The sequence below is a fragment of the Agrobacterium burrii genome, from assembly GCF_017313405.1.
Taxonomy (GTDB): domain Bacteria; phylum Pseudomonadota; class Alphaproteobacteria; order Rhizobiales; family Rhizobiaceae; genus Agrobacterium; species Agrobacterium burrii.
Genome location: NZ_JAFLNA010000008.1, coordinates 56,993 through 172,335 on the forward strand (window position 1 = coordinate 56,993; position 115,343 = coordinate 172,335).

The following is a 115,343-nucleotide window of genomic DNA, read 5'->3' on the forward strand; positions in this document are numbered from 1 at the left end:
TAACGCGCGGCGTGCGCAAGCTCAGGCTCACCGGCGGCGAGCCGCTGGTGCGCAAGAACATCATGTCGCTGGTTCGGAATCTCGGCCGCCATGTGCGCAACGGCACATTGGACGAACTGACGCTGACCACCAATGGCTCGCAGCTTGCCAAATATGCCGATGAGCTGGCCGATTGCGGCGTCAAGCGCATCAACGTCTCGCTCGACACGCTTGACCGCGAGAAATTCCGCCAGATCACCCGCTGGGGCGATATCGACCGTGTCATGGAAGGGCTGGATGCCGCACAGGCCGCCGGCATCAAGGTCAAGCTCAACGCCGTGGCGCTGAAGGATTTCAACGACACCGAAATGCCTGAAATCATGCGTTTTGCCCATGGTCGCGGCATGGACCTGACTGTCATCGAAACCATGCCGATGGGCGAGATCGAAGAAGACCGCACCGACCGCTATCTGCCGCTGTCGCAGTTGCGCGCCGATCTGGAAAAAAGCTTCACACTCATCGACAGCGATTACCAGACCGGCGGCCCCGCCCGTTACGTAAAGGTGGAGGAAACCGGCGGCCGGCTCGGCTTCATTACGCCGATGACCCATAATTTCTGCGAAAGCTGCAACCGTGTCCGCCTGACCTGCACCGGCACGCTTTATATGTGTCTGGGCCAGGACGATGCGGCCGATCTGCGCACGGCGCTGCGCGCTTCCGACAGCGACGTCTATCTGTCGAGCGCCATCGATGAAGCCCTTCTGCGAAAGCCGAAGGGGCATGATTTCATCATCGACCGCACCCACAAACGCCCCGCCGTCGCCCGCCATATGAGCGTGACGGGCGGCTGAGCCGCTTTCTTTGTCACCCATCTATATAAGCGGTTGAATTGCCGGCTTGGCCGTGTCACGTCTCTTTACATGGAGGAATGCGTCGTCGCGCCCGCGAGGCCGCCCGAAACCGTCTGAAAGGTCGGTCCGGGTAAAACTGCGCATGGTCTGGGATCGTATGGAATGGCATTGACGGACAATACGCGCGGCGCGCTTTTCATGGCGCTCGCCATGGCAAGCTTCACGGCCAACGACGCCCTGACGAAATCCGTCACACCCTACATCAACACCGGCCAGATCATGTTCGTGCGCGGCATCATGACCGTGGTGCTGATTTATATCGCCGCCCGGCATTTCGGCGCGCTGAGACCACTGAAAACCCTGCTGCGGCCCATCATCATCCTGCGCTGTCTCTGCGAAGTGACTGCCGCGGTGCTTTACCTGACGGCGCTGGGCCTCATCGAATTTTCCAATGCCTCGGCCATATTGCAGTCCCTGCCGCTGGTGGTGACGCTGGGTGCGGCGCTGTTCCTGCGTGAGCCGGTCGGCTGGCGGCGCTGGGTGGCCATCATCGTCGGTTTCATCGGCGTGCTCGTCATCATCAGGCCCGGCCCGGAAGGTTTCACGCCCGGTGCATTGCTGGTCGTCGCATCACTCGCCGTTACCGCCGCGCGCGATCTCCTGACCCGGAAAATGTATGCCGATGTGCCCTCGCTTGCGATTACCGTCATCACCGCCACCGTCAACATGGCGGTGGGCGGCCTGCTGATCGTGCCTTTCGGCGGCTGGCAGCCGATGAATGTCACGATCGTGTCGCATCTCGCCGCTTCCGCTATTCTGGTGTTGGTCGGTTATCAGGCGATCATTCTCGCCATGAGATCAGGCGAAATCTCCTTCGTCGCGCCGTTCCGTTATACCGGCCTGCTTTGGGGTTTCATGATTGGCGTGTTCTTCTTCAACGAAAAAATCGACAGTTTCACGATCGTCGGCGCGATGATCGTCATCGGTTCGGGTCTCTACACTTTCTATCGTGAAAGCCTGCGTAAACGTTCGCAGATGGCCAAGCGCGCGGCCGCCACACCGACCGCCGCAACCACGGTGCGACCGGCTTCCGTAACGAAAACTGCCGTTACGGAAGAGGCGGGAGAATGACATGAAAAGCGGCCGTTTCCTCGATCGGACCACCCCACCCCACATCATCACGCTGGTCGTCATCGCCGGCGTCGCGGCGCTATGCATGAATGTGTTCCTGCCCTCGCTTGCGGCCATGGCGCTCTATTTCGAGACCGACTACGCGGTGATGCAATTTGCGGTTTCGGGCTACCTCGCCGCCACCGCCTGTCTGCAACTCCTCATCGGCCCGCTTTCCGATCTCTTCGGCCGCCGGCCGGTCATGCTTGCCAGCATCGCGATCATGATCGCCGCCACGCTGGTCTGCATGCTGGCGCCCAACATCACCGTCTTCATGATCGGGCGCGTGGCACAGGCCGCCGTCGTTTCCGGCTTCGTGCTGGCCCGCGCCATCGTGCGCGACATGGTGCCGATGGAACAGGCCGCCTCAATGATCGGCTACGTGACCATGGGCATGTCGGTGGTGCCGATGGTTGGCCCAACTGTCGGCGGGTTGCTCAACGACATTTCCGGCTGGCAGTCGAGCTTCGCACTCCTTGCCCTGCTTGGCGTCGGCATTCTGGCGCTCGCATGGTTCGATCTCGGCGAAACCAACCACAATAAATCGGCGAGTTTTTCACAGCAGTTCCACGCCTGGCCGGAACTTCTGCGCTCGCCGCTGTTCTGGGGTTATGCGCTGACCTCGACCTTCTCGTCGGGCATGTTCTTTTCGTTCCTCGGCGGCGCGCCCTTTGTCGGCAGCGTGCTTTATGGGCTTGCGCCGGCCATGCTCGGCCTGCAATTCTTCTTCATGGCCAGCGGTTACATGCTCGGCAATTTCGTCTCCGGCCGTTATGCCAGCCAGATCGGCATCACCCGCATGATGCTGTCGGGCAATGTCATCGCCATTGCCGGCATCGTCACGACTATCATACTGATTACCGGCGGAGCGGAAAGCGCCTATGCGTTCTTCGTGCCGCTTGCCCTGATCGGCGTCGGCAACGGCGTGACACTTCCCAGCGCCAATGCCGGTATGGTCAGCGTCCAGCCGCATCTGGCCGGGTCGGCCTCCGGTCTTGGCGGCGCGATGACCATCGGCGGCGGTGCCGCCCTTTCCGTGCTTGCCTCATCGGTCCTCTCAAAAGAAGATGGAACCTGGCCACTCCTCATGGTGATGCTGGCGACCGGCCTTGTCGCCCTTCTCACCACCTATGTCGTAAGGCTGCAGGAACAGCGGCAATGAGCACCCTTCCCCATCAGATACCCGGTCTCGTGCTCGCCGGCGGCCTGTCGCGGCGCATGGGTAGCAACAAGGCAATGGTGATGTTGGGCGATGCACCGCTGCTTTCTCACGTTGTGCGCCGCATCGCGCCACAGGTCTCGGATGTCACCATCAATGCCGCCACCAAAGACAAGGGCGGCTGGGCGGACACTTTCGGCCTGCCGCTGCTGCCCGATACGCTGAACGGCCATGCCGGGCCACTTGCGGGTGTTCTGGCCGGCATGCGGCATTTCCGCAATCGCGAGGCCACCGGCAGCCATTTCCTGACGGCACCTGCCGACAGCCCGTTCTTTCCAGACGATCTCGTCGCCCGGCTTTGCGAACACATATCGGACAATACGATCGTCATCGCTGCCTCGAGCGGCCAGATTCACCCCGTCTTCGCGCTGTGGCCGGTGGCGCTTGCCGACGATCTCGAGGAGTGGCTGAAGAACGATGCCAACCGCCGTATCCGGGCTTATCTTGCCCGGCATGTCACCATCGGCGTGGCCTTCCCGCCGGTGGAAACAGCAAAGGGCAGCCTCGACCCATTCTTCAATATCAACACCCCGGATGAACTGGCGCTGGCGCGTAGCCATCTGGAGCATTTCCAGTAGGATAATGCGTTGAACAAAGAGATGGAGCTGCAACCATGACGGCACAAAAGGTCTTTGGCATTGCCGGCTGGAAAAATTCGGGCAAGACCGGCCTTGCGGTGCGCATCGTCACCGAGCTGACAGCGCGCGGCTACCGCGTCTCCACCATCAAGCACGCCCATCATGATTTCGATATCGACAAGGTGGGTGCCGATAGCTGGCGTCACCGGCAGGCCGGCGCGCATGAGGTCACCATCGTTTCCGGCACCCGTTTCGCCATCATGCATGAATTGCGCGGCGAACCCGAGCCGTCCTTCGAGGCCATCCTCTCCCGCCTCGCCCCCTGCGATCTCGTGCTGATCGAAGGTTATAAATACGAGCCCGTGCCGAAGATCGAGGCGCGCCGGCTGGAAGCGATGAAAACCGAACCGCTTGCGCCGCTCGATCCGCATATCATCGCAATTGCCGCCGATCATGAGGTAGCGGACACGGCCCTCCCCGTTTTCGATCTCGACGATACCGCGAGGATTGCCGACTTCATCGAGAAGACGGTTGGGTTGGTGCGGCCTTAGTTTGCGTTCCGGCGAAGCGCCTATCGCTGCACCCAACGAAAATATCAGAGTAGTTAAGTATAAGCCTCACAGGGCAAGAACTGTCATTCGATAAAAATATTCAAACAAAATATACAATTGCTTGAAGGCTCCGACTTATCATCTTGATCAACATGGAGACCAAGATGCGTATCCTATTTATAATTGCCGCAACGGCAGCTGTAGCAATTGGCGTAATTGCCACGATCAAAGTACCTAATGTCGAAGATTCCAAACGGGTATTGGCGAATTATCGTGCTGATCCGCAAACCACCCTAAAACGACTAGAGGTCGCGATCTTCGAATGCGTCCCAGACAGCGCCAAGAGTGCTACCGGTATACGATTTACCACAACTATCATCGCGCCATTTTACGTAAAAGCTGTTGAGCTCCGGTCGGATGGAACGACTGAAGATAGCTTTCGCGCACAAATTCAAAAATGGATTATAACCAACCATCCGCAACTTTTGACCAGTCTCCCGGATAAAGACTTTCTTGAATTAATCAGCTACCTCACGAAAATCGGAGAAGACGAGACCGAGAACTGCATTCTTTCGTCAGCGACATCGAGCGTCCGAAGTGTCGAAAGCGTCGCGAATAACTTGTAACTTCGTCTCTAGCTAACATGCTGCGGTCCCGTGCCACTCATGCGCAGCAGAAAAGCTCGTAAGTAGCTCGTATTTGCGACGAAACTCCGGAATGAGGCCGTGGCTGCGGGCACCACGTTACTCAAGCTCAGGGCCGGCATCCCGGAAAAAAGTGTAGAAACCGAACCCGCGGCAGTGATCGCAATGCATAGCGTCCACACCAGTCCAAAAATGAAAAAGCCGGGCTCTTCACCCGGCTTCATCATTCCTTGAGACGCAATACCTATTCAAGGAAACCTGATGGGTTCACCGGTGTCGCATCCTTGCGAACTTCGAAGTGAACCTGCGGACGCTTGGCGCTGCCGGTCATGCCTGAGGTGGCGATGGTCTGGCCACGCTGGACCTTCTGGCCACGCTGGACATCGAGATTGGCGGCGTTGCCGTAAACGGTGACCTTGCCGTCGTCATGGCGCACCAGCACCGTGTTGCCGAGTTGCTTCAGGCCGTTGCCGGCATAGATGACCAAACCGTTTTCAGCGGCCTTGATCGGCGTACCCTCGGGAACCGAGATGTTGATGCCGTCATTGCGGCTGCCTTCGACATTGTCACCGAAATTGTTGATGACCGCGCCGCGAACCGGCCAGCGATATTTGCCGATGCCGGTTGATTCCGGAGCGAGAGAAGCCATGTCGGACTTCTTTTCGATATCGCTGACACTTGCCGTGGCAGCCGGCGCGGCAGGAATAGTCGCGGCAGCAGCGGCAGGGGCCTTGTAGGGCTCCGGCTTGGCGGAGGCGGTCTCGACTGCCTTGGCCGCTTCCTTGGCGGGAACCGAGGCCGTCTTGACGTTGTCAGTGCCGGCGCCCGGCATGGACAGTGTCTGGCCGACACGGATGCTTTCGTTGGAAAGACCGTTTGCGGCCTTCAGCGCGGCAACCGAGACGCCGTTTTCACGGGCGATCTTCGCCAGGCTGTCGCCCGGCTGAACCTTGTAACCACCGGTCGGCGGCAGTGGCTTGCCACCGGGAGGCGTCAGCTTGCCAGCCTCGGAGGAAATCTTGTCACGGGCGGCAGCCTGCGACGGCAGCACGGCAACATTGCCCTCAGGGCTGCGCAGCGGCGTCGGCTGGTCGCCATTGCGGTTCAGCGCGATATTGCCGGCCGCGTCCTTGGCGGCGTTGCGCACCTGGCCAAATTTCGGAATGAGGATCGACTGTCCGGCCTGCGCCGAAGACGCGGACTTCAGGCCATTGACCCGCAGCAGTTCCTTTTCCGGGACGCCGTAGCGGTTGGAAATGGTGGTGATGCTTTCGCCGGGACGCAGGGTCACGGAGGAAGCGCCATCCGTATGCCAGCCATTCTTGTCGGAACGAACGGTTGCGGTTGTCAGATTGTCGGCGACGGGCGCGGCTGCCTGGCGGGCAGGTGCTGCCAGAGAAGGTGCGGCTTGTCGCTGTGCAGACGGGAAAGGCTGAGCCATGGCTTCGTTGCGCGTCGCCGGATCGCGGCTTGCCACTGCCGACGGTGCCGACAGTTCAGAGCGCTGCACCGGAGAGGCCGAAGCCGAGCGGGCCGTGGACGGCTGGACGCCGCCGCCGTAACCGCCGGACTGCGGATAGGAATTGCCCGCCATGTTCTGGTTGGCGTAACCGCCCTGCGGCGCGGCGGAAGCATAACCGCCGTTCATGTCGCCCTGCGGAACCGGGGCCTGCGCATAAGCACCACCACCCTGACGGGCTGGAATTGACGCCGTGGTCATCTTGTCCGGTCCACTGGAAAAGAGGCCGCCGAACCGCGTTGCATCCGAGCTACAGCCCGTTGCGACGCTTGCCAGCAATGCCGCTGCGAACATTTTTGCGACTGATTTTCCGATTTTAGACGAATGTCTCATACGCATGACTCGATCTACACTGACGCCAACCCGCCGCATCGAAACCGATCCGGCACAAATTTCACTTCTTGCAAGGCCCATTTCCCGAGGTGGGGAAAACCATGCGTCGATGTTTATGATTAAAGCGCGTTAGTGTTACCACGCCGTTAAAACGTTAAGCCTCTCAGTGCTTTTTTGACACTTCGATAACCATGACGAAAACCGGATGCGTCATGCTGAGGCAATAATGATATTGAAAATCAGATAGTTGCGATAATTCAGAACATTAGAAGACAAAAATGAATTGCCTTCAAAATTTTCATTTCGTCACAAATGCCGGGCAATATGGGTGCTGAGCGGCAGATAAGGCGCCTCGAACAGCTCTTCCTTTTCGAAGCGGCTGCCGGTCTTGGAGAAGCGGGTCATCACGCAGCGATCACCCTCAACGATGATCGGCGCGATCATCATGCCGCCCGATACGATCTGTTCGGCGAAAAAACGGGGCATGGTGGTGAAGGCGGCTGTGGAGACGATACGGTCGAACGTGCCTTCGCCGACAAGGCCGTTGCTGCCATCCGCCTGGCGGATGACGACATTGCGGATGGAAAGATCGTCCAGACAGTTCTGCGCCGCCTGCACCAGCGTCTTGTATCGCTCCAGCGAAAACACACGCTCCACCCGACGGGCCATGATCGCGGTCATGAAACCGCTGCCGGTACCGATTTCCAGCACTCGCTGGCCGGGCTTGACCTGCAGGCGGGCAAGGATTTTCACCGCCATGTCGGCGCCTTCCATGAAGGCGCCGCAGTCGATCGGGATCGTGCGGCTGGAATAGGCGTCGGCAGCAAATTGCGGCGGTACGAATTTGGAACGTGGCGTCTGCTCGACCGCCGTCAACAGGTCGAGGTCGGAAATCCCCTCGCCCCGCAGACGGAGAACGAGAGCGGCAAAACCTTCCTTTTCGACCATGGCGGATTTCAATCGGCGACTCCGAATCCAAGTGCTTGCGCAACCCGATCCTTTACCGAGTAATCCGTCAGGTCAAGCTTAAGCGGCGTAACCGAAATCTTGCCGTGCTTCAGGGCATGGATATCGGTGCCTTCGCGGAAGGTACCAAGACGCTCGCCGAAGCGCAGCCAGTAATAGGGGAAACCGCGGCCGTCCTGTCGTTCTTCCACGGTCAGGCCGAAATCGAGCTTGCCCTGCCCGGTCACGGAAACGCCCTGCACATCCTTGGGCGCGCAATTGGGGAAATTGAGATTGAGGAAGGTGCCATCAGGCAGATCGACATTCATCAGCTTGCGCAGAAGATCCGGCGCATAGGTTTCGGCGACTTCCCACGGCACGACACGGCCGTCAGCATGGCTGAAGGCCTGGCTGAGCGCGAAGGAACGCACGCCCTGCAGGGTGCCCTCGATGGCGCCGGCAATGGTGCCGGAATAGGTCACGTCATCGGCCATGTTGGCACCGGCATTGACGCCTGACAGCACGAGGTCGGGCTTCTCCGGCAGAACTTCGCGAATGCCCATGATGACGCAATCGGTCGGTGTGCCGCGCAGCGCATAATGTTTGTCGGACACTTTTCGCAGGCGCAGCGGTTCGGAAAGCGTCAGCGAATGAGCGAGGCCGCTCTGGTCGGTCTCGGGCGCGACGATCCAGACATCGTCCGACAGCGTGCGGGCGATACGCTCCAGCACGGCCAAACCCTCGGCGTGGATACCGTCGTCATTGGTCAGCAAAATCCGCATGTTTTCCTCCCACTATTCATTTTGGTTCAGGTACGGAGCACTCCCTCAACCGTCATCCCGGCTTGAGCCGGGATCCAGTCGACGCGCGTCTGCGCTTCGGGAAGAGTCCTTCCAGCCCAAGGACTTGGGCTGACTGGATTCCGGCTCAGGGCCGGAATGACGGAAACATCAGAACTCAGGCCGCCTTCTCGATGCGTGTCAGACCGCCCATATAGGGCAGCAGCACGTCTGGAATTGTGACGGAACCGTCCTCGTTCAGATAATTTTCGAGAACCGCGATGAGGCAGCGGCCGACAGCCGTACCGGAGCCGTTCAGCGTGTGCACGAACTTCGTCGCCTTGTCGTCCTTGCCGCGATAACGCGCATTCATGCGCCGGCCCTGGAAATCGCCGCAGACCGAGCAGGACGAGATTTCACGATAGGTGTCCTGACCCGGCAGCCACACTTCCAGATCGTAGGTCTTGCGCGCGCCAAAACCCATATCGCCGGTGCACAGCGTCATGGTGCGGAAATGTAAGCCCAGACGCTTCAGCACTTCTTCGGCGCAGGCCGTCATGCGCTCATGCTCGGCGACAGCACTTTCCGCATCGGTGATGGAGACAAGCTCGCATTTCCAGAACTGGTGCTGGCGCAGCATGCCGCGCGTGTCGCGACCGGCCGAACCCGCTTCCGAACGGAAGGACGGGGTCAGCGCGGTGAAGCGCAGCGGCAGCTTTTCCTGATCGAGAATTTCGCCTGACACGAGGTTGGTCAGCGTCACTTCCGCCGTCGGGATCAGCCAGCGGCCATCGGTGGTCTTGAACAGGTCCTCGGAAAACTTCGGCAATTGCCCGGTGCCGAACATCGCTTCGTCGCGCACCATCAGCGGCGAGGACACTTCGGTATAGCCATGTTCGCTGGTGTGCAGATCGATCATGAACTGGCCGAGCGCCCGCTCCAGACGCGCCAGCTGGCTGGTCAGAACGGTGAAGCGCGAGCCGGAAAGCTTGGCGGCGCGTTCGAAATCCATGTAACCGAGCGCTTCGCCGATCTCAAAATGCTCCTTTGCCTCATGGTTCCAGCCGGGCTTCTGGCCGACCACGCGGGCAACGACATTGTCGTGCTCGTCCTTGCCATCAGGCACGTCGTCGAAAGGCATGTTCGGCAGGCGCGACAAAGCATCGTTCAGCTCGGCGGTGACCTGGCGGTCCTCCTCCTCGGCGCGCGGCATGTTTTCCTTGATGTCGGCGACTTCTGCCTTCAGCTTTTCCGCAAGCTCCATGTTCTTCTGCGCCATGGCGGCACCGATTTCCTTGGAGGCGGCATTGCGGCGGGACTGCATGTCCTGCAGGGACTGGATAACGGAACGGCGCTTTTCATCAAGGGCGATCAGGCCGCTCGCGGCAGGCTCCACGCCACGGCGTGCAAGAGCCGCATCGAAGGCTTCGGGGTTTTCGCGTATCCATTTAATGTCGTGCATCGTCGTTCCAGACCGTTGTTGCATTGCCCTCAGCAAAACGCCGGGCAAAGGCCCGGCGCGAAGAGATTTGTGAGCGGGGGAAACCTTCGCAAAGGCTCAGGTCTCTTCCAGCTCCGTGCTTTTGGATTCCGCCGCACGTTTCCTCTCCACGAGTCGAGCCATGTAGATGGAAATCTCGTAGAGAATGATCGCAGGCAGCGCAAGACCGATCTGGGACATGGGATCAGGCGGCGTCAGCACCGCGGCGACCACGAAGGCGAGCACGATGGCGAACTTGCGCTTTTCCCGCAGCCAGTCGCTGGTCAGAATGCCGACGCGGGCCAGAAGCGTGGTGACGACCGGCAGCTGGAACACCAGACCGAAAGACAGCACCAGCGTCATGATGAGGCTCAGATATTCCGATACCTTCGGCATCAGCGAAATCGCCACCTCGCCATCTTCAGGTAATTGCTGCATGGCGAGGAAGAACCACATGACCATGGGCGTGAAGAAGAAATAGACGAGCGCAGCACCGATGAGGAAAAGGATCGGCGACGCGATGAGGAACGGCAGGAAGGCGGCGCGTTCGTTCTTGTAGAGACCGGGTGCGACGAATTTATAAAGCTGCGAGGCGATCACCGGAAAGGAGATGACCATTGCGCCGAACATGGCGACCTTGATCTGCGTGAAGAAAAATTCCTGCGGCGCGGTATAGATCAGCGACGATTTCGTCACATCGAGCCCGGCCCAGAGCACTGCCCATTTATAGGGAATGACAAGCAGGTTGAAGAGGTGCTTGGCCACCGCAAAACAGCCGATGAAGGCGATGAAGAATGCGCCGAGCGACCAGATCAGCCGGGTGCGCAACTCCATGAGGTGCTCGATAAGCGGCTGTGGCTTATCTTCGGTATCGCCGCTCATGCTTCATCCTTTTTCGGCTTTGCAGCCTTGGTTCTTGCCGGTTTGGCGTCAGCCACCACAACAGCCTTGTCCGCTGCCGCTTTCTTGACGGCTGCCTTTTTGGCGACAGCCTTCACGGAAGATTGCGAAACGGCTGGTTCGCCGGCTGCGGGAGAGGCAATGGCTTGCGGTGCTGCGTCCGCCTTGGTGCGGACGGCACGCTTCGGCTTGGCGGCAACCGCCTCTGCCTCAACCGTCGCAATCGATTTCGCACGTGCGCGCTTCGGCTTCGTCTCCGCAGCAGCAACAGGAGTAACCGGCGCGGACGCCGCAGGCGTGGAAACCACTGAAGGCGGCGTGTCCGGAAGTTTCATTTCCGGTTCCGGCACGCTGACCAGCGGCGCAACCGGCTCGCTCGTCGCGGGTGCCGGGGTGGACGACAGGCCATCGGGCGCCGCCGTCGCCTTCTGGAGATCGGACTTGATCTCGTTGCCCAGCTGGCGAAGCGGGTTCATCGCATCGCGCAGCGAGTTGGTGGGGTTGAGATTGCGGACATCGGAGATCGTCTGGCGCACATCGTCCATGTCGGCCTCTTTCAAGGCCTCGTCGAACTGCGTGCGGAAATCCCCCGCCATCTTGCGAAGGCCGGCCATCGTTTTACCGAAGGCGCGGATCATGGGCGGCAAGTCTTTCGGCCCGACAACCACGATCAACACGACCGCAATCACCAGAAGCTCACTCCAGCCGATATCTAACATCAATATGCTCCCGAGACCCTAGCGCCGTCTCAAAACAAGCAGCTTCAAAGCCGCTTACTTGATCTCGTCAGCCTTGTGGTCGACGGTCTTCGCATTGGCAGGAGAGTTTGCATCGGCCGGAGGCGGCGTCTGGTCTTCGTCAGCAATGCCCTTCTTGAAGCTCTTGATGCCCTTCGCGACATCACCCATCAATTCCGGGATCTTGCCACGTCCGAAGAGGACGAGAACGATCACCAGCACGATGAGCCAATGCCACACACTAAAAGAACCCATAACTGCAACTCCTGAATTTCGCTTTCAGACGATGTAAGACGTTTGAAAGGCTTTTTCAAACAACAAATTGTCGCGTCAACAAGGTGTGAGCATAAAGTTTTTGCGTCCTGTCATCCGCTGACGGCGATATCAATCATCACCATCGCCGCCGCCCGGCGCAAGCAGGCCCAGCTCCTCCAGATCGAGCTGCGTGATCGGGTCTTCGTCTTCACGCAATTCGTCGCTCATCATCGGCAGGGGAATGCCGAAATTGGACGGGATACGACCGGAAAGCAGCCCCGCGCCTTTCAACTCCTCAAGGCCCGGCAGATCCCGTAGCTCCTCAAGGCCGAAATGATCGAGAAACTCCACCGTGGTGCCGATCGTCACCGGCCTGCCCGGTGTGCGCCTGCGACCGCGGAAACGCACCCAGCCCGCCTCCATCAGCACATCGAGCGTACCGCGTGAGGTCTGCACACCGCGGATTTCCTCGATTTCGGCGCGTGTCACCGGCTGATGATACGCTATGATCGCCAGAACTTCCAGCGCCGCGCGCGACAGCTTCTTCGGTTCCTTCTCCTCCGTGCGGATGACGAAGGAGAGGTCGCCCGCCGTGCGGAAGGCCCATTGCCCGCCTACCTGCACGAGATTGACACCCCGGTCGCCATAGGCGGCCTTCAACTGGTGCAGAATGGTGACGACATCCATGCCGCGCGGCAGACGCTCGGCGATGAAGCCGATGGAAACCGGCTCGGCCGAGGCGAAAATCAGCGCCTCGGTGATACGCTCAGCCTCCTTCAGCTGACGCTCGGAAAATATCGTGGGTTCGGGCTCCACCCCATCTGTCACGATCAATACCTCGCCGGCTTCGTCATCATTCGTCATCATTGGTCCTTTCGGCATTCACCGCGCGATCGTCTCTTTCGCCCCTGCGCATATAGATCGGCTGAAACGCACCGTCCTGCCGGATTTGTAACGATCCCTCGCGCACCAGCTCCAGCGAGGCGGCAAAGGCGCTGGCGATGGCCGTTACCCGCATGGCGGGATCGGGCACATATTGCAGCAGATATTGATCGAGCACCGTCCATTCGCCGACATCGCCGAGGAGACTGTTGAGAAGCTCGCGCGCCTCAACCAGCGACCAGACCTGCCGCTTTTCGATGGTGACCTGGGTGATGGCCTGCCTCTGCCGCAGATTGGCATAGGCGCTCAGAAGATCGTAGAGATTGGCCTCGTAGGCCGAACGGTTGATATGCGGAATATGCTCCGGCGCCCCACGGGCAAAAACATCGCGGCCAAGCTGGGCGCGGTTGACGAGCCTTTCGGCCGCCTCGCGCATCGCTTCCAGGCGTTTGAGGCGGAAGGCCAATGTCGCGGCCATTTCCTCACCTGAGGGGCCGTCATCCTTCGCCTGTTGCGGAATGAGCAGCTTGGATTTGAGGAAGGCGAGCCACGCCGCCATGACCAGATAATCGGCGGCCAGCTCGATGCGCACGCGGCGTGCGCTTTCCACGAATTGCAGATATTGCTCGGCAAGCGCCAGCACCGAAATGCGCGACAGATCGACCTTCTGCGTGCGGGCAAGGTGCAGCAGCAGATCGAGCGGGCCTTCGAAACCCGCGACATCGATGACCAGCCCGGCCTCGCCCGTCAGCCGCTCCGGCGTCACATCCTGCCAGAGCTTGTCCATCGGCGGTAAATTGCGAGACTTGTCTGCGGCCATTGTTCCATCCGCCGGGCGTCCGGCCTGTGATCCCGAGTGGGCGACCGCCGCCCGATCGTCAGGAAACGGCCCACATGGCGTTGAATTCAGCTCTCAGTTCAGCTTCGTCGGCGGTGTCAGCAGCGGGGAAACCTGCCTCCACGGCCCGGACCCGCTCCAGCGAACGGCCGGAAAGAACGGGAACTTCCTTCACGACCTCAAGCATTTCACCCATCACGCCGTTGCAATGCAAGACTATATCGCAACCGCCCGCAACAATATTCGCAGCCCTTTCGCCAAGCGTGCCCTTCAGCGCATTCATGGAGCTGTCGTCGGACATCAGCAACCCGTCAAAGCCGATCCGGCCGCGAATGATCTCTTCGATCACCTTCGCCGAGGTGGTAGCCGGCCGTTCGCGGTCAACGGCGTTGAAGACCAGATGTGCGCTCATCGCCATCAATTCGCGGTTAAGCGCCCGGAACGGTACGAAATCATGGGCGTCCAGCTCGTCGAGCGGCACATCGACAACCGGTAGATCATGATGAGAATCGACCATGCCGCGCCCGTGGCCGGGCATATGTTTCATGACGGGCAACATGCCGCCCGCTTTCAGCCCGTCGGCAGCCGCCTGCCCCATCTCGGCAACCATGGTCGGCGAATAGCCATAGGCGCGGTTGCCGATGACGTTGCTGGCGCCCTCCACCGGCACGTCAAGCACCGGCAGGCAATCGACATTGATGCCGAATTTCATCAGGTCAAAGGCATGCAGACGCGACATCAGCCAGGCGGCGCGCAGGCCTTCCTCGCGGTCGCGCTCGTAGATTTCGCCGAGAATGCGGGCATTCGGATAGGCTTGCAGGATCGGCGGCTTGATGCGCTGGACGCGCCCGCCCTCCTGATCGATCAGCACCGGAGCCTCCGGCCTCCCGACGGCATCACGCATCGAGGCGACGAGATCGGTGATCTGCTGCGGTTCGCCGATGTTGCGGCCGAACAGGATGAAGCCCCAGGGCTTTTGGTCACGGTAAAGGGCAATCTCGTCGGCGGTCAGCGAAAGCCCGCTGCATCCGAGGATCATAGCTTTGCAATCGGTCATGGTGTCACGCTCGCAAGGGGAAAGAGATGGAGGATAAAAGAGGCTGCGCCGTCAGGCGTACGACAACGGTCCGCCAACCTCACCGCCGTCATCCTCGGGCTTGACCCGAGGATCCATTCAGGCGGCAGTGGATCCTCGGGTCAAGCCCGAGGATGACGTCGAGTTTGCAGGAGGTCCAGATATTTCAAAGGGCTGCCTCACTCGGCAGCCCCAATCGTCACGAAGCCAGATCGGCCGCTATCAGCGTGCCACCAGGCAGCTGCCGCCGGCCGAGCGGAACTTTTCGCAAAGCGCCACGGCTTCGTTCTTGTCACCGGCCGGGATGCGGACGCGGTAGAATGTGCCCTTGCCGGCAATTTCAGCCGCCTTGATGTCGACGCCGCGTCCACCGATGACCGAACCGAACTTGGCCGACATGTTCTGGTAGGACTTCTGGGCCTCGGCCTGGCTCGGCAGCGACGCGATCTGGATGTAGTAACCACCGGCCGAAGGCGTGCTGGTTGCGGCGGGTGTTGCGGCAGCCGTCTGCTGTTGCGTTGCCTGCGGCTGGGCCGGAGTGGTCGCTGCCGGGCGGACATTGCCCTGATTGGTAACCGTTGCCACCACATTGGCAGGCTGGGAAGACGGACGCGCCGAAGGAAGCGGCGCTGCAGACTGCGAGGCCGGCGTAGACGCTGCAGCAGGCGTGTTGACCTGCGGCTTTGCAGCCTGCTCGGGCGCCACCGGAACCCGCGAAGCGGCGATGACGGCGGGAGCGCCCTCACCCGGCTTGGCGGTCTGCGGTGCGGCAAGCTCTGCAACCCTGTCGGCCTTAGGCGGCTGGGCTGCCGGTACGTCCACTTCTTGGGCGACCAGCGTACCATCCGGCTTGACGATCATGGTGCGGACCTTGCGCGGCGAAACACCCGTTGCGCCAGCACCTTCGTTCTGCGCGGCCTTTTCTTCCGGCGAAAGCAGGCGCGGATCTTCGGTCTCGCCAACCGGTGTGCCGGCGGCTTCCATATCTGCGTCGTTTTCACCTTCAAGCGGCAATTGTTCAGGGATGAGCGTGCGCTGAACCACATCCACCGGCTGTTCGTTGCTGGAAATCAGCGCCGGCTGCTTCGGATCGGCTGCGCTGCCGCCGGCAACACGGTCATAAACCGCCTTGTCCTGATTGGGCACGATGCGGCCGCCCGGATTTTCCGGCACAACCTTCATCGGATCGTTGTCGGCGGAAATGATGACCGGCGCGCCATTCGAACCGGTGCTGGAGGAGCCGCCGGAAATCAGCGCGTAAACACCACCACCGATAAGCACCAGACCGATGGCAGCCGCCACCGGCATGATCCAGCGGCGACCGCTGCGTTCATCTTCGTCGCGATAGGCCGCCTGATGATCGACATAGGTATTCTCGGCATCGCGTGATGCATTGCCACGGGACGCCGCAGCCTCCTGCATGGAGCGGCGGAAGTCCTCTTCCAGAGCCCGCTCGAATTCATCGGCGTCTTCCGGAGCCTGCACGGCGCGCGCCTGCGGGGCAGCAGCACGGTTTTCCGCGTGTTTGTGGCGGTCAAGACCGCCGGCAACTGCAGGCGCAAACAGCGTCGCAAGCTCGGTATCGATATCGAGATCTTCCTCGTGACGGCGCGGCGCTGGCTTGGGTTCGAAAACCCCGACCGGTAATTCCGGAACATCCATCTCGATAATGGTTTCCGGGTGTTCTTCCGTCTCGCCGATCTGTGAAGGATCGAAAGGCAGGCTTTCCAGCGTCTGCGGCTCGGCCGGCTGCGGCGCGGCGACGGCCGGGCGCGGCTGAACGGGCGCAGCTGCCATCGCGATGGGCGCGGACATGGTTGCGGCGCGCGGTTGAGGCGCCGGCTGTTCCCTCACCGGCTGGGGCGCAGCGGCCACCACCGGAGCAACCGGCTGCTGGCGAACGGGTTGGGGCGCAGGCGCAGGAGCAACCTCGGCTTCAGCGATTTCCGACAGGTCGAGATCAAGGTCGAGATCGTCGAGCGCCAGCTCGAAATCATCGTCGTTGAAACCGGCGAAATCCGCAAAGTCCAGTTCCTGAACAGGTGCCGCGGATACGGCAGGGGCAACCGGCGTTGCCCGCACGGACGATGCGGCAACGGGCGTCGCCACAACTGGCGTTGCGACAGCCACCGGCGGCTCGATCCTGGCCGCCTGAACGACGGGCGCGGACTGCACGACCGGCTCTTCACCGCGACCGGGAATGGAATATTTCGCAACGTCGTAGATCAGCTCGTCCATCGCCGACAGATTGGTCGCAGCCGGCTGCTGGGCGACCGGAGGCATCACAGGTTGCGCAGCAGGCGTGAAGGTCTCCGCGACCGAGGGTGCGAAGGCAGGCGCGGTCTCTTCCGCCTGAATGGTGGCAGGCGCCAGCGCTGGCGCGGGTTCGACCTGCGGCTCGATCCGGGCAGCAGGCTGCCGTTCGGACCTCGGCTCAACCCGTCGCGGATCGGCGGACGAAACATCGCGACGTGCACCGAAATTGGCAAGCGGCAGGCGCAGGCTGGAAAATTCCAGCGAAGAACGGCCGCCATGCGAGGGCGGGCGCACGGAAACGGGTGCTTCCTCAGCGACCGCGATCTCTACCTCGTCGGCAAGATCGAAGGACTGCGGCTCCGGCACATAACCGTGCGTGGAAGACGAAACATTGCTCGATACATCGGCCGGAAGCTCCGGCATGGCGTGCCATTCGGGCTTTGCCGGCTCTGCTGCCTGCGGCTCTTCCCATGCGACATGCTGGGCGACCTGCTGGTAATCCATCGGCTCGGCGGCACGCGGCTGGTGCGAATGCACATCGAAAACTTCTGCAAACGCACCGGCATCGTCGCGGAAATCCGCGCGAATGTCCTGCGTCGAGGTTTCGACGTAATTGTGAATATAGGCGTTATCGACCTCCGGAAGCGGCTGCGCCATTTCCTCGGGGGCGTGCGTCAGCTCCGGCGCGTACTGCGTCTCGGGCGCGGCAGCGGGCTCAAGCTCAGGCTCGCGGCGGGCGAAGACAGATTCGACGCGCTGCATGAAATCGTTGGGGTGGATGCCCGCACGAACATCGTTTGCCGGATCAAGAACCACGGGATCGGCGTGCGGCGCATCATAAACCTCGAACTCCCGAAGCAACTCGTCTTCGAGATTAAATTCGGGTTCGCGGCGGGCAGAGGCTGGCGCAGCCGCAGAACCCGCATGCGAAGGACGCTCATCGAAACCGACGATACGCGCCAATTCTGCCAGAGGATCGTTGTCAGCGAACCCTTCGGACCGGGCGTCCCGGTTATACGCGACATTTTTTTCGACCATTACGTGTTCCACCATCTACGCATTGCAGCTCTTGCCAGCGTATTGTGAGCAAATAATGGTGATATGTTATCGCATTTCGTCAGGTGCGTCCGCTCCCAAAAGCGTAAGGCCAGACTTCAAAACATTCGCGACAGCATTCACCAGCCCAAGTCTGGCAATGCTCAATTCTCGGTTTTTATCGTTAATAAAACGTAATTCCGGTTGGTCTTTGCCCTTGTTCCAGTGTCCATGGAAGGAACTGGCCAGATCATAGAGGTAAAAAGCAAGCCGGTGCGGCTCATGCGAAAGGGCCGCCGACTCGATCAGACGCGGATATTCGGCAAGCTTCGCAACCAGCTGTAACTCGTTGATATCGCTAATCAAAGCCACAGAGGCCGCCATGTCTTCCGCAGAGGGAGCAAGCCCCGGAAACGCTTCCCGCGCCTGCCGGAAGATCGACTGTGAGCGGGCATGTGCATATTGCACGTAAAAGACCGGATTATCCTTCGATTGTTCGGTCACTTTCGCGAAATCGAAGTCCAGCGGCTCGGAATTCTTCCGATAGAGCATCATGAATCGCACCGGATCGCGACCCACTTCGTCGACAACATCGCGCAGCGTGACGAAGTCGCCGGAGCGCTTCGACATCTTCACCGGCTCGCCATCACGGAACAGTTTGACGAGCTGGCACAAAAGCACGGTCAGCTTCGACTTGCCCTCGGAGACAGCGCGCGCAACCGCTTCCAGCCGCTTCACATAACCGCCATGGTCAGCGCCGAGCACATAGATCATCTCGGAAAAACCACGATCGAACTTGTTTTTGAAATAGGCGACGTCGGCGGCGAAATAGGTGTAGGAACCATCCGATTTCATCAGCGCGCGGTCCATGTCGTCGCCTACTTCGGTCGAACGGAACAACGTCTGCTCGCGATCTTCCCAGTCGTCAGGCAATTCGCCCTTCGGCGGCGGCAGCGTGCCCTTGTAGACATGGCCCTTGAAGGTCAGATCGTTGATGGCCGAGAGAATGGGGCCACCATTGCCCTCATGCAGCGTGCGCTCCGAGAAGAACATGTCATGCCGGACGTTGAGAAGCGCAAGATCCTCGCGGATCATCGCCATCATCGCATCTATCGCCTTGTCCTTGACGATCGGCATCCACTTTTCCTCGGGCATGGCGCGCAGCTTGATGCCATATTCATCCGCCAGCGCCTGGCCGACGGGAACGAGGTAGTCGCCGGGGTAGAAGCCCGACGGAATGGCGCCGATATCTTCACCCAACGCTTCGCGGTAACGCAGGAAGACAGAACGCGCCAGCACGTCGATCTGCGAGCCAGCATCGTTGATGTAATATTCCTTGGTCACGCCATAGCCCGCGAATGCGAGCAGGTTCGCCAGCGTGTCACCCACCACGGCGCCACGGCAATGGCCGACATGCATCGGGCCGGTGGGGTTGGCGGAGACGTATTCGACGTTGATCTTCTGGCCCGTGCCGACCTTCGAGCGACCGAAATCGATGCCCTGGCCGATCATGTCGGCAAGCAGACGCTGCCAGTAACCGACCGAGACCTTGAGATTGATGAAGCCGGGACCCGCGACATTGACGCTGTCGACATCGCCGTCGGCCTGAAGTGCCGGCACGATGAGTTCGGCGAGCGCCCGCGGATTGGTGCCGAGCGGCTTGGCCAGCACCATCGCCGCATTGGTTGCGACATCACCATGGCTCAGATCACGCGGGGATTCGACGGTAATTCGACTGAAATCGACCTTGTCGCGGTTCTCTTTCACGATATCGAGGGTCTCGAGCGCGTTTTTGATCCTGGTATCGAAATCAGCAAAAATGTTCATCGTTCCAACCTGCGCGAAGGGCTTCTGTTTATGTCCGGTCGTCATAACCGGGTCGGCTTCGCGATCGCCCGCTGCCCTATCGCAAATCGGGGGTGTGGTCAAACAGCCGCTGGTGGCTGCGCAGTGCATAACTATCGGTCATACCGGCCAGATAATCGCCCACGTGCCGGGCTTTTGCGGCCTCGCTCATGCCGGAAATGCTGTCCACCCAGTAGTGACTCTGCATCTCCGCCGGCGTCTCCATATAACGGTGGAAAAGGTCGGTAACGATCTGCGTCGCACCAGCCCGGATGCGCATGATTTCCGGGTGCCGGTAGATATGGCCGAACAACAGCTTCTTGATCTGCCGGTCGGTCTCGGCCATCTCGGGCGAAAACGTCGCAACGGTGAAATCGGCGGCGCGGATATCGACAGCACTCTGCGGGTTCAGACGGGCAAGGTTGTTCTGCGCGACCCCGATCACATCTTCGACCATATGGGTGATCTGGCGACGCATGATCTCATTGGCGAAACGCTCCTTGTCGAGCACGGGATATTTTCCCCGTACCTCGGCCATAAGACCACTCAGGAACGGCACCTCTTCCAGCATCTCAAAGGTGAGATAACCGGCGCGCAACCCGTCATCTATATCATGGGTATTATAGGCGATGTCGTCGGCAATCGCCGCCATCTGCGCCTCAAGGCTGGCATAGCTGCCGATCTCCAGATCCTGCAACTCGCAATATTCGAGGATGGGCAGCGGAACCGGTCCCTTGACGCCCTCACCCTTGGCATTCACCAGCGGGCCATTGTGCTTGACCAGCCCTTCGAGCGTTTCCCATGTCAGGTTGATGCCGTCATATTCGGCGTAGCGACGCTCCAGCTTGGTGACGATGCGCAGCGACTGGGCATTGTGGTCGAAACCGCCATAGGGCAACAGCACCGCATCCAGCGCATCTTCCCCGGTGTGACCGAAGGGCGTGTGGCCGAAATCATGCACCAGCGCCACGCCTTCCGCCAGATCCTCGTCCAGCTTCAGCGCGCGGGCGAGCGCACGGGCAATCTGCGCTACCTCGATCGTATGGGTAAGACGGGTGCGGTAGTGGTCCCCGTCAGGGCTGATGAAAACCTGCGTCTTGTGCTTCAGGCGGCGAAAGGCTGTCGTGTGGACGATGCGGTCCCGGTCGCGCTGGAATTCCGAACGCGTCAGGCTTCCCTCTTCGGCAAAAAGACGCCCGCGCGTGCTCCATGGATCGGAAGCGAAAATCGCCCTCTCGCCACTTCCAAAACCCAATGCGCGCTGGTCTATGATCATGCATTCACCCGTACTGTTCTCTGGCCATGACGTCGGCTGTGACTTCCTTGAGCCTAGACCATTGACCTTTTCATCCACCCTTCATACCTATCGCAAAGGTCGGCGCAAAGCATCATCGCGGCAAAGACCGTTGCGAACATCGCTATAGACCGTTTATTTGACCGGTTTATAATGACGCCGACAGGACTATTGCTCTCCGGTTCTTGACCCCGGCACGAGGAACGACATGGAAAACACAGACATTACCCTTTCGGAAGCCGCAGCAAAGCGGATAGCACAGATCGTCGCAGCGGATGCGGGCAAGCAGGCCTTGCGCGTTTCGGTGGAAGGCGGCGGCTGCTCCGGCTTCTCCTACAAGTTCGATCTGGCGGAAGACCCCGCGGATGACGACATCGTGATTGCGCGCGGCGACGCCAAAGTGCTGATCGACAGCATGTCTGTCATCTACATGGCCGGCTCCGAAATCGACTTCGTCGATAATCTGCTCGGCCAGTCCTTCCAGATCAAGAACCCCAATGCGGTGGCAAGCTGCGGCTGCGGCACCAGCTTCTCGATCTGACATATCTTTCCACGACTTCCGTACCGGCCGTTTCCAAAAACGGTGGCAATCGCTTTTGCATCGGGTAAAAGTACCCTCACAAAAGGGAAACTCCGATGAAGATTGCCACCTGGAACATCAATGGCGTCAAGGCGCGTATCGAAAACCTCTGCCAGTGGCTGAAGGATTCATCGCCTGACATCGCCTGCCTTCAGGAAATCAAGTCGGTTGATGAAGGCTTTCCCCGCCTGGAGCTGGAAGCGCTCGGTTATCATATCGAGACCCACGGCCAGAAAGGTTTCAACGGCGTCGCCCTGCTCTCGAAAGTGAAGCCGGACGAGGTCAATCGCGGCCTGCCGGGTGACGATGCCGACGAACAGGCGCGTTTCATCGAAGGCGTGTTCTCCGTTAACGGTGGCGCGATCCGCGTCTGCTCGCTTTATTTGCCGAACGGCAATCCGCCTGACGATCCGGTCAAATATCCCTACAAGCTCGCCTGGATGGAACGGCTGCGCCGTTTTGCCGAAGATCGCCTCGCGCTGGAGGAACCGCTTATTCTGGCCGGCGATTACAACGTCATCCCCGAGCCCTTCGATTGCCACGACCCACGCGTGTGGGAAGGTGACGCTTTGTTCCTGCCGCAGACGCGCGCGGCCTTCCGCAAGCTGGAAAATCTGGGCTTCACCGATGCTGCCCGTGCAACCACAGATGAAGCCGGACTATATTCCTTTTGGGACTACCAGGCCGGCGCATGGCCGAAAAACAACGGCATCCGGATCGATCATCTGATGCTATCGGCGGAAGCGGCCGACAGGCTGCAATCGGTCAGCATCGAAAAACACGTGCGGGCATGGGAAAAACCGTCCGACCACGTGCCGGTCTGCGGTTATTTCGATTTTCGGCCGGTCGACTGACCGGCTCTCCTCAGACGACAAGAATTCGCCTCAGCTGACATCATCTTAATTGGAATCGTCGATCTGCATGTTCTGCGCCATCGCGATGGCCGCGCGGCGATCATTCTCGCCCGCCAGTGAAAATGCCTGTTCCTGCAGGCTCTGGATCCAGGTGCAGTCCACCGCCGTACATTTGTCGAGCGCCGCCGTCATGAAGGCCAGCCCCTGCGCGGCCTGGCCTTCCTGGAAGATCAGATTGCCGAAAATCGACATGGCGCCGGCATGGCCGTGCTTGCGCGCCTGATTGAGCCACTTCTTGGCCTGCTGCACATCGGTCCGGCCGCCCTCGCCGGCCAGAATCATCTCCGCCAGCCGAAACTGCGCTTCAGCAACGCCAAAGGTGGAAGCCACCTGAAAATAAAGCTGGCGGGCCTGTGAAAGGTCCATTTTCACCGGGCTGCCGGGAATGCCGTGCCGGTAATAGTCGGCCAGAGACAGCAGCGCGTTGACGAAAAAGCCGGTATCCTCGGAACCCGGTTCGACGCCCTGGCTGGCGATCTCGCTGTAAATCTTGAAAGCTTCGAAGTCGTTCTTGGCGACGCCATCACCGAAGGCGTACATATTGGCAAGCGCCCAGCGCGAACCGGTATGGCCCTTTTCAGCCGCGTAGCGATAGGCCTCGACGGCTTCGCCCTTATTACCGTTCTTGTAGGCCTTGAAGCCGAACTTGAACAGGTCGAAGGGGCCGGATTCCTTGGTCACACCCGCATTGATGTCAAAAGCCGCGGCAGGCATTGCGAGCGACGCAAGCAACATGCCCATAAGGAGCGGCTTTAAAACGTTGGCTTCACATTTCAGCATTTCGGCGAACTTCTCATAACTCTTCCCGGCATATAGCCAATACTTGCGGAATACTGCAAAGCCGAACCCCGCCGGGTCGCGATTTTTCGAACACACTGCGTCTTTCCGGCAGCACTTTCCAGCGCACTGCCGGTGGCCTCTTGCGGTAATTGCTCCAAATTTTCAGTGAAACAGATATAGGCATAATTTCCGGCAATATAACGGCGTTTCACCATCTGCCGATCAGCGCCAAACAAAAAATCCGGACCAAATTCCCGTATTACTTGCTTAAACCCTGAATCCAAACCCGTTTTCACTTGTCGCAATTCCAGAGATCCACATCAAACGCCTGCATGTTCTTTCATTCCCGCGTCCATAAACAGAAGCCAAGCACTCTGTTTGTGGCGGGAAATGGACAGATATGCTCACATTCCAACGCGGCTCCAAGCTTGCAGAAAAGTGTTGCCAAATCGTCACAAAACTTCTGGCCTAGAAAATTTTATCGAGAAGGAATCATAGTCGGGCATGAAAAAAGGCCCGGTTGGTAAACCGGACCTTTATTTTAGCATCAGCAGAAGTATGGCGTCAGAACTTGACCTTCACACCTGTGGAAATGGCCGCCACGAGATCGTTGCCAAAACTGTAGCCTACCTCATCGCCGCAGGTTGCCGCACTGCCAGAACTGCAACGGCTGCCGCTGATCGAAGATTCACCCGAGGTGAGCAAGCCGAGAGCACCGGCAATCTTGAACTCGAGGTTCGGGGTGGGCGAATAGACGACCTGGGTGCCAATCATCCACGTATCGGTTTGTGTGCCGATAACCGTCGATGTGCCACGATCCCAGGTCAGGCTGACGGCGCCGCTCCACTGATCGTTGAACTTGTGGCCAATACCACCGGTCACCGTCCAGCCGTCACGATAATAAAGATCGAGCGTGGTGAGCGAGGTTACACCGGCAACGCAGGAGGCAACACCGACCTGGCAGAAAGGCACGACCTGAATCTGGCTCCAGTCCGTCCACTTCACCGAACCGAAAGCAAGCCAGTTCGGTGCGATACCCGACTGCACCTTCAGCTCAATGCTATCAGGCATGGAGACCGAGCCGTAAACCGGCGTGACTTTACCGCCGTAAGCGACGAGAGCCGGGCTGCCGGCCGCTGGAAGGCTCCTGAGGTCGACCGTGCCGTTCAGGTCGTGATCGACGGCGCTGTTGTAGACGAGGCTGGTGCGGAAAGCGATTTCCGGAATCTCGTAGGCGACACCCGCACGCCATCCCCAACCGTCACCTTCCATCTCCAGTTTACCGACACCGGAATAAAGGGAGGGATAGGCGGGACCAAGCGCTGTCGGGGAAACGACCTGACGATATTTATAACCGCTGAGTTCCTGATAGAAACCGCCGCCGATGATTGAGAAATCACCCTTGCCGAGATCGAATTTCACGCGGCAGGTCGTCGCGTAATTGTGCGACTTGACCTTGGTTTCGATATTGTAGCTCGATCCCTGCCAGATGCCGGGGTTGAGGTCCGCGCCCCACGGCTGCGAATAATCGAACATGCAGTCGCCGAAATCGCCGATGGCTGCCTTGGCGCCCACCCGTGTCGACCAATAGTTTTCGGAATCGTCTGCGGTGGTCGACCAGGATGCCGGCAACGCCCCCCCGCTTTTCAGCGGATTGTCCCGTGCATTCTCAACCTTGCGCTGCGGCGCAACGAAGGTGGCCGAACTATCGAGAACATAGTCGGACGGATCAAACAGCAGGTCGATATTGTAACCGCCGCGTTCAAGGCCGCCGGCCAGTGAAGGCGTGACCGCCGCGATGCTGGCTACGAAACATACCGCGCCGCGAAAAATTGCAGTTTTTGCCATCTCTCTCCCCAATCAAGGCAATGTGATCGAGGATAGAGTGAAACGCTAAAGGGCAAATGACAATCTGTCGCGGTTTCCGGCTGTCGCATAAATGCGGCGATTTTTTTACGTAAGAATTTTATGTCTGGCTTCTTATATAATCATTTTAGGCTATTTTTCTAATCCGTTCGAAAAAATTGACACAAAACGAAACAAATTGCCAAACCCAACGAGAATGTCGCCAAATAACCACAGTCGCATTTTCCCGAAGAAACCCGCTTATCAGACCGTTTTTATTGGTTTTTTTCCGCTTTTCCGGATTATCCGGCCGAAGATCGCGATGAAATAATCGCACTGTTTCCCGAAAATGATTCGCCGCTGCAACGCAGCAATGAAAAGAAATTAAACCTGACAGAAGGCAAAAAAACGCCCCGCATTAACGGGGCGTTTTGCTGTTGGAAAGGCAATGGCGGGCTATCCCGCCTCGTTCACCCGCTGCATGGCGGTCTTCAGGCTCGTCAGTTGCACCTCGAGTTCCGCCTTGCGTTCGCGTTCAGTGGCCACAACCTCCGGATCGGCATTGGCCACGAATTTTTCGTTCGAGAGCTTCTTGTCGATACGTTCCATTTCCGCATCCACCTTGCCGATCGCCTTTTCGAGGCGGGCTTTTTCGGCCGCGAGATCGACAAGGTTGCCGAGCGGCAGGCATACCGTGGCTTCACCGATGATGATCTGGGCCGAACCCTTCGGCGCGACATCCCCGGCGCGGATTTCATCGGCCCGCGCTAAGCGCCGGATGGCGGCAGCGTGGCGGTCAAGCCGCGCTTCGGTGGAGGTGTTGGCGCCGACGACCACCAGCGAGGCAGTCGCACCCGGCGGCACATTCATCTCGGCGCGTGTTGAGCGGATGCCCGATACGACATCGATGAGCCAGTTGATTTCCGCAGCCGAAGCATCGTCGCGGAATTCCGGCACCGGCCAGTCGGTAAGGCAAAGAAGGTCATCCCGCTCCTCGCCCTCGCCGGCCGTATGCGCCCACAGCTCTTCCGTCATGAACGGCATGAAGGGATGCAGCAGCTTGTAGATCTCATCCAGAACATAGGCCGCGCAGGCCTGTGATTCCGTCTTCGCCTTTTCGTCCTCACCGCCAAAGACCGGCTTCAGCAGTTCCAGATACCAGTCGCAGAACTGGTTCCAGACGAAACGGTAGAGAATGCCGGAGGCATCGTTGAAACGGAAGTTCTCAAGCGAGGCCGTCACATCGCGCGCCGTATTGGCAAGCTCGGTCAGGATCCAGCGGTTGATCGTCAGCGATGCGGTTTCGGGCAGGAAGTGCGGATCGCGCTTCACGCCGTTCATCTCGGCAAAACGCGTGGCGTTCCACAGCTTGGTGCCGAAGTTGCGATACCCGGCGATACGCGCCGGATCGAGCTTCACGTCGCGACCCTGCGCCGCCATGATGGCGAGCGTGAAACGCAACGCATCCGCACCATATTCATCGATGAGATCAAGCGGATCGATGACGTTGCCCTTGGACTTCGACATCTTCTGGCCGTTCTTGTCGCGGACCAGCGCGTGGATGTAGACCGTGCTGAACGGCTCGACCGGATTGCCGGCATCGTCCTTCATGAAATGCAGGCCCATCTGCATCATGCGCACCACCCAGAAAGGAATGATGTCGAAACCGGTGACCAGCACATTGGTCGGATAATAACGCGCCAGTTCCGGGGTCTCTTCCGGCCAGCCAAGCGTCGAGAACGGCCAGAGCGCCGATGAGAACCAGGTGTCGAGAACGTCTTCGTCGCGGATGAGGATTTCGCCCGGCTTGAAGTTCTCCAGCTTCTCCTCGACCCAGGCCTTCCACGGGCCTTCATGGGCGATATAGTGCTGGATGGCCGCCTGCAGCGCCTCTTCCTCGGTCTTTTCGACGAAGACCTGCCCGTCTGGGCCATACCATGCGGGGATCTGGTGGCCCCACCACAGTTGCCGCGAGATGCACCAGGGCTGGATGTTATCCATCCATTGGAAGTAGGTGTTTTCCCAGTTCTTCGGCACGAAATTCGTGCGGCCTTCGCGAACCGAGGCAATCGCCGGCTGGGCCAGCGTCTTGTTGTCCACCCACCATTGATCGGTCAGGCGCGGCTCGATCGGCACGCCGCCACGGTCGCCATGCGGCACCACGTGCTTGTGCGGCTCGATCTTGTCCAGCAGACCGGCTTCCTCGAAGATTTCGACAATGACCTTGCGGGCAAAGAAGCGGTCCTGTCCTTCCAGACGATCCCATGCGCCATGCAGGGCGGCCGGATGATTGAGGCCCTCGAGGAAATCCTCGTTCTCCTTGATGGAAATGGTGCCATCGATATTCATGACGTTGATGGCGCGCAGGCCGCAACGCTTGCCGACTTCGAAGTCGTTGAAATCATGCGCTGGCGTGATCTTGACCGCACCGGTTCCAGCCGTCGGATCGGCATAGTCGTCGGCAACGATCGGGATCTTGCGGCCAACGATCGGCAGGATGACATGCTTGCCGACGATGCCCTTGTAACGCTCGTCCTCCGGATTCACAGCAACACCGGTATCGCCCAGCATGGTTTCCGGGCGCGTGGTGGCGACGACGATGTAGTCGCGGGTTTCGAACTCGGTGGGTTTGCCCTCCTCGTCGAAAGCGACCGGATATTGATAGGTTACGCCCTTTTCCAGCGGATAACGGAAGTGCCAGAGATTGCCCTTCATTTCCAGCTGCTCGACTTCCATGTCGGAAATCGCCGTCTGCAGCTTCGGGTCCCAGTTGACGAGGCGCTTGTCCTTATAGATCAGGCCCTGCTTGTAGAGCGTGACGAAAACCTCAAGAACCGCCTGCGACAGCCCCTCATCCATGGTGAAGCGCTCACGCGACCAGTCACAGGACGCGCCAAGGCGCTTCAGCTGGTTGAATATGAGACCACCGGATTCGGCCTTCCATTCCCAGACCTTTTCCAAGAACGCCTCGCGGCCCATCTCACGGCGGCCCGGAAGCTGCTGTTCCATCAGCTTGCGCTCGACCACCATCTGGGTGGCGATGCCGGCATGGTCCATGCCCGGCTGCCACAGCACATCCTTGCCGCGCATGCGCTCGAAGCGGACCAATATGTCCTGCAACGTGTTGTTGAGCGCGTGGCCCATATGCAGGGAGCCCGTCACATTCGGCGGCGGGATGACGATGGTGAAGGTTTCCGCACCCGGCTTGGCGTTGGCGCCGGCACGGAAGGCATTCGCCTCGTCCCATGCTTTGGCGATCTTCGGTTCGACGGCTGCGGAATCGTAGGTCTTCTCGAGCATTTCCTGACCTGAATTTTAGAGTTCTTGTGTGGATTTTTTAAATAAGGATGGATGGTCGAGAGTCAACAGAAACCGACCCGCTTAAGCCGCCGATTGAGCGACCCTGCAGATGACTATGCCCCGATAACGCCTTCATCTTCAACAAAAAAGCCGCCCCGATGCCGGAGCGGCCCCTGTTTCGTCATGGCCCGCGCATTTGCGACAGGCGGCCGGAGAGAACTTAGCGGCGCGAACCGCGCGCGACGCGCTCGATTTCCTCGCGCACGAGACGTTCCACCAAAGTCGGCAGATTGTCTTCCAGCCAGTCCTGCAGCATCGGGCGCAGCATCTCGGCGGCCAGATCCTCGATCGAGCGGCGCTCGACGCCGTCGAAGATTTCCGCAAGTTCGCTGAAGGAACGCGCGATCTGCGCGCCGGCGGCAGCGGAAATAAGATTGAGCGACAAAGCGCTCTCGGTTTCCTGCTCTACCGGCTCGAATTTCGGCATCTCGACGGCAGGCTGGTTCACTTCGATTTCAAAATGCTCCTTGACCAGCGGCGTTTCGATCGCGCCGCGCAACGCAAGCTGATCAAAAGGGCTCTCGGCAAACGGCGCATTTTCGATGGCAGCGGCGGCGGCGCGATCCTCGGCGGCAAAAGGCACGGGCTGTTCGCCGGCAGCGGCGGCGGTTGCCGCCATCAGCGGCCGCACATCCGTCGGACGCTGCGGCACCGGGCGTTCAGCCGGCATTACACTTGAGGCCGAGGTGACGTTCGAGGAAGGCGCAGCCTGAGCAGGCTCTGTTACGCCACGCTGCGCCTGCGCGGCAAATGCCTGTGGCCCCATTGCGGCGTTGCGGTCGGCGGCGGCGCGAACACGGGCTGCGACATCGGCCAGCGACATGGTCTTCTCGGCGGAGATTTCCAGCTGTTCCGGCATCGGCCTTTCGGAAGCCGACGAATAATCCTGGGAAAAATCCTGTGCGGGCCGCGCACCATAGGCCTGGTTTGCGGCGGGGGGAACGCGGGCCGGCGGGCTGACGGGCTCCGTCACGAAGGCCGCTTCACCGGCGGCATCGTCTTCATCGTCATAGACCGGCGGCAACTGCCCGGAAAACGCACCGGAAGGTCCCGGCTCGTTGCTTTCGATAATCCGGCGTATCGACGCCAGAATCTCTTCCATGGACGGTTCACGCGCTACGCTTGGCTGAGCCATATCAATCCCCGGTTTCCACTCTTGAGCGCTCAGGCCGTATCCCTCTGGATACCGGACATGGCGCTTCGCACCTGTTCAATTCTTACATCGCGTCCATGACAACCGAAGACGGCTGTCGCGCCGATGCTCTGAAACATGTTCAGACAAAATCGCCGGGCGTTTTTGCCGTCCCTGCTGCAGGATCATGCGGGGCAGAAATACGCACACCCCGAATCACCCTTATTCTAGGGCAGCATAGTGAGGAACTAAATCACTGATTCGACAAGTTTCACGGTGATGCACAGCTTTGTGAGAACAGGCTGTCAAGGCGTTGCCGCAGGGCAAACGGGGCGCAGCATGCAGGCCCCGCAAAAAACAAACGCCGGGGCGGAAGGGCCACCCCGGCGTAAACGGCGAATACCATCTCGATGGATCAGAAAACGAATTCTGCCGCCTTGGCAAAACCGGGCAGAGGCTTGATGGAGGCGTTGAAGGAGCTTGCAGCCGATGTGCTGTTGCCATCACGGCGGTAGACAGTGGCCTTTGCGGCATTGCCATATCCGACAACAACGACCAGACGTCCGCCGTCGCGCAGCTGATCGGTCAGCGCCGTCGGCACTTCCTCGACGGAACCGTTGACGAAAACCAGATCATAGGGCGCTTCGCCCGCATAACCCTTTTCGAGATCGCCGGTCACGACAGCAACATTGTCATATCCAAGCGAGGCCAGCGTCTCGGTTGCCTGCGCCGCCAGCGCTTCGTCACATTCAAGCGAAACCACCGAACCGGCCAGCTGGGAAAGGATGGCAGCCGCGTAACCAGAACCACCGCCGACTTCCAGCACCACATCTTCCTTGGAGACGGCGGCAAGCTGCAGCAGTTTCGCCAGCGGCGAAGCCTTCATGACGTAGCGCGCCGGGCGGCCGTCGCGGGCCGGACAGATCTGCATATCCTCGTCCGCATAGGCAATCTGCCGCACGCCCGCCGGCACGAAAGCCTCGCGCGGCACGCTCAAAAACGCCTTCAGCACCGAATGCGAAGTCACGTCAGTCGTGCGCAGCTGGCTGTCGACCATATTGGCGCGCGCGGTTTCGAAATCCATCATGTCCTTATCGCCTCAATTTCACGGACGCCGGTCGGGAAGCCTCGGCTCCAAAAGCTCAAAACGGCGCGGGTTTCCCCTCACCTTTGGATAATCTCATAATTGCCAAGGCGCGCGCTTTCAAGCGTGGTGAGTAGGATGTGGGGGAAAAAGCGAAATGAAAGGGATTTTTTGAAACAGCAAAGACGGTCAATCACCGAAAAGCGGGAGATATGTTCAAGACGACATCTGCAATTTTGTGGAAAATTTGGAGGCCTCGCCCGGAATTGAACCGGGGTACAAGGATTTGCAGTCCTCTGCGTCACCACTCCGCCACGAGGCCTCACACGCTCTTTATTCGAGCGATGGCGGGCATTTAGAACGAATCCATTTTGGGCGCAAGAGGGTTCGTTCCGAATGTGGTGTTTTTTCAGGCCGGATAAGCGCAATGCAGTCTCCCCTCGGCTAAGGGATTAAGATTGCGTGATTTTTTGTATCTTCCTCATATTTCAGAAGAAATAATGCCCGCATCCGCCGCAATTGCGGCAGCGCGGGCATGGCTCAGTCTTAAGGGTGATCGATCAAATCCGCCCAAGCAGAACCAGTATCAGGATGATAACCAGAACCAGCCCCAGACCGCCCGACGGGCCATAACCGTAATTATGGTAACCCCAGCTTGGCAGCGCGCCGATCAGGAACAGAATAAGCAGGATGACGAGGATGGTGCCGAGCATGTTTAACCCTCCGCTATTGGCATGTGTGTTCTGCCTGATTCAATGACGGAGAATGAAAAAGGTTCCCTCCAGTTCCCCTGCTGCAACTTGCCACCCAAAAAAGCATCCTAGCCGTTTCAAAGGGTTAAAGCGCTATCTGCGGTGAGGACTGCGTCCGCCCGTCGGGTAAAATAATTTGCCGGATAAATATATCAGGCGGGGAGCGTTGAAACGGCGTGGGTCTAAAGGTCAAAGGTCTGGGACGTCTATGACCGGCGATGGCAGCGATTTATTCGTGGTAATTTCTCGGCCTATGTCCATTGGCGGTTGTTAGTTACACTATAACAAGTCCCCCGTACCCTGAAACTGGCGGGAGACAGAGAGATCTGGCATCACTGGCAGTGCGCCAGATCTCTCCCGCCCCCTCCCGGCGCACCACAAATCCCCCTGCAGACACACGGATATTTTACCGATGGTGATATTCGCTTCTCTTGCCTTGCCGGTTTCACTCCGGCTAGACCCCGGACCGGGAGGGAGAAACGAGAATCATATGTCCGGTTTTGCGAACCTCATCCCGCTTTTCATCTTTGGCCTCCTCGTCTACGCTTTCTTCCGCTGGGTCGCGCGCGACATTCAGAATCCGAAAAGCAAATAGACGGGACGAATAATCCTTCATCTTCTTGCCTGTCGGGAACCGCTGCGCCTCCATATCGTTTTCGCAGACGCACTTCGGAGGACAGGATGAAAACGCTCCTATCATCGGCCACTATCGCGCTCACATTCGCGCTGACGGGATGCACGACCGTCGGACCAGGCCCCTACGTCGGACCGGCGCCTTATGTCGCACCAATCCCCGGCAGCATCATTTACAGAGGCCAGCCGCGCACAAAGCTGACGAAATCGCCGATCGGCAGCACCTTCAGCCACGAATTCCGTATCGATGGCAGCACAAGGGCGGTGGAAACCTACCGGATCGCGCCCGACCGCTCGCTGGAACTTATCGACCGACGGATCATTCGCGACTGGCTGTTCGGACGCGACGACTGACCGCACCACGGCCGGACCGAAACGGATTGCGCATTCAGGCCGCTTCGGTTAGAGCCGGGCACGACAAACAATACGGATAGGCGATGAATACGCGCTGGCAAAAACCCGTCCTGATCGCGTTTGAAACGCCGGGCGAATATACGAGCATCGAAACCACGCAGGCCGCTTCCTGGGCGCTGATCGAGGACTGGCCGATCGAAGATGGCGATGCGCTGGACAAGGCGCTGCTCATCTGCGCCGCCGTCGATGCCGGCCGGAAAAAGCCGGAAGATGCGCGCAAGGCCTTCCTCGCCGCCGCCATCGAAGCGGGCCTTGATTTCAAGGCCTGACGGGAGAATGGCTCGCCTGCCGCAAAACGATAAGATGTGCCCTGTGGCGCTGAAACTTCAAGACAACAGGTTCGATGGATAAAAACCGATGGAAGCTTCCGGAAACATGAAAAAAGCCCTGTTCATCTTTCTTCTCTCCTGCCTGGCAATCGGCCTTCTCGGCCACCTCGTCGTGGCCTTCGTCGTCACCGGCTGAAGCAGCAAAGTGACGCCCGCCGCCGCGTGCAATGGCAGCGTGTTAAAAATCTCTAAATTTCATTCTTCTGTTATGGAACCGCAATAAGCTCCGTCCGTTCTCTTTCCGATCAAACAAGGAGGATTGAAATGCGTGACGGATTGAACGGTTTTCTCGAAATCTCGATGCTCGGCTTCGTGGTCGCAAGCTGCCTTTTCATGGTCAACCTGCCGATCTGACACGGCGCCAAATCCTCTCGTCACAGGACCGGCGACGTAAGATGCCGGAACAGAAAATGCGGCCTTTTGGGCCGCATTTCTTTTTTTCAATCGCTTAGAGCATTTCCGCTTTTCTCCGAAATGCGGAAATGCTCCAGCTCTTTGTTTTTACGCATTTTCCGGACGTAAAATCGCTACGCACTTTTACTGGAAATGCTCCAGGCTCAGGCCGAAAGCTTGGCGGCCAGCTTGGCGACATGCGCGCCCTGATAGCGTGCAGCTTCCAGCTCGATTTCGGAAGGCTGGCGCGAGCCGTCACCATCGGTGATGGTGGAGGCGCCATAGGGCGAACCGCCCTTGATTTCATCGACGCCCATCTGGCCCTGGAAAGCATAGGGCAGACCGACAACGGCCATGCCGTGATGCAGGAAGGTGGGAATGAAACCGAGAATGGTCGATTCCTGACCGCCATGCTGCGTGGCGGAAGAGGTGAAGGCCGAGCCGACCTTGCCTACCAGCTTGCCATTGAACCACAGGCCGCCGGTCTGGTCCCAGAAATTGCGCATCTGCGAGGCAACTGTGCCGAAGCGCGTACCGGCGCCAACGATGATGGCGTCGTATTCGGCCAGTTCTTCCACCGTCGCCACCGGGGCCGACTGATCCATCTTGAAGTGGGAGGCCTTGGCGACCTCTTCCGGGACCAGTTCGGGAACGCGCTTGACCACGGCTTCCGCGCCGGTGGACTTGACGCCTTCGGCGACGGCATAGGCCATTGTCTCGATATGGCCGTAAGCGGAGTAATAAAGTACCAGAACCTTCGTCATTCTCTTCGTTTCCTTTGTTGGAACTGTTTCCGGCGTGCCGGCCAGAAGCTTCTTCAAAAACTCGATGATCATCGGCGTTGACCCGTCAAATGTGTGTGACGAAACCTAGCCCACGGCCCCTCATCCCGCCAGCCGGGGATTGGCATACGCACTGTTCACCATGAGTGAACGGAAAACCGGAATGTCAACCATTTACAAAAGGACATTTTTTCAAAACTGCTTTGCATTCATCAGTAGCGGGGCTAACGTCGGGGGAAACAGATGACGAGTGCAACCATGTCCAATCCCTCCTCCACCTCCTCCGTTGTCACCGCCGCCATGCTCGCCATCGGCGACGAATTGCTGTCGGGCCGCACCAAGGACAAGAATATCGGACATCTCGCAGATGTCCTCACCATGTCCGGGATTGACCTCAAGGAAGTGCGCATCGTCGCCGACGAGGAGGAGCAGATCGTCGAGGCGCTGAATGCGCTGCGCGGCCGTTACGACTACGTCTTTACCTCCGGCGGCATCGGCCCGACCCATGACGACATCACCGCGGATGCGGTATCAGCGGCGTTCGGCCTGCCCTGCGAACACGATGCCGAGGCGCTGCGCCTGTTGGGTGACATGTACCGCGTCCGCGAGATGGAATTCACCGAAGCGCGCAAGCGCATGGCGCGCATGCCAAGAGGTGCCGCGCATATCGCCAATCCGGTTTCCGTCGCCCCCGGCTTCGTCATTGGCAATGTTTATGTCATGGCCGGGGTGCCGCAGGTATTTCAGGCCATGCTCGACAATGTCATGCCGACCTTGCGAACCGGTGCAAAGGTCATGTCGCAGGCGGTGCGCTCGCCCTATGGGGAGGGCGATATCGGCACGCCGCTGACGGCCGTCCAGAAAGCTCATCCAGAAACCAGCATCGGCTCCTACCCGAAATATGACGGGCAGCGCTTTTCGACGGAGATCGTCGTGCGCGCCCGCGACGCCGGCGTGCTGAAGGCGGCAACCGAGGCGGTTGCGGCCATGATCGAAACCATCGGCCAGGAGAAGCAACTGGCCGCCAGCAAGGGCGATGCAACCGCCTGAGAAGGAAAAGGCCTGAAACGAAAAGGTTTGACCAAAATCAAGGTGGCGGTCTGTAAAGGCGGCCACTCTCCCCCCTGAGCATTTCCAGGAAAAGCGGAACAGCTTTTCCGTCCGGACAATGCGTAAAACAGAGACTTAGATCGCTCTGGCGATTCGAAGAAAAGCCAGAACGATCTGAAAACGACATGTCACCGAGGAGAGAAAAATGGGTTACAAAACGATACTGACAGTGGTCGACAATGTTTCGAACACGCAGAAGCTCGGCGAATTCGTGGTAAGCCTTGCCGACCAGTTTTCCTCCCATGTGATCGGCCTGCACATGGAAACGCTGGCCGCCGTTCCGCTCGTCGCACCGATGGAAATTCCCGATCCCGCCACCGTGCAGGCTTTGCAGGACGTGGCGCACAAGGAAACCACAGATGTCGGAACCCTTTTCGAGCGCACGCTGTCTGCCAACGGCATCTCGCATGAATGGCGCAGTTTCATCACATCGGTGGGTTATGCCTCCGCACCCGCAATCGACAGCGCCCGCTGCGCCGATCTTATCGTCGCCCGCCAGAGCAGTTCTTCGGCGCTCTCCGACAGCCGCTCGGACATTGACGGTTTTCTTTATGAAAGCGGCCGCCCCGTTCTCCTCGTGCCGCATGTGCTCACCGTCGCCAAACCGATCAAGCGCGTCCTGATCGCCTGGAACGGCTCGCGTGAGGCGACCCGCGCCACCTTCGACGCCCTGCCCTTCCTGAAAGCAGCCGAAAGCGTCGAGATCTTCTCCGTCGATCAGGCCGAGAGCGAAACGCAGTCGTCGGGCCTCGCCGGCGCGGAACTGGCCGCAACGCTTGCCCGCCATGGCGTCAACGTCACGGTCACCTCGCAGGAAAAAATCGCTGGCGTCTCGCCGCAGGCGGCCATCGAAAACCGCCTGTCCGACCACAGCATCGACCTTCTGGTCATGGGCGCCTATGGCCATTCCCGCTGGTGGGAACTGCTGTTCGGCGGCGTGACCCGCACCCTGCTCGATTCCATGACGGCGCTGACATTGCTGTCGCGCTAAAACGCGCATAGCGCCCTCGGCATCCCACGTGGACCGGGCGTATGCCGCTTGTTTCTTCTCCCCGCCGGGGAGAAGTCCGCGGCAGCGGGATGAGGGCGCAAACTCTCCGAAATCCGGCAACGTTTCCCCCTCATCCGACCCTTCGGGCCACCTTCTCCACGGCGGGGAGAAGAAACAGGCGGCAATAACCAATTCAAACAACGCGCCTCACGCGCAAAGCTTGCCTTTTCGCCCGTCTTGCGGCTATTAGCCAAAGCCATCGACAATTTTGACCAGATGGTAGACGACATGTCCCTTCCCGATAAAGCCTTTCCCGTCTCCTGGGACCAGTTTCACCGCGACGCCCGCGCGCTTGCCTGGCGTCTTGCCGGTCTCGATAAAGAGTTCCGGGCAATCGTCTGTATTACCCGCGGCGGCCTTGTGCCGGCGGCGATCATTTCCCGCGAACTGAACATCCGCCTGATCGACACGGTCTGCATCGCCACCCGTCATGACTACGTCAATCAGGGCGATACGGTTCTGCTGAAGGGCGTTGACCCGAAACTGGCGGCGGATGGCGGCGAAGGCGTGCTCGTGCTTGACGATCTGACCGATACCGGCAAGACCGCGCTGGAAGTGCGCGAAATGTTGCCGCGCGCCCATTTCGCCTGTGTTTACGCCAAGCCGAAGGGCGTGCCGACCATCGACACCTTTGTGACCGAAGTCAGCCAGGACACCTGGATCTATTTTCCCTGGGACATGGGCTTCACCTATCAGGAGCCGATCGCCAAGGGATCGCGCGGCTGATCGTCTGCCGCAACAAAAAACAAGCCTGAAAAGCCGTCCCCGCCGGGGCGGCTTTTTGTTTGAAACCACCTTTTTGACGACAGCGGAAAAACACGGAAAAGCCGCACTGTCGCCTTTATGCCGCACCCCGGAAATGCGGGGTTTTGGCTTTCCGCTGCGGAAACCAGCCCCGCGCAAGCTTCAAATACTCTCGCCAAGTCACTGATTTTTTTGAGGGCTTTCTCTTTCCCCGTTTTCCACAGGCACTTCACACAATATCTTGTGGTTAAAAAACGGTTTCAATCTATGGCTTGACGAATCTATGCCACGAGAGGAAAGTGACAGTTATGTTGCGGCGGCAACGGACCGGAGAGTAACGAGGCCGGTCCCTTTCAATCTCAGCTCGCAAGTCCAAAAAGGGCGTCCCGGCCATCAGGGGGCGGTTCGCCGGCGGATTTTGCGTGTCTTTCGAGGACCGCCAAAAACATGACGCGGGGACTGGCTTCAGGAAGCTGTTGATACTATATTTAGTATTCCACACTATGCTTGCAGCCGTATAAGCCACGAGATACAGGGATCGCATCCAAGGATGAACATCCCTTTCAGATCGGCAACAACCGGCTGCGCGAAGACATCGCACGGCGGGACCGGATTTTTGCGCCCTTTGCCGGGCGCCCAATGGACGAGGACAGGAAACCATGCGCATTGAACGTCGCTTCACGAAGCCCGGCCAATCGCCTTATGCGGAAATCGACTTCCGCAAGGCCGTCAGTGAAATCAAGAACCCCGACGGTTCCATCGTGTTCCGTCTGGCGGATATCGACGTTCCCGCGCAGTTCAGCCAGGTGGCGACCGACGTTCTGGCGCAGAAATATTTCCGCAAGGCCGGTGTGCCGAAGGTGCTTAAGAAGGTTGAGGAAAACGATGTTCCTTCCTTCCTGTGGCGCTCGGTTGCCGATGAGAAAGCCCTGAAGGATGTGCCGGAAGCCGAGCGTTACGGTTCGGAAACCGATGCGCGCCAGGTTTTCGACCGTCTGGCCGGCACTTGGGCCTATTGGGGCTGGAAGGGCAAGTATTTCACATCAGAAGAAGATGCGCTGGCCTTCCGCGACGAGCTTGCCTACATGCTCGCCACCCAGCGCGTTGCGCCCAACAGCCCGCAATGGTTCAACACCGGCCTGCACTGGGCCTATGGCATCGATGGTCCGGGCCAGGGCCACTTCTATGTCGACCCCTTCACGGCCAAGCTGACCAAGTCCAAATCCGCTTACGAACATCCGCAGCCGCATGCCTGCTTCATCCAGTCCGTCGAAGACGATCTGGTCAACGAAGGCGGCATCATGGACCTGTGGGTGCGTGAAGCCCGCCTGTTCAAATACGGCTCCGGCACCGGCTCCAACTTCTCCTATCTGCGCGGCGAAGGCGAAAAGCTTTCCGGCGGCGGCAAGTCCTCCGGCCTGATGAGCTTCCTCAAGATCGGCGACCGCGCAGCCGGCGCCATCAAGTCCGGCGGCACCACCCGTCGTGCAGCGAAGATGGTCGTCGTTGATGCCGATCACCCTGATATCGAAGCCTATATCGACTGGAAGGTGAACGAGGAGCAGAAGGTTGCCGCCCTCGTCACCGGCTCCAAGATCGTCGCCAAGCACCTCAAGGCAATCATGAAGGCCTGCGTCAACTGCGAAGCTGACAATGGTGACTGCTTCGATCCGGCCAGGAACCCTGCCCTGAAGCGCGAAATCCGCGCTGCCAAAAAGGACATGGTGCCGGAAAACTACGTCAAGCGCGTCATCCAGTTCGCCGAACAGGGTTACAAGGACATCCAGTTCAAGACCTACGACACGGATTGGGATTCGGAAGCCTACCTCACGGTGTCAGGCCAGAACTCCAACAACTCCGTGTCGCTGAAGGATGACTTCCTGCGCGCTGTCGAAAATGACGGCGACTGGAACCTGACCGCCCGCAAGGACGGCAAGGTCATGAAGACGCTGAAGGCCCGTGACCTCTGGGAAAAGATTTCCCACGCCGCCTGGGCGTCGGCCGATCCGGGCCTGCACTTCAACACCACCATGAACGACTGGCACACCTCGCCGGCCGAAGGCCCGATCCGCGCCTCCAACCCGTGCTCGGAATATATGTTCCTCGACGACACGGCCTGCAACCTTGCCTCGCTGAACCTGCTTCAGTTCAAGGATGCCAAGACGAAGCGCATCGACATCGCCGATTACGAACATGCCGTCCGCCTGTGGACCGTCGTGCTCGAAGTCTCCGTGATGATGGCGCAGTTCCCGTCGCGCCAGATCGCCGAGCGCTCCTATGAATACCGCACGCTCGGCCTCGGTTACGCCAACATTGGCGGCCTGCTGATGTCGTCTGGCATTCCCTATGACAGCGATGAGGGCCGCGCCATTGCCGGTGCGCTCACCGCCATCATGACCGGTGTTTCCTACGCCACCTCGGCTGAAATGGCCGGTGAGCTTGGCCCCTTCCCGGGCTTTGCGCCGAACCGCGACAACATGCTGCGCGTCATCCGCAACCACCGCCGCGCCGCCCATGGCCTGTCGGATGGTTATGAGGGCCTGTCGGTCAACCCGGTCGCGCTCATCCATGCCGATTGCACGGATCAGGACCTTATCACCCATGCCACCGCCGCCTGGGACAAGGCGCTGGCGCTTGGCGAACAGCACGGCTACCGCAACGCCCAGACCACCGTTATCGCGCCGACCGGCACGATCGGCCTCGTCATGGATTGCGACACGACCGGCATCGAGCCCGACTTTGCGCTGGTGAAATTCAAGAAGCTCGCCGGTGGCGGTTACTTCAAGATCATCAACCGCGCCGTGCCGGAATCCCTGCGTTCGCTTGGGTATTCCGAAAGCCAGATTGCCGAAATCGAAGCCTATGCTGTCGGCCACGGCAATCTCAACCAGGCGCCTGCCGTCAACGCCTCGACGCTGCGCGCCAAGGGCTTTACCGATGAGAAGATCGAAGCCGTCAATGGTGCGCTGAAAAGCGCCTTCGACATCAAGTTCGTCTTCAACCAGTGGACGCTGGGCGCCGACTTCCTCAAGGGCACGCTCAAGGTTTCCGACGAGCAGCTCTCCGACATGAGCTTCAACCTGCTGGAGCATCTCGGCTTCAGCAAGAAGGACATCGAAGCCGCCAACGTGCACGTCTGCGGCGCGATGACGCTGGAAGGCGCACCGTTCCTGAAAAACGAGCATCTGCCCGTCTTCGATTGCGCCAACCCCTGCGGCAAGATCGGCAAACGTTATCTCTCGGTTGAATCGCATATCCGCATGATGGCGGCGGCACAGCCGTTCATCTCGGGTGCGATCTCCAAGACGATCAACATGCCGAATGACGCGACGGTGGAAGATTGCGGCGCAGCCTACATGCTGTCGTGGAAGCTGGCGCTGAAGGCCAACGCCCTTTACCGCGATGGTTCCAAGCTGTCCCAGCCGCTCAACGCCTCGCTGGTGGAAGATGACGACGAAGAAGATTTCGTCGAGGAACTGATCCAGCAGCCGCTGGCCCAGCAGGCCGTGACGATCACCGAAAAGATCGTCGAGCGCGTCATCGAGCGTGTTTCCCGCGAGCGTGAAAAGCTGCCGAACCGCCGTCAGGGTTACACCCAGAAGGCAACCGTCGGCGGTCACAAGGTCTATCTGCGCACCGGCGAATTCGGTGACGGCCGCATCGGCGAAATCTTCATCGACATGCACAAGGAAGGCGCTGCCTTCCGTGCGATGATGAACAACTTCGCCATCGCCATTTCGCTCGGCCTGCAATATGGCGTACCGCTGGAAGAATATGTGGAGGCCTTCACCTTCACCAAGTTCGAACCGGCCGGCATGGTGCAGGGCAACGACGCGATCAAGAATGCCACCTCGATCCTCGACTACGTGTTCCGTGAACTCGCCGTCTCCTATCTCGGCCGCCACGATCTCGCCCATGTCGATACGTCCGACTTCTCCAACACCGCACTCGGCAAGGGCATCCAGGAAGGCAAGACCAATCTGCTCTCCACCGGCTGGACGCGCGGTTACAAGCCGACGCTGGTATCGAGCAACGAAGGCGACCGCGCCGCTTCCGAGCCCAAGGGTTCGGCAACGGCAGCCCCTGCCCGCGGCTCCGCCAACGTCACCTCCTTCGCCGGCTCGGCCGCCCGCAAGCTGGAACCGACAGTGGCCATCACCACCTCGGAAATCGTCTCCTTCAAGCGCGATTATGAAGAGCGCGCCAAGGAACTGGCGGTAGAGATCGCCGAAGAAGTGATCGACGAGGTGGTTCAGGAAGCCCAGCAGACCGCCACCGCCCTCTTCTCCGACAAGGCCGCCGCAGACGCTGCATCGGCCAAGGCGGAAGCCAAGAAGAAGGAAAACGAACGCCGCATGCGCTCGATCGCGCAGGGCTATACGGGCAACATGTGCTCGGAATGCCAGAACTTCACGATGGTGCGGAACGGCACTTGTGAGAAGTGCGATACTTGTGGTGCGACGAGCGGTTGCAGCTAATCCGAAAACTTTTTAGCCCGATGTGGAGCGACAAGGAGTCTGACACGGCGACATGTCGATGACACAAAATCTGTTGCCCGGAAAGTTTTTCCGGGCTCCTTCTGGAGAGAAAATCCGGTCCGCCGACCCGAAAAGTCGGCGGAAAATGGCCAGAGGAACAAAACAGGAATCAAACAGAAGGTGTGATGAGCTTCAGATGGCAGACGCAGTGATTGCAAATTGGGACGGTCATGATTACCAGTCGCGCTTCTTCTGGGTGCATGCTTCAGGCCTTCGAAACAGCGAGACACCGTATGTCGTGGAAGTTTCATATGAGACTGACGGACCCAAGGGGTTCGACGACGTCGTGGTCCGGTACAGCCCGGGAAAAGCGTCCCGTCGACCGTTCGCCGTGGAGACCGCGCACCACCAGGTCAAATTTCACGTTACCCGTGCCGGGCGCTTCGGTTTCGAAGACCTGATCGCTCCGGAGTTCATTGGCGCGGAGAAGTTTTCGATTCTCCAGCGGCTCAAGGATGCGGTCGCAAAGGCTCCGGCGAACTCCACCTTCACCCTCATCACCACTGATCGTGTTCTCGACAACGATCCGTTGGTGAAGCTCATCGCGACTGCGGACAACGCGATCGATGTCGGGAAGCTCGCCGTCGGCAAAACCGAGCGGAGCGAAATGGGCAAGGTCCGCGCGCTGTGGCGGAAGCACCTCGAACTCGAATCAGACGAGCAGCTGTTCGCGATTCTCGAAACATTCCACATCAAGGAAGGCTATCTGTCGTTGGATGATATGCGGACGCAAGTCGATTTGCATTTCCAGATCGTCGGGCTTTCTGCGGGCGGGAACAGTTTGGACTTCCCGCGAGATGGCGCTGCCCGCGCGCTGAAGACGGCACAAAGGAGCGTTCTCACCCGTGATGGGTTCGAAGAGTTCTGCCGCGAACAGGGCTGGATCAAGTCCGAACAGCCCGAGGACCGGAAAAACATATCGATCCGTTCCTTCAGCGACGGCCCGGCCGATCACCTCGATGCCGCGTTTGAGAATACGCTATCCCTTCTTAATCACTTCGAGGTCCGCCATCTACAGCCCGGCGCAGACTGGAACGCAGACGTCCGCCCCGAAATCGAGAGTTTCCTCGAGCGGGTTAGGGTGACCGAAAAGAATATTCGCCTGTTTCTCGACACCCACTCGTCGGTGGCGTTTCTCGCGGGCGCGTTGTTGGGGTTTAAGACGAACACCCATGTCGAGATCAATCAAAAGGGACGCGGTCCGACAAGCGTCTGGCGCTCGGACGACGGGAAAACTGGCCCCCGGGCCAATACGGAAATCATCGAGGTCGGCAACGGTGGCGATATCGCTGTTGTCGTCGGGCTTTCGCGCAACGCCCTCGTGGATGTGAACGATTATGTTGCCAAGAACGTAGCCACGGTCGGCCGTATCCTGAACGTTGTTCCGGAAAATGGCCCCGGCCTCAAATCACTTGTGGGCGGCGAGCACGCTGCGGACCTGGCCGACCAGGTCGCGGACACCGTGAAATCGATGCGGCCCACTTTCGGCGCGACAATCCACTTCTTTATTGCCGGGCCGAACGCCTTCTCGTTCTTCATGGGCCAACACCGCGACTCGATGGGGCCGGTTACGCTTTACGAATTCGACTTCAAACGGGCTGTCGATGGCAGCTACCACCCCTCTTTCAGGATCGGTTGAGAATGGAACTCAAAGCTCAATTTAACGAATTCCTCCGTGATATCCGACCGACGGATCGGCAGAAGGAAAACTGGAAGACCGGATCGAACACACTGCGCTCAAGGCTCGCCGCTGACGAGAAGCTCAAGGAAATCGTGGTGGCGACCTTCTTGCAGGGTAGCGTTCGCCGGTCGACGGCGATACGGCCTACCGGCGACAAGCGTCCTGATGTCGATATCGTGGTAGTAACCGACATTGATTATCGGACCACCACTCCCCGCGAGGCGATGGACAAATTCGTTCCGTTTCTGGAGCGCCACTATTCGGGGAAGTGGCGGCCGCAGGGCCGATCATTTGGCATCGAGATGACCTATGTCGATCTCGACTTGGTGATCACAGCGCTGCCAACCGATCCGACCTCCAGGCAGGTGATGGAACGATTGTACCGATCCAATTCGGTCCTCACGACGGAGACGCTCGAAGACGACACGACCTGGCGTCTCAATGAGAATTGGCAGCCCACGCCGTTTGGCTTCCAGCCGCCCGCGCTCGACGACGCCCCGACAGCGAACTGGCGTCCGAACCCGCTCTTCCTTCCCGATCGGGATGTCGGAACCTGGGGAAGGACCCATCCTCTAGCCCAGATTCAGTGGACGGCGGCTAAGAACCGCGCCTGCAATGGTCACTACGTTAACATCGTCAGGGCAATGAAGTGGTGGCGTCAACAGCATGCGGACAGGCTGCCAAAGTATCCGAAGGGCTATCCTCTCGAACATATGATCGGGTATGTCCTCGAGGATGGCACGAGTTCGGTGGCCAAAGGCTTTGTTCAAACGCTGGAATCCATGCGAGACAAATGGCGTTTCGAGGCACTCGTGGACCAGGTTCCCACGCTTTCTGATCACGGCGTGCCCGAGCACAACGTCCTGAAGCGCCTGTCCACCGAGCATTTCAAGGCGTTCCACACTGCGGTTTCGACGGCCGCCGATCAGGCACGAGAGGCGTTGGAATCCGAAGACGCCCAGAAGAGCGGCGAACTCTGGCAGAAACTGTTCGGCACGAAATTCCCCCTTCCCGGGCCGAATGGTGGGGATCGAAAGGCTGGCTTTTTCACGCAGCCAACGAAACCAGCCGAACCCCGGAAAACCGACCGTTTTGCCTGAGGCTTCCTAGTTGTTCGTACCTGAACCTCTCGGCTTGGCAATCAGCGGCGTTGCCGGTCACACCCGAATCGAATGCACAGGTCCCTGGACGCGTCGCGCGGACGGGGTCTGGTCGCTGCCTATTCTCGCCAGACTCTCCGTTCCCGAGACGGCGTGGATGCCGGCCGAGACGAAATGGTTTGTGACGTTCGAACCTGCAAACACCGCAGTGACGATCTATCCTGCGAAGGATGGCGGGATCACGACAACTTTTCAGCACCAGAGTTTCAACCATGAAGGCGCGGCCGGCACGCCGTGGAGGCTTGGCAATCCCTGTCTTCAGCGGCAGACGGCCGTTTTTGGGCGAAGTTCGTGGTACGGTCAACCTGAAGAGCTTGCCGAGAAAATCACTTGGTATCTTGATAGGCTCCTGCTTTGGATCGACGCAGCGGCGACAGGAGAACTCGCCGTAGTAGGGGAGCCTTTCGAGCTGCCTGCGGGGCCGGAACAGGGTGGGTTCCCCCTCATTGGTTTCATGAGCTCCGAAAGCGATGTTGCCTTTTGGTCGGGGAGACGAGGCACGTGGGGCTGGGCTGACATTGCCAAACTTCCAGGAGCCTCAGCGACTTACGCACTGACCGCATTCCGCGATAAGGAAATGAAGCCTGTCCGAGAACTCAAATGGGGCGGGTTGATCTCTGCGCTGCCATCGGCGACTGCCGCGCTGTGGGTTGCTCTCGACAAGTTGCCCGTTCTGTCGCCTTGGGAACTCCCACGCACATGGAGCGCCCTCTCCTCATACCTCGAGAAATCGGGAATCGCGCTTGAGAATATCTTGATCGACGCCGGAGCGGATCGCCGACGGCGAAGAACTGATAACGACCCCCTCATATTGCTGTTCGGGTTTCCAATCTCCCACGTGATTGGATATCCTCCCTCGCGATATCATTGGATTGCTCTGGAGGGCGTGGGGCTTTCAAATCGGCGAACCCAGAAAAACGGGTTTCGATCAAGCGAACAGACGCGGAGGCTGGTCGACCGTTCCCGGGCCACCTCGACTACAGTCCTATCCTGGCTACGCACGGCTAATTGGGAGCCCGAGGAGCTTAGGACGCGTTCGGGTCACGAAGTTCTCAGTTCCCTAAAAAGTGTGCTGCTCATCGGTGCCGGGTCTCTCGGCAGCGCCCTGTCGGAAAATTTGGCCCGGATGGGTGTCACGCGCATTGGTGTTATCGACGCTGACCGTCTCGATGTCGGCAATCTGACGCGACATGCGCTGGGATTGGATGGCGTTGGCCATAACAAGGCCAAAGCCCTCGCACGTGCGCTCAATCTGATAATGCCTGACGCCGATGCCATTGCCTTTGAAACAAGCTTTCCACCGATGGACAGCAATTTAGCCGCGCAACTGCGAACATATGAAGTCATCGTCGACTGCACCGGTTCCGATGTCGTTCTTGATGCGATGTCAGAATTTGACTGGGGTGGCGAAAAGATTTTCGTCAGTTTAGCGATGACCTGGAAGGCGGAAGGCCTACTCATCTTCACCGCATCCGAAGCCTCCTTTCCCACGATCGACGCGAAAGAGCGATTTTCGGAAGTCGATGTTCCTCCGACCGATCTAAACGACGCCAGAGTGGAGGGTGTGGGTTGTTGGCACCCGGTGTTTCCAGCGAGTGCTGCGGATGTGCGGCTGTGGAGCGCAGTTGGATCGAAGGCGGTCGTCCGCGCGATGCGCTCTCCGGAACGCCGTTGCGAATACTTCCGACAATCCGACGACGGCATGGTGGAGAGGCGCGATGTCTGAGCATGACATGATCCGTTTCGACGGCGGAATGGCCAAGGTTGCGGTCCGTCTCAGCACGGAGGCATGCCGGACGATCAGAGACCAAGCATTGGCGGCGGGGGTGCGGGAAACCGGCGGTATCCTCATTGGCCATTATGACCTCGATGGGAATAGCGCGATCGTCACGGAGGCGACGACCCGTCCGAAGGACTCACGAGCTGGGTCGACATGGTTCCAGCGGGGAGTCCATGGTTTAAAGGACTTATTGAGAAACCGATGGAGCCGCGGGAGCTACTACGTTGGCGAATGGCACTCTCACCCAAGCGGATCGCCAGCCCCTAGCGCCAACGACCTCAAGGAGATGCAAGCGATATCGAGGGAGGTCAGTTACCGTTGTCCCAAACCAATCCTGATAATCGCGGGAACGATGGGGGCCACTGTAAGGCTTTCGGTCAGCGTGTTGGAGTACGATCGTCTTATCGCGCTTCGGCAGACGCTGCCTAACGACAAGCTCAGCGTTCCCACCGTTACCAAATCGTTCCAGGGCTAGCTGACCGTCTTGTTGCCACCCGAGCTTTTGCCGGCAGTGTCAAAAATCCAGGGCTTGGCGTTGCGTCGGCTTCGGCAAATTCCGTATCCTGTCGCGAGCAAACGCAGGCAGCGCCCAAGTGTTCGATCCTAATGCGGCTTCCAAGAGATTATAATACATCGTCTGTAGCTTCCATCCGTCATCCGAGCGCTGGACGATGTCGGGTGAAAGTACACTTACAGGAAGTTCCGAATCATTATCGAAATAGGTCTCCAAGTCCGTTTTTGCGGTATCTGTAATATGGAGGGTACAGATTCTGATGTTTCCGACATTAATCAGGTCGAGGACTGTGGAAATCATCCCCCTCACCTCACGGCTTGAAGCGATAATCGATTGGCAGAAGAGGAGGTCGGGTCTGTCAACTTTTGGTCGACCGATGTATCGGTTCCCAGGCGTAAACATTCGCTTGCCATTCTCATCGACAACTCCGAGTGCTTCTGGCCAGAAGGTCGCAGCGCCAGCATAGTTTGCGCCCAGCGCCTCGACGAACAGTTTTGCGAACTGATCGAAATCCCTGCTGTTTCCGACAATGTAAGTGTTCGTAGAAGCGGCTTTCTTCCAATCGCGAACAAGCGCTTTTGCATCGCCTTCGAGTTGGATCAAGAAATCCGAACCGCCTAGTGCCAGTCGCTCGTCGATTACCGTCATCGTCCTAGTGTCCTTGCGACCGCCTGGAACTCATCGAAAGTTTCGGGGATTTTATCTTTTAGGGCGCGGTAATACTTCAGTAGAGGATAGACGCTTGGTCTTTGGCTCAATTCTTCGTCATCACCGTTGCTGACAATCAACTTCGATCCATCCGTTGCAAACAACAACTGCTCAATATTGTTGTTTAGTTTGTCCACGAACTCGTGATACGTCTCGGGGATGCTTAAATGATCGGGAAAACGCGTTGTGTATCTCGACATCCGATCTACCTCTAGCAAAATCGCTTGCACATCGCCTTTGTATCGGGACTCCACGAAGGCTCGGTGAAAGTAGTACCAAACCGATCCCATTAGATCATCATGCCAGTCTTCGATCGTCAGTAATTCGAGACTGTTGAAAACAGCGGGATATAGATAAGGACGAAAACGCCATTGGTCTGGGACGCAAATCACCTCGACGAAATGGAGGTTGTGCCTTTCCCCGGTCAATCTGCTTCTGCCCGTGAGCTTGTTCCCCTCCATCTTTAGGCGAAGATCAGCCGATCCCACGCAAACCTCAATGGATTTGCTGCCACTTTGGGCAGGGATTCTGTACTCGCTCCAGAGAGCGCAAACTAGGTCGTGTTCCCACGAGACCTTGTCGCCTCCCTTGACCTGGATCACACGAAGATGATCGTCGGCGGTGACATGCACATCATCTACGGGGGTTCTCCCTTGCCTTACCACGGAGCCTCCGCCGATGTCGCCTTCGACCCAGCGACGAGCCACCACAACGAGTTCCAACAGGGCAACGAACAGTTGATACTCGTAGCCGAAGTCGGCGTTGTCTGCGCCGATAATCTGCCGCTGGAGGCTGCGCTTCCTGCGGGCTTTACGCTGGTTTGGAGCTAGAATTTCGTTTTCGGGCATATTCGCGTCCGTGACTGTCTGTTGGCGTAATATCCCTCAAGAGTTGTGCGATCGTTAAACTCATCAATGTGGCACCGCTCGCCTTAGAAGCGCGCTTGGATTCCGCATTCGTCGAATTCGGCATTTCTGCCCGGCGGGCCGTCTACGCCCTCGTCGCTTTATGGAGGAACTCGGGGTAAGTGGCTGGGAACGTTTTCTGTTTACTGGTGGGCCTGAACTCTCGCTGGGCCAGCGCGCAGAGCAGTTGAACTAAGTTTTGGAAAATAAGAAGCCCCCGGGAACTACCTCCCGGGGGCTTCTTATTTGGCACGTGCCCGGTGTAGCCGCTTCGCCTCTTCAGGGCGATCGCCCGGGAGTTTCACCGACGTGTAACTCGGGCATATACGGAAATGTATAATGCGGGAATACCGAATGTATACGCAGATTATACAATTTCATTGACTCGTTGGTGACCATGTGCGACGTTGACCTTCGTCAGCGGCAAGCTCCGCCCACGGCATTCGAAAAGGAGGGTTCTGTGAAGAACGGAAAGAGCGGCCTCTACGAGGACCTCAAGCGCCAGATTCTAACGATGGAACTGGACCCCGACCAAGACCTTGATGAGGTCAGCTTGGGCGAGCAATACGGCCTCTCCCGCACGCCGGTTCGCGAGATATTTCGTCGGCTCGAAGGTGAAGGTTACATCGACATCAGGGCCAATCGCGGCGCACGCGTCAGTCCTATGAACCATCAGACGCTCAGGCACTTCTTCCTGGTCGCTCCGATGGTCTATGCCGCGATCGGCCGCCTCGCCGTTCAGAACTTCAAGCAGAAGCAACTCGGCGACCTCAAGGACACCCAAGAGCGCTTTCGTTCGGCAAGCCAAACCGGCGAGGCTCTTTCGATGGTGCTCGAGAACAATCGCTTCCACGAAATCATCGGCGAAATGTCCGGCAACGCTTACCTACAGCCGAGCCTCGGCCGCCTTCTGATCGATCACGCCCGCATCGGCCACACCTTCTTCCGCCCCAAGACCGATGACATGCGCCAGCGCCTGCAGGTCGCGGTCGATCACCATGACGGCTTCATCGCGGCGATAGCCTCGCATGACGAGGACACCGTCGTTGATCTGGTGTTCGAGCACTGGGAGCTGTCGCGCGAGAACATGGAAATGTTCATCGCGCCGCAGGGAATGAAGGCTGACGCGCTCGTGGATGTTCCCGCATTATCGATGGAGAAGTCATCTTGAAGTTCGAAGGTATTTACACGCCCGCTGTCACGCCGCTGGGGCAAGACGGCAAGATCGACGGCAACGGCTTCGCCACTGTGTTGGAATCGCTAATCGAAGCCAAAGTTCACGGCATCATCGTAGGGGGATCGACCGGAGAGTACTACGCGCAGAGCGCTCAGGAGCGGTTCGATCTCGCAGTGCTCGCCAAAGATGTGATCGGCTCTCGCGTGCCCCTCATCATCGGAACAGGTGCGACCAGAACGGAAGACTCCGTCGAATTCGCCAAGGCGGCCAAAGAGATTGGTGCGGACGCCATCCTTGTATCGTCACCGCCTTATGCCTTGCCGACGGAGCGTGAGAACGCCGTCCATGCGCTGACTGTCGATCGGGCCGCTAACCTGCCGATCATGCTCTACAACTACCCGGCCCGGATGGGTGTGATGATGGGAGACGAGTATTTTTCCCGGGTCGGCAAGTCCCGGAACGTCGTCGCCATCAAGGAAAGCTCGGGAGACATGGCCAATTTGCACCTGTTGGCTCGTAAATTCCCGCACATCTCGCTTTCCTGCGGGTGGGACGATCAAGCACTCGAGTTCTTTGCCTGGGGAGCGAAGAGCTGGGTTTGTGCCGGTTCCAACTTCCTGCCGAAGGAGCATGTGGCACTCTATGAGGCCTGCGTCCTCGAAAAGAACTTCGACAAGGGCCGGGCGATCATGACGGCGATGCTGCCGCTGATGGACTTCCTCGAATGCGGCAAGTTCGTGCAGTCGATCAAGCATGGGTGCGAACTGATCGGCCTGAGGGCAGGCCCCGTCAGAGCCCCGCTCCGCCCGCTCAACTCCGAAGAGAAACGAACCCTCCAGACTGTCGTCTCCACGTTGAAGCGAACGGTCGCCCAGATCACGTCGGGAGCCAACAATGCATGAACCTCTGACCGCCGCTGAGTACAAGGCCATCGCCGTCGGGCTCGACCTGCCCACCAACGCCTTCATCGACGGGGCTTTCCGGCCGGCCAATTCCGGCAAGACCTTTACGACGACCAACCCCGCAACGGGCGAGGTTCTCGCCGAGATCGCGGCCTGCGACGCAAGCGACGTGGATTTTGCCGTCGCCAAGGCAAGGCAGGCTTTCGAGGACGGCCGCTGGCGCTTGCGGTCGCCAAGCGACCGCAAGGCCGTACTGATCAAATTGGCTAAGCTCATCGAAGAAAACCGCCACGAACTCGCGGTCATGGAAAGCATCGACAGCGGCAAACCGGTGCGCGAGTGCCAGACGGTCGACGTGCCCGACACAATCCATACGATCCGCTGGCACGCCGAACTGATTGACAAGCTCTACGACAACACCAACAACGTCGGGGCGAATGCATTGGCCATGGTCGTGCGCGAGCCCATCGGCGTCGTTGGCTGCGTCCTGCCCTGGAACTTCCCGCTGCTGATGCTCGCGTGGAAAATCGGCCCGGCGCTCGCGTCTGGATGCTCGGTGATCGTGAAGCCGGCGCAGGAAACCACACTGACCACCCTTCGCGTCGCCGAGCTTGCCTATGAGGCGGGGATACCCGCGGGTGTCTTCAACGTCGTCACGGGCAGCGGCAAGGATGTCGGCGAGCCGATCGGCCTGCATATGGACGTCGACATGATAGCCTTCACCGGTTCCACCCCGACCGGTCGGCGGTTCCTGCGCTATGCGGCCGACTCCAATTTGAAAAAGATAGTTCTCGAATGCGGTGGCAAGAACCCCGCGGTCGTGCTGGCAGACGCTGAAGACCTCGACCTTGTAGCCGAACAGGTAGTCAACGGCGCTTTCTGGAACATGGGTGAAAATTGCTCGGCGACCTCTCGCCTGATTGTCCAGTCGAGCGTCAAGGACGAGCTGCTGCAGCGGATCGGGGCCTATATGCGCGAGTGGAAGACGGGCGACCCGCTCGATCCAGAAAACCGCATCGGCGCACTCGTCAGCAAGAACCATTTCGACAAGGTGAAGTCCTTCCTCGACGACGTGAAGACGGAAAAACTCGCCCTCACCCATGGTGGCGAAACATATGAGGGTGCGTTCATCGAACCCACGGTCGTGGACGGTGTCACGCCGGAGAGCCGGCTATTCCAGGAAGAGATATTCGGGCCGATCCTCTCCGTTACGACCTTCGAAACCCTCGCCGAGGCCATGGCCCTTGCCAACGACACCAACTACGGCTTGACGGCGTCAATTTACACGGGAAGCCTGCGGAACGCGATCCGCCTCTCCCGCGACATCCGCGCGGGCCTGGTGACGGTCAACTGCTTCGGCGAAGGCGACGCCACGACCCCGTTCGGCGGATACAAGGAGTCCGGTTTTGGAGGCCGTGACAAATCGATCTTCGCCCACGACAATTATTGCGAACTGAAGACGATCTGGATCGACGTTTCGGAGCGCTCTGTCGACGAGACGATCCGATGAACACGCGGTCCGTCAAACGCTTGCCGGTCGAGAACGGCATCTCTGGCTGGGAGGCGATCAGTCGACGTTCGTTCCCGGTCCGCCGGCTCGACGGCAACGTGACAGCGGACTGGCTCATCATAGGGGCCGGGTTCGCCGGACTTTCAGCGGCGCGCCGCCTGCTCGAGCTCAGGCCCGAAGATAAAGTCGTCATTCTCGAAGCGAGTGAGGTTGGCAAGGGCACGTCGGGACGAAACTCCGGCTACATGATCGACGTGCCGCACAACCTTTCATCCAGCGAATACTCGAGCGGTACCGCTGATGCGACCCGCCGGGAAATGGCCCAGAACCGGTGCGCCATCGCATTCGCGACGCGAGCGGCCGAAGCCTACGGGATGTCGCGCGAGACGTTCGATCCGGCGGGCAAGATCAATGCGGCCGCGACAGCGCGCGGCATGAAACTCAACACGAGTTTCGGCCAATCTCTGAAAAGCGCCGGCGAGAAGCACACTTTCTTCGACGCCAGCGAAATGCGTGAGATCACCGGATCGAGCTATTATCTCGGTGGGCTTTACACACCAGGCGCGGTCCTGATCCAACCGGCCGACTATATACGGCAGTTCGCCGCCGGCCTGTCGCAAAGGGTCGATCTGTTCGAACAATCCCCGGTGACTTCACTGAAGTCCGAGACCGGGTACTGGACAGCATCAACGTCGCGCGGCACCGTCACGGCCCCAAAGGTCATTCTGGGCGTCAATGGTCATGTCGAGGACTTTGGCCATTTCGGCAGGCGGCTGATGCACATTTTCGCCTATGCCTCGATGACCGCGCCCTTCCCGAGCGACGACTTCGGGCAGAAAGTTTCGGGTCGCGATCGCTGGGCCCTCCTTCCGGCTGATGCTATGGGCGCTACGGTGCGCAAAATCACGTCCGCCGGACAATCGCGGATCGTGATCCGGACCAAATACACTTACGACACGAAGGTCAGCCTGTCAGAACATCGCATGCGCAAACTGGCTGCGGCGCACCGTCGCTCGCTGGATGCGAGGTTCCCCGAGCTCAAGGCGATCCCATTCGAATACAGCTGGGCCGGCCGACTTTGCCTCAGCCTCAACCACGTGCCCGCCTTTGGCGAAGTCGAAGAGGGGTTGTTTTCCGCCTGCTGCGAGAACGGGCTTGGCACCGTCAAGAGCACTCTTGCCGGCATGATGGCTGCCGAACTGGCGACCGGAGCGGCCTCTCAGCAACTCGATGAATACATGGATCACCCGGCACCGTCGCGGCTCCCCCCAGAGCCTTTCGCATGGCTCGGCATCAACTCGGTGATCCGTTTGCAGGAATTGCGCGCAGGCCGCGAAGGCTGATCCTTCGCCGCGCAATGTGAAGGCTGGGGCGACCGCCGGTCTTCAAAGAGAATGGGAACGAAAACTAGGAGAACAATAATGAAGACTTTGTGGAAAGCGCTCTGTGCTGCTGCGATGGTCGGAATGACCATGGTGTCCGCGCGTGCCGAAGAAAAATCCATCACACTCGGGACCATGTCTTGGGAGGACCTCACTCCTATCACCGGGATCACCAAGAAGGTGCTGGAAGACGCCGGATACACCGTCAAGGTCGTCCCATTTTCCGAATGGGGTATCGCCTACGCAGCTCTTACCAAGGGCGACGTTCAGCTCCTCGCCTCGCAGACAGACTATGTCGCGCAGGACTACTGGGATAAGAACAAGAAGCGCCTAGAGAAGATTTCCCCGGTCTCGCACGGCCTGTACCAAGCAATCGCAGTGCCGCAATACGTAACCATCGACTCGGTCGAACAACTTAACGAAAACGCCGACAAATTCGGCGGCAAGATCATTGGTATCGAGCCGGGTTCAGGTCTGATGCGGGATGCCGCCGCCGCCGTAAAGGGCTATGACCTCAAGCTGCAGCTTGTGGAAGGCAGCACTGCGGCCATGACCGCTGCACTCAAGTCCGCAGTCGATCGGAAGGAATGGCTCGCGGTCACTATCTGGGAGCCGTCCTGGATGATGCAGAAGTACCCGATGAAGTTTCTGAAGGACCCAAAGGGCATCTTCCCACCGCCACAGAGCTATTATTGGATCGGCCAGAAAGGTTTCTCCGCTGACTACCCGCACGCTCGAGAGGTTGTTGCGAGCGTCTATGTGCCGCTTGCCGACATCACCGCGATAAACGGTGCGGTCAGCGACGGCAAGTCGATGGACGAGGCAATCAAGGACTGGACCGACAGCCACTCCGACCTGCTGAAGCGCTGGGGCAACATCAAGAGCGAATGAGCGTGAAAATGCGGGCGGCTCGGAATGGTGCCGCCCGCAATCGACCAAAAGCAAACAGCTACGGGCTGAATTGCGGGGAACGAGATGAACACGATCAAAAATGCAAACGAAGTGCTGGTGGACTGCCAGAATGTCTGGAAAATTTTCGGCGCTCGTGCCCCGGCTGCGATAAAGGCCGTCGAGGAGCGTGGGCTTTCCAAGAAGCAAATCCTCGAAGAATTCGACTGCGTGGTTGGCGTCTCCAATGCCAATCTTCAGGTCTGCCGCGGGGAGATATTCTGCATCATGGGGCTTTCGGGCAGTGGCAAGTCGACGCTCGTCCGTTTGCTCAATCGGTTGATCGAACCGAGCCTTGGCCGGATCACGATCAAGGGCAAGGACATCGCCAAGCTGAACGCCGCCGAGCTACGCGACATGCGCGCCCGCAACATCGGCATGGTGTTTCAGAGCGTAGCCCTTCTTCCGGGAAGAACCGTGCTCGAAAACGCCGCATTCGGACTTGAGGTCCGGGGTGTGCCTCGGGACGAGAGGCACAAGGTTGCCCTCGCTGCGCTAGAAAAAGTCGGACTCGCCGACTGGATTGGGCGCTATCCTTCGGAACTCTCAGGTGGCATGCAGCAACGTGTTGGGCTTGCCCGAGCGCTGGCGGCAGACCCGGAAATCATCCTGATGGACGAACCATTCAGCGCGCTCGACCCGCTCATTCGTAGACAGCTCCAGGACGAGTTCCGGCAGTTGACGAAATCACTCGGCAAGTCGTCTGTCTTCATTACCCATGACCTGGAAGAGGCCATTCGGATCGGTGACCGGATTGCGATCATGAAGGATGGCGTGATCGTGCAGGTGGGTACCGCTGAAGAGATCGTAACGAGGCCGGCCGACGATTACGTCTCCGAATTTGTCGCCGGCATTTCGAGAATCCATCTCGTCAAGGCACATTCAGTGATGCTTCCGGTCGCTGAGTTCAAGACTTCGCAACCCCATTGCGACGTCGAAGCACTCCTCAAGACCTCGCTTGAGGCCGACATTGGGGAACTGATTGATCTCACCATGCGCTCGAACCGCGACGCGGTTGCAGTCGTCGAGAACGGTGCTGTGGTCGGTATCGTGACGACACGCGGATTGCTTTCTGCCGTGGCAGGTCCCCCCACCAGAGAGCTTGTGGCGGCGTAATTGGAGGTAGTGAAATGGACACCTCAGTCATTACGGATAGTTTCGACAGCGCTACGGACGATGCGCTTGCCTGGATCAGCGACAACGGTGAATGGTTGTTCGACTTCATCAGGATGGTTTTGGAGGGGACATATGACGCCATCCTCTGGGCACTCCAAATCTCGCCGTTCTACATCATCGCCGCCCTTGCCGCACTGCTTGGACTGCGAATGATCAATGCTACCGCCGGCCTGCTGATAGGCATCGCATTGACGTTCTGCGCAGCCATGGGTCTTTGGAACGAGACCATGAGCACATTGGCGCTCGTGGCGACGGCAACGATCCTAGCCCTCATCGTGGGCATCCCGATCGGGATATTCGCCGGCTTCGTCAGACTTTTCGACCGGGCTCTCGAGCCCGTGCTTGACCTCATTCAGACGCTACCGCCGTATATCTACCTTCTCCCAGCAATCGCGCTGCTCGGCTACGGACCTGCGACCGCCCTCATCGCGACCTTCATCGTCGCGATGCCTCCCGCGATCCGCCTGACTTCGCTTGGCATCCGGATGACGCCGCGAGAGTTCATCGAACTCGGTCAGGCGAGTGGCCTGACCCCGTGGCAAATGTTCACCAAAATCAGGCTGCCATTCGCGATCCCCAGCGTGATGGCTGGAATAAACCAGAGCCTCATGATGGCCTTCGGGATGGTTGTCATCGCCGGGATTGTCGGCTCTGGCGGGCTCGGAGAGACGATTTACGGGGCTGTGCGCACGCTCGATATTGCAACCTCCATCAATGCGGCTATCGCGATCGTCATCCTCACCATGGTGCTCGACAGATTGACACAAAGCGCCGCCCATCGGGCAAAGGCAGGTGCAAGATGAACGCCGACCTTTTTCGTTTTTCGCCAGGTGCATATCTCGCTCCGGTCGTGGATTGGCTGAACGCGAACTTCCACCCGCTCTTCGACGGGCTCACCAAATTCATTGAGGCGGTCCTGGGAGGCATCGAAGCGGTCCTGCTCTATCCGCCGCCCTATGCGGTGATCCTGATGGTGGTCCTCCTTGCCGGGTTGGTGATCAATATCAGGGTTGCGGTGATCGCCGCGGTTGGCCTTGCTTTTTGCTTCCTCGCGGGCCTCTGGACCGCGTCGATGCAGACATTCGCACTCGTGACCGTTGCCGTCTTGATTTCGGTGTCGATCGCGTTTCCCCTCGGTATTCTAGCGTCTCGCTACAAGAGCCTCGAGGCCGGCCTTCGGCCCGTGCTCGACATCATGCAAACCGTGCCGCCATGGGTCTATCTCATCCCAGCCGTGATGATTTTCAGCCTCGGTCGTGTTCCCGCTATCATCGCGACGATCGTCTACGGCATACCCCCCATGCTGCGTCTCACCACGCTTGCCTTCAATCAGGTGCCGAAGGACCTCATGGAACTTGGGCAGGCGACGGGCGCGTCACCCCGCGCGATTCTCTTCAAAATTGAGATTCCATCCGCCACGCCCACGCTTCTCGTTGGTCTGAACCAGTGCATTTTGCTGTCCCTGGCGATGGTTGTACTCGCTGGCCTTGTTGGTGCCGGTGGTCTTGGAGCCGAAGTCACCCGCGGGCTGACACGGATGGAAATGGGCCTCGGCCTTCGGGCGGGACTTGCCATCGTAGCTATCGCCATACTGCTCGACCGGTTGTCAAAGGGGGCCCTACAGGTCCGCGGCCGTACTCCGAGCAAGGCGACACACTAGGGGGTAGCATCATGCAACGCAGTTTCTTCTGCATCGATTCCCACACTTGCGGAAATCCCGTTCGACTTGTTGCGGCCGGAGCCCCATTGCTCCCGCATCTACCGATCGCCGAGCGGCGCGAAATCTTTGTTCGCGACCACGACTGGGTTCGCCGATCCTTGATGTTCGAACCTCGCGGACACGACGTTATGTCCGGCGCAATCATCTATCCCGCCTATCGGGAAGATTGCGACTTCGCGGTCATTTTCATTGAGGTCAGCGGCTGCCTGCCAATGTGCGGTGCTGGTACAATGGGACTTGTCACCGCCGCACTAGAAGAAGGCCTTGTGACACCGCGCGCACCGGGAAAGGTGTCGATCGAGACCCCGGCAGGAAGGGTCGACGTTGAGTATTCAAAGCCCGGAGAGTTCGTCGAATCCGTGCGCATGTTCAACGTCGCGAGCTATCTGCATGCAACCGACATCAACGTTGAGGTTCCGGGGCTTGGCCACCTCGTTGTCGACGTGTCCTACGGCGGCAACTACTACGCCGTCGTCGAACCACAGAAGAACTGGTCAGGCCTCGACGGGATGTCGGCTAGTGATATCGTGGAGATCAGCCGGGGGCTTCGCGACGCACTTGCACCGGTCTGCAATCCGATCCACCCCGAGGATGATCGGATAACCGGCGTGCATCACGCCCTCTGGTGCGACGTAGCGACGTCCGAAGCAGCCGATGGCCGCGGTGCCGTGTTCTACGGCGACAAGGCAATCGACCGATCGCCCGGCGGTACCGGGACATCCGCGCGGATGGCTCAGCTTTACGGAAAAGGGCGACTGAAGGTCGGCGACACGTACCGCCAGGAAAGTCTCATCGGGACCATATTCGAAGGTCATATCGAAGCGGAACACCCAATCGGCAGTTTCAGGGGCATCAGGCCAAGCGTTGGCGGTTGGGCCAGGATCATCGGTCACAACACGATCTTTGTGAATGACCGAGACCCGTTGGCCCACGGTTTTCAGATAAAGTAGCGACCGCTTTGACATGGCACGCCTTAGCGAACCAATGCCGCAGGCTAGGAGTTTTCCTCGGTGAAGACGTACCTGAAACCCAGCGCCCCCTCTGCGAAAGTGTGTCTGAAGATCGGCTTCGTGCTCGCGCGGTCATTCACACTCTCGGCCTTCGCTCTTTTCGTCGACACGCTTCGGCTGGCAAGCGACGAACTCGACAAATCGGGCCGCGTGCGCGCCGATTGGCAGGTTCTCGGCAACACCAGCCACCTGATCGCGTCGAGCTGTGGCGTTCAGGTCGCGCCGACCTCAGGCCTCGTCGATCCGGGGCAGTTCGATTACATCGTGATGGTCGGCGGCCTGCTCAAGAACGAACACCCGATCGACAACGAGACAATCGCTTTCCTGAAGAAGGCAGCCGCCAAGAAGGTGCCCCTGATCGGTCTTTGCACCGGGACCTTTATCCTGGCCGAAGCGGGGCTGATGGCGGGGCATGTCGTTTGCGTCAGTTGGCTCCATTACCAAGCGTTCCGCGAGCGCTTTCCTGATCTGAAGGTTCGCTCGGACCGTCTTTTCAACCTCGACCGCACCCGCGGCTCCTGCGCCGGCGGCAGCAGCGCGGCCGACATGGCCGCGCATATCGTGCGCCTCCACATCAGCAGGGAAGCCGAACGCAATGCGCTCGAAGTCCTGCAGATCGACAAGGCCCGCTCGCACCTTCATGTGCAGCCGAGAAAGCCGCTCGCGATCGAGAGCAACGATCCGCGCCTCAATGCTGCGCTGATCATCATGGAGCAAAATACCGAGAACACGATCTCGATCCCGGAACTCGCCTCGTCGGTCGGTCTGTCGCGCAGGCAGCTCGAGCGCCTGTTCATGGAGAAGGCGAAGATGTCGCCCGCGCATGTCTACAGGAAGTTCCGGCTGGAACGCGCGAAGCACCTCCTTACCCAGACCGATGCTTCGCTCATCGAAATCGCCCTCGAGGTCGGTTTCGAAAGCGCCGGCCATTTCTCCAGGATATTCGCCAGAACGTTCGGCAAGTCGCCCCGTGAATTGCGGGCGACGCTGTCGAAGTGAGCATTTTCATTCATCGAAACGCTGCGTGAGGGGGGGGCGAGGAACCTGTTCTTTGAAGAGACCTCACGACCGCTCCTCCATGGTCAATCCACGAAAACGGTCCTCTGTCGCCGCGAGTGCCGGCGACCTCCCCCACCCTAATGATGTTGGTTTCTCCACCCGAAAGCGGACTATTGCTTTCTCTCGACGGCGCATAGGAACCGCGTCGCCTCCTCGAGGGCATCCTTCTTCAGTGGCGGGCAGCAGATGGCCCAAAATCTTGGGTGATTGTTCGACAAAGAACTGATAGCGGCCGAAAGCTGCCCGCGTGTTCAACGATCATTGCCTGCGCCTTCCGCGGCCGCACAGGTTGCCGAACGTCATTCGCGGGGGCGTCGTTCGTTCGCCGATCGCCTGGTATCAGGTTTTGCCGCCCTTGCTCACGGAGGGATCGTCGAGAGTGTCAGCCAATGCGTTGATCAGTTTTACGATGATCGCCATGCCACGGAGTACACCGCAACCTCGGGCTGCAAGGCCTCGAACGTGAACTCCCCGATCTTGATTTGGACGTGCGGCTACGTCGCCTGCGCAATCGATCCACGAAAATGGTCCGCTGGCAGTCAGCCTCGGTTCGAGCATAGCAGGCTTGGTCAATTTCATTGTGCTTCCCGTTGATTTTCCAGCAGTCTCGTCTGCCGCAATGGCTGCCTAAGAACACTGCCGAGCCTTTCTTCGACGGGCAATCCATTCTGGCTTGTGAAAATGGCCGCAACTTTCTCGACCATGTCGCTCCTTGCCGCACAAGCCCTGGAATGGGCTACGTGCAACGCTAGATGCTCCGCGGTCGCGAGCAGCTTGCCCGTGTCGTCGAAGAGCCGGTGAAAAAGGTGCAGGCGCTTGTCATCGTATCCGAGGATTTCGGTCTCGGTCCGCAGCCGCGCACCGACGTGCGTTTCGGCCAAGTGCCTGATGTGGGTCTCTAGGGTGAAATACGACCCCTCCGCGGCGGCCTCGAACTGCACACCAAGCTTAGCATACAGGGCATCGGAGCTGTCGCTGAAGACTTGGAGGTATCGATGCTCTGTCATATGCCCATTGTAGTCGAGCCACTCGGGAAGGACGGAGCCCTCCCATAGTTTCAGGGTCTCTTTGGTCATCTCAATTCCGTCTGATCGTTTAGTCTGCAAGCAACCTATCGCCTACGATTGTCGTTCGGGGATTTTCACGCTCAGGCCGTCTATCGCCTCCGACAGCCTGATCTGGCACGACAGGCGTGAACTCTCGCGGACGTCATATGCGAAATCGAGCATGTCCTTCTCGATGTCATTGGGTGGACCGATCCGGTCTACCCAATGCTCGTCCACGTAGACATGGCAGGTCGCGCAGGCGCACGCCCCTCCGCATTCTGCCTCGATGCCGGGAACGGAATTCCGGACGGCGTTCTCCATCAGCGTCGTTCCGGACGCCGCCTCGATTTCGAAGGACGTCCCATCGGAGGTGGATATGATCAACTTCACCATTTGCGGCCTGCTTTACAGTAGTGACTTGAGATCGACCGCCGTATCGGCAACCACATCCGGCGGCGGCGACTTGCCCGCTTCGATCATCCGCTTCGCGGCCATGTAGACCCTCGGATCGTTCATGGCGTCGACAGCGAGAAGTTCGTCGCCGCGGTAGTACCAGTAGGAGACCGCGTTGCCGGCCCCGTGGCGCGTGGTCACGCTGTCGTATCCCGTCGAAAGTCCGGCGATCTGGAGTTTGACGTCGAATTGGTCCGACCAGAACCAGGGCTTCGCGAGGTATCCGGCGCATTCGCCAAGCATAGCCTTGGCGGCAGCTTCTCCCTGGTCGATCGCGTTTCCTACGCTTTCCAGACGTATGCGGCTGGACTTCCACGGAAACGATGCGCAGTCGCCCGCGGCGAAGACGTCCGGGTCCGACGTCCGGCAGTTCGCGTCGACCACGATACCGTTGTCGACGTCGATCTCCGCGTCGCGCGCAAGCTCGGCGTTAGGATGAACGCCGATCCCGACGATAACGAAATCGACGGGATGAACAGAGCCGTCGGATAGTTCGGCCGCGGTGACGTGTCCGTGTTCGCCCGTCAGACGTTTGATCCCGGTTCCTTCGAGTATAGTGACATGGTGAGACGCATGCAGGTCTCTGAAGAACCGCGAGGTCTCCGGGCTGGCAACGCGCTGAAGGATGCGGTCCGAAGCCTCGACGAGCGTGACCTGCAGACCAAGCTTGGACGAGACGGCAGCCGCTTCGAGGCCGATGTAGCCGCCTCCGATAATGAGCACGCACTGCCCCTGGACAAAGCGTTGTGCCATCGAGTTGATGTCCGCAAGGTTTCGGACGTAGTAAACACCGCCCAGGTCCCCGCCAATTTCGGCAGGAAGCAACCTTGGCCGCGCCCCGGTCGCCAGAAGCAGGCGGTCATACGCGACCTCCGATCCGTCCGCAATCCTGACCGTGTGCGCGTGTTTGTCTATAGCCTCGACTGAAGATGACAGCTTCAGGTCGATACCCTTTTCCTCGTAGAAGCTCAGCGGCCTGAAGTAGAGCCTCTCCTCGGTCGTTTCACCGAGGAGGAAGCCCTTTGAGAGAGGCGGCCTTTGGTAAGGCGGATGGCTTTCGTCGCCGATCAGGGTGATCGACCCGCTATGCCCGAGCGCGCGGAGTTTGGCGCATGCGGAAAATCCCGCCTGACCTGCCCCGATCACCACAATTCGGGAGTTCTGATCAACCCGACCGTCTTCCATGTTGCCGTCCTCCTGTTGTCAGTTGGCTCGGAGTGGAGCCATTGCCTTCTGGATGCTTGCGATGAGGGCGTCGCGCTGCGCGGAGAGATCGGCCGGCGATTGGCCATTGGCCTCCTGCTTGACGCCGGAGACGAGTGTCTCCGCCAACGTCGGGTCCAGGTGCAGCACGCCGAGGTCATCCCACCAGCGATTGAAGCTATCGGTGTAGCGTTCGCAGAAGGCAGCAAGACCGCCCTCGCCTGCGCCGAGATGGAAGAGCATCGTCGGCCCCATGGCGGCCCACCGTAGGCCAGGACCGGCCCACATTGCCTTGTCCACGTCTTCGACCGAGGCGACGCCGGTCTTGACGAGGTGGATCGCCTCGCGCCAGACGGCAGCTTGCAGGCGGTTGGCGACGTGTCCGGGGACCTCGCGGTTGACGCGGATCGTGACCTTGCCGACTGCCGAATAGAAACGTTCCGCGGCTTCGACGACGCCATCGGCAGTCTGTTCATTGCCCATGACCTCGACGAGCGGGATCAGGTGGGGCGGGTTGAAGGGATGGCCGAGGACGAAGCGCGAAGGATCACGCCAGCCGCCCTGCATTTCGGAAAGCGTCAGGCCCGAGGCAGACGTCGCAACGACGGCGTCGCCCGCGAGATGCTTTTCGATCTCGCCATAGAGGGCGTGCTTGATGGCAAGCCTCTCCGGGACGTTCTCCTGCACGAATGCCGCGCCTTCGACCGCTTCCACGGCGGATTTGCAGAACCGAACTCGGTCAGGGCTACCGCCTTTGACGAGGCCGATCTGTTCGAGTGTCGGCCAAGCGCGATCAATATATTCCCGCACGCTCTTTTCTGTGTTCGGAGAGATGTCGTGTACGGCGACGTCTCGGCCCGAAGCGAGGAACAAGGCCGTCCAGCTGGCACCGATAACCCCAGCGCCGAGCACAGCAGTATTTTTGAATTCAGTCATCAGAGTAACCCAGGTTGGAGTGGAGAGGCGGCCGTCAGTCCACCGTCGATGGTAAACAGTTGGCCGGTTACGAAGGAGGCCTGATCGGAGACGAGCCAGGCGACGGTGTTTGCGATGTCGGACGGCGTTCCGAACCTGCGAGCGGGATGGCGGGCGATCGCATCTGCTTTCGCTTTCTCGGGGTCCTCAGCCAAAGCAAAGCCGCTTTCGGCCATTGCGGTCATGATCCAGCCCGGACAAACGGCATTGCAGCGAACCGTCGGGCCATGATCGACGGCGATCGAGCGGGTGAGACTGTGAACGAAGCCCTTCGAGGCGTTGTAGATGGCCATTGACGGATCGGCCACATGGCCGGAAATCGAGCCGAGATTTACGATGGAACCGCCCGATTTCTCCATGATCGGCAGCACGGCTCGGGACATGTTGAAAACGCCGCGGCAGTTAATGTCGATAACGTTCGACCAGTCTTCGTCGGTCGTGTCGCGAACGGTCTTTTCGACCTGCACCCCGGCATTGTTGACCAGAATGCAGACGGGTCCGTATTTGCTGGCAGTTTCGACGACCCTGTTGGCGTCGCCGCTCCAGGAAACGTCGGCGCGAACCCAAACGACGTCGTCGTCCAATCCCTCTGGCCGCGCGCTGCGGCCGCACGCCACGACGAGGGCACCATCCTCGCGCAAACGCTGCACGATCGCGGCACCTATGCCCCGCCCGCCCCCGGTGACGATAGCTACTCTTTGGCCCGCGCTATCCATGGGACACCATCACGTGACGGACGGAGGTGTAGGCGTCGAGCGCGTGGATCGACATGTCCGATCCCGTGCCCGACCCCTTCATGGCTGACCAAGGCATCTCGGGCGTAGCTACGCCGTGGGTGTTGACCCAGGTGAACCCGTATCGGAGACGGCTGGACACATCCATCGCCCGGCCGACGTCGCGGGTCCATACCGAAGACGCGAGTCCGTAGCGCCCGGCGTTGGCGACAGTGACCGCCTCCTCCGCGTCCGAAAACCGGGAAATGGTGACTACCGGTCCGAAGATTTCAGAGCAGGCAACCTCGGCGTTGTGATCGACGTTGGCAATCACGGTCGGCTGATAGAAGAAACCACTGCCGTCCCCTCGTTTGCCGCCCGTCACGATCTCGGAGCTAGCCCGAGCCCGCTCGACGAATCCTTCGACGCGCTCCAGCTGCTGGGCGGATACGACCGGCCCCATCTGGGTACCTTCGGACTTCTGCGCCCCGACCTTGATTTGAGAGACTTCTGCTGCGGCCGCGGCCACCAGTTTGTCATACACGCCGTCCTGGACGAAAAGCCGGCACGGTTGGGCGCAATCCTGGCCGGCGTTGAAGAAGCTGCCATATCGGATCACTTGGACAAGGGCGTCGATATCGGCGTCGTCAAACACGATTACGGGTGCCTTGCCCCCGAGCTCGAGATGAACATGCCTGATCTGCTGCGAAGCGGCCCTCATTGCCGCCATCCCCGTGGCGGGTGATCCCGTCACGGCGATCGCCTCGACCTGGGGCGCGTTGATCAATCTGTCGCCGATCGTCGCCCCGCGGCCGTGGATGATGTTGAAGACGCCCCTCGGCAGAACATCGGCAAGCAGCTCGCCCAATTTGAGCGTCGAGAGGGGCGTGATCTCCGAAGGCTTCAGTACAGTGGTGCAGCCGGCAGCCACCGCAGCCGCGAGCTTCCACGACAGCATCATGAGGGGGTAGTTCCACGGCGTGATCGCCGCTACCGGACCGACAGCCTCTCTTCGGATCATGCTCGTGTGCCCAGCGGCGTACTCGCCGGCGACCGGGCCTGTCATTGTGCGGGCAGCGCCGGCGAAGAATCGGAAGGTGTCGATCGTCAGCGGCATTTCGTCGTCGTGCGCCGAAGGCCACGGCTTGCCGACATCGAGACTTTCGAGCTCGGCGAGTTCAGTGCTGTTGGCCTCGATGACGTCCGCGATTTTAAGCAGCAGCTCAGCGCGTTCCTTAGGCGTGGTCCTCGAGAACTTGTCGAAGGCTTTGGCAGCGGCGTCGACTGCCGCGTCTACCTGCTCCGGGCCGGCCTCGTTGATGCTTGCGATCTCTCCTGCGGTAGCCGGATCGAGGATCGACAGTGCTTCGCCACTGCCCCTAACGAGTTCGCCGTTGATGAGGAGTTTGCTTTGCATGGTCAGAACGCCACCTGATCGCCGCCTTTGAGGCCAAGTCGTTGACGCGCCTCTTCCGGGGTCGCGATCGTTCTTCCGAGGTTTTCGACGATTGACCTGATCTTGCGCACCTGCTCGGCGCTGGATTTCGCCTTCTGTCCGGGGCCGATGTAGAGGCTATCTTCCATGCCGACCCGCAGGTTGCCGCCAAGGAGCGCAGCCTGCGTCGTGAACGGAATCTGGTGCCTGCCGGCTGCCAGCACCGACCATTCGTAGTCGTCGCCGAACAGCTTGTTGGCGATCGTGTGCATGTGAACGAGGTTGTCGAGATCGGCTCCGACGCCGCCGAGAATGCCGAAGACCATCTGGACGAAGAACGGAGGCTTGAGCCAACCCTGGTCAATGATCCAGGCGAGATTATAGAGGTGACCGAGATCGTAGCATTCGAACTCGAACTTGGTGCCGTGGCCCTCGCCCAGCTCCTTGACCGTGTATTCGATGTCCGCGAACGTGTTCCGGAAGATGAAGTCCCTGGTGGATTCCAGGAAGGTCGGCTCCCACGAGTGCTTCCAGTCCTTGTACTTCTGCATCATCGGGAAGATGCCGAAGTTCATCGAGCCGACATTGAGCGAGGCCATTTCAGGGCTCGTCCGCGTGGCGGCCCGCAGGCGTTCCTCGCGGGTCATGCCCAGCCCGCCGCCGGTGGAAACGTTGAGGACCGCGTTGGTTGCCTGCTTGATGCGCGGCAGGAACTCCATGAAAAGGTCGGGATTGGGATCGGGCTTACCGTTTTCGGGGTTGCGCGCGTGGAGGTGGATGATCGCCGCGCCCGCTTCCGCTGCCTCGATGCTCGCCTGGGCGATCTCCGACGGCGTGATCGGGAGGTATTCGGACATGGTAGGCGTGTGGATGCCGCCCGTCGGCGCGCACGTGATAATTACTGACTTGGACATGTTTAAAGCCTCATTTGCTGAACTTGCGCCGACAGACCACCGTCAAGCACCCACAGTTGTCCGCTGGCGTATCTGGCCTCGTCGCTTGCCAGCCAGTTCACCAGGTTTGCGATATCTTCCGGCGTGCCGTAGTTCCGGATCGGATGAACGTTCCGGACCGCCTCCTTGAGGGTGTCGATCGTGCGACCCTTCCCGCCCGAACCTGCCCCGGCGAAAAAGCTCTGGAGCATCGGCGTGTCGATGTAGCCGGGACAGATCGCGTTGACGCGAATGCCCTCGGGGCCGTGATCGCAGGCCATTGCCCGCGTCAGCGCGTGTACCGCGCCCTTAGTTGCGCAATAGGCGGCTAGACCGGGATCGGCGATGAAGCCGTCGTAGCTGCCGAAGTTGATTATGGACGCGGTTGCGCCGCCCTTCGTGGCATTCCGCAGCAGTGGCAGCGCGTGTTTCGAAGCCAGGAACGTCCCGGTCACGTTGACCGCGAAGCTCCGGTTCCATTCCTCCAACGTCGTGTGCTCAATCGTCTTTTCGATTTCGATGCCGGCCGCGTTGACAAGGACGTCGAGCTTGCCAGCCTCTTCCCTCACGGTGGCCATGACCGAGACCGCGTTCTCCTCGGAGGTCACGTCGAGCTTGACGAACCTCGCCCCGTCATCGGCAGCCGAGGTCATGCTGCCGGCGTTTGAAAGGTCTGCCGCATAAACGACGGCTCCTTCCTTGATAAATCTATCGCAGATCGCGCGGCCGATACCGCCACGTCCCCCGGTGACGAGCGCCACCTTTCCTTGCAGTTTTCCTGTCATCGACCGATTCTTCTCTTTTGGCGTAGAGCGCATCGGTGGCGAGCGACTGTCTTGGACCGCGTCATGACCACCGATATGTTTCCGGACGCCTCCCGGCCTGCCGAGTCCTCGACTCGACCGCCAGGAGGAAAAGCCGGCGTGCTTACGGCGCGCTCTTTGCGTACGCCTCGAGAACGAGCCCGTGGAAGTGGTGCACGGCGTGCTCAGACTGGCCGGAGCCGTCCGGATCGTTCACGATACGGCCCTGGGTGAAGGCCGGAGTGTTCATGCCCTTCTGGACGCTTTCAACGATCTTGATGTCTTCGACCTGCAGAACCTCGTCCAGGTACTTGATCGTCTGGAGCTCCATCTCGTTCGGGTTGGTGTCCTCGAGGAAGAAGTCGTAGGTCTCCAGCGTCCGGTCAGGCCCGGCCGGGATGATGTTCAGAATGATCATCGAAGAGCGCCCGGGATACCGCATGATGCACGTGTTCGGCCACAGCCACCAGACAGCGTGCGTCGTTACCGTGGCGTTCGAGACGTCGTAGGCGCTGTTGGTGTTCTTGCCGGCATCAGCCATGTGGCTGGAGTAGATGCCGTGCGTGGTCACCTTGTAGGTGTCCATATCGACCAACGTGCAGAAGTCCTTGTGCGCGGTCGGGCAGTGATAGCACTCGAGGAAGTTGTCGACGACGTTCTTCCAGTTCGACTTGATGTCGTAGGTCAGCCGCTTGGCGAACGTCAGCTTGTCGATGTCTGGAGCCCAGTGCCTGATCTCCGTTTCGAGGTCTCCCGTCTGCGACCGAAGCGAAGGCGCGTTGGGGTCGAGATTGACGTAGATGAAGCCGCAGAACTCCTCGACCTGGACCTGGTCGAGACAGATGTCCTTCGTGTTGAAATCCTCAAGCGTTTCCGTATGAGGCGCGCGGACGAGCTGTCCGTCCAGCTTGTAAGTCCACGCATGATAGGGACACATGATGCGGGTCGTGTTGCCCTCGCCGCTTAGCAGTTCGTGAGCGCGATGTTTGCAGACGTTGTAAAACGCACGCAGCACGCCCTCGCGGTCACGGACCACGGCGATGGGCTGGCCGGCCACATCAACGGTGACGTAGGCCCCGGGAGTGCGCACCTTTTCGACATGACAGACCCACTGCCACGTCTTTGCGATGATTTCCTTGAGGTCGACAGCATACCAACGAGGATCGACATACGCGTCCTTGTTCAACGAAAGCGAACGTGACGCGTTCGGGGAATAGCCCTTTTGAATGGCGGCGAATTCTTCCTTTGACGGCAGGACGGTCATGGCTGCTCCTCTCTCAGTTCCCGCATCCGCTTGGTGCGGAATGTCTGTTTTGATGCCCAAGCTTCGCGCTGACGCCCTTCATCGTCTGTGCGTGAACCGCCATGAATTTGATATTTCTCGCCTTGGTTTGGTGGCTACCGCTATCTCGGCAGGAAGTCGCAAAGGGGCGCGCAGGTCAGGATTTTCCAATGGGTGCACATATTGCAGGAATCTCGATTGACGAATGCGTGAAGATAAATCACCCGTCTGCAGCACTTGGCACGATGTGCGCCGATTCCGGCTCTTTTCTCACGCCCGACAAGAACAACGAGGATGCGATGACAACTAAAGCTGAACACCTGCTGGTTCATCATATCCGCCAGACGCTTGGAATGGCGTGGGTATCGTGCGAGGAGATGATCCGGCAGATCGAGTACCAAGCGTACAAGTCAATTAGAGAACTCGACGAAACGGATTCTACTTATGACCTGACCGCGATTAGATTCGTCTCCAACGTCGAAAAGGCGTTCCGGGAGATTGGGATGTTGGCCGAGAGGCTGGGACTCCCTCAGACCAAGGCTGACTTGGTGGCGCGCCGGAATAGTTTTGGCAAGATGAGCGGCTCCGCGCTCATAGAGATGCACGAGGACTTTTACTCACCAGTCCTCGGAGAACTTGACGCAACCTTCGAGGCCATGGCTGTGATGGTGGACGGAAGCGCGACAACCGGCATGTCAATGCTAGAATCTATTCTAAGAAATACGGCTGGGATAATTGCCGATCAAGACCTGCTACCAAGCAAGGAATTGGAGGTGGATCAGGCGATCGGAAAGATAGTTCGTTATGCGTTCCCAGACTTTGTGGATAAGCCGCAGATCGACAAGGCGATTACAAGGTACAAGCCCGATTTCGGAGTGAAATCTTTGGGTGCGCTGGTCGAATACAAGTTTGCGGTGGACGAGGCAGGCGTGAAAGTCGCCTTGGAGGGTATCTCCGCGGATATGACAAATTATGGCGGCGACCCGAACTGGGGAAAATTTTACGCAGTGATCTACACGACCCTACCGCTTCTCCATACCGACGTGCTCGAAGAACACTTCAAGTCGTCCTTTGATCGGGGGGATCGGTGGTCGATTGTTTTCGTCAATGGTCCTGGCCGACAGGGACCCAAGGTCAAGGACCCAGATAAATCTAAGGCGCTTCGCGCGGCGCGTAAGCGCGATGCAAAGTAGTGGCTCCGGTCACACCGAGCGCCCGACGTCAAACACGGAAGCGCCTGGTCTTGAACGAATGACAATGTCGAATTGGCCGTTAGCAATAGTACGTAGCTCATCTATTTCGCCATATACCATCGGCCCCCGGGTGTATCTCAGATCAGACCGTTCCCGACTGCTTCCTGTGCATCGGCCACGCGCGGAACTCGAAGGGTATCCGGCCATCGATTCGATCAGTACGGGGAGACAGCCCGAATCTCTCACGGTAGGCCCTGCTGAAATGCACCTGGCTGGCGAACCCTGAGGCGATGGCGATTTCCGACATCGGCATGTCGGTCTGGGTTACGAGCCCGCGCGCGCGGTCCAAACGGATGTCGCGATAGTAGATCGCCGGAGCCTTGCCGACGTACTTCAGGAAAAGACGGTTGAGCTGACGATGGGAAATCCGCACCCTGTCGGCGATGTCGGGTATGGCGAGCGCGTCCTCGAGGTGCTGCTCCATGACCACGATCGCCTGCCTGATCGACGCAGGCACGTGACTGCCCAAGGGTTCGACGTTGGCCGGGTTCTGCGGTGTGCCCGCGGGCCTCAAAAGTGGGTGGAATATGTACCGAGCCGCAGCGTTGGCCAAAGCGTCACCCGATATAGCCTGGATGATGTGAAGGGCGATGTCAGCCGACGCGATTCCTCCCGAGCAGGTGAATTGCTTCTCGTCACGGACAAAGATGTCCTCCGAAACATCGATGTCTTCGTGCAGCTCCTTCAGGGCGTCGATGTGCTCGTAATGGACGGTCGCGCGCTTGCCACTTAGAAGGCCGGCATCGGCCAGGATGAAGGCCCCGGTGTCGAGGCCGCCCATGATGCTGCCTGCCCTCGCCCACTTTCGCAGTGTAGCCAGCAATTGCGGAGTTGCAGCTGCTTCCGGCGTCCAGCTCGCAGACATGACGACGATGTCGAACTGATCATTTTGGATGTCACTCAGGCGCTGAGTGTCTACGGCGAAGCCATTGCTCGCCATGCAAGAACCGCCTTTGACGGAGACCAGTTGCCACCGAAATCGCGTATCGCCTTCGAGATAGTTGGCCGCGCGAAATGGATCGATGAAGGCCGCAGTGGCCGCCACGTTAAAGTTCGGCGTGACGAGCACGAGTATCTGGACGGTAGAGTTGTATTTCTCTGACATGGCCGAAAACGTAAAACCAGTGTCGTAAAATGTTAAAACACGCCCTCGCTTTATGCAACAATTTTGGAAGGGAACAAATACAAACTGGGAGATCAATAATGAACAAGGTTTCAAAACTTGTCTCGACGTCCGTTGTCCTGACGCTGCTTTCCGGGGGCGCTTATGCCGCTGAACTAGGCGCTTCGGGCGAACCGATCAAACTCGCCATCAACGAATGGACAGGTCAACAGATCACCACGCGCATCGCCGGCCAGATGCTCGAGGCGGCCGGATACAAGGTCGAATACGTGACCGCCGGCTACCAAAACATGTGGCAGGCCGTTTCCGAAGGCCAGATCGACGCCGCGCTCGAAGTGTGGGGTTCCAACGTCACCGAGCAGTACAAGCAGCTTAACAAGGAGGGGAAGGTCGAGGACCTTGGCGAGTTGGGTCTTGATGCGCGCGAAGGCTTTGCGTACCCGGCCCACGTTGCAGAACTGTGTCCCGGACTGCCCAAATGGGAAGCCCTGAAGGATTGCGCCAGCGTCTTCGCGACGGCCGAGACGCTTCCTGAAGGTCGTCTCGTCGACTACCCCGGCGAATGGGGTACGCCGGGAGCCGACCGGATCAAGGCCCTCGGTCTCCCGTTCAAGGCAATTCCGGCAGGTTCCGAAGGAGCGCTCGCCGCCGAGTTCAAGGCGTCTGTCGAACGTAAGACTCCGCTGGTCGCTGTGTTCTGGCAGCCGCATTGGGCGATTGCCGCCTACAATCTCAAGTTCGTTGAACTCCCCGAAGGCAAGCAAGAGTGCTTCGACGATCCGGCATATGGTCCGAACAAAGACGTGACGGGGGACTGTGACTTCATCCCGACGCGCGTGTTCAAGGCCGCATGGCCGGGCCTCAAGGACAAATGGCCGGCAGCATATGAAATCCTCAAGGGCCTCAAGCTTTCCACCGAACAGCAGCAGCCGCTTATGGGTGCCGTCGACGTCGATGGGAAGTCCGCCGAAGACGTGACGAAAGCCTGGATCGATGCGAATGCGGCGACCTGGAAGCCCGTCGTTGAGGCGGCCACTAAGTGAGGTCAGCGCCGATGTTGCAACAAACTCCGCCTCCGGCGATTTCGTGCAAAAGTGTTTGGCAGGTCTACGGAGCGAACCCCGAGCAGGAACTGAAAAAAGCTCTGTCCGATGCTGCCGGAAACGCCGATGAGGCGGCGCGGTTGCTCCGTCAACGGGGGCATGTGCCGGCGGTGCAGGATGTCACCTTCGATGTCCGCGAGGGCGAGGTCTTTGTGATCATGGGCCTTTCGGGGTCGGGGAAATCAACCCTTATCAGGACGATATCCCGCCTCGCACAAGGAACTGCTGGATCGATCCTGATAAGCGGTGAGGACATCCTCACCGCCAGCAAACAGCGGTTGATCGAGTTGCGCCGGAATAAGCTGGGCATGGTGTTCCAGCATTTCGGACTATTCCCCCATATGACGGTCTGTGAGAACGTCAGTTTTCCGCTCAAGATGCAGGGAGCGGACAAAAACTCGCGTCGGAAACGCGCTGTCGAAGTGCTGGAGTTGGTGGGACTTTCCGGCCGAGAGGAGGCCTATCCGCGTGAACTGTCGGGCGGACAACGGCAGCGCGTCGGGATCGCCCGCGCTCTGGCGGTGAATCCAGACCTCTGGTTCCTCGATGAGCCGTATTCGGCCCTCGATCCGCTGATCCGTCGCCAGCTCCAGGATGAATTCCTGAGAATTCAGGCCGGTCTGCAGAAGACCTCCGTGTTCATCACACACGACATCACGGAGGCTCTCAAACTCGCCGACCGCATAGCGATCATGCGAGACGGCAAGATCGTGCAGATCGGAACACCGGATGAGATCATCGTCAATCCAGTCGATGACTACGTGCGGGAGTTCAGTCGGGACGTCCCCAAGGGCAGGTATTCCCATGTCAGCTCGATGATGAGCCTACCGGATCGCCTCCCGAACATGCCGGACGATCCCAAGATCGGCGCGGAGATGACGGTTGATGACGCCTTGGCTTCGTGCATGGCCCTCTACCAGCCTGTTCCCGTGTGGGGAGCCGACGGGAAGATGGCGGGGATAGTTCATCCGAGCCAACTGGCAAGCGCGCTCCAGTCCGAGCGATCTGCGTGAAAGCGTCTGCATTTTGGACGGTCCGTCCCGACGGGCTGTTCTGAACGATAATACGGGAACCCGGAGAAATCTCCATGACACGCCCTACTCCAGCGGTTTGGGCTGCGCTGACTGCTGTCCTTGTCGGAGCTGCCTGCATTATGTTGTCGCCATACCTGCCCTGGGTCAGTTCCTGGCCGGCGGCGGCGACGCTTCCCGTGACCTCGTGGATCGGAACGGGCCTTACGGCGGTCTTTGAATTCCTCAAGCCGCTGGCACGCGCGACTTCGACGCTGCTCTCGTATCCGATGATGTTTGCGAACACTGTCCTGGTGAACGCGCCGTATTCTCTAACGATCGGCGTCTTTACAGCGCTGGCCTGGTATCTCGGCGGACTGCGCCTCACGTTTCTGGTCGCCGCCGGTCTCGGCTTCGTGCTGTTCAGCGGCTACTGGATTGCCAGTATGAACACGCTGGCGCTCGTGTTCGTATCGGTGCCCTTCGCCCTCCTGGTAGGGTTTGCCATTGGCCTGTTAGCGAACGAGTTCAAATCGATAAACAGAGCAGTCGAAACCACGCTGGACGTTATGCAGACGGTCCCAACGTTCGCGTATCTCACGCCGCTTCTGCTCCTTTTCGGGTTCGGCCCAGTCGTCGGCCTGATTGCTTCGATTATCTACGCCGCCCCTCCCATGGCCCGCAACGTTATGCTTGGTCTCCAGCGCGTCGAGCCAGAGATCAAGGAAGCGGCTATCATGAATGGCGCGACACGGATTCAGCAGCTTTTCCTTATTGAAGTTCCGTCGGCGGCCAGACAGATCATGGTTGGCGTGAACCAGACGATCATGGCGGCCCTGTCGATGGTCATCATCGCGGCCGTGATCGGCGGGTTCAATGACATCGGTTGGGAAGTTCTGCTGACCATGCGCAAGGCAGCTTTCGGGCAGAGCCTTGTTGCTGGACTGGTCATCGTTATCTTCGCGGTCCTGGCCGATCGGATGAGCGGCGCGTTGGCGCAATCCGAAGAGCGGCACTCGTGGAAGGTCGCGCTTGTCGTGCTTCTGGTTTCGGTCGCACTTGCGGCTGTCGAGCGCAGCCTTCTGCCGGGACCCGGCTCCTATTCGGCCTTCAAGGGCCTAGCATCTGCCGCCGACAGTTACCTCAACGCCTTCACCGCGGCCAACGGTATTGTTTTGGACACGATCAAGAACGGCGCGATGTTCTTCGTCCTATTGCCTTTGAAGATCGGGCTCGACCAGGCGGTCCTGCCCTTCACCTGGGGCTTCATGTGGACGAAATGGATGAGTGTCGCCGTCTACGCAGCCTTCGGCGTGATCGCTATTGTCATGGCGCTTCGCGGTCGGGCGGTCCTTGGATTGTCGCTCCTCATCGCTGCCGGCATCATTGTTGTCGGCATCGCCAACCTGCCGTGGCCGTTCATGCTGATTTCGCTCGGAGCGTTAGGCTGGGTCGCGGGCGGCCCGAAACTCGCAGCGTTCGCGGTTTCCATGATCGCCACGATCCTGTTGATGGGGCTTTGGGAGCCTGCGCTCCTGTCTTTGTACCTGTGTACGGCGGCGGTATCGGTCTGCGTGGTTCTTGGCGGTCTGATCGGCCTCGTATCATCGGTTAGCCCAAAGACGTGGAGTGTCGTGCGGCCCGTCTGCGACTTTTTCCAAACCATCCCGCTGTTTGTCTTCCTCATTCCCGTGTTGATGTTCTTCCAAATCGGAGAATTCTCCGCGTTCCTCGCGATATGCGCCTACGCCATCGTGCCCATGGTTCGCTACACCCATCACGGCCTGACATCGACCCCGGAAGAACTCCTCGAGGCAGCGGTCGCGTCTGGCGCGAGTGACTGGCAGGTAATGCGGGAGGTGCGTATCCCGTACTCGCTGCCTACCATTCTCCTCGGGCTGAACCAGACCGTGCTGTACGCCTTTTCGATGCTGGTGATCGCCGCGTTGATCGGAACGACGGACCTTGGCCAGCAGATTTATCTGGCACTCGGCCAGGGCGACGTCGGTCTCGGCGTGGCTGCCGGAGCGGCGATGGCAATCCTCGCTCTGGTCGCCGACCGTTTGGTCCAAGCCTTTGCCGTTAAGCAACGCCAGGCACTTGGACTTTAGAGTTTAGTTCGAAACCAGCTATCTTGGACTTGGAGGAACCGATGACAACGACATCGGACACGAAACGACTGTTCCTATTTTACCTCGCCCCTGAATTTACCCTGCTGGCCTTCACCTCCGCCCTCGAGACCCTGAGGCTGGCGAACCAGGTGATCGGAAAAGAGGTCTATGAATGGCGCATTGTCACCAGCGACGGCAAGACTGTCCGGGCTAGCTGTGGCCTCTCGATAACCCCGGACCTCTCTCTGGCCGAGGCGCGGAAGCTCAGGACCGGCGGCGTGAAACTTGACATGGCGATCGTGTGCGGCGTGACCTGCCACTGCGAATTTCCTCCAGATTGGATTAGAGTCCGGTCCATTAAAGGACGGACGAATGAAGAAGCAGAGATTTACGGAAGAGCAGATTATTGCGGTGCTGAAGGAGCAGGAGGCTGGCGCGAAGGTGGCCGACCTCTGCCGCAAGCACGGAATTTCAGAAGCAACGTTTTATAATTGGAAAGCCAAATACGGCGGCATGGAAGTCTCCGAGGCGAAGCGGCTGAAGGCGCTTGAAGACGAGAACGCGAGGCTGAAGAAGCTGCTGGCCGAACAGATGCTGGATGCAGCCGCACTTCGCGAGCTTCTTGCAAAAAAATGGTAGGGCCTGCCGCCAAACGCGACGCCGTCGCGCATCTGAAGACCGTCATGGGTCTTTCGGAACGGCGGGCCTGCCAGATTATATCTGCGGATCGGAAGATGGTGCGATATCGGTCCTGCCGACCGCCGGAGGTAGAATTGCGGGCGAAGCTGCGCGACCTCGCCAATGAGCGACGGCGTTTCGGATACCGGCGACTGTTCGTCCTGCTTCGGCGGGACGGAGAGCCGTCCGGCGTCAATCGCATCTACCGGCTCTATCGCGAGGAAGGTCTTTCCGTTCGCAAGCGCAAAGCCCGGCGGCGTGCGGTCGGCACGCGTGCGCCGATCCTGGTCGAGGCGAAGGCCAATGCCCGCTGGTCGCTGGACTTCGTGCATGACCAGTTTGCCTGCGGCCGACGCTTCCGCGTCCTCAACATTGTCGATGATGTGACGCGCGAATGCCTGGCGGCGATCCCGGACACATCCATCTCCGGTCGACGTGTCGCCCGAGAACTGACGACGCTGATCGAACGACGCGGCAAGCCAGGAATGATTGTCTCCGACAACGGCACCGAACTAACGTCGAATGCCATCCTTGCCTGGTCGAAGGATCACAAGGTCGAGTGGCACTACATCGCGCCGGGAAAGCCGATGCAGAACGGCTATGTCGAGAGTTTCAACGGTCGGATGCGCGACGAGTTGCTCAATGAAAGCCTGTTCTTCGGCCTCGATCATGCCCGTAGCGCCATTGCTGAATGGGCGGACGATTACAACCATTACCGGCCTCACTCATCGCTCGGATACAAAACCCCGGCAGACTTTGCCGGGACCATCGCCGCAACCGGCTCCAACGCTGCGCAAGATGAAAGCTTCGCGCTTCCGCCGGTTGCTCACACCGCGCCACTTGGCGTATTCAGAACCGCCGGGGCTCTAGTCGCTGCTGGGTGAAAGTTCCGTGGCAGGTCAGGCGGGCGCAACGTTCAAATGCACGTCGACAAGTCGCTCGACCAATGGCTTCGCGAATGCCGCGCGCAACGTATTGCGTTAGGGGCCATCTGCACCGGTCCCCATTTGCTCGCGAAAGCTGGATTGCTTGTCGACAAGCGCTGCACGATCCACTGGGAGAACTACCCGTCGTTCGCGGAAGCCTTCTCGGACGCCCAAGCGCGACCACAGTTATATGAAGTCGACGACGGCATTTACACATGCGCCGGCGGCACATCTTCACTCGACATGATGCTGCACATTGTTTCCGAACACCACGGGCCGGATGTAGCGCGAAAAATCTGCCAAATGGCCATCGTTGGAGCGGTGAGGCACAAGTCGGAGCGCCAGCGGCTGCCGTTTTCGCTTTCTCAAGATATAAAACATCGCACGCTCCAGGCAGCGATCGAATTGATGGCGGAGAATGTGACGCAGACACTTCCAATGGACCTTTTGGCAAAAAAGGTCGGTATTTCGCGTCGGCAGATGGAGCGTCAGTTCCATTCCAACACGGGCTGTAGCCCAAGTCGGTTTTACGTGAAGTTGCGTGTGGAACGCGCCAGGTCGTTGTTGGAGCAAACAGCGATGCCAGTCGTCGATGTCGCTGTCGCGTGCGGTTTTACGTCGAGTTCGCACTTCGCCAAGGTCTACCGCACCAACGAGGGCGAGTCGCCCATAGAAACCAGAAAGCCGAAACGCGCGAAGGACCTGATGGCCTCAAGCGCGGCGATGTCAGCGTAGGCCAAGTCGCCGAACGAAGGCCATTCCACGTTACTCGAGGACAAGTCATGGACAAGATGGAAGATCAGCCGCTTTGGCGGCCCGATGGCGCGCGCGTAAGCGAAAGCGCAATTGAAGGCTTCAGGGAGTGGTGCGCTTACTCGCATTGTACTCCGATGGCCGATCACTCCGCCCTTCATCGCTGGTCGATTGATGAACCCGGCGATTTCTGGCGGGCCCTCTGGGACTACTACGAAGTAAAGGGGTGGCCCGGCCCGCGAAGCTTGGTGAACGGTAGCGATATGATGGCTGCGCGGTTCTTCCCCGACGGAACGCTGAACTTCGCTCAGAATCTCTTGTCGCGCGAGGGGCCGGAGGACGCGTTGATCTTCCGGGGCGAGGACCGCGTCGAATACCGTTGGAGCTGGGATCGGCTTCGTGCGGACGTCTTGCGTCTCCAGCGGGCCTTCAAGGCAATGGGCATCGTGAAGGGCGACCGCATCGCCGCAATGATGCCAAACCTCCCCGAGACGGTCGCCTGCATGTTGGCAACCGCTTCCATCGGAGCGGTCTGGGCATCATGCTCCCCAGACTTCGGCGAGGCCGGAGTGTTCGATCGCTTTGGTCAAATCGAACCCAAGCTGTTCATAACCTGTGACGCTTATTGGTATGGGGGAAAGCTACAGGACGTCTCGGGAAAGGTCCGAAATCTCGAGAGCCGCCTCGCCTGTCCCGTACTCGTGGTACATTACGCAGGTGACGCCGAAGCGCTGGCCTCTTCGCTCGTGGACGCGAGAGCCTACGACAGCATCGTTGCGGAGGACGTCGAGGCCGAACTCGAATTTGTCCTGCTGCCGTTTTCCCATCCACTCTACATTCTGTTCTCGTCCGGCACCACCGGTGCGCCCAAATGCATCATCCACTCGGCAGGCGGGACGCTGCTGCAGCACATCAAGGAACATAGGCTCCATTGTGATATCCGACCTGGAGACCGGGTCTTCTACTTCACCACCTGCGGCTGGATGATGTGGAACTGGCTGGTCTCCGGCCTCGCCTCCGGTGCCACCCTGTGCCTGTTCGACGGTTCGCCGTTCCATCCCGATCCGGGGGTGTTGTGGAGATTTGCAAGCGACGAACGCTTGTCGTTCTTTGGCACCTCGGCGAAGTACATCGACAGCCTTAGGAAATCAGATTTCCGGATCGACGAGACCGTCGGGTTGGATGCCCTGATGACGATTGCATCAACCGGATCGCCACTTGGCGGCGACGGTTTTGACTATGTGTACCAGCACATCAAGTCGGACGTACTCCTCGCATCCGTCTCCGGCGGAACGGACATCGTATCTTGCTTCGTCCTCGGGAACCCAGTCAGTCCCGTGTGGCGCGGCGAGATACAAGGTCCGGGGCTGGGTCTTGCAGTGGACGTGTGGGACGAGCAGGGCCAGCGTGTATCTGAAGGCAAGGGCGAGCTGGTCTGCACGAAACCCTTCCCTTCCATGCCGGTCGGCTTCTGGAACGACCCTGACAACGTTAAATACAAAGCGGCCTACTTCGACCGGTTCGACAACGTTTGGTGCCACGGGGATTTCGCGGAATGGACCCGTCACTCCGGCCTGATCATCCATGGTCGTTCTGACGCGACTCTGAATCCAGGCGGGGTCCGCATTGGAACGGCCGAAATTTACAACCAAGTCGAACAATTGCCTGAGGTGGCCGAAGCGATCTGCGTCGGTCAGGAGGTCGAGGACGACGTGCGGGTGTTGCTTTTCGTCAAGCTCGTGACCGGCCGCACTCTCGACGCCGAGCTTGAAAGCGCGATCAAGCTGAAGATCAGAACAGGCGCTTCACCCCGTCACGTGCCGGCGAAGATACTGCAGGTGAGTGACATACCGAGAACCAAGTCCGGCAAACTTGTCGAACTCGCCGTCAAGAACGTCATCAGCGGAAAAGAGGTATCGAACCTCAACAGCCTACAGAATCCCGGTGCGCTCGAGGAGTTTGCGCGTCTTAGAGATCAGGTGCTGAGCCATTGATTGTTGCGAGATCGGGGCGAATTCCACGTCGGATTTTGCCCTGATGCTACAGACCAAAACCACGATCAATAACAAAGGGGACTGCCATGACCGATTACAAAGGATTTCTGGGAGCGCAGGTTTCGGGCGGCGGAATGAGCCGAAGGGAATTCATGGGGCGGGCGGTAGCCGCCGGCATGACGATCACTGCTGCGAGCCTCCTTTACTCGACGAGCGCTTCGGCGCAGGAACCCAAGCGAGGCGGTACGCTGAAGATGGGCATCGAAGGCGGTGCTTCGACCGATAGCCTTGATCCGGCGCTCGCCGCCTCGCAGTTTCCGTTCCTCGTGTCCCGCACTTGGGGCGACGTTCTCGTGGAATCACATCCGCTGACCGGAGAGGCAGTGCCGGCGCTTGCCGAAAGCTGGGAGCCTTCTGCCGACGCGACGACCTGGACGTTTAAAATCCGACGAGGCGTTCAGTTCCACGACGGGAAAGAACTCACGGTCGACGATGTCGTGGCGACGTTAAAGCGCCACAGCGATGAAGCGGCGAAATCCGGCGCGCTCGGCCTTCTGAAAGCGCTCAAGGCCATCGAAGCAAAGGACGGGGACCTCGTTCTGACCTTGTCGGAGGGAAACGCAGACCTTCCTCTTCTGCTTTCCGATTTCCATCTGATCATTCAGTCAGGCGGTGGCCTGGACAATCCGGCGTCCGCAAATGGAACCGGACCTTACAAGCTTGTCAGCTTCGAGCCGGGCGTCAGAGCGTCGTTCGAGCGCAATCCCAACGACTGGCGATCGGATCGCGGCCACGTGGATTCCGTTGAAATCATCGTCATGAACGACGCGACGGCACGCATCGCGGCGCTCTCATCCGGGCAGGTTCACTACATCAATCGCGTGGACCCGAAAACGGTTGACCTGCTGAAGCGGGTGCCCACGGTAGAGGTTCTCAACACGTCTGGTCGAGGTCACTACGTTTTCATCATGCGTTGCAACGCGGCCCCCTTCGACAACAACGACCTCAGGCTCGCGCTCAAGTACTCGATGGATCGCGAGGCGATGGTCGATAAAATTCTCGGCGGCTACGGCAAGGTCGGAAACGACTTCCCCATCAACAACGCCTACGCCCTCTTCCCCGAAGACATCGAGCAACGCACGTATGATCCGGACAAGGCCGCGTTCCACTACAAAAAGTCGGGACATGACGGAGCTGTCCTGCTTCGGACTTCCACCGTCGCATTTCCGGGGGCGGTCGATGCGGCTGTCCTTTTCCAGGAGAGTGCGAAAAAAGCCAACATCAACATCGAGGTAAAGCGCGAGCCCGGCGACGGCTACTGGTCGAACGTCTGGAACGTCCAGCCGTTTTCGACTTCCTATTGGGGCGGCCGGCCGACGCAAGACCAGATGTATTCAACCACCTATCTGTCGAGTGCCGATTGGAACGAGACGAAGTTCCAGCAGCCAGGCTTCGACAAGCTGCTTCTGTCGGCACGCGCTGAACTCGACAACGACAAGCGCAAAGCGATGTACCGCGAGATGGCCCTGCTGGTGCGTGACGAAGGCGGAACGATCGTTCCCATGTTCAACGATTTCGTCAACGCCTCGACGAAGCAGGTCAAGGGATACGTTCACGACATCGGTAACGACATGTCAAACGGCCTGGTTGCAAGCCGGGTCTGGGTCGAAGCCTGATCACGGCTGACCGAGACAACATTCCCCACCCGAGCGCCAACCGGCGCTCGGCCTCGAATCCGCGCAGCGGATCAGCCGGTGGTCCGCTTCGACGCAGTTTCGACGGAGGACCAGAACGTCTCCGCGAGTTCGGTCATTCTGGTGCGCGGTCGTATCAGCACGATTTTCACCGGTACGACCCATTCGCCTCCTGCGACAGACAGACCGCCTCCTTCTTCGAGCTCCGTACTCACCAGGCTTTCCGGTACCCAGGCCACCCCCTTGCCTTCCAATGCAAGCGCCTTGAGAACCATGGCGAGATGGGAAGAGAAAACTTGTTTGAGGTGAAGTACGCGGACGTCGTTCTGAAGAGTGGCAGCTAGGATGCGCCCCATGCCCGAAGTGTCGTCGAAGGCGAGGAATGGAACTGGATCGCCCGAACTGCCTGGAAGGCTGTGGCGCGACTCGCCGGACGGCAAGCGGGCGGCGACCGGCACCAGGCGATCGCTAGCGAGTTCCAGATGCCGGAAATGTGCATGGCTAAGCCTGATGTCACTGTCCGGATGACGATGGCAGAGAAGGAACTGCGCGCGCCCGTCAGCCATCATCCCCTCACACTCGCTCATGTTGTCCGACAGAAGGCGGATTGGGACTGTGGACACCGATGGACCCAACCCTTGGAACCAGCTTGGGAAGAACGTGAACGACAAAGCGTGGGTGGCCGCAAAGGTCAGCGTCGCCGAAGACGCCCGAACCTGTTCGAGCTCGTGCTTGGCTCGGTTCAGTCGTTGGAGAACATCCTGCGCAGCCGAGAGCATGATCTCGCCGGCAGGCGTGATCTTCAATCGATGAGTGGAGCGGTCAATCAGAGACGTCCCACTCCAATCTTCGAGGGAGCGTATCCTTCGTCCGAACGCCGGCTGGGTGATGTTGCGGGCCTCGGCGGCCCTGGAGAAGTTCAACGTGTCTGCCAGCGCCCGTAGGTCGGCTAACCAAGACGTATCCATCGGCGAATTCCTACAACCATTGATGAAGCCGAAACGGCATTGAGCCGTCAAACGCACCTCGCTCTGAATCAGTCACAAGTCCCACTGCAGCAGTCTCTCACCGTTTCAATTGAGATTCCACAGCGGAGGCGCACCTATGCCGATACGGCACTATAGTGATCGTCATCAGCATTAGAACCACGTTGCCGCATCATCTACCAAAGAACAGTCGGCGAACCGTTTGCCGCTGGCACGCAGGCAGATTCAAAGGAGGATATCGGATGCGTATCATTGACGTTCGCGAGGTCACGAAACCCATCGCGTCGCCCATTCGCAACGCCTACATCGACTTTACCAAGATGACAGCCAGCTTGGTTGCTGTCGTGACAGACGTCGTCAAGGACGGTCGCCGGGTCGTCGGCTACGGTTTCAATTCGAATGGCCGATATGGACAGGGCGGCCTGATCCGCGAGCGCTTCAGAGATCGCATTCTCGACGCACCTCCGGAAAGTCTGGTGAACGACGCCGGGGCAAACCTCGATCCCCACAAGCTTTGGGCGACGATGATGCAGAACGAGAAGCCCGGCGGACATGGGGAGCGATCCGTTGCCGTCGGCACCATCGACATGGCTGTTTGGGATGCGGTTGCTAAGATCGAGGGGAAGCCACTCTTCCGGCTCTTGGCGGAAATGAAAGGTCGTGAAGCCAATCCCAAGGTCTTCGTTTACGCAGCGGGCGGCTACTATTACCCCGGCAAAGACAACACCGCGCTGCGGAAGGAAATGCGCGGCTATCTGGATCGTGGATACAACGTCGTCAAAATGAAGATCGGGGGCACATCCATCGAGGACGATCGCCGGCGGATCGAGGCCGTGCTCGAAGAAATCGGTTCGGACGCACAGCTTGCCGTAGACGCGAACGGCCGTTTCGACCTGGAGACCGGCATCGCGTATGCGAAGATGCTCCGCGACTACCCGCTCTTCTGGTACGAGGAGATCGGCGACCCGCTGGACTACGCGCTCCAAGCCGCCATTTCCGAGTTCTACGACGCGCCGATGGCAACCGGCGAGAACCTGTTTTCACACCAGGACGCCCGCAATCTGCTCCGGTACGGCGGGATGCGCCCGGACCGAGACTATCTGCAGTTCGATTGCGCCCTCTCCTACGGCCTTGTCGAATACCTTCGCACGCTGGACGTCCTGCGTCAGTTCGGGTGGTCGCCCTCCCGCTGCATCCCGCACGGCGGTCATCAGATGTCGCTCAACATCGCTGCGGGTCTCGGCCTCGGTGGCAACGAGAGCTACCCTGACCTTTTCCAGCCTTATGGAGGATTCCCCGACGGCGTCCAGGTCGAGGACGGCCACATCATCATGCCGGAGTTGCCGGGCATCGGCTTCGAAGGGAAGTCTGACCTTATCAAGGTCATGCGGGAACTGGCCGAGTAGGAAGAGCACGGAGCGGGCAGTCCGCCCGCTCCTCTCGAAATGCGCTGGAGCCTAGACTCCGACCAACACTGCGCGAACATCGTTGACGTTGGTCAAGGTCGGCCCCGTCAATACGAGGTCGCCGATCGCGCTGAAGGCGGTATAGCTGTCATGCTTCGCCAACGTCTCCCTGGGATTGAAGCCCGCGCTTCTCATCCTCGCCAAGGTGTCGGGAGCAATTAGCGCGCCGGCGGCATCCTCGACGCCGTCGATACCGTCGGTGTCTCCCGATATTGCCCACACGCCCGGAACACCATCGAGTCCGATAGCCAGACTCAGCAGAAACTCGGTGTTACGGCCGCCTCGCCCGTTGCAATCGGACGGCAAGGTGACCGTCGCCTCACCTCCGGAAAGCAACACCGCCGGACCGCCCACGGGCATGCCCTTCAAACGGGAAGACACCGCGATCCCAGCAAACACCTTTCCCATCTCTCTTGCTTCCCCTTCCAACGCGTCGCCGAGGATCATTGGCTCAAGGCCGTATGAACGCGCGACACGCGCGGCAGCGTCGAGTGCGATCGAAGGCGATGCGATGATCCTGACGTCAGCCGCAGAAGGCTCCTGTGTGACGCTGCCCCCTTCCTCGAGTACCCTGGCGGCCGCAGCCGGAAGCTGCAGGCGGTACCGCGCGACGATCTCGCGGGCCTCTTCGATTGTGCTACTGCCTATCACAGTTGGGCCAGACGCAATCTCGGAGGGGTCGTCGCCCGGGACATCTGAAATCACCAAGGTAACGACGCGCGCAGGCCAAGCGGCCGCCGCCAGTCGTCCTCCCTTGATCCGGGATAAGTGCCTGCGAACAGTGTTCATCTCCGAGATCGAAGCGCCACTATCAAGCAGCGCCTTGTTGATAGTCTGCTTGTCAGTGAGTGTCATGCTTCCGGCCGGAGACACCAGAAGCGAGGAACCTCCCCCCGAGATCAGCGCGATGACTAGATCATCGAGCCCGAGGCCTTCGACGGCACCCATTATCCTTCGGGCCGCCTCCACGCTCATGTCATCTGGCACCGGATGCGCTGCCTCGATGATTTCTATGCGGCCGGCCGGGACGGCGTGCCCATATCGCGTCACAACGATGCCGGAAAGTTCGACATCCTCCCATGTGGCATCAAGACCGGCTGCCATGGCAGCAGATGCCTTTCCGGCTCCGACCACGACGCATCGCCCCTTGGGTCGCTCAGGCAAATGAGCAGAAATCGTCTTTCGAGGGGCCGCGCTGGCGACGGCGGCGTCGAAGATGTCTCTCAGCGCTCTGCGGGCAGTGTTATTGTCCCAGATCATAGTGAACCCATCAGAGGATGTTTGACCCCGAGATCGCTTCGCAGACGGCTCTTGTGACTTGTTCGGTGGTAGCCGAGCCACCGACGTCAGGGGTGAGCACCCCGGCCTCGGTGACCCGCTCGACCGCCGTCATCAAACGTGCAGCCGCGTTCGGTTCACCGAGGTGTTCGAGCATCTGCGCAGCGGTCCAGAACGAAGCGATCGGGTTGGCGATGCCTTTGCCCGTTATGTCGAAAGCCGAGCCATGGATGGGCTCGAACATCGACGGAAAGCGTCGCTCCGGGTCGATGTTCCCCGTGGGAGCAACTCCAAGCGATCCGGCCAGCGCCCCCGCCAAGTCGGAGAGAATATCGGCATGCAAATTGGTTGCGACGATGGTGTCCAGGCTCTGCGGCTTTAGGGTCATCCTCACCGTCATCGCATCGACAAGCATCTTGTCCCAGGTAACGTCCGGGAACTCTCGGGAGACTTCAGCGGCGATTTCATCCCACATGACCATGCCGTGGCGTTGTGCGTTCGACTTGGTGACGACCGTCAGAAGCTTTCGTGGCCGAGCCTGGGCGAGCTTGAACGCGTAGCGCATGATCCTCGTGACGCCTACTCGGGTAAAAATCGCGACCTCAGTGCCCACCTCTTCGGGCAGCCCCTTGTGCGCTCGGCCGCCGTGCCCCGAATATTCGCCCTCTGAATTCTCCCTTACGATGACCCAGTCGAGGTCTCCGGGATTGCAGTTCCTCAACGGGGAAGTGATCCCCGGAAGGATTTTGGTGGGGCGGACGTTTGCGTACTGATCGAAACCCTGGCAGATCGGGAGGCGCAAACCCCATAACGTGATGTGATCCGGCACGTCGGGTGCGCCGACTGCACCGAAGTAGATCGCATCGAACCCCTTGAGCTGATCCAGTCCGTCAGCGGGCATCATGATGCCGTGTCGTTTGTAGTAGTCCGAACCCCAATCGAAGGTTTCTGTCTCTATCCGGAAGTCCCCGCTCCGCCGGGCCAAGGCCTCAAGCACCTGCAGGCCAGCTGATATGACCTCCGGGCCGATGCCGTCGGCTGGGATCGCTGCAATCTTATACGTGCGCATGTAATGTACCTCTGCTAGAGCCGCGCCGAGCGCAGCGTATCCCCCGCCGTTTTTCATTCCACCCGCTCTGCGACCGCCTTGCCGCAGGCGTCGGTAGACAGAGCGCCCCCAAGGTCTCGGGTTCGCAGTCGCTCGTCGGCAAGGCTTGCCTCGATTGCACGCATCACCGATGCAGCCGCCTCTGCTTCGCCGAGGTGATCTAACATCATGGCCGCCGCCCATATCTGGCCGACTGGGTTGGCAATCATCTTCCCAGCAATATCCGGGGCCGAGCCGTGGACCGGTTCGAATAGTGACGGAAATTTCCGTTCCGGGTTGATGTTTCCGGACGGCGCGATGCCGATCGTCCCCGTACAGGCGGGACCGAGGTCCGACAGGATGTCGCCGAACAAATTGGAAGCGACGACGACGTCGAATTTGTCGGGGTTCAAGACGAAGTGTGCGCACAGAATGTCGATATGATACTGGTCCACCTCGACGTCCGGGTATTTCTTCGCGGCTTCGGCTACGCGCTCGTCCCAATAGGGCATCGAGATGGAAATGCCGTTCGATTTCGTCGCCGAGGTGAGCTTCCGGCGCGGACGCTTTTGGGCGAGTTCGAAGGCGAACTTCAGAATTCGGTCCACGCCGATACGGGTCATCACAGTTTCCTGAACCACCACCTCACGCTCGGTGCCGGGAAAAATCCGGCCGCCGATGGATGAGTACTCCCCTTCGGTATTTTCACGCACAACGTAGAAGTCGATATCCTCGGCCTTGCGGCCGGCAAGCGGTGCCGCGACGCCGGGCATGAGCTTGACAGGACGAAGGCTGACATACTGGTCGAATTCGCGCCGGAACTGGATGAGCGAACCCCAAAGCGAAATGTGGTCGGGCACCACCGCGGGCCAGCCTACTGCCCCGAAGAAGATAGCATCGTGGACCTCAATCTGCGGTTTCCAGTCGCTTGGCATCATCACGCCGTGCTTGGCGTAGTAATCGCAGGAGGCGAAATCGAAATGATCGAATTGGATGTCGAACCCGTATCGCTTGGCGGCGGCTTCAAGCACGCGCACGCCCTCCGGAACGACTTCTTTGCCGATGCCGTCGCCCGCGATCACGGCAAGCTTGTACCTGCGGTTCGTCAACGTGGTTTCCATGTCTCTTCCTGTCAGTCTTCTTCGATGAAAATCGTGTCGCGCTTCCGGGCGACCGTGGGGAGCAATGCGATGGCAAGGATAATCGCCGCGACGGCGAGCAGGCCGGCGCTGATGGGACGCGTCACGAACACCGTGGGATCACCGTGGGATATTGTCATCGCCCGCCGAAGGTACTCCTCCAACAGAGGTCCCAGTACGAAACCGAGGAGCATCGGCGCGGGTTCAAAATCGAGCTTGGACAGCCCGTAGCCGAACACGCCAAAGGCGGCCATCGCGAACAGGTCGTAGACGTTGCTGTTGACGCTGTAGACCCCGATGGAGGCGAACGCGAGGATCGCCGGAAAGAGGACGGTATAAGGGACCGTGAGAAGTTTGATCCACAGTCCGATCAGCGGCAGGTTCAAGACCACCAAGAGGAGATTGCCGATCCACATCGAGGCAATAAGACCCCAGAACAATTCCGGCTGCGAACTTGCAACGTCGGGTCCGGGGACGATCCCCTGGATGATCATTGCACCGATCATCAGAGCCATGACCGGATTGGCGGGCACACCAAGACTAAGCATCGGGATGAACGACGTCTGTGCGCCGGCGTTGTTTGCCGCTTCAGGGCCGGCGACGCCTTCGATCGCACCTTTCCCGAAACGCTCAGGCGTTTTGGAAATCTTCTTTTCCATCGCATAAGACGTGAAGGACGCGAGGATCGCACCGCCCCCTGGCAAAACGCCCAGTATTGAACCCATTGCGGTGCCGCGGAGCGCGGGACCTAGCATCGCCTTGAAATCCGCCATACTTGGCATGAGGCCCGTGACGGTTTTTACTGCTGTCGTACGCTCCGCCGCCGTCTCGAGATTGCGCAAGATTTCCGCGATGCCGAAGATTCCGACTGCGACGGCGACGAAGTTCAAGCCGTCCGCGAACTCCGGAATGCCCATCGTAAATCGCATCTCCCCCGTCGTAATATCTGTGCCGACCAGACCGAGAAGCAAACCGATGGCAACGGTGGCGATGGTCTTGAGCAGAGCGCCGCTTGACAGCACGATCGACGCGATCAGACCGAGGACCATGAGAGAGAAGTATTCCGGAGCGCCGAATCTGAGGGCTAGCGCGGTCAGAGGCGGAGCCAGTGCCGCCACCACGACAGTTGCGAGCGTTCCCGCGATGAAGGAAGAAATGGCGGCCGTGGCCAAGGCGGGCCCGGCTCTGCCGGCGCGCGCCATCTGATAGCCGTCGAGGGCCGTGACTGCCGAGGAGGACTCACCGGGCAGATTGATAAGAATTGCCGTCGTGGAACCTCCGTACTGGGCTCCGTAGTAGATGCCCGCCAGCATGATGAGCGACGTCTCGGGCGACAGCGCGAGCGTGATCGGCAGCAGCATTGCGATCGTTGCGGTGGGTCCGATGCCCGGCAAGACCCCGACCAGGGTTCCGAGCAGCGTCCCGATGAAGCAGAACAGGACGTTGTAAGGAGTAAGCGCCGCGGAGAAGCCTGTAGCCAAATTCGTCAGAAGGTCCATGTCAGACTCCGAGCCACGGGCCGATGAGGCGGACCGGAAGGCCCAGGCCGTAAACGAACACCGCGACACAGAACGCCGTCATGCCGACGGTAATCGCAGCAGATTTGAGGAACGAAAGTCCGGCAGACGCCATCGAAGCCGACAACGTGGTCGCGGCTACCGCGGGTACAAAACCCGCGCCGCGCACCACAAGTCCGAACAGGATCGGTGCGGTGATGATCGCAATTATCGAGCGGGCCGAAACCGTGTGAATACCGAGCTTCTCGTCGCCCTCGAGGGACGTGAACAGCAGGACGCCTCCGATCGCGAGCAATATGCAGGAGAGAACGAGCGGGAAGAATCCCGGCCCCATCTTCAGGGTCGTCCCAAGGTCTAGGGTGAAAGCCGACGAGGCGGCGAAAGTACCGCCGATCAAAAGCACCACCAGAGACGACAAAGCCTCTTTCTTCTTCAATGATTTTCCTCCGAGAGAACGCGCGCCGCCCCAGGGCAGCGCGCTCCCGCATCAGTCTGCGAACTCGCCGGCCTGCTTGATGATCGGGCCCCAGCGATTGATCTCGCTCTCGAGCTTCTTCCGAAGCGCCTCCGGGGTTGCCTCCTCGGCAGTGGCAGGTCTCGTTGCGATGTCCTTGAAGCGCGCCGTCACGACAGGATCGACGATTGCCGCCTGGAGGCCCTCGTTGAGCTTCTTGACGACCTCAGGGGGAGTGCCTGCCGGAACGTAGAGGCCGTGCCAGACGCCGAATTCGAACTGAGGAAGGCCGGATTCTGCCGAAGTCGGGAGATCGGGAAGTTGCTCGATCCGCTTAGGACTGGTCACGTTGTAGGCTTTGACCTGTTTCTGCTTGATCGGGCCGACAGTGTTGGTCGACTGATCGCACGAAAGATCGATCTGCTTGCCAATCAGGTCGGTCATGACAGGGCCGTTGCCCTTGTACGGCACAGTCGTGACCTTCGCGCCGATCGTGGACTGGAAGAGAGCTCCGCACAGGTGGGAAGCCGCACCCAGCCCGGCATTGCCGAAGGTGAGATCAGTTCCCTTTGCCTTGATGTAGTCGATCAGTTCCTTGAGCGTATTGGGCTCCAGGTCGTTGCGGGCGATTACCGTCATGGGAGCGTCGCTGACCAAGCCGATCGGTTCGAACGCCTTGAGTGTGTCGTAGGGAAGCTTGCGATAAAGAGCCGGAGCGGTGGAAATACCGATGTGATGGATGAGGACGGTATACCCGTCCGGGTCGGACTCAGCGACGCGCCGCGCCGCGATCGTACCGCCCGCCCCCGTCACGTTCTCGACGATGACCTGTTGGCCGAGTTTCTTGGACATGGCCTCCGCTGTCAGGCGGGCGATCGTGTCTGTCGGGCCGCCCGCCGCGAACGGCACGATGAAGTAGACAGGATGGTCAGGGAAATTGCTCTCCTGAGCCGAAACGCTGGAGGCGAGAGCCGCGAACGCTGCGGCTAATGCGAATAGTTTCATGGTAGCTCCTCCCAAAGCAAGCGCTTGTAAGCAGCTCTAATTGGGCATTAGATACCCGGCGGGTCCAATGCCGATCTTGCATGAATGAATGCGGAGAATACGATGAATACGGAATGGTTCGATGATCTTATTGCATTGTCGCAGCACCTGAACTTCTCGAAGGCTGCCGAAGCGAGGAACGTCACCCAGCCCGCGTTCAGCCGCCGGATCAAGTCGCTTGAGGACGCCTTCGGAACCGATCTGATTGATAGATCATCCCACCGACTGAAGATGACCGAGGCAGGTGACCTGGTCCTAACCGCAGCAAAAGAAATCAGTTCGCGCATCCGACGCACCCACCATGAGGTGGAGCAAGCGAAGACGGCGGAGTCCTCACTAACCTTTGCCTCGACCCATGCCCTGTCGTTCCATTTCTTTCCGAACTGGTTCAAGGTCCTCCCCTCTCCAGCGGCGACGACCCCGGTGTATCTGCTCGCAGACAATATGAGGGCCTGCGAGCGGATGATGTCGGAAGGACGGGCGCAGTTTTTGCTTTGCCACACGCATCCGCTGGCCGAGATATTCCTGCCGGATCAATCCTACATGCTCGCGGAGCTTGCCACGGATAGCCTGTTGCCGGTCTCGAAGGCGAAAGAGGACGGCGCGCCTCTTTTCTCGTTGGAGGCTGCCGTGAACGCGGACGTCCCGTACCTGTCGTTCGACGACCAGTCGGGCATGGGGCGGATACTTCGCGCGGCGCTCGGTGAAAGGATCGACTCGTTGAACCTCAAACGCGCTTTCGCTTCGCACCTTTCGGTCGTCCTCAAGGCGCTTTCGGCCGAAGGGAAGGGAATCGCCTGGGCACCGTACAGTCTCGTAAAGGACGACCTCGATTCCGGCGTCCTGGCTTTGGCAGGTCCTTCGGAATGGACGGTACCCGTCTCGGTCGCCCTCCTCCGTCCTCGAGCCCGTCAGTCAGCGCTGGCCGAGCAATTCTGGGCTCTTGCGACTTCGAAGTCGCAGCGGGTTGCGGCGACGGCCCAGTTTCATCAACAAACCTACTGACAACCCGCTTCCGGGTCGAGTGGTTACCTCAGGTTCGGGCTTGCCCACGCGCCCCGCAGGATCGGGTCGTTGGATTGTGTCACCCACTGGCTATCGCGGAGGATTTCGATAATGTTTCGCAATCGGAGCCTGTGATTCATTATGATGCCCGCTTCGATTACATGCAGGTGGGGAAGATTTGGTTTCGGATCAAGACCCGGCGAAGCCGCGGCAATTTCACTTCATTCGTCACGGGGATCAGCCAAGCACGGCACTCGATTGGGAGACTGGGCCTAGCATCGTCCGTAAAGCTCTGAGCGATGCTCTCAATGCGCGCAACATCGCGTTTCTCCTCGGAGCAGGCTGCTCCTCGCTGGAAATCGACGATAAGCAGCGGGGTATCCCGACGATGGCCCCGCTGGCTTCCGAGTTCTGCAAGCATCCCTTGCCGCCGGACTTCGACGACAATCTCGGCCCTATCAAACCGCCCGAGTGGGGGCTTACTTCCGAAGAAGTCGAGTTTCTCAAAGTGAGAGGCGCATCTCTACAAGAAACCGAATACACGTGGAATCTTGAACGGCTTATGGAGCTCCTGTTCAGCCTGGCGTTCATCTACAGGCGCAGCGACAATCCTAAGCATGCGAGCTTCCTTCTGACTGTCGACGGCATCATCAACAAGGTGAAAAGCTTTCTCTGGGAAAGGTGCGCAAAAGGGGAGTTCGCCTCCGGAGACAACGCGGTCCTTGACGTGTACGAGAGCTTCTACCGCCGTCTGGTGTTGCGGGACAGGTCGTTGCCCCGGCCATGGATATTCACAACCAATTACGACCTCTTCAACGAGCGCGCGATGGATCGCCTCGGTTTGCCATATGCCAACGGGTTTTCGGGAGTTGTCGAGCGTCGATTCAATCCTGCCACTTTCCGCTATGCCCTCGCCGAACAGCTCGACGTCACGAGCCGGAAGTGGTCCGCCGTCGACGGATTTGTGTATCTTTGCAAGCTGCACGGCTCCTTGAGCTGGACAGAGGATGACCACGGCCTGTTCCCCATCCGCGAGCTCTGGCCGCAGGACGGCGCGTCCAAGGTTATGATCTATCCGACTCCGGCTAAGCAGAATTCGAGTCTCGGCTCCCCTTATTCCGACCTTTTCCGCGAGTTTCAAAGCCGTGTCGTACGAGAGCAGAGCGTTCTGATTACGGCCGGTTTCGCGTTCGGCGACGAGCATCTGAACAATATCATCTATCAGGCACTGACCATTCCGACGTTCAGGCTGATTGTGTTCGCAAATCCCAACGCCAAGGGTGAGATCGCCAAGCTGCGCGCCCTCCGTGACGAACGCATCTGGATCATCGGCGGCGACGGTCCCGACGAGAAAAACCCCGCCCACTACTTCAACACGATCGTCGAGCGCTTCATGCCACAGCGGCAGAGCGACAGGATCGACGACGCCGTTCGCCTAGTTGTGGAGACCATGGGAGCGAAGAAAGACACGACAGATGGGTAATGACGACCGCCGGCGCGCCATCGGAAAGGTAATATCCGTCTCCGCGGACCGGTTTGTAGTCGAGGTTCACGCCGGAACCGACAATTTTACTGTCGTCGGATTCGACGGCGTTCACTACGTCGCACGTCTCGGATCGTTCCTAATGATTCCCACGCCTCCCGAGTATGTCGTGGCGGAGGTGGTGGGTTTGCGGGAAAGGGACGGTCAGTCCCGTGACAGCGGAGAAATGGAAAAGGCGAGCGCAGCCAAGTTTCTCGATCTCGTCCCGGTCGGGATGCTCCCGATGGCAAACGACGGAAAGTTCCGCTTCGGCGTCTCGGTTTTCCCCTCGCTTTTCGCCGACGTCTTGTATTCGTTGGACGCTGAACTCGATCGCATATTCGACACTCAGAACGACGCGGAGCCCTCGACGGGCGAGGACGGCGGACCGCCGACACCACCCAAATCGACCCGCTTCCGCAATCTGGCCATCGGCAAGTCCGTGATTTTCGAAGATTACCAAGTCAAGGTCAGAATTGACGACTTTTTCGGCGGCCACGTTGCGGTGCTTGGCAACACCGGGAGCGGCAAGTCGTGCACAGTCGCATCGGTCCTGCAATCGCTCTTCGAAAAGGCGGACGAGCATCGAGCCCGAGGCGCGACATTCGTCGTCCTTGACGTGAACGGCGAGTACCACGAGGCTTTTAAAGAGCTGGGGAGCCGGGCCGAGATCGGGGTTAAACGGCTTATCATTGACGGCACGTCTGCCGCCGGGGTTTTCCGACTGCCCCATTGGTTTCTTGACCTTTCGGAATGGGAGCTCCTCCTGCAGGCCAGCGAGCGAACGCAACTCCCCATTTTACGAATGGCACTGGGCTTGGTTTCGCTGTTCGGTCAAGCTTCGGGAGCTCAACTCACGAAGATCAGAAACCACATCCTCGCGACTTGCATCACACAAATATTGGGTGACGAAACGCCGCCGGGGGCGAAGGAGACGCGCATTCGCGGTATCCTACAGAGATTTCGCACGACTGAGATAAACACAGGGGTCCTTGACCCGGACATCAAGGTCAATTTCGGCAACATGCCGGGCCTGGCGAATGCATATACATACCTCGCGGGCTCCAACGGTACGGGCGGTTTCATCGACCCGGCGATCAAATTTCCTGACTACGAAAATATACCTTTCGATTTCATCGCGCTTGGCGATGCGATTGATCTGGCCCTGCTCTACGAGGAAGCTCACGGAAACCGCCAAATCCGAGATTACTGCTCGCAGATGGTTACTCGCTTCAAGGCGCTGGAGAAACGGCTTGATTACGAGTTTCTCCGGCATGCATCCACCGACCAGGTGTCGCAATCCGATTTCCTTGCGGGGTTGTTAGGATTGAGCGCTCAAGGAGGCGGTCACGTCAAGTCGTCCCAAATCGTTATTCTCGACATGAACGCGGTGGAAGACGAGGTTGTAGAGCTCGTCAGCGCCGTGCTTGCGCGGATGGTGTTTCGGCTCCTGCGGCACGCTGAGCCTCGCAACCATTTTCCAGTGCATTTATTGCTTGAGGAGGCCCACCGCTACGTGGCCTCGACACCATCACGATATGCCATGGATGCTGGGCGCATCTTCGAGCGCATTGCCAAAGAGGGGCGGAAATATGGGTTGTTCCTCCTTGTCGCGTCGCAGCGCCCGAGCGAATTGTCTAAGACCGTGCTTTCCCAGTGCTCGAATTTCGTTGTTCATCGAATTCAGAACCCTGATGATCTGTCCCAGATCAGGCAGATGACGCCTTTTATTTCCGACAGTGTCTTGAAACGGCTGCCATCGCTTCCAAAGCAGCACGCGCTCGTCTTCGGCAATTCGGTCAATCTTCCAACGACGTTCAAGGTTCGCCGTGCCGACCCAGTGCCGGCTAGCACTGACGCGCAGATCGTCGATCTATGGTTTCAGGAAGACGGGAGAAGAGCCCTATTGACGCTCGAGCCGACGTGGGGCGCAGACTAGTATCAACTTCGACGCCCAAACGCGCGCTCGCGAGTTGCGGTTACGTCAATCCCGCTGGTCGCTCGCGTCTGATCGCTGCCCGAGGTAGTCGCAAAACGTCGTTGTCTCGTCTACGCGCCGGCGGCGGTTTACCCGCGACGAGGCAGCAGCCGCATCATGACCGGCCAATGATCGCTGACGCCCCTGCCCGTTCTCGGGTCAAAACGGCGGGGCTCGATAAATCCCTTGTTGTCTTCATCCACCGTGATCTGCTCCGGATGAACGACAACAGTGCCAAAGCTGCCCAGATCAGCGAACCAGTTCTTCTCAGATGCGCGAGTCGCACTGAGTTCCGGTGACACGAGGATCATGTCCAGGAAGGACCAAGTGTTCCAATTGTCCATGATCCGGTCCACGTATTTCGTGGACCCCGGAGCGTTGCATCCATGCGTGATCAAGGGAGACGCGTACCAGTTCCCTCGTTGGAGCAGACGTGAGAAGCCTTCGGTCGGAGACTCACTGCAGTTGACGTTGAAATCACCGGCGACAATGGAAAGGCTTCCCGCAGGCAGAGCGGCGGCGAGGCTGCTCACCTGTTTCAGCGCACGGACGCGGCATTCGAACGGGCTTGCGCCCGACGGAAAATGAACGCCGAAGATCGTCAGATTCTCGTCATCCGGCAGTTTGACTGTCACTTGGAGAATGTCTCTGGTCTTGCCGCAGGTTGCGGCCGCGCCACCGAAATCGACCACATGTGCTTGAGGGGTACCCACAAGCGGCAGCTTGGTGAGGAGACCGACGTCGATGCCTCGGCTTTCAGGTTCGTCGCTCGTGTCGAGCTGCACCACCGAGTAGCCTGCGCCTCCCAGGTGCTGGGAAACCAGATCGTCGAGCACCTTTTTGTTCTCGGTCTCCGGGATGACCAGGATGTCGGGCAATGCTGGCATGGCCAGGAGGACGTCAGCGTATCTTTTGAGCTTGGTGGTGTAGGTCGGTCCGTCCCAATTGAGGGTCTTGCATTCCTGGACATAGAATCCGCTCGTCCCGTTGAATTGCTCGCAGCGGGCATCGTGGGCCTGACGGTTCTGATCTTTCACCACGAGCGGCAGATACGTGTCGTCCCGCGGGTTCGAGGCGTCGTCATCGGTGTCGAACAGGTTTTCAGCGTTGTAGGAAACGATAGTGATGGGCTGCGCCATCGCGGAAGACGTCGCAAGCCACGCCGCGGCCAAGCTGATGATCAGACGCATTTCTATCCCCCAGATCGAAAACGGTCCGTTTGAAGCTCATTAAGGCCTAGACCGCCATCGGCCTGTTGCAACAATACAGCATATCTACGTATCCGTGCATACGGGTTTAGGTAACTCACGTAGAAATGGGCGTAGCCAACAGGCATGATCGGGGAATTGTCACCGGCGGGGCTTCCGGTGACATCACCTTTCGCAGTTCAGAGTTTCGACAACTCCAGAACCGCGCCGAGGAGCACCTGCGCGCCTGAGGCACAATCGGCTTTAGAGGTGTACTCAATCTCGTTGTGACTGATGCCGCCGACCGAAGGAACGAAGATCATTCCGGTCGGGTACTTCCGGCTGATGTTGCAGGCGTCGTGCCCCGCCCCACTTGGCAACCTACGACTGCTCAAGCCCAGCGCTTGAACGGCGTCGTCGATAACCGCGACCACCCGAGGATCAAATGGAGCAGGAGGAGAATTGGCCACCAGTTGATGTCTGACGGAGGTGCCGGTCTGGGATGAGATTTTCTCCAGCATGTCGAGGAACTCGGTCTCCATCCGGGCGATGATGTCGGACTCGGGATGTCTCAGGTCGAGTGTGAACTCGACCTGAGAGGCGACCGTGTTGGGCGATCCACCAATCACGTCGAAGGTGCCGACCGTAGAACGGGCATCCTGAACTCGACGGGCCAGATCGTCAGCGAAGACGATGGCTCGCGACCCCGCGACTACGGGGTCTTTTCGCGCGGTCATCGGTGTCGGACCGGCATGGGCCTCCTGCCCCTCGAACCGTATGCGGTATCGACGAAAGCCGATGCCACCGGTCACGACCCCGATCGTGAGCTTCTCGTCCTCGAGCACCGGACCTTGCTCGATATGGAGTTCCAGATAAGCGCTGATAGGAAACCCGAACGCGGCGGTTCCGGCTCCCCGCTCCATGGCGGAAAGCGCGGTTGCGACGCTACGGCCGTCCGGCAGCCGGTTTTCCAGGGCTTCGGCCAGAGGCAAGCTCCCAGCGAAGACTGCAGACCCCATCATCGGTGTCAGAACCGCGCCTTCCTCGTTCGTCCAGTTCACGAGGACAATCGGCCGGTCGGTCTGGATTTCAGCGTCGTTTAGCGCTCGGATGACCTCAAGGCCGCCCAATACGCCGAGGACCCCGTCGAAGCGGCCCCCTTTGGGCTGGGTGTCCAGGTGACTACCGATTACGAGCGGGTCGTCTTGTGTGGTCCCCGGCCGATGGGCGTACATGTTGCCGAATCGATCGGTAGACACGGTCATCCCGGCGTCTTCGCACCAAGAGGCGAACAGGGAACGTCCCCGGTTGTCTTCGTCGGAAAAGGCTAGTCTGTTTGACCCGCCGTTTTCGGTGGCACCGATCTCGGCCATCGCGAGGATGGAGTTCCAAAGGCGGTCGCCGTTCACATGTGCGGTTGCGTTGGTTTGCGCTTTCATTTCAGAATTTCTTGCTGCGGGCGCACCGCCTCCGGGAAATCGGAGGCGGTGCGAGCTCGTCATAGGGCAACGCCGATCGACTTTACTTCGGTGTACAGCAGGATGGCCTCATAGCCCTGCTCGCGGCCCCAGCCCGATTGCTTGAACCCACCGAACGGCAGCGCAGGGTCGATGACGTGATGGGTGTTGACCCCGATCGTTCCTGCCTTGAGCTTCTTGGCCACCTTGTGAGCACGGCTGACGTCGCGAGTGAAGACGCTGGCGGCAAGGCCGTAGATCGAATTGTTGGCTTCGCGAACGACATCCTCGAAATCGTCGTCATCGAAAGTCGCCACGACGAGAACCGGTCCGAAAATCTCTTCCCGGACAACCGACATGTGCGGCTTCGTTTCCGTGAGTATCGTCGGCTCCAGGAAGTATCCTTCCGCGCCTACGCGGCTGCCCCCACAGAACAGAGTGGCACCATCGTCCACGCCAGCCTTGATGTAGGCACTCACACGATCGAACTGTTCCTGAGACACCAACGGGCCAATTTGAGAGTTCGGGTCGAGACCGACGCCGATGTTCATCTTGGACGCGAAGTCTTTGAGGCCGTCCAGGATCGTTGGAGCGATGTCCTTATGGACGTACAGCCGCGTGCCGGCCGTGCAGGTCTGGCCCATGTTGTAGAAGATGCCGTAAGCGATCGCCGGAATAGCGATGGTCGGATCGGCATCGGCGAAGACGATCATCGGCGACTTTCCGCCCAGTTCGAGCGAAACCTTCTTTAGGTTTCCCTTGGCCGCTTCAAGAATTTTCTTGCCGACTTCAGTGGAGCCCGTAAAGGCGATCTTGTCTACATCCGGATGGGCGGCCAGCGCGGCACCAGCGGTCTCGCCAAGTCCGGTGACTACGTTGAACACCCCTGCGGGGAAACCAGCCTCCTCCACCAATTCCGCCAGGCGAAGTGCCGTCAGAGGTGTTTGCTCGGCTGGTTTCAGGACGATGGTGCATCCGGCGGCGAGCGCCGGCGCGACCTTCCAGACCGCCATCATGAACGAGAAGTTCCAGGGTACGATCTGACCGCAAACACCCACCGGCTCGCGCAGGGTGTAGGCGTGGAATGGTGCGCCAGACGAGAGCGGGATGGTTTGGCCTGTGATCTTGGTGCTCCAGCCGGCCATATACCGAAGGAGTTCGTAGGAAAAAGTCACATCGCCCATTCGCGCGTCGGTGACGGGCTTTCCGTTGTCGAGGGCTTCGAGCTGTGCCAACTCGTCCGCGTGCTTTTCGACGAGGTCGCCCAGCCGCCAGACCAGCTTGCCCCGGTCAGCCGGCGTCATCGTCGACCAAGGACCTTCGTCGAAAGCCTTCCGTGCTGCTGCTACAGCTTTGTCGACGTCGGCGGAGGTTCCGTCTGGAACGCGATCGAACACCCTCCCGGTCGCCGGATCGATCACGTCGATCGTCTTGCCATTCGCGGCGGCAACCCATTCGCCGTTGATGAACAGCTTCTTTTCCTTGGCGACGAATTTCGAGGCATCCGACCCAAGTCTTTTAATCGTCAGCGGTGCATTCATGGCCGTTCTCCTCTTATTGAGCCTTGCTGGAGATTTCCTTGGACGTGACCAACGTCACGTCGCCGTCGAGGATCGGCTTCGCGATTCCGAAAAAGCGCGCCACGACTTCCGAGTTGTTGTGCCGATCCATAGCCGCCTGATCGACGAAACGCTCGTAGGTGGTGAAGACACACGGGTCGGCACCGTCCTGCGAAATGTAGAAGCCAATGGTCTCTGGTTCGTTGGCGCGGACGTGTTCCGCCACTTCGAGCAGCGCCTGTGCCATCGTTTGTTCGTAGCCTTTGCGGGCCTTGATGACGGCAGTGATAGTGAGCATGTTCCTCTCCTTGCGTATGTTTCTATTGATGTTCAGGCTGGAATAAATTCGTCAGACAGGTCAGCGCCGTGCAGACGCCCCTGATCGACTTCTCCCGAAAGACGGCCGCGCTTGATGAGCAGCACGCGGGTCGCAAGATCGCTGATGAATTCGAGGTTCTGTTCGACGAGGAGAATTGAAAGCCCGCGACGAAGCGCCAGCGCCTTGAGCCGCTCTTTCATCTCCTCGATGATCGACGGCTGGATGCCTTCGGTCGGCTCGTCGAGCAAAATCAGCTTAGGTTCGGCGCATAGGCAGCGTGCCAATGCGAGGATTTGCTGCTCCCCGCCGGAGAGCACGCCGCCGGCGCGGTCCAGGATTGGCTTCAGACGAGGGAAGTCCTCGATGACCTCTTCGATGATCTCACGAGCCCTGCTTGCCTTGGCGGAGTTCGCCCCTACCCGCAGGTTGTCCATCACGCTGAGTGCCGGGAATATCTGACGTCCTTGCGGGACATAGCCGATGCCGGCCTTGGCGCGCGTCGCCGGGGTCGCCGAGGTGAGGTTCTGTCCGCCGAATTGGATAGTCCCAGACGACGCCGGGATGTGTCCCATGATCGTGCGCAGGAGCGTCGATTTGCCCATGCCGTTGTGGCCAAGGATTCCGACGAATTCGCCCTCCCCAATCTGGAGGTCGACCCCGAAGATAATCGGAATGCGACCGTAGCCAGATTTGAGGTCCGTGGTCTTGAAGAACTCAGGCCGCATGTTTTTTCCCCAGATACACGTCCCGGACGGCCTGATTTGAGAGCACGCTCTCCACGCCGCCTTCGAGCAAGATTTTTCCCTGATGGAAGACCGTGACCTGATCCGCGATCATGCGGATGAACTGCATGTCGTGCTCAACGACGACCACGGTGTGGCTACGGTTCAGGTCCTTGATGATCGAGGCCAACCGATCCACCTCCGCTCCGGTCATCCCGGCCGCGGGTTCGTCGAGGAGAACCAGCTTGGGGTCGCTCGCGACAACCATGGCCAGCTCGACCAACTGGCGTTGGCCATGCGCCATCCGGCCGAGAACGTGGTGCCTAAGATCGGAAACCCCGACGCGAGCGAGGACCTCATCGATTCGGCGTTCACGTTCCTTGAGGTTCTTCTCAGCTCGGAGTGACAGCCAGAGGTTTTCATGGACGGACAGGCCGTCGAACAAGCTTGGTATCTGCGTTTTGATGCCTATACCCGCCGCGGCAATCTCATGGCGCTCACGTCCGCCAACGTCGATCCCATCGAAAGTGATCGCACCGAACGTCGGCTTTTGCGTCCCTGTGAGACAGCGGAAGAAGGTGGTCTTGCCAGCCCCGTTCGGTCCGATCAGACATCTAAGCTCACCTTCGCGCAGGTGAAAGTTCACGCCGTCGAGGGCTTTGACGCCGCCGAAGTGCATGGCGACGCCTTCCGCCTTGAGGATGATGTTGCTCATGCTGCGGTCTCCTTGCGTTCTGCGGTCGCGACGCGGCTTTGCGAACCAACAAAGAGGTTGGAGGCAAGCCGCGTCAGCGCCGGGAGAATTCCACCGGGAACGAACACGACGAAAACGATCAGGATGACACCGAGGACGATGCCGGGGTCGATAACGCCGAGCTTGCCGAGCGCGATCGTCGCGATCTGAAGCAGGATGCAGGCGGCAACCGGACCAAAGAGCGTGCCCACGCCGCCGACCACCACCCAGATCAGAACCTGGGCAGCCATCGAGAGGCTGAAGACCGTCGGGCTTACAAACACCACGTTGGCGAACAGCATTCCGGCGAGACCCGCGATCGCAGCTGAAATGCAGAACACTTGAAGCTTGAGCCGACGGGCGTTGTATCCGAGCAGTTCCGCGCGCATTTCGTTTTCGCGGACGGCGATCACCGAACGCCCGAACGGGGTTCGGATCAGGTACTTGCAGAAGGCATATATCCCGAAGAGGCAAATGCTCGCGAAGGTGAACATTTCCGCAGGTGTGAGGATGCCTCCTCCCGGCCATGCCAACAGCGGCGTGCTCGGTATCCCGTTGAAGCCCCCGAGGCGAGCCGATCCTATCCGCCAGGCGTCACCACCCGTGCTGTTGATTAGCTTGAACAGGATCAGGGTGACGGTAAGGGTGATCACGCCAAGATAGACGTCGCTCAAACGCCCGTAGAAAATGAAGTAGCCGAGCGCCGCCGCGAACAGCGCGGGCACGATAATCGCGACGAGCGCCGCGGCAGGCGTGTTGCCGAAATTTATCGCGGCGACCGCATATGCATAAGCGCCGAGACCGAAGAATGCGGACTGCCCGAAACAGAGAATGCCGCCGTACCCCCAGAGCAACGCCAGGCTAAGTGCGAACACCGCCATTGAGACGTACACGGTCGCATTGATGACGGTGTACAGAGGGCTCGCGGCCGGGATAACCAAGACCGCGGCTAGAGTGACGACGGCGGCGAGGCCGACGTGCACCGACCCCTGGCGTGAAAATCTTAGCAAACTCATGGGGCTCCCCTGAAGATACGACCCGTGATCCCCGTAGGAAGCAGGCGCAGAAATACGGTCGCCGCGGCGAGCAACGCCACGTCGCCGATCACTGGGGTGGTGAGGTAGGTGGCCACGGTGTTGATGCTGCCGAGAAGCAGCGAACTCAGGGCAGTTCCCGCAATGACGCCCGTGCCACCCGTGATCACGGTGATGAAGGCTTTGGCCACGTATGCAACGCCCATCGTCGGTAGAACGCCGGAGATCGGGGCCAAGAGACCTCCCGCGAGGCCGCTGAGTGCCGCCCCCACCGCAAACGTGATTGCGTAGACACGCGAAGGCTCGATACCAAGCGAGGAGGCCATTTCGCGGTTCTGCATGGTCGCCCTGGCGATGAGACCGAGCGACGTGAATTTCAGGAGCAGATAACCTCCCACAAAGAGAGCGCATACGATCCCGAGCAGCACGAAGTCATAGCCACCAACGCTGTAGTCGCCGACCGTGAAGCTTCCGACCGGATTGGCGATGCCCACCACCCGATTGCCGAAGAAGGTCGTCGCAAGTCCGATGAGCAGAAGGCTAAGGCCCCAGCTGGCAAGCATGGTGTCGACCATGCGGCCGTAGAGACGGCGCATGATCACCCGCTCCACGATAATCCCGAGCACGCCGACCGCGATCGGAGCAACGACGAGCATGGCTATCCAGATGTTGATCCCGGCCTTCCCCGCGAAGATCGTGGTGAAACCGCCGAGCATGATGAACTCGCCATGTGCGAGGTTGATCACCCGCATCATGCCGAAGATGACGGCAAGCCCGACGCTTATGAGCGCGAGATTGCCTACCGTTCCAGCGATCTGGAGCAGTATGACGAGGAAGTAGTCCACGATTGGAACCCCGAGTTCGACGTGCAGGGCGGTTCGCCTGCCCTGCACGTTTGTTGGCCTAGCCGTTCACTGGATGACGTATTGCTGGTTGTCGTCCGGGTTCTTGAGCAAGTCGCAAACCGCGGCGGTATCTGCCGGCGGCTGGTTGGGGTAGCTTTCGAGAATTTCGAACTTGTGGTCCTTGACCTTGCCGATATGGACGTCGGTCGCGCAATGGTGGGTCTTTGGATCAATCGTCGAGGGTCCGCCAGGGCCTTCGACCGTGGAGCCGCTCTCAATTGCTTCGATGACCTTGAGGCGGTCGATCGAGCCGGCCTTCTTGACGCCGTTGGCCCAGTGATGGACGGCATTGTAGGTGGCGGAGGCGTGCTCAGTGACATACGGCGCGTTGTCGCCGAACTTGCCGTGGTAGCGCTTTACGAAAGCGTCGTTCGTTGGCGACTTGATTTCCTGGAAGTATCCGAACGCAGCCATCACCCCGTCCGATTCCGCCGGCGTCAGCACGATATGTTCGTTGCCGCCGCCAAACGACGTGGAAACGATCGGAATCTTTCCGGCCATGCCCGCTGCGGCCCACTGGCGGAAGAACGACATGTGATTGCCGCCGACCAGCAGCGTGTACACGACATCCGGCTTTTCGCTCTGGATTTTCTGGATGGCTGCGTTGAAATCGGTGACGTCGAGGGGGAAGAATTCGGCGGCGATCACCTGCCCGCCCTCCTGCTCGGTGTAGTCCTTCACCCATTTCGCGGAAATCTGTCCGTAGTTGTAGTCGGCCGCGAGCACGTACACCTTCTTGCCGAAGTTCTTTACGGCGAACGGCATCAGCTTGCCGATTGTCTGGGCCGGAGTGGAGCCGGTGCAGAAGGTATTTCGATCGCAGACGCCACCTTCATAGAGCGGTGAATAGAAATAGAGGGTCTGGTAGCGATTGAGGAGCGGCCTGACCGCTTCTCTCGAAGCGCTGGTGATACCTCCAAATACTGCCGCCGCCTGGAGGCTCGTGGCAGCTTCAGTCGCAAACTGGGTGTAGAGCTGGATGTTGGACTGCGGATCGTACTTTTGGACTTCGATCTGGCGGCCTAGCAGCCCCCCTGCCTCGTTGATCTCGGAGACAGCCAGGTCGAAGCATGCGTCGATCGGCTGACCGTATATCTCCAGACCTCCTGAAAGGTCGTAGATGCTTGCGATCTTGATCGAGTCCGCCGCGCTCAGCCGGCTAACCCAAGGCATGGAAAGCGCGATAGCGGAGCCGCCGAGGAATAGGCGTCGTGATACTTTCATGTGTTCACCCTCTCTTTTTTGTTCAAAAATCAGGACGCACGTCTCCGCTCCCGCCAACACATAGTCAGCTGAACCGTACCCATCGGGCGATGATCTTGTTTTCGCGGAGGTCGCGTGAAGACTGTTATAAATTCAATATTTTCTTTTTCAAGTATTTTTTGACACATTGAGCGTGGTCGAAAAAAAACGAAAGCGCAGAACGATTTAACGTTCCGCGCTCCAGTCAGGTGTCATCGGGAAGGAGGATTTCAGTCGTGGTCGCCGGGGCTGTCGAACTCGAATCTGCGGACGATCTCGAACTCAGCTCCCTTGGCTTCGGCAAGGAATGTCGGGCCGCAGGCTACGCCTCCTCGCAGAACGGTGCGTCCCCGAGGGCCATTGAAGGCCAAGCCTTCCGCTTCCCGCTTGAGGTCCTCGAGCGCAAGGGACCCTGCCCGGCCGGCAAGTTCGCCGAAGAATTTGATCGCCTCATAGCAGGACTGGCTTAGCACGCCTTGAACCGGAGCGGTCGCGCCAAAGGCTTTGCGATATCTATCAAGGAAGCTCCGGTTTTCGTCGGTGTCGAGGCAATTGAAGTAGCCGGCGGCGCAAAACAAGTTCTTCGTGCTTGCGTCCCCGATCGCCATCAGAGTGTTTTCTTCGATCGCGCCAGAGAGCCGGATCGTCGTTTCCGCGAGCCCCCTTGCCGCGAATTCGCGGTTGAACGGCACGCATTCGCATCCGACCAGGGATTCGAAGACAATGTCCGGTCTGATCCGTTCTATGTTGTCGAGCATACTCGTGGTGTCGCCGCCGATGCCGACGTAGTCCTCACCGACAACCTCTCCGCCTTGCGACTCCACGAAGTGTTTGATCCACTCGTGAGACGCCCGAGGCCATACGTAATCATTTCCGACCAGGTACCACCGGCTTTTCGGAACGGCATCCAGGAAATATTTCACAGGCCCGGAGAACTGCCGAGACGGGACCTCTCCGATGGTGAACACGTCAGGCAGATGGCCGCTGCCTTCGAACAGCGGTGCGAAGACATACGGCACCCGGCCTGCGAAAGCCCGCTCCAATGCCTGGCGGACGGATGACAGATGAACGCCGATCAGGACATTGGCACCCTGGTGAACGACAAGTTCCGTCGCGCGCCGGACGACCTCTTCAGGGTCACCGCCCGCATCCGCTGCGAGAAGCTCGATCTGACGGCCCAGAATGCCGCCGTGTTGGTTAATCTCGGCTGCCGCCAGCACAGCACTGTATTGGCACGACGGTTCCCAGATCGCGTCAGCGCCATGAAACGGTACGAGCAGCCCAATCCGGACAATGCGATCCGCCCCTGAACGGAATGGCTGCTTATCAAACGGGTACCCAGGAAACGCAGGACGGCGTGAGGCTATTCTCGGCTCTCGTCGCCGGGAAGTGTCCTTTGCTCGCGTCGGAGCAAACAGACTTTGTGCCATAAGCTTGCGCAACAGAAATCTCCCAAGTCGAAAGGTCCATTCGCGTTGGCGCACTCTCAAACGGTGCATTGAATTTATTATCGCGCGGACCTTTCCGTCGCCCGGCTTAGACTATATAGGTAGTTTCAAAATAAACAATTGCCGATTCAAATATCATGATCGACCGAACTCTTAATGATCACCTGTCTCATTTGCTGACCCAGGCAAATCGACATCTGAACCGTCAGTTGTCGGCCGAGGGCGTCTCTATCGACCAGTGGCGACTGATGAAGGCTCTGTCAGAGTCTGGCGGAATGACCATGGGCAAGCTGGCAGAAGAGTTGGCACTCAATAGCCCATCGGTCACAAAACTCGTCGACAGGATGATGGAAGACGCTCTCGTCTACCGTGTTCCCGATCCGGATGATCGTCGCAAAGTGCGTATGTTCCTTTCCGATAAGGGAGCCGCGCTGCTGGCGTCGCAGGATAAACGGGTCCGGGAACACGAAACGAAGGTCGAGGACTCGTACGGGAATGAGGACGCCCAGCGGTTGAAAGAGATGTTGGAGAACCTGATCAAACAGATCAGCTGAGTCTCTCAACTGTCGACCGCGGTGTATTAACCACCTTAGACGGCCTCAGTGAGCTACTGGTCTGGGGGCGATCACCAGGGCGATATGGCTATTCATCTGAAGCGCTTCTAGGGACTTTGGCGCAGATTGCCGCTGATCCTTCGCTGGCACCTCGGTCCGAAGGGCTACCCGCAGCGCCGCCTCCATTGCCAAGTCCAGTTTCACCCTCGGGCGCGCTTTTGTGGGAGGAATTCTCGCACGTTACTGGATTGGTGACGGCTCGAGGAAACTGGCCGACTAGCCCCAGGCGAAAGCCCCGCCCTAACTTAGCGTGGTCAAAGGATCAAACGCCGCCGGAGTGGAACGGCACGGCAATACTCGCAACATCCGCCAGCGCATCCATTTTCGTTGTCCCGCTGGGCTTTCGGCGCTTCACCTTACGGTAGCGATTTACGTAACCGATTCAAAACTTTGAAAACAAAGTTATTTTAGATGGGAACGAATCTGACGCCCGGACCATTGATTCGCGAATCACTTAGTACGGAGTCAGGCGTCATGGCAGCCCACCGCGCGCAGTGGAAAGGGTTCGTGAAATTCGGTGAAGTCGCCTTTGGCGTCGCTCTCTACACCGCGGCGTCGACCTCAGACCGGATCACGTTCAACACGGTCAACAAGGCGACGGGAAACCGGGTCAACCGCGTGTTCGTAGACAGCGAGACGGAGGAGCCGGTTCCTAAGGAAGCCCAGACCAAGGGCTTCGAGATCGAGAACGGGCAGTATCTTATGATTGATCCCGATGAGGTGGCGGCCGCCATCCCCGAGAGCGACAAGACGCTGAGGATCGAGGCCTTCATCACCTGTGCCGACGTAGATGACGTCTACTTCGACAAACCCTATTACCTTACCCCGGATAAAATGGGGTCTGACGCGTTCGTTGCCCTCCGGGACGCCATGCAAAAATCGAAGGTCGCCGCGATCGCCAGAACGGTCCTGTTCCGGCGCATGCGCACGGTGCTGATCCGCTCACACGGCAAGGGCCTGATCGCGACCACGCTCAATTACGACTACGAGGTCCGGTCGTCGAAGAAGGCCTTCGAGGACATGCCAAAGATCAGGATCGAGGGCGAGATGCTTGATCTGGCAAAGCACATCATCTCCACGAAGAAGGGTGAGTTCGATCCCGCCACGTTTGACGACAGATACGAAGCCGCCCTTGCTGACCTGGTGAAGGCGAAGATCGAGGGCAAGGCGCTCCCGAAGCGCAAGAAGGTTGAAGTCTCCAAGCCGAGCGACCTGCTGGCGGCTCTCAGGGAAAGCGCCCAGATGACGAAAGGTGGTGACAAACCAAAACGCACCGCCGCCAATGCCAACAAGGGTACGGGTCGACAGAAGGCGGCTCGCGGCGCGGCCAAGAAGGCAGCTTCCTCGAGGGCGAGCCCGCAACGCAAAGCGAGCTGAAGGAGGATCAAATGGCCCCGCGTTCCTACTGGAAAGGCTACCTCAAGCTGTCGCTGGTCACCTGCCCAGTCGCCATGACGCCGGCGACCTCGGAAGCCGAGAAGGTCCGCTTTCATACCTTGAACAAGGAAACCGGCAACCGCGTCGTCTCCCAGTACGTTGACTCCGTCACGGGAAAGCCAGTGAAGGACGACGACGATGTGAAAGGTTATGCCCGCGGCGAAAACGACTACGTTCTGTTGACCGACGAGGACCTCGACGCCGTCGCGCTCGATACGGTGAAGACAATCGACATCGAGAAGTTCGTCCCTGCCGACAGCATTGAATGGGTCTACCTTGAGAAACCTCATTATCTCATGCCCGACGACGCCGTCGGAAACGAGGCCTTCGCGGTCATTCGAGACGCCATGAAATCCGACAAGGTCGTCGGAGTGTCAAAGCTTGTGATCGGTCGCAGGGAGCGCGCCGTCATTCTCGAGCCGCGCGATGAGGGTATCGTCCTCTGGTCCCTTCGTTTCGGCGACGAGGTTCGTCCGGAGGAAGAATACTTCGAGAACATCGATGACGATGCCGATCCTGAGTTGGTGCCCCTCGTCCAGAAGCTCATCAAGCAGGAAACGAAGCGCTGGTCACCGGCTATGGTCAGCGATCCGATCCAGGAGAGCCTTCTGAAACTCATCGCCGAAAAGAAGAAGGCGATGAAGCCCACGAAGAAGGCGTCCAAGGGCAAACAGGAGGCCGCCCCCTCCAACGTGGTGAACATCATGGATGCCTTGCGGAAATCGCTTGCTGGTGAACTCAAGGGCCGGAAGGCTGGGTGACATCTCCGGCTGGGGGCTGCTGAATTTGATCATCGGACGTTAGCCATGCGCCATGCGCGCTCGTCGACGAATACGCGCTCGAATAACCCCTTTTCGGTCTCAGCCCTCAAACTCTCCAATCGGTTGCGATCTTGGACGTGAAGTAAAAGGCAAGTTTCAAAAGTGTCGAGCAAACTCCACGCCAGCCGAGTGTCGCCGCCACGGCCTACAAGACGCTCGATGATCTCGCGCTGCATAGCTAGGTGCCGCTGGGCCTCGCCGACGTGTCGTTCCGCCATCGCAAGGCTGCGGTCGATTGAAGCAAGATCGTTCATGCAGCAGTCTACCACGTCATCGCAAATACGCCGCGGTCTTCCATTCGCGGTCGCATTTGGTCGCTTCTTACCCTTCGGCGCGTCACGCTACCCGCCTTCATCCCAAACTTGCGCCACGGCGAGGGATTCAATGGAAATTTCGTGACTTCACCTTGAGCGTATCGATGTGCAAGTCGGGAATGTAGATATCCCTCGCCTGCACGGCGGCCTTAGGATTGTCGCGGGGATCGGGCCCGCCTCCGTGCCTGACCTGATCGCCACGCCCATGCGGCATCGGGAACGCGCCATCGCGTTCACCCAAGCTCGCCAAATCACCGGAGAAGTCGAAGAGCCGCTGGGCGACGAGGTGGACAACGTCGCCTTCGCGTTGAATCCTCCCGTGGATGCCCATCATCGATGCCGTCATCAAAACCCGCCGCTGGCGCTCGAACAGAGAGGGCCAGACGACTGCGTTGACGATCCCTGTTTCGTCTTCCAGCGTCAGGAACATGACCCCTTTGGCAGAACCGGGACGCTGACGAACGAGAACCAACCCTGCTGTCCAAAGCCATCGACCATCACGCTCTCCCATGGCCTCGGCGCAGGTAACGATCCGCTTGGCCTTGAGGTCCTGACGGAGGAACGACAGCGGATGCGCCCGGAGGGTTAGCCCGGTGTGGGAATAGTCCTCGACCACCTCCCTGCCCTGCGCCATCGATTTCAGGACGACCTCGGGCTCCCTCACTTCGGAGACTGTGCGAGCTTCGCGCTCGGCAGCCGCCGCCCAAAGCTCCAAAGGCTCGTCGCGCATGGCTTTGATGTCCCAGAGCGCCTGACGGCGTTCCAGTTTCAACGACGGCCCGAGCGCGAGCACGTCGACTTTCATGAATTTCAAGGCTTCGATATCGTCCTTGTCCCATTCGACAACTTGACGGTCGTCCATGGCGGCCGGCTCGATCGGCACGAGATCGTCCAGGCGATCCTGGGTCAGCACGAAGCCCCCCGGATGCTGACCGAGATGCCGTGGCGCGCCCATCAGCTGACCTGCCAGTTCGAGCGCTAGCTGGAGACGGTAGTCCGAGGCGTTCATGTTGTTTTCGCGGAGCTGCTTCTCCCCCACACCTTCCTTGGACCACCCCCAGATACCGGACGATAACTGTCCGATGAGGTCCTCCGGCAGTCCGAGCGCCTTGCCAACATCGCGGAGAGCGCCCTTGGCCCGGTAGCGCGTGACGGTCGAACAGAGGGCGGATCGTGAGCGCCCATAGGTCTCGTAAATCCACTGGATGACTTCCTCGCGACGGGAGTGTTCGAAATCGACGTCGATATCAGGGGGTTCGTTGCGCTCCATGGAGACGAAGCGCTCGAAAAGGAGGTCCCCCGTTTCGGGGTTGATGCTTGTGATCCCGAGGCAGTAGCAAACCGCCGAGTTGGCGGCCGAGCCACGCCCCTGGCACAGGATGTCCTTCGACCGCGCGAACCTGACGATGCTGTAAACCGTCAGGAAGTACGGCGCATACCTCATGATCCGGATCAGCTCGAGTTCGTGCAGGATGGCCTTGCGCACCTTGTCCGGTATGCCTTCCGGGTAGCGGTCCGCCGCCCCTTCCCAGGTGAACTTCGCCAGCGACTGCTGCGCGTCCAGGCCGGGAACGATGGCTTCCTCCGGATACTGGTACTGGAGCTCCGACATGTCGAACCTGCATCGGGCGACGATCTCCCGCGTGCGGTCCAGCGCTTCGGGGTAGTCCGGAAACAGCCGGTGCATCTCTTCCGGCGGTTTGAGGAAACGGTCGGCATGGCGCTCGCGATCAAAGCCGACGTCGTCGATCGTGGTCCGGTTGCGGATGCAGGTCACGATGTCCTGCAACTGCCGGCGGCCCGGATCGTGGAATAGGACGTCATTCGTGACAACTGTCTTCACCTTGTGCCGAACGGCCATGTTCGAGAGATTATGAAGGCGAAGCCTGTCGTTCGGACGACGGCGCAGGCACAGGCTGACATATGCCCTGTCGCCAAAGATGGCGGCGACCTTGCGGAGTTGCTGGGCATAGACATCGTCGGCATCGTCGGCCTCGTCGGGAACAAGGATGGCGATCAGTCCTTCGTTGTAGGTTGCGACGTCCGTCAAATCGAGGATGCACTTGCCCTTGCCGCCCCTGCTCTTTCCCAGCGACAACAGGCGCGTCAGGCGCGAGTACGCTGGCCGGTCGGTCGGGTAGACCAGGATCGACATGCCGTCGGCAAGGTCGAGGCGGCATCCGACGACCAGACGCACGCCTGTTGTCTTGGCCGCTTCCCACGCCCGCACGATCCCTGCGAGCGAGTTGCGGTCAACGACCCCGAGAGTTTCGATCCCGAGTTCGGCAGCCCGCGCGAACAGTTCGTCGGCGCTCGATGCCCCGCGAAGAAAGCTGAAGTGGGTCGTGACCTGGAGTTCGCAATAGCTCATGCGAAGACCCCATGAAGGAACCACTGATGCGATCCGGTCTCGCTGTCGACTCCGTCGCCGGCGCGATAAACCCAGTAGCGCTCACCCGCTTCATCCTCGACGACGAAGTAGTCCCGTACGGCCTGCTTTTCCCGGGGGCGCTGCCACCATTCGCCGAAAATGCGCTCAGGGCCGTCCGCACGCTTCACGCGACGGCGTTTTCCACGCCAGGTGAACAGGGCGGGCGGCTGGTCCGGCAGCAACGCGACGACCTCGATGCGCTCGGGGTGGACAAGCAACCGAGCCGGTCGTTGCCACTTCGCAGCCCAGTCCGCGCCTGTTTCCTCGGCCGACGGCGGGATGCGGGCTATTGACCGTTCCGGGACGTCCGACGCCACCGGGGTCAGACGGTAGAGCCGCTGGCCGCGGTTGCCGAGGATGTCTACGAGTGGCGTCACATCGACAATCTCTTCCTCGATTAGCGAGGACGCGACCTGCTTCTCCTCGAGAGGCTCGGCCATGATTGCCACGAGAACGAGCTTCTCGATCCCGAAACCAGGATCGATCTTCTCGATGCGATCGCACAACAGTTTCGAAAGACGGGACGGATCGCGCACAGGTTTGGCGAGACCTGCCCGCAGACACTGGCGCGTGTTATCGACGCGATGGATGACGAGGTCCGACCGTCGGACGCCCAGGCCACGCTTCTCCAGTTCCGCCGTAAGCTGACCGACGAGGCGGCGGATGTACTTCTCGATTGTCTCCGGAGCGCCGATCGGCTCCTGAAAGTTGCGCGAGACTTCGACAAGTTCGGGCGTCCGAAGTGGGTCGATCGGCTCGGCGACACGACCGAAGAGTTGGTCCAGACGTCGCCCCGGTTCCGGCCCGAAACGTAATGTCAGCGGCGCGCGAGGCATGGCCGACAGCTCGCCGACCGTTTCGACACCGAGGGCACGCAGGCTCTGTATGGTCTCCGGCGGCAAACGCAGGCAATGGATCGGAAGACCGAGGACCGCCTTCGCCACTCCGCCCAGGGGTACCACTGTTGTTTCCGCAGAAGTCAGCCTGGCGATCGCGTGTGCGGCACCCCAGGTGTCGGCCACGGCCGCTCTGACGGTCAGACCGCGGCCGCGGAGCATGTTGACGAGGCCGGAGATCATCAACTCCTCGCCGCCCCTGAGGTGATCCGCCCCCTCCGTGTCCATGACGATGCCATCCGTGCCGTCGACGGCGACAACAGGGCTGTATTGCCTCAACGCCCACAGTGCCAAACGCTCCAGGGCTGCCGCATCTGCAACGGGGTCGGCATCGATCATCGTCAGGTCGGCAATGACCGCCTGCGCTTTGCTCGCGGACATGCCCACACGCAGTCCGACTTTGCGGGCGGCTATATCGGCAGCAGACACCCAGCGCTTGGCTCCAGATTTCGAGATAACGACGAGCGGCTTGTCAGCTGGCACGGCTCCCTCTCCATGACGACGTATTCGGTCCGTCGCGAGATAGGGGAAGTAGACAGACACGACCCTTGGCATCACAGGCTCCTATTTCAAACTCAGCACACTCGCCTGCTTTCACTCGCATCAGTTCCGCCAGCCATCGGGCCCTCCCCACGCCCGCAACCGGCAGCGGCTCGGACGGCAGAACGCTGATGCGCCATCTGGTTGTCGATGCCGTCGGGTTTCCGTAATCGGACGCCTCCGTCCGCCGTCGCCACCGCCGGACGACCAGTCCCAGACTTCCGGTCTTCTCGGCCGCAAGGTGAAGGCGTCTGGAAGCAGTCATGGGCAGGCGAACAAGCTCGCCGACGACCGCCCCAAAGCCACCGAACGACAGGCCTTCCTCCATCGAGGCCAAAACATCCTCGTCCTTGTCGCCTTCGCAATAGATGACACGGTCCGGATGGAGCCCGGCCTGCGACACGGCCGGCGCGAACAAGTCGGGCCGGGTCAGACACCAGAGGACCTTTCCTTTGGAACGAGCGGCGATCCCTGCCGCAAATAAAGCCGCAGCCGCGCCATCGACGGTACCCGCACCACCCCCGGCAACCTCATGCAGGGCACCGTACGCAAGCCCGCCGCCGGGAAGGTGCTGGTCAATCTCACGGACGCCGAACGGGAGCGCACCGCATTTGCGTCCAGCGCTGCCTTCGAGATGCGCGATCCGCTCTTTGAGGTCATTGATCAGTCTTGAGGTGCGCGCATGCGTCATCGTTCGCGGACCTCCCATGGTTAGCGTTGAAAGTGGACGTCATGTCCAAAACGGTTGATGTTCTTCTTCTGTTCCGTTAGAAACAGGGAGTCAAGCGGGGTAAATCGACAGTGTCCATGCATCGTTCGGGAGACACGGAGAATTCGCTAAACGAATCAGGATGGTAAGGCTCCGCGGGGTGCTGACCGCCACAGGAATTTTTCCGGAGGACAGAAACATGGCCCTAAACCGAAGAGTGTTGAACTCGCGTTCTCGGTATCGAGGAATATCGCAATCGTCCGGTTGGACGGACGGGGTGCCAGACGTCGCCACGCTGCGATCCTTACAAGGCCAGATCGTCGCAGTCGAATGCAAGTCATGTCGATTGTACGCGCAACTGGAGCGCAAAGCTCTGGTGAGCAGATTTACGGCGAGCTTCCCTCTTTCGAGACTTCGACGTTTTGTTGTTGGCGGCTGTGAGAAGATGTGCGCCGATGGGCTCGACCGATGCGAGGCTCGCTTGTCGTCGAAAGGCCGCGACGGCTGACACCTGCCGAGGCGGCGAGTAACCCGCCCCCTCAAATTATGGCAATCGATTTATTGTTGCGACCAACGCCTCATGCGCCTCGAAGGTATCCACCTCCTCCTGCAGACGAATTCCGTGATCACGTGCATCGTGGAAGACGTCGATCCAGTTTACATCGATCATCGTGATTTGGAGCTGGTCTGCTTTTCGCGAACGGTTGATTTTCATTTCGCGATTATTTACCTTCGCTGTTAGTCGTCAGGCGGCCCGGGCGACTAAGAAGAAGTAGAGCAGTACAAACCTGCCCACCAAGAAGCTCCAAGCGGTATTCAAGCCGCGCCGCCAGCCATTTCCCGTTGGAAACATTGTCAGCGCGCCCATCGGCGTGGCTGCTGCTGTATGGAGCAAAGAAATGAAATTTGCGATTGTAGAAGGATGCCGTCGGGAGGCCACCCCTGCCTCGCGTGGTGAATGCCCCGGCTGTGCGGCTGGCGTGATCGCAAAGTGCGGCACGAAGAAGATTTGGCACTGGGCCCATTCGAGCATTCGCAGCTGCGATTACTCTTGGGAACCCGAAAAGGCATGGCATCGCACTTGGAAGAACGAGTTCCCGGCACCATGGCAGGAGGTCCGATGCATCGCTGCGGACGGCGAATTGCACGTAGCCGATGTCAAGACCGAAGCCGGTATGGTACTAGAGTTCCAGCACTCGAACATATCCGTGGTCGAACGCTCTTCGCGCGAAGGCTTCTATGGCAACATGGTGTGGCTGGTAGACGGCACCCGCCTAAAAAAGGACCTCCCGAATTTCCAGGAGACGATACGGTCCGCTCCGGTGCTCAAAGAAGCTCCACTTAGCCTGCTCATACATGATCGTGCGAACCAGTTGGTGGAGCGTTGGGCCGGCAGCAAGCGCCCCGTCTTTGTCGATTTCGGAGGAGCTAGGCCCGATCTCCCGTTTATCACCGATGACGAAGTGCTATGGCGGCTACAGTACGTTCCGGGGACCAACAACGTAGTGGCGACACCTGTTTCGCGAAGCAGCTTCGTCGACCATTTTCGCAACAACGGGCGTTTGCGTGGATATCGGCTCCCGCGATTGCGCACCAATCCATCGATGTACTCAGACCTTCGTGGGTTCGAAAGCCGGAGGCGACGGAAGGTCGGCGGGAGGCGACGTTTCTGACCTGTGGAGATTAACGCGCGACAGGTTAGTCAGCTCGCCCTACTCCCAATGAACAAGGCACCCGAACGAACACAGCTCGGGTGTCTTCTGTCGCCGTGGTTTTGACAGCCTCGGTGAGGCGAACCACCTATCAACAGCTCGCGTAGGGAACAACGGTAAATGTCGCGGTCATCTACTTGTGGAAATCCGTGGTGTCCCGCCACTGCATTTTGTCCCGCCCGATGACAGCTATTCTCCAGCCTGCCAAGTTGGCGCGTCACCAATGGAGGGGAGCCATGACAACAACAAACGAAATCGCGGAGAACATCGCGAACACCCACGGCCTGACTAAGGTTCAGGGTAAGGCCGTCGTCGAGGCGGTGTTTGCAGCAATCACCGCAGCGGCAGCCACGGGAAGCGAAACGTCGATCCCGGGATTCGGCAAGTTCAAGGTGAAGGACACTCCTGAGCGGGAAGCTCGCAACCCTGCAACGGGGCAAACCATTAAGGTCGCGGCCGCAAGGAAGCTCACATTTGCGCCGGCGAAGGCACTCAAGGATACACTCAATAAGTGAAAAGTGACTGAGGCTCCGGTGTCACCGGGGCCTCAACCCAAACAGTTATGCTGTCAAAACGGCCTAACATTTTCGGCCTTCGATTTTCCCGTCCTGCGATCTTGGCCCAGGTCATAAGAGACGGTTTGTCCTTCTCTCAGCACGTCTCCATATTGGAGTGCGGAGACATGGACGAACACGTCGGTGCCGCCCGTATCCGGCGTAATGAAACCAAAGCTCCGCGTTGAAAAACTTCACCTTGCCCATCGGCATATTGTGCCTCGCCATTTGTGACTCTTGCGCAGCTTAGTCTTCTCGGATTTCTAAAATAGGCAACACTAAAAAATCCACATCCCGGCGTTGCCGGACAATAGGCAACAGCGCGGCTTCCCGAGCGCTGGCGATAGGCCGGCAGGCAGCGCCTGAGCCCGTACGCATAAACGCGTATAGAACCCTCACCTGCTGCTTCAGTACTCTCTTCTGCATCATCTCTGCGTCAGTAGAGGCGATTGCGCATTGAGGAGGAGACTACATGCCACGCGAAGTGAAGATATCCGCTTGTCAGTAT

At 59.4% G+C, this 115,343-nt stretch carries 102 protein-coding genes, 1 tRNA gene and 2 pseudogenes (2 of these 105 running past the window's edge); 48 read left to right on the forward strand and 57 right to left on the reverse strand.

The features are described from left to right. The 7 genes from moaA to JZX89_RS15685 all read left to right on the forward strand — a co-directional run. A protein-coding gene (gene moaA, locus JZX89_RS15655; RefSeq protein ID WP_207134631.1) for a GTP 3',8-cyclase MoaA crosses the window boundary here: on the forward strand, positions 1-830 show its 3' portion. It extends 220 nt beyond the left edge of the window; the window shows 830 of its 1,050 coding nt (coding positions 221-1,050); its start codon lies beyond the left edge, outside the window; it ends in the stop codon at positions 828-830. Positions 831-992: 162 nt separating this feature from the next. Continuing rightward, entirely contained in the window at positions 993-1,961 is a 969-nt protein-coding gene (locus tag JZX89_RS15660) for a DMT family transporter (protein WP_149897473.1), read from the forward strand. A gap of 1 nt (position 1,962) precedes the next feature. Continuing rightward, positions 1,963-3,162, forward strand: a complete 1,200-nt coding sequence (locus JZX89_RS15665) for a multidrug effflux MFS transporter (RefSeq protein WP_153513850.1) — start codon at positions 1,963-1,965, stop codon at positions 3,160-3,162. After that, on the forward strand, positions 3,159-3,797 hold the full coding sequence (gene mobA / locus JZX89_RS15670; protein ID WP_207134632.1) for a molybdenum cofactor guanylyltransferase MobA: 639 nt from the start codon (positions 3,159-3,161) through the stop codon (positions 3,795-3,797). Before JZX89_RS15665 ends, mobA begins: the two co-directional genes overlap by 4 nt. A 35-nt stretch (positions 3,798-3,832) precedes the next feature. Further along, positions 3,833-4,348, forward strand: a complete 516-nt coding sequence (gene mobB / locus JZX89_RS15675; RefSeq protein WP_207134633.1) for a molybdopterin-guanine dinucleotide biosynthesis protein B — start codon at positions 3,833-3,835, stop codon at positions 4,346-4,348. Between the two features lie 164 nt (positions 4,349-4,512). Further along, positions 4,513-4,974 carry a hypothetical protein gene (locus tag JZX89_RS15680; RefSeq protein WP_207134634.1) on the forward strand — a complete coding sequence of 154 codons (462 nt, stop codon included), beginning with the start codon at positions 4,513-4,515 and terminating at the stop codon, positions 4,972-4,974. A 99-nt stretch (positions 4,975-5,073) separates the two neighbouring features. After that, the gene (locus JZX89_RS15685; RefSeq protein WP_207134635.1) at positions 5,074-5,226 is read left to right on the forward strand and encodes a hypothetical protein; all 153 of its coding nucleotides are present in this window, start codon (positions 5,074-5,076) and stop codon (positions 5,224-5,226) included. Positions 5,227-5,236: 10 nt separating this feature from the next. On the opposite strand, the gene JZX89_RS15690 is transcribed toward JZX89_RS15685, so the two are convergent. The 13 genes from JZX89_RS15690 to JZX89_RS15750 form a co-directional block, all read right to left on the reverse strand. Further along, a complete protein-coding gene (locus JZX89_RS15690) occupies positions 5,237-6,805 on the reverse strand; it encodes a peptidoglycan DD-metalloendopeptidase family protein (RefSeq protein ID WP_207134636.1) in 1,569 nt (522 codons plus the stop codon). A 345-nt stretch (positions 6,806-7,150) separates the two neighbouring features. After that, the gene (locus tag JZX89_RS15695) at positions 7,151-7,804 is read right to left on the reverse strand and encodes a protein-L-isoaspartate(D-aspartate) O-methyltransferase (RefSeq protein WP_246746743.1); all 654 of its coding nucleotides are present in this window, start codon (positions 7,802-7,804) and stop codon (positions 7,151-7,153) included. Further along, positions 7,801-8,571, reverse strand: a complete 771-nt coding sequence (surE, locus tag JZX89_RS15700; protein WP_207134637.1) for a 5'/3'-nucleotidase SurE — start codon at positions 8,569-8,571, stop codon at positions 7,801-7,803. The genes JZX89_RS15695 and surE overlap by 4 nt, the downstream gene beginning before the upstream one ends. A gap of 175 nt (positions 8,572-8,746) precedes the next feature. Then, a complete protein-coding gene (gene serS / locus JZX89_RS15705) occupies positions 8,747-10,030 on the reverse strand; it encodes a serine--tRNA ligase (RefSeq protein ID WP_207134638.1) in 1,284 nt (427 codons plus the stop codon). 96 nt (positions 10,031-10,126) lie between these two features. Next, positions 10,127-10,930: a twin-arginine translocase subunit TatC gene (tatC, locus tag JZX89_RS15710; RefSeq protein ID WP_149897466.1), complete on the reverse strand. Its 804-nt coding sequence runs from the start codon at positions 10,928-10,930 to the stop codon at positions 10,127-10,129. Continuing rightward, complete coding sequence (gene tatB, locus JZX89_RS15715; RefSeq protein WP_207134639.1) at positions 10,927-11,667, reverse strand: Sec-independent protein translocase protein TatB; 741 nt, start codon at positions 11,665-11,667, stop codon at positions 10,927-10,929. The genes tatC and tatB overlap by 4 nt, the downstream gene beginning before the upstream one ends. Before the next feature lie 54 nt (positions 11,668-11,721). Then, positions 11,722-11,940, reverse strand: coding sequence for a twin-arginine translocase TatA/TatE family subunit (locus JZX89_RS15720; protein ID WP_149897464.1), 219 nt, complete (start codon positions 11,938-11,940; stop codon positions 11,722-11,724). A 129-nt stretch (positions 11,941-12,069) separates the two neighbouring features. Continuing rightward, the gene (gene scpB, locus JZX89_RS15725) at positions 12,070-12,804 is read right to left on the reverse strand and encodes an SMC-Scp complex subunit ScpB (protein ID WP_149897463.1); all 735 of its coding nucleotides are present in this window, start codon (positions 12,802-12,804) and stop codon (positions 12,070-12,072) included. Then, positions 12,794-13,642: a segregation and condensation protein A gene (locus tag JZX89_RS15730; RefSeq protein ID WP_153513856.1), complete on the reverse strand. Its 849-nt coding sequence runs from the start codon at positions 13,640-13,642 to the stop codon at positions 12,794-12,796. Before JZX89_RS15730 ends, scpB begins: the two co-directional genes overlap by 11 nt. 58 nt (positions 13,643-13,700) lie before the next feature. Beyond that, positions 13,701-14,717 carry a beta-N-acetylhexosaminidase gene (gene nagZ / locus JZX89_RS15735; RefSeq protein ID WP_207134640.1) on the reverse strand — a complete coding sequence of 339 codons (1,017 nt, stop codon included), beginning with the start codon at positions 14,715-14,717 and terminating at the stop codon, positions 13,701-13,703. Positions 14,718-14,957: 240 nt separating this feature from the next. Further along, positions 14,958-18,029: an SPOR domain-containing protein gene (locus JZX89_RS15740; protein ID WP_207134641.1), complete on the reverse strand. Its 3,072-nt coding sequence runs from the start codon at positions 18,027-18,029 to the stop codon at positions 14,958-14,960. A gap of 66 nt (positions 18,030-18,095) precedes the next feature. Continuing rightward, a complete protein-coding gene (gene argS / locus JZX89_RS15745; protein WP_207134642.1) occupies positions 18,096-19,853 on the reverse strand; it encodes an arginine--tRNA ligase in 1,758 nt (585 codons plus the stop codon). A 76-nt stretch (positions 19,854-19,929) separates the two neighbouring features. Then, complete coding sequence (locus JZX89_RS15750) at positions 19,930-21,147, reverse strand: deoxyguanosinetriphosphate triphosphohydrolase (protein WP_207134643.1); 1,218 nt, start codon at positions 21,145-21,147, stop codon at positions 19,930-19,932. A 226-nt stretch (positions 21,148-21,373) separates the two neighbouring features. On the opposite strand from JZX89_RS15750, the gene erpA reads away from it, so the two are divergent. Continuing rightward, the gene (gene erpA, locus JZX89_RS15755) at positions 21,374-21,706 is read left to right on the forward strand and encodes an iron-sulfur cluster insertion protein ErpA (protein ID WP_149897457.1); all 333 of its coding nucleotides are present in this window, start codon (positions 21,374-21,376) and stop codon (positions 21,704-21,706) included. A 95-nt stretch (positions 21,707-21,801) separates the two neighbouring features. After that, complete coding sequence (gene xth, locus JZX89_RS15760) at positions 21,802-22,599, forward strand: exodeoxyribonuclease III (RefSeq protein ID WP_207134644.1); 798 nt, start codon at positions 21,802-21,804, stop codon at positions 22,597-22,599. Between the two features lie 45 nt (positions 22,600-22,644). Here the strand turns inward: xth and exoR are convergent, their stop codons facing one another. The 8 genes from exoR to JZX89_RS15800 all read right to left on the reverse strand — a co-directional run bounded on the left by exoR (position 22,645) and on the right by JZX89_RS15800 (position 31,573). Further along, entirely contained in the window at positions 22,645-23,439 is a 795-nt protein-coding gene (gene exoR / locus JZX89_RS15765) for an exopolysaccharide production regulator ExoR (RefSeq protein WP_149897455.1), read from the reverse strand. Then, positions 23,433-23,735 carry a hypothetical protein gene (locus tag JZX89_RS15770; RefSeq protein WP_236776582.1) on the reverse strand — a complete coding sequence of 101 codons (303 nt, stop codon included), beginning with the start codon at positions 23,733-23,735 and terminating at the stop codon, positions 23,433-23,435. The genes exoR and JZX89_RS15770 overlap by 7 nt, the downstream gene beginning before the upstream one ends. A 268-nt stretch (positions 23,736-24,003) precedes the next feature. Next, a complete protein-coding gene (locus JZX89_RS15775; protein ID WP_149897454.1) occupies positions 24,004-25,287 on the reverse strand; it encodes an outer membrane protein transport protein in 1,284 nt (427 codons plus the stop codon). 453 nt (positions 25,288-25,740) lie between these two features. Then, on the reverse strand, positions 25,741-28,584 hold the full coding sequence (locus tag JZX89_RS15780; RefSeq protein WP_149897453.1) for a valine--tRNA ligase: 2,844 nt from the start codon (positions 28,582-28,584) through the stop codon (positions 25,741-25,743). A gap of 220 nt (positions 28,585-28,804) precedes the next feature. Beyond that, positions 28,805-29,779: a PopZ family protein gene (popZ, locus tag JZX89_RS15785; RefSeq protein WP_207134645.1), complete on the reverse strand. Its 975-nt coding sequence runs from the start codon at positions 29,777-29,779 to the stop codon at positions 28,805-28,807. A gap of 412 nt (positions 29,780-30,191) precedes the next feature. Continuing rightward, complete coding sequence (locus tag JZX89_RS15790; RefSeq protein WP_207134646.1) at positions 30,192-30,863, reverse strand: protein-L-isoaspartate O-methyltransferase family protein; 672 nt, start codon at positions 30,861-30,863, stop codon at positions 30,192-30,194. 245 nt (positions 30,864-31,108) lie between these two features. Then, a tRNA-Cys gene (locus tag JZX89_RS15795) sits at positions 31,109-31,182 on the reverse strand. A 238-nt stretch (positions 31,183-31,420) separates the two neighbouring features. Next, a complete protein-coding gene (locus JZX89_RS15800; protein WP_084687064.1) occupies positions 31,421-31,573 on the reverse strand; it encodes a DUF3309 family protein in 153 nt (50 codons plus the stop codon). A gap of 720 nt (positions 31,574-32,293) precedes the next feature. On the opposite strand from JZX89_RS15800, the gene JZX89_RS15805 reads away from it, so the two are divergent. Together JZX89_RS15805 and JZX89_RS15810 are read left to right on the forward strand one after the other, a co-directional pair. Next, on the forward strand, positions 32,294-32,599 hold the full coding sequence (locus JZX89_RS15805) for a hypothetical protein (RefSeq protein WP_149897451.1): 306 nt from the start codon (positions 32,294-32,296) through the stop codon (positions 32,597-32,599). An 83-nt stretch (positions 32,600-32,682) separates the two neighbouring features. Beyond that, a complete protein-coding gene (locus JZX89_RS15810) occupies positions 32,683-32,928 on the forward strand; it encodes a DUF982 domain-containing protein (protein ID WP_046798319.1) in 246 nt (81 codons plus the stop codon). Positions 32,929-33,545: 617 nt separating this feature from the next. Here JZX89_RS15810 and wrbA read toward each other — a convergent pair. Continuing rightward, the gene (gene wrbA / locus JZX89_RS15815; RefSeq protein WP_153513941.1) at positions 33,546-34,145 is read right to left on the reverse strand and encodes an NAD(P)H:quinone oxidoreductase type IV; all 600 of its coding nucleotides are present in this window, start codon (positions 34,143-34,145) and stop codon (positions 33,546-33,548) included. 276 nt (positions 34,146-34,421) lie between these two features. Between wrbA and JZX89_RS15820 the strand changes: the two genes are divergently transcribed. The 8 genes from JZX89_RS15820 to JZX89_RS15855 all read left to right on the forward strand — a co-directional run bounded on the left by JZX89_RS15820 (position 34,422) and on the right by JZX89_RS15855 (position 46,702). Further along, complete coding sequence (locus JZX89_RS15820; RefSeq protein WP_207134798.1) at positions 34,422-35,213, forward strand: competence/damage-inducible protein A; 792 nt, start codon at positions 34,422-34,424, stop codon at positions 35,211-35,213. A 205-nt stretch (positions 35,214-35,418) separates the two neighbouring features. Further along, positions 35,419-36,264, forward strand: a complete 846-nt coding sequence (locus JZX89_RS15825; RefSeq protein WP_149897449.1) for a universal stress protein — start codon at positions 35,419-35,421, stop codon at positions 36,262-36,264. A gap of 288 nt (positions 36,265-36,552) precedes the next feature. Beyond that, on the forward strand, positions 36,553-37,050 hold the full coding sequence (gene gpt / locus JZX89_RS15830; RefSeq protein ID WP_046798460.1) for a xanthine phosphoribosyltransferase: 498 nt from the start codon (positions 36,553-36,555) through the stop codon (positions 37,048-37,050). A 677-nt stretch (positions 37,051-37,727) separates the two neighbouring features. Beyond that, positions 37,728-41,546 (forward strand): vitamin B12-dependent ribonucleotide reductase, encoded by a 3,819-nt coding sequence (locus tag JZX89_RS15835; RefSeq protein WP_207134647.1) that lies wholly within the window; start codon positions 37,728-37,730, stop codon positions 41,544-41,546. Between the two features lie 52 nt (positions 41,547-41,598). Beyond that, positions 41,599-43,245, forward strand: coding sequence for an SAVED domain-containing protein (locus tag JZX89_RS15840; protein WP_246746744.1), 1,647 nt, complete (start codon positions 41,599-41,601; stop codon positions 43,243-43,245). 2 nt (positions 43,246-43,247) lie between these two features. After that, positions 43,248-44,387, forward strand: coding sequence for an SMODS domain-containing nucleotidyltransferase (locus tag JZX89_RS15845; RefSeq protein ID WP_207134648.1), 1,140 nt, complete (start codon positions 43,248-43,250; stop codon positions 44,385-44,387). 10 nt (positions 44,388-44,397) lie between these two features. Beyond that, complete coding sequence (locus JZX89_RS15850) at positions 44,398-46,173, forward strand: HesA/MoeB/ThiF family protein (protein ID WP_207134649.1); 1,776 nt, start codon at positions 44,398-44,400, stop codon at positions 46,171-46,173. A 28-nt stretch (positions 46,174-46,201) separates the two neighbouring features. Beyond that, on the forward strand, positions 46,202-46,702 hold the full coding sequence (locus JZX89_RS15855) for a Mov34/MPN/PAD-1 family protein (RefSeq protein WP_246746750.1): 501 nt from the start codon (positions 46,202-46,204) through the stop codon (positions 46,700-46,702). Positions 46,703-46,741: 39 nt separating this feature from the next. Here the strand turns inward: JZX89_RS15855 and JZX89_RS15860 are convergent, their stop codons facing one another. Both JZX89_RS15860 and JZX89_RS15865 read right to left on the reverse strand, forming a co-directional pair. Beyond that, positions 46,742-47,389, reverse strand: a complete 648-nt coding sequence (locus tag JZX89_RS15860) for a hypothetical protein (protein ID WP_207134651.1) — start codon at positions 47,387-47,389, stop codon at positions 46,742-46,744. Further along, positions 47,386-48,297, reverse strand: coding sequence for a hypothetical protein (locus JZX89_RS15865; protein WP_207134652.1), 912 nt, complete (start codon positions 48,295-48,297; stop codon positions 47,386-47,388). Before JZX89_RS15865 ends, JZX89_RS15860 begins: the two co-directional genes overlap by 4 nt. A gap of 517 nt (positions 48,298-48,814) precedes the next feature. Here JZX89_RS15865 and JZX89_RS15870 point away from each other — a divergent pair. The 10 genes from JZX89_RS15870 to JZX89_RS15915 all read left to right on the forward strand — a co-directional run bounded on the left by JZX89_RS15870 (position 48,815) and on the right by JZX89_RS15915 (position 59,178). Continuing rightward, entirely contained in the window at positions 48,815-49,525 is a 711-nt protein-coding gene (locus JZX89_RS15870; RefSeq protein ID WP_207134653.1) for a GntR family transcriptional regulator, read from the forward strand. Beyond that, the gene (locus tag JZX89_RS15875; protein WP_207134654.1) at positions 49,522-50,433 is read left to right on the forward strand and encodes a dihydrodipicolinate synthase family protein; all 912 of its coding nucleotides are present in this window, start codon (positions 49,522-49,524) and stop codon (positions 50,431-50,433) included. Before JZX89_RS15870 ends, JZX89_RS15875 begins: the two co-directional genes overlap by 4 nt. Beyond that, on the forward strand, positions 50,426-51,943 hold the full coding sequence (locus tag JZX89_RS15880) for an aldehyde dehydrogenase (RefSeq protein ID WP_207134655.1): 1,518 nt from the start codon (positions 50,426-50,428) through the stop codon (positions 51,941-51,943). Before JZX89_RS15875 ends, JZX89_RS15880 begins: the two co-directional genes overlap by 8 nt. Further along, a complete protein-coding gene (locus JZX89_RS15885; protein ID WP_207134656.1) occupies positions 51,940-53,286 on the forward strand; it encodes an NAD(P)/FAD-dependent oxidoreductase in 1,347 nt (448 codons plus the stop codon). Before JZX89_RS15880 ends, JZX89_RS15885 begins: the two co-directional genes overlap by 4 nt. Before the next feature lie 78 nt (positions 53,287-53,364). Beyond that, positions 53,365-54,216 (forward strand): glycine betaine ABC transporter substrate-binding protein, encoded by an 852-nt coding sequence (locus JZX89_RS15890; RefSeq protein ID WP_207134657.1) that lies wholly within the window; start codon positions 53,365-53,367, stop codon positions 54,214-54,216. 84 nt (positions 54,217-54,300) lie between these two features. Then, positions 54,301-55,389 carry a quaternary amine ABC transporter ATP-binding protein gene (locus tag JZX89_RS15895; RefSeq protein ID WP_207134658.1) on the forward strand — a complete coding sequence of 363 codons (1,089 nt, stop codon included), beginning with the start codon at positions 54,301-54,303 and terminating at the stop codon, positions 55,387-55,389. Between the two features lie 14 nt (positions 55,390-55,403). Beyond that, on the forward strand, positions 55,404-56,252 hold the full coding sequence (locus tag JZX89_RS15900; protein ID WP_207134659.1) for an ABC transporter permease: 849 nt from the start codon (positions 55,404-55,406) through the stop codon (positions 56,250-56,252). After that, positions 56,249-57,109 carry an ABC transporter permease gene (locus JZX89_RS15905; RefSeq protein ID WP_207134660.1) on the forward strand — a complete coding sequence of 287 codons (861 nt, stop codon included), beginning with the start codon at positions 56,249-56,251 and terminating at the stop codon, positions 57,107-57,109. Before JZX89_RS15900 ends, JZX89_RS15905 begins: the two co-directional genes overlap by 4 nt. A gap of 11 nt (positions 57,110-57,120) precedes the next feature. Further along, positions 57,121-58,119 carry a 4-hydroxyproline epimerase gene (locus JZX89_RS15910; RefSeq protein ID WP_207134661.1) on the forward strand — a complete coding sequence of 333 codons (999 nt, stop codon included), beginning with the start codon at positions 57,121-57,123 and terminating at the stop codon, positions 58,117-58,119. A gap of 60 nt (positions 58,120-58,179) precedes the next feature. Continuing rightward, the gene (locus JZX89_RS15915; RefSeq protein WP_369809560.1) at positions 58,180-59,178 is read left to right on the forward strand and encodes a GlxA family transcriptional regulator; all 999 of its coding nucleotides are present in this window, start codon (positions 58,180-58,182) and stop codon (positions 59,176-59,178) included. Positions 59,179-59,577: 399 nt separating this feature from the next. On the opposite strand, the gene JZX89_RS15920 is transcribed toward JZX89_RS15915, so the two are convergent. The 10 genes from JZX89_RS15920 to JZX89_RS15965 form a co-directional block, all read right to left on the reverse strand. Next, on the reverse strand, positions 59,578-59,817 hold the full coding sequence (locus JZX89_RS15920) for a hypothetical protein (RefSeq protein ID WP_207134662.1): 240 nt from the start codon (positions 59,815-59,817) through the stop codon (positions 59,578-59,580). Then, on the reverse strand, positions 59,814-60,314 hold the full coding sequence (locus JZX89_RS15925) for a thioesterase family protein (protein WP_207134663.1): 501 nt from the start codon (positions 60,312-60,314) through the stop codon (positions 59,814-59,816). The genes JZX89_RS15920 and JZX89_RS15925 overlap by 4 nt, the downstream gene beginning before the upstream one ends. Before the next feature lie 42 nt (positions 60,315-60,356). Further along, positions 60,357-60,677: a 2Fe-2S iron-sulfur cluster-binding protein gene (locus tag JZX89_RS15930; protein WP_207134664.1), complete on the reverse strand. Its 321-nt coding sequence runs from the start codon at positions 60,675-60,677 to the stop codon at positions 60,357-60,359. A 12-nt stretch (positions 60,678-60,689) separates the two neighbouring features. Then, positions 60,690-61,922, reverse strand: a complete 1,233-nt coding sequence (locus JZX89_RS15935) for an NAD(P)/FAD-dependent oxidoreductase (protein WP_207134665.1) — start codon at positions 61,920-61,922, stop codon at positions 60,690-60,692. Positions 61,923-61,940: 18 nt separating this feature from the next. Next, positions 61,941-62,876 carry a 3-hydroxyacyl-CoA dehydrogenase NAD-binding domain-containing protein gene (locus tag JZX89_RS15940; RefSeq protein ID WP_207134666.1) on the reverse strand — a complete coding sequence of 312 codons (936 nt, stop codon included), beginning with the start codon at positions 62,874-62,876 and terminating at the stop codon, positions 61,941-61,943. Then, positions 62,876-63,631: an SDR family NAD(P)-dependent oxidoreductase gene (locus JZX89_RS15945; RefSeq protein WP_207134667.1), complete on the reverse strand. Its 756-nt coding sequence runs from the start codon at positions 63,629-63,631 to the stop codon at positions 62,876-62,878. The genes JZX89_RS15940 and JZX89_RS15945 overlap by 1 nt, the downstream gene beginning before the upstream one ends. Further along, positions 63,624-65,045 carry an aminobutyraldehyde dehydrogenase gene (locus JZX89_RS15950; protein WP_207134668.1) on the reverse strand — a complete coding sequence of 474 codons (1,422 nt, stop codon included), beginning with the start codon at positions 65,043-65,045 and terminating at the stop codon, positions 63,624-63,626. Before JZX89_RS15950 ends, JZX89_RS15945 begins: the two co-directional genes overlap by 8 nt. Before the next feature lie 2 nt (positions 65,046-65,047). Beyond that, the gene (kce, locus tag JZX89_RS15955) at positions 65,048-65,977 is read right to left on the reverse strand and encodes a 3,5-dioxohexanoate:acetyl-CoA acetone transferase (protein WP_207134669.1); all 930 of its coding nucleotides are present in this window, start codon (positions 65,975-65,977) and stop codon (positions 65,048-65,050) included. Between the two features lie 2 nt (positions 65,978-65,979). Beyond that, positions 65,980-66,780 (reverse strand): SDR family NAD(P)-dependent oxidoreductase, encoded by an 801-nt coding sequence (locus JZX89_RS15960; protein WP_207134670.1) that lies wholly within the window; start codon positions 66,778-66,780, stop codon positions 65,980-65,982. Positions 66,781-66,922: 142 nt separating this feature from the next. Next, positions 66,923-68,062: an aromatic ring-hydroxylating oxygenase subunit alpha gene (locus tag JZX89_RS15965; protein WP_207134671.1), complete on the reverse strand. Its 1,140-nt coding sequence runs from the start codon at positions 68,060-68,062 to the stop codon at positions 66,923-66,925. Between the two features lie 188 nt (positions 68,063-68,250). Between JZX89_RS15965 and JZX89_RS15970 the strand changes: the two genes are divergently transcribed. Beyond that, positions 68,251-69,273, forward strand: coding sequence for a hypothetical protein (locus tag JZX89_RS15970; RefSeq protein WP_207134672.1), 1,023 nt, complete (start codon positions 68,251-68,253; stop codon positions 69,271-69,273). A 142-nt stretch (positions 69,274-69,415) separates the two neighbouring features. On the opposite strand, the gene JZX89_RS15975 is transcribed toward JZX89_RS15970, so the two are convergent. Further along, positions 69,416-70,438, reverse strand: coding sequence for a GlxA family transcriptional regulator (locus JZX89_RS15975; RefSeq protein WP_207134673.1), 1,023 nt, complete (start codon positions 70,436-70,438; stop codon positions 69,416-69,418). A 98-nt stretch (positions 70,439-70,536) separates the two neighbouring features. Here JZX89_RS15975 and JZX89_RS15980 point away from each other — a divergent pair, with 98 nt between their 5' ends. The 8 genes from JZX89_RS15980 (at position 70,537) to JZX89_RS16015 (ending at position 80,707) form a co-directional block, all read left to right on the forward strand. Further along, a complete protein-coding gene (locus JZX89_RS15980; RefSeq protein WP_207134674.1) occupies positions 70,537-71,499 on the forward strand; it encodes an ABC transporter substrate-binding protein in 963 nt (320 codons plus the stop codon). 11 nt (positions 71,500-71,510) lie between these two features. Further along, on the forward strand, positions 71,511-72,572 hold the full coding sequence (locus tag JZX89_RS15985; RefSeq protein WP_207134675.1) for a quaternary amine ABC transporter ATP-binding protein: 1,062 nt from the start codon (positions 71,511-71,513) through the stop codon (positions 72,570-72,572). A gap of 74 nt (positions 72,573-72,646) precedes the next feature. Next, positions 72,647-74,680: an ABC transporter permease gene (locus tag JZX89_RS15990; protein ID WP_207134676.1), complete on the forward strand. Its 2,034-nt coding sequence runs from the start codon at positions 72,647-72,649 to the stop codon at positions 74,678-74,680. 41 nt (positions 74,681-74,721) lie between these two features. After that, positions 74,722-75,171, forward strand: coding sequence for a type 1 glutamine amidotransferase family protein (locus JZX89_RS15995; protein WP_207134677.1), 450 nt, complete (start codon positions 74,722-74,724; stop codon positions 75,169-75,171). After that, positions 75,053-76,242 (forward strand): IS3 family transposase gene (locus JZX89_RS16000; RefSeq protein ID WP_207134678.1). Its coding sequence is split into 2 segments (ribosomal slippage): positions 75,053-75,305 and positions 75,305-76,242, totalling 1,191 coding nucleotides; the frame shifts between segments, so codons are not numbered across the junction. Before JZX89_RS15995 ends, JZX89_RS16000 begins: the two co-directional genes overlap by 119 nt. A gap of 36 nt (positions 76,243-76,278) precedes the next feature. Continuing rightward, positions 76,279-77,019, forward strand: coding sequence for a GlxA family transcriptional regulator (locus tag JZX89_RS16005; protein WP_207134679.1), 741 nt, complete (start codon positions 76,279-76,281; stop codon positions 77,017-77,019). A gap of 47 nt (positions 77,020-77,066) precedes the next feature. Further along, entirely contained in the window at positions 77,067-79,031 is a 1,965-nt protein-coding gene (locus tag JZX89_RS16010; RefSeq protein WP_246746745.1) for an acetoacetate--CoA ligase, read from the forward strand. 86 nt (positions 79,032-79,117) lie between these two features. Continuing rightward, positions 79,118-80,707: an ABC transporter substrate-binding protein gene (locus tag JZX89_RS16015; RefSeq protein WP_207134680.1), complete on the forward strand. Its 1,590-nt coding sequence runs from the start codon at positions 79,118-79,120 to the stop codon at positions 80,705-80,707. 71 nt (positions 80,708-80,778) lie between these two features. On the opposite strand, the gene JZX89_RS16020 is transcribed toward JZX89_RS16015, so the two are convergent. After that, entirely contained in the window at positions 80,779-81,693 is a 915-nt protein-coding gene (locus tag JZX89_RS16020) for a LysR substrate-binding domain-containing protein (RefSeq protein ID WP_207134681.1), read from the reverse strand. A gap of 260 nt (positions 81,694-81,953) precedes the next feature. Between JZX89_RS16020 and JZX89_RS16025 the strand changes: the two genes are divergently transcribed. Next, positions 81,954-83,117, forward strand: coding sequence for a mandelate racemase/muconate lactonizing enzyme family protein (locus JZX89_RS16025; RefSeq protein WP_207134682.1), 1,164 nt, complete (start codon positions 81,954-81,956; stop codon positions 83,115-83,117). A gap of 51 nt (positions 83,118-83,168) precedes the next feature. On the opposite strand, the gene JZX89_RS16030 is transcribed toward JZX89_RS16025, so the two are convergent. The 6 genes from JZX89_RS16030 to JZX89_RS16055 are packed head-to-tail and all read right to left on the reverse strand — an operon-like array spanning position 83,169 to position 89,657. Next, a complete protein-coding gene (locus JZX89_RS16030; protein ID WP_207134683.1) occupies positions 83,169-84,437 on the reverse strand; it encodes a glycerate kinase type-2 family protein in 1,269 nt (422 codons plus the stop codon). A gap of 10 nt (positions 84,438-84,447) precedes the next feature. Continuing rightward, entirely contained in the window at positions 84,448-85,524 is a 1,077-nt protein-coding gene (locus JZX89_RS16035) for a tartrate dehydrogenase (RefSeq protein WP_207134802.1), read from the reverse strand. Between the two features lie 53 nt (positions 85,525-85,577). Continuing rightward, positions 85,578-86,663: a tartrate dehydrogenase gene (locus JZX89_RS16040; protein WP_207134684.1), complete on the reverse strand. Its 1,086-nt coding sequence runs from the start codon at positions 86,661-86,663 to the stop codon at positions 85,578-85,580. A gap of 11 nt (positions 86,664-86,674) precedes the next feature. Beyond that, a complete protein-coding gene (locus JZX89_RS16045; protein ID WP_207134685.1) occupies positions 86,675-88,180 on the reverse strand; it encodes a tripartite tricarboxylate transporter permease in 1,506 nt (501 codons plus the stop codon). Position 88,181: 1 nt separating this feature from the next. After that, positions 88,182-88,634, reverse strand: a complete 453-nt coding sequence (locus JZX89_RS16050) for a tripartite tricarboxylate transporter TctB family protein (RefSeq protein ID WP_207134686.1) — start codon at positions 88,632-88,634, stop codon at positions 88,182-88,184. Between the two features lie 51 nt (positions 88,635-88,685). Continuing rightward, entirely contained in the window at positions 88,686-89,657 is a 972-nt protein-coding gene (locus JZX89_RS16055) for a tripartite tricarboxylate transporter substrate-binding protein (protein WP_207134687.1), read from the reverse strand. A gap of 102 nt (positions 89,658-89,759) precedes the next feature. On the opposite strand from JZX89_RS16055, the gene JZX89_RS16060 reads away from it, so the two are divergent. The 3 genes from JZX89_RS16060 to JZX89_RS16070 all read left to right on the forward strand — a co-directional run bounded on the left by JZX89_RS16060 (position 89,760) and on the right by JZX89_RS16070 (position 94,162). After that, the gene (locus tag JZX89_RS16060) at positions 89,760-90,701 is read left to right on the forward strand and encodes a LysR family transcriptional regulator (RefSeq protein WP_207134688.1); all 942 of its coding nucleotides are present in this window, start codon (positions 89,760-89,762) and stop codon (positions 90,699-90,701) included. Between the two features lie 178 nt (positions 90,702-90,879). Further along, a complete protein-coding gene (locus JZX89_RS16065) occupies positions 90,880-92,184 on the forward strand; it encodes an SIR2 family protein (protein WP_246746746.1) in 1,305 nt (434 codons plus the stop codon). Beyond that, complete coding sequence (locus JZX89_RS16070) at positions 92,177-94,162, forward strand: ATP-binding protein (protein ID WP_207134689.1); 1,986 nt, start codon at positions 92,177-92,179, stop codon at positions 94,160-94,162. The genes JZX89_RS16065 and JZX89_RS16070 overlap by 8 nt, the downstream gene beginning before the upstream one ends. 128 nt (positions 94,163-94,290) lie before the next feature. On the opposite strand, the gene JZX89_RS16075 is transcribed toward JZX89_RS16070, so the two are convergent. The 10 genes from JZX89_RS16075 to JZX89_RS16120 form a co-directional block, all read right to left on the reverse strand. Then, a complete protein-coding gene (locus tag JZX89_RS16075; RefSeq protein WP_207134690.1) occupies positions 94,291-95,391 on the reverse strand; it encodes an endonuclease/exonuclease/phosphatase family protein in 1,101 nt (366 codons plus the stop codon). A 197-nt stretch (positions 95,392-95,588) separates the two neighbouring features. Next, the gene (locus JZX89_RS16080) at positions 95,589-96,827 is read right to left on the reverse strand and encodes a Zn-dependent hydrolase (protein WP_207134691.1); all 1,239 of its coding nucleotides are present in this window, start codon (positions 96,825-96,827) and stop codon (positions 95,589-95,591) included. A 59-nt stretch (positions 96,828-96,886) separates the two neighbouring features. Further along, positions 96,887-98,386, reverse strand: coding sequence for an aldehyde dehydrogenase family protein (locus JZX89_RS16085; protein ID WP_207134692.1), 1,500 nt, complete (start codon positions 98,384-98,386; stop codon positions 96,887-96,889). A 13-nt stretch (positions 98,387-98,399) separates the two neighbouring features. Then, positions 98,400-98,702 (reverse strand): putative quinol monooxygenase, encoded by a 303-nt coding sequence (locus JZX89_RS16090; RefSeq protein WP_207134693.1) that lies wholly within the window; start codon positions 98,700-98,702, stop codon positions 98,400-98,402. A 32-nt stretch (positions 98,703-98,734) separates the two neighbouring features. Beyond that, the gene (locus JZX89_RS16095) at positions 98,735-99,448 is read right to left on the reverse strand and encodes an ABC transporter ATP-binding protein (RefSeq protein WP_207134694.1); all 714 of its coding nucleotides are present in this window, start codon (positions 99,446-99,448) and stop codon (positions 98,735-98,737) included. Then, entirely contained in the window at positions 99,438-100,160 is a 723-nt protein-coding gene (locus tag JZX89_RS16100; RefSeq protein WP_207134695.1) for an ATP-binding cassette domain-containing protein, read from the reverse strand. The genes JZX89_RS16095 and JZX89_RS16100 overlap by 11 nt, the downstream gene beginning before the upstream one ends. Beyond that, the gene (locus JZX89_RS16105; RefSeq protein ID WP_207134696.1) at positions 100,157-101,194 is read right to left on the reverse strand and encodes a branched-chain amino acid ABC transporter permease; all 1,038 of its coding nucleotides are present in this window, start codon (positions 101,192-101,194) and stop codon (positions 100,157-100,159) included. Before JZX89_RS16105 ends, JZX89_RS16100 begins: the two co-directional genes overlap by 4 nt. Next, a complete protein-coding gene (locus JZX89_RS16110) occupies positions 101,191-102,057 on the reverse strand; it encodes a branched-chain amino acid ABC transporter permease (RefSeq protein ID WP_207134697.1) in 867 nt (288 codons plus the stop codon). Before JZX89_RS16110 ends, JZX89_RS16105 begins: the two co-directional genes overlap by 4 nt. 66 nt (positions 102,058-102,123) lie before the next feature. Then, positions 102,124-103,341, reverse strand: coding sequence for an urea ABC transporter substrate-binding protein (locus tag JZX89_RS16115; protein ID WP_207134698.1), 1,218 nt, complete (start codon positions 103,339-103,341; stop codon positions 102,124-102,126). A 248-nt stretch (positions 103,342-103,589) separates the two neighbouring features. Then, on the reverse strand, positions 103,590-104,801 hold the full coding sequence (locus JZX89_RS16120) for a substrate-binding domain-containing protein (RefSeq protein ID WP_246746747.1): 1,212 nt from the start codon (positions 104,799-104,801) through the stop codon (positions 103,590-103,592). Positions 104,802-104,944: 143 nt separating this feature from the next. On the opposite strand from JZX89_RS16120, the gene JZX89_RS16125 reads away from it, so the two are divergent. From JZX89_RS16125 to ku (JZX89_RS16135), 3 genes are all read left to right on the forward strand, one after another. Beyond that, entirely contained in the window at positions 104,945-105,361 is a 417-nt protein-coding gene (locus JZX89_RS16125; RefSeq protein WP_207134699.1) for a MarR family winged helix-turn-helix transcriptional regulator, read from the forward strand. Positions 105,362-105,895: 534 nt separating this feature from the next. Next, on the forward strand, positions 105,896-106,798 hold the full coding sequence (gene ku, locus JZX89_RS16130; RefSeq protein ID WP_207134700.1) for a non-homologous end joining protein Ku: 903 nt from the start codon (positions 105,896-105,898) through the stop codon (positions 106,796-106,798). 11 nt (positions 106,799-106,809) lie between these two features. Then, complete coding sequence (gene ku / locus JZX89_RS16135; protein WP_207134701.1) at positions 106,810-107,619, forward strand: non-homologous end joining protein Ku; 810 nt, start codon at positions 106,810-106,812, stop codon at positions 107,617-107,619. 29 nt (positions 107,620-107,648) lie between these two features. On the opposite strand, the gene JZX89_RS16140 is transcribed toward ku (JZX89_RS16135), so the two are convergent. The 4 genes and pseudogenes from JZX89_RS16140 to JZX89_RS16155 form a co-directional block, all read right to left on the reverse strand. Further along, positions 107,649-107,933: a hypothetical protein gene (locus tag JZX89_RS16140; RefSeq protein ID WP_207134702.1), complete on the reverse strand. Its 285-nt coding sequence runs from the start codon at positions 107,931-107,933 to the stop codon at positions 107,649-107,651. A gap of 340 nt (positions 107,934-108,273) precedes the next feature. Beyond that, positions 108,274-110,364 (reverse strand): annotated as a pseudogene (locus JZX89_RS16145) (PHP domain-containing protein); the annotation flags it as partial. Further along, positions 110,361-111,875, reverse strand: a complete 1,515-nt coding sequence (locus JZX89_RS16150) for a DUF6504 family protein (protein ID WP_207134704.1) — start codon at positions 111,873-111,875, stop codon at positions 110,361-110,363. The pseudogene JZX89_RS16145 and the gene JZX89_RS16150, both read right to left, overlap by 4 nt. Continuing rightward, positions 111,793-112,551, reverse strand: coding sequence for an ImuA family protein (locus JZX89_RS16155; protein WP_207134705.1), 759 nt, complete (start codon positions 112,549-112,551; stop codon positions 111,793-111,795). Before JZX89_RS16155 ends, JZX89_RS16150 begins: the two co-directional genes overlap by 83 nt. 917 nt (positions 112,552-113,468) lie before the next feature. Here JZX89_RS16155 and JZX89_RS16160 point away from each other — a divergent pair. Both JZX89_RS16160 and JZX89_RS16165 read left to right on the forward strand, forming a co-directional pair. Next, a complete protein-coding gene (locus tag JZX89_RS16160; protein WP_207134706.1) occupies positions 113,469-114,242 on the forward strand; it encodes a competence protein CoiA in 774 nt (257 codons plus the stop codon). Positions 114,243-114,517: 275 nt separating this feature from the next. Further along, positions 114,518-114,796: an HU family DNA-binding protein gene (locus JZX89_RS16165; protein WP_207134707.1), complete on the forward strand. Its 279-nt coding sequence runs from the start codon at positions 114,518-114,520 to the stop codon at positions 114,794-114,796. Between the two features lie 53 nt (positions 114,797-114,849). On the opposite strand, the pseudogene JZX89_RS16170 reads toward JZX89_RS16165, so the two are convergent. Then, a pseudogene (locus tag JZX89_RS16170) lies at positions 114,850-115,048 on the reverse strand (cold-shock protein). 259 nt (positions 115,049-115,307) lie between these two features. On the opposite strand from JZX89_RS16170, the gene JZX89_RS16175 reads away from it, so the two are divergent. After that, positions 115,308-115,343, forward strand: the 5' portion of a protein-coding gene (locus JZX89_RS16175; RefSeq protein ID WP_207134708.1) for a carbon-nitrogen hydrolase family protein. It continues 846 nt past the right edge of the window; 36 of the gene's 882 nt are visible here — the first part of the coding sequence; the start codon lies at positions 115,308-115,310; its stop codon lies off the right edge, out of view.

What these genes read in the sequence shown, in the direction of transcription:
- ku (WP_207134701.1), top strand. Translation starts at nt 106,810, where the DNA reads ATGGCCCCGCGTTCCTACTGGAAAGGCTACCTCAAGCTGTCGCTGGTC.
- JZX89_RS15900 (WP_207134659.1), top strand. Translation starts at nt 55,404, where the DNA reads ATGGACACCTCAGTCATTACGGATAGTTTCGACAGCGCTACGGACGAT.
- JZX89_RS16155 (WP_207134705.1), bottom strand. Translation starts at nt 112,551, where the DNA reads ATGACGCATGCGCGCACCTCAAGACTGATCAATGACCTCAAAGAGCGG.
- JZX89_RS16080 (WP_207134691.1), bottom strand. Translation starts at nt 96,827, where the DNA reads ATGAAAGCGCAAACCAACGCAACCGCACATGTGAACGGCGACCGCCTT.
- JZX89_RS15680 (WP_207134634.1), top strand. Translation starts at nt 4,513, where the DNA reads ATGCGTATCCTATTTATAATTGCCGCAACGGCAGCTGTAGCAATTGGC.
- JZX89_RS16140 (WP_207134702.1), bottom strand. Translation starts at nt 107,933, where the DNA reads ATGAACGATCTTGCTTCAATCGACCGCAGCCTTGCGATGGCGGAACGA.
- JZX89_RS15975 (WP_207134673.1), bottom strand. Translation starts at nt 70,438, where the DNA reads ATGTCAGAGAAATACAACTCTACCGTCCAGATACTCGTGCTCGTCACG.
- JZX89_RS15925 (WP_207134663.1), bottom strand. Translation starts at nt 60,314, where the DNA reads ATGACCAAAGAGACCCTGAAACTATGGGAGGGCTCCGTCCTTCCCGAG.
- JZX89_RS15865 (WP_207134652.1), bottom strand. Translation starts at nt 48,297, where the DNA reads ATGCCCGAAAACGAAATTCTAGCTCCAAACCAGCGTAAAGCCCGCAGG.
- JZX89_RS15905 (WP_207134660.1), top strand. Translation starts at nt 56,249, where the DNA reads ATGAACGCCGACCTTTTTCGTTTTTCGCCAGGTGCATATCTCGCTCCG.
- JZX89_RS16165 (WP_207134707.1), top strand. Translation starts at nt 114,518, where the DNA reads ATGACAACAACAAACGAAATCGCGGAGAACATCGCGAACACCCACGGC.
- JZX89_RS15935 (WP_207134665.1), bottom strand. Translation starts at nt 61,922, where the DNA reads ATGGAAGACGGTCGGGTTGATCAGAACTCCCGAATTGTGGTGATCGGG.
- JZX89_RS15825 (WP_149897449.1), top strand. Translation starts at nt 35,419, where the DNA reads ATGGGTTACAAAACGATACTGACAGTGGTCGACAATGTTTCGAACACG.
- JZX89_RS15845 (WP_207134648.1), top strand. Translation starts at nt 43,248, where the DNA reads ATGGAACTCAAAGCTCAATTTAACGAATTCCTCCGTGATATCCGACCG.
- JZX89_RS15855 (WP_246746750.1), top strand. Translation starts at nt 46,202, where the DNA reads ATGGCCAAGGTTGCGGTCCGTCTCAGCACGGAGGCATGCCGGACGATC.
- JZX89_RS16125 (WP_207134699.1), top strand. Translation starts at nt 104,945, where the DNA reads ATGATCGACCGAACTCTTAATGATCACCTGTCTCATTTGCTGACCCAG.
- JZX89_RS15750 (WP_207134643.1), bottom strand. Translation starts at nt 21,147, where the DNA reads ATGATCATAGACCAGCGCGCATTGGGTTTTGGAAGTGGCGAGAGGGCG.
- JZX89_RS16150 (WP_207134704.1), bottom strand. Translation starts at nt 111,875, where the DNA reads ATGCCAAGGGTCGTGTCTGTCTACTTCCCCTATCTCGCGACGGACCGA.
- ku (WP_207134700.1), top strand. Translation starts at nt 105,896, where the DNA reads ATGGCAGCCCACCGCGCGCAGTGGAAAGGGTTCGTGAAATTCGGTGAA.
- JZX89_RS16010 (WP_246746745.1), top strand. Translation starts at nt 77,067, where the DNA reads ATGGACAAGATGGAAGATCAGCCGCTTTGGCGGCCCGATGGCGCGCGC.
- JZX89_RS15665 (WP_153513850.1), top strand. Translation starts at nt 1,963, where the DNA reads ATGAAAAGCGGCCGTTTCCTCGATCGGACCACCCCACCCCACATCATC.
- gpt (WP_046798460.1), top strand. Translation starts at nt 36,553, where the DNA reads ATGTCCCTTCCCGATAAAGCCTTTCCCGTCTCCTGGGACCAGTTTCAC.
- JZX89_RS16115 (WP_207134698.1), bottom strand. Translation starts at nt 103,341, where the DNA reads ATGAAAGTATCACGACGCCTATTCCTCGGCGGCTCCGCTATCGCGCTT.
- JZX89_RS16070 (WP_207134689.1), top strand. Translation starts at nt 92,177, where the DNA reads ATGGGTAATGACGACCGCCGGCGCGCCATCGGAAAGGTAATATCCGTC.
- JZX89_RS15775 (WP_149897454.1), bottom strand. Translation starts at nt 25,287, where the DNA reads ATGGCAAAAACTGCAATTTTTCGCGGCGCGGTATGTTTCGTAGCCAGC.
- JZX89_RS15740 (WP_207134641.1), bottom strand. Translation starts at nt 18,029, where the DNA reads ATGGTCGAAAAAAATGTCGCGTATAACCGGGACGCCCGGTCCGAAGGG.
- JZX89_RS16040 (WP_207134684.1), bottom strand. Translation starts at nt 86,663, where the DNA reads ATGGAAACCACGTTGACGAACCGCAGGTACAAGCTTGCCGTGATCGCG.
- JZX89_RS15985 (WP_207134675.1), top strand. Translation starts at nt 71,511, where the DNA reads ATGTTGCAACAAACTCCGCCTCCGGCGATTTCGTGCAAAAGTGTTTGG.
- tatC (WP_149897466.1), bottom strand. Translation starts at nt 10,930, where the DNA reads ATGAGCGGCGATACCGAAGATAAGCCACAGCCGCTTATCGAGCACCTC.
- JZX89_RS15990 (WP_207134676.1), top strand. Translation starts at nt 72,647, where the DNA reads ATGACACGCCCTACTCCAGCGGTTTGGGCTGCGCTGACTGCTGTCCTT.
- mobA (WP_207134632.1), top strand. Translation starts at nt 3,159, where the DNA reads ATGAGCACCCTTCCCCATCAGATACCCGGTCTCGTGCTCGCCGGCGGC.
- kce (WP_207134669.1), bottom strand. Translation starts at nt 65,977, where the DNA reads ATGTCCAAGTCAGTAATTATCACGTGCGCGCCGACGGGCGGCATCCAC.
- JZX89_RS16085 (WP_207134692.1), bottom strand. Translation starts at nt 98,386, where the DNA reads ATGAATGCACCGCTGACGATTAAAAGACTTGGGTCGGATGCCTCGAAA.
- JZX89_RS15890 (WP_207134657.1), top strand. Translation starts at nt 53,365, where the DNA reads ATGAAGACTTTGTGGAAAGCGCTCTGTGCTGCTGCGATGGTCGGAATG.
- JZX89_RS16030 (WP_207134683.1), bottom strand. Translation starts at nt 84,437, where the DNA reads ATGATCTGGGACAATAACACTGCCCGCAGAGCGCTGAGAGACATCTTC.
- JZX89_RS16025 (WP_207134682.1), top strand. Translation starts at nt 81,954, where the DNA reads ATGCGTATCATTGACGTTCGCGAGGTCACGAAACCCATCGCGTCGCCC.
- JZX89_RS15960 (WP_207134670.1), bottom strand. Translation starts at nt 66,780, where the DNA reads ATGACAGGAAAACTGCAAGGAAAGGTGGCGCTCGTCACCGGGGGACGT.
- JZX89_RS15930 (WP_207134664.1), bottom strand. Translation starts at nt 60,677, where the DNA reads ATGGTGAAGTTGATCATATCCACCTCCGATGGGACGTCCTTCGAAATC.
- JZX89_RS15980 (WP_207134674.1), top strand. Translation starts at nt 70,537, where the DNA reads ATGAACAAGGTTTCAAAACTTGTCTCGACGTCCGTTGTCCTGACGCTG.
- erpA (WP_149897457.1), top strand. Translation starts at nt 21,374, where the DNA reads ATGGAAAACACAGACATTACCCTTTCGGAAGCCGCAGCAAAGCGGATA.
- JZX89_RS15995 (WP_207134677.1), top strand. Translation starts at nt 74,722, where the DNA reads ATGACAACGACATCGGACACGAAACGACTGTTCCTATTTTACCTCGCC.
- JZX89_RS16045 (WP_207134685.1), bottom strand. Translation starts at nt 88,180, where the DNA reads ATGGACCTTCTGACGAATTTGGCTACAGGCTTCTCCGCGGCGCTTACT.
- JZX89_RS15840 (WP_246746744.1), top strand. Translation starts at nt 41,599, where the DNA reads ATGTCGATGACACAAAATCTGTTGCCCGGAAAGTTTTTCCGGGCTCCT.
- surE (WP_207134637.1), bottom strand. Translation starts at nt 8,571, where the DNA reads ATGCGGATTTTGCTGACCAATGACGACGGTATCCACGCCGAGGGTTTG.
- JZX89_RS15950 (WP_207134668.1), bottom strand. Translation starts at nt 65,045, where the DNA reads ATGCAAAGCAAACTCCTCATCAACGGCGAACTCGTTAGGGGCAGTGGC.
- JZX89_RS15835 (WP_207134647.1), top strand. Translation starts at nt 37,728, where the DNA reads ATGCGCATTGAACGTCGCTTCACGAAGCCCGGCCAATCGCCTTATGCG.
- nagZ (WP_207134640.1), bottom strand. Translation starts at nt 14,717, where the DNA reads ATGACCGATTGCAAAGCTATGATCCTCGGATGCAGCGGGCTTTCGCTG.
- xth (WP_207134644.1), top strand. Translation starts at nt 21,802, where the DNA reads ATGAAGATTGCCACCTGGAACATCAATGGCGTCAAGGCGCGTATCGAA.
- JZX89_RS15660 (WP_149897473.1), top strand. Translation starts at nt 993, where the DNA reads ATGGCATTGACGGACAATACGCGCGGCGCGCTTTTCATGGCGCTCGCC.
- JZX89_RS15805 (WP_149897451.1), top strand. Translation starts at nt 32,294, where the DNA reads ATGAAAACGCTCCTATCATCGGCCACTATCGCGCTCACATTCGCGCTG.
- JZX89_RS16105 (WP_207134696.1), bottom strand. Translation starts at nt 101,194, where the DNA reads ATGAGTTTGCTAAGATTTTCACGCCAGGGGTCGGTGCACGTCGGCCTC.
- JZX89_RS15720 (WP_149897464.1), bottom strand. Translation starts at nt 11,940, where the DNA reads ATGGGTTCTTTTAGTGTGTGGCATTGGCTCATCGTGCTGGTGATCGTT.
- JZX89_RS15820 (WP_207134798.1), top strand. Translation starts at nt 34,422, where the DNA reads ATGTCCAATCCCTCCTCCACCTCCTCCGTTGTCACCGCCGCCATGCTC.
- exoR (WP_149897455.1), bottom strand. Translation starts at nt 23,439, where the DNA reads ATGCTGAAATGTGAAGCCAACGTTTTAAAGCCGCTCCTTATGGGCATG.
- serS (WP_207134638.1), bottom strand. Translation starts at nt 10,030, where the DNA reads ATGCACGACATTAAATGGATACGCGAAAACCCCGAAGCCTTCGATGCG.
- wrbA (WP_153513941.1), bottom strand. Translation starts at nt 34,145, where the DNA reads ATGACGAAGGTTCTGGTACTTTATTACTCCGCTTACGGCCATATCGAG.
- JZX89_RS16090 (WP_207134693.1), bottom strand. Translation starts at nt 98,702, where the DNA reads ATGCTCACTATCACTGCCGTCATCAAGGCCCGCAAAGGCTACGAACAA.
- JZX89_RS15895 (WP_207134658.1), top strand. Translation starts at nt 54,301, where the DNA reads ATGAACACGATCAAAAATGCAAACGAAGTGCTGGTGGACTGCCAGAAT.
- JZX89_RS15730 (WP_153513856.1), bottom strand. Translation starts at nt 13,642, where the DNA reads ATGGCCGCAGACAAGTCTCGCAATTTACCGCCGATGGACAAGCTCTGG.
- mobB (WP_207134633.1), top strand. Translation starts at nt 3,833, where the DNA reads ATGACGGCACAAAAGGTCTTTGGCATTGCCGGCTGGAAAAATTCGGGC.
- argS (WP_207134642.1), bottom strand. Translation starts at nt 19,853, where the DNA reads ATGAACATTTTTGCTGATTTCGATACCAGGATCAAAAACGCGCTCGAG.
- JZX89_RS16060 (WP_207134688.1), top strand. Translation starts at nt 89,760, where the DNA reads ATGAATACGGAATGGTTCGATGATCTTATTGCATTGTCGCAGCACCTG.
- JZX89_RS15945 (WP_207134667.1), bottom strand. Translation starts at nt 63,631, where the DNA reads ATGGATAGCGCGGGCCAAAGAGTAGCTATCGTCACCGGGGGCGGGCGG.
- JZX89_RS15790 (WP_207134646.1), bottom strand. Translation starts at nt 30,863, where the DNA reads ATGATGGATTTCGAAACCGCGCGCGCCAATATGGTCGACAGCCAGCTG.
- JZX89_RS16095 (WP_207134694.1), bottom strand. Translation starts at nt 99,448, where the DNA reads ATGCGGCCTGAGTTCTTCAAGACCACGGACCTCAAATCTGGCTACGGT.
- JZX89_RS15940 (WP_207134666.1), bottom strand. Translation starts at nt 62,876, where the DNA reads ATGACTGAATTCAAAAATACTGCTGTGCTCGGCGCTGGGGTTATCGGT.
- JZX89_RS15970 (WP_207134672.1), top strand. Translation starts at nt 68,251, where the DNA reads ATGGGTGCACATATTGCAGGAATCTCGATTGACGAATGCGTGAAGATA.
- JZX89_RS16160 (WP_207134706.1), top strand. Translation starts at nt 113,469, where the DNA reads ATGAAATTTGCGATTGTAGAAGGATGCCGTCGGGAGGCCACCCCTGCC.
- JZX89_RS15810 (WP_046798319.1), top strand. Translation starts at nt 32,683, where the DNA reads ATGAATACGCGCTGGCAAAAACCCGTCCTGATCGCGTTTGAAACGCCG.
- JZX89_RS15860 (WP_207134651.1), bottom strand. Translation starts at nt 47,389, where the DNA reads ATGACGGTAATCGACGAGCGACTGGCACTAGGCGGTTCGGATTTCTTG.
- JZX89_RS15885 (WP_207134656.1), top strand. Translation starts at nt 51,940, where the DNA reads ATGAACACGCGGTCCGTCAAACGCTTGCCGGTCGAGAACGGCATCTCT.
- JZX89_RS15690 (WP_207134636.1), bottom strand. Translation starts at nt 6,805, where the DNA reads ATGTTCGCAGCGGCATTGCTGGCAAGCGTCGCAACGGGCTGTAGCTCG.
- popZ (WP_207134645.1), bottom strand. Translation starts at nt 29,779, where the DNA reads ATGGCTCAGCCAAGCGTAGCGCGTGAACCGTCCATGGAAGAGATTCTG.
- scpB (WP_149897463.1), bottom strand. Translation starts at nt 12,804, where the DNA reads ATGACGAATGATGACGAAGCCGGCGAGGTATTGATCGTGACAGATGGG.
- tatB (WP_207134639.1), bottom strand. Translation starts at nt 11,667, where the DNA reads ATGTTAGATATCGGCTGGAGTGAGCTTCTGGTGATTGCGGTCGTGTTG.
- JZX89_RS15965 (WP_207134671.1), bottom strand. Translation starts at nt 68,062, where the DNA reads ATGACCGTCCTGCCGTCAAAGGAAGAATTCGCCGCCATTCAAAAGGGC.
- JZX89_RS16015 (WP_207134680.1), top strand. Translation starts at nt 79,118, where the DNA reads ATGACCGATTACAAAGGATTTCTGGGAGCGCAGGTTTCGGGCGGCGGA.
- JZX89_RS15910 (WP_207134661.1), top strand. Translation starts at nt 57,121, where the DNA reads ATGCAACGCAGTTTCTTCTGCATCGATTCCCACACTTGCGGAAATCCC.
- JZX89_RS16005 (WP_207134679.1), top strand. Translation starts at nt 76,279, where the DNA reads ATGCACGTCGACAAGTCGCTCGACCAATGGCTTCGCGAATGCCGCGCG.
- JZX89_RS15800 (WP_084687064.1), bottom strand. Translation starts at nt 31,573, where the DNA reads ATGCTCGGCACCATCCTCGTCATCCTGCTTATTCTGTTCCTGATCGGC.
- JZX89_RS16035 (WP_207134802.1), bottom strand. Translation starts at nt 85,524, where the DNA reads ATGCGCACGTATAAGATTGCAGCGATCCCAGCCGACGGCATCGGCCCG.
- JZX89_RS16100 (WP_207134695.1), bottom strand. Translation starts at nt 100,160, where the DNA reads ATGAGCAACATCATCCTCAAGGCGGAAGGCGTCGCCATGCACTTCGGC.
- JZX89_RS16075 (WP_207134690.1), bottom strand. Translation starts at nt 95,391, where the DNA reads ATGCGTCTGATCATCAGCTTGGCCGCGGCGTGGCTTGCGACGTCTTCC.
- JZX89_RS15920 (WP_207134662.1), bottom strand. Translation starts at nt 59,817, where the DNA reads ATGAAATTGACCAAGCCTGCTATGCTCGAACCGAGGCTGACTGCCAGC.
- JZX89_RS15880 (WP_207134655.1), top strand. Translation starts at nt 50,426, where the DNA reads ATGCATGAACCTCTGACCGCCGCTGAGTACAAGGCCATCGCCGTCGGG.
- JZX89_RS16020 (WP_207134681.1), bottom strand. Translation starts at nt 81,693, where the DNA reads ATGGATACGTCTTGGTTAGCCGACCTACGGGCGCTGGCAGACACGTTG.
- JZX89_RS15780 (WP_149897453.1), bottom strand. Translation starts at nt 28,584, where the DNA reads ATGCTCGAGAAGACCTACGATTCCGCAGCCGTCGAACCGAAGATCGCC.
- JZX89_RS16055 (WP_207134687.1), bottom strand. Translation starts at nt 89,657, where the DNA reads ATGAAACTATTCGCATTAGCCGCAGCGTTCGCGGCTCTCGCCTCCAGC.